Raw genomic sequence first — 100,932 nt, 5'->3', positions numbered from 1 at the left:
GGGAGCGCGCCGGCAGGGAGCGCGCCGGCGGGGCGGGCGCGGCCGGGAGCCGGCGCGCTTCCCGCCGGCGCCGTCTCATGCGGCGCCGCTGGGAATGAAGGCGGGCCTCACAGGGCGGGACGCTCCAGCATGGCGCGCCCGCCATGTGCGGCCGACCATGCGACGGGGTCGGACAGGAACCGCTCCAGCACCGCCCGCTCGGCGGCGGGCAGGGCGCAGGCGCCGCGCACGGCCAGCACGTCGCGCCAGCTCGCCAGGGCGACCAGGGAGAGCCCGAGCCCCGCCAGCCGTTCCGCCCCGCCGGGAAAGGTGCCGTGGTGGAACAGGCAGAGCCCGTGCGTGACCGCCGCCCCGGCGGCGCGCAGGCCGCGGACAAAGGTGGCCTTGCTGCTGCCATCGGTGGTCAGGTCGTCCACCAGCAGCGCGCTGCGGCCCTCCACCGCGCCGCCTTCCACCTGCGCGTTGCGGCCGATGCCCAGCGGGCGCTTGCGCACGTAGCGCAGCGGCCGGTCCAGCGCCTCGGCCAGCCAGGCGGCCCAGGGGATGCCGGCGGTTTCCGCCCCGGCGACGATCTCGGGCATGGCCGGAAGAGCCTCGCGGACCGCGGCCGCCGCGAGCGCCACGGCGGCGCGGCGCAGGCGCGGCTCGCCGATCAGCAGCCGGCAATCCACATAGGCCGGGCTGGCCCAGCCGGCGGCGAGGATAAAGGGCTGCTCGCCGCTGATCTGCACGGCGCCCCCCTCCAGCAGCAGCCGCGCCATCGAAGCCCCCGTTCTCTCCGTCATGCCGCCGCCTCCCGGATGGTGCGGGCGAGAAGGTCCGCCCCGATCAGGAAATCCTCCATCTCCATGGCCTCGCGCGGGTTGTGCGAGCCGTGCTGGTTGCGGATGAAGATCATCGCGCTCGGGATTCCCGCCTGCGCGAAGACCGCCGCGTCATGTCCCGCGCCGCTCGGGATGGGCTCATCGGGCTGGCCCATCGCGCGCAGGCCCGCCCGCAGCCGCGCGATCAGCCCTTCATCCATCCGCGCGGGCGCGGTGTCCAGCCGGCGGTCGCGGCGGAACTCCACGCCGCGCTCCTCGGCGATGCCCGCGCATTCCGAGAGGAACAGGTCGTAGAAGGCTTCCAGCGTCTCCGGGTTCTGGCTGCGCGCCTCCAGCGAGAAGCGCAGGTGCCCGGGGATGCGGGCAAGGGCATGCTCGGCCGGGTTGGTGCCGATGATGCCGGTGGTCACCACGAGGTCCCGCCCGCGTTCCAGCAGGGTGCGCCAGTGGCGGTCGAGCCGGGTGATCAGCTCGGCGGTCGCGAAGACGCTGTCGCGGCGCAGCCAGCGGGGAATGGTGCCGGAATGGCCGGCCTCGCCGACGCATTCGATGGCGCGATGGCGGATGTTGCCGCGGATGCCGGTGACGACGGCCACCGGCAGGCCGCGCGCCACCAGCACCGGTCCCTGCTCGATATGGATCTCCAGCCAGGCGGCCACGCCGCGCGGATCGAGCAGCGGCTCGCCCCGCGCCACGCGTGCGACGTCCATGCCGGCGGCGCGCATCGCCTCGCTCAGCGGCCGCCCGGTGACAACATGCGGCGTCGCCAGGTCCTCGGGCGAAAGGCGGCCGAACAGCGCCGAGGAGCCCATATAGGCGCGGCCATACCAGGCGCTCTCCTCGCCGCGCAGCGCCATCAGGGCGATGCCGCGCCGGCCCTGGAAACCCTCGGCCCTGAGGCGCGCCAGCGCCATGAGGCCGGCGATGACCCCCGCCGCACCGTCGTAGTTGCCGCCCTGGGGCACGGAGTCGAGATGCGAGCCGCAGGCGACCACCGGCAGGGCAGGGTCCTGCCCGGGCAGCGTGACGACGAGGTTGGCGCCGGCGTCGCGGGCCGCTTGCAGGCCATGCGCGCGCGCTTCCGCCTCCACCAGGTCGAGCGCGAGGGACTCCCCGGCGCCGTAGCTCTCGCGGGTGATGCCGACGCCATCGCCGGTGGCCTCCCGCAGCCGGCCGAACAGCCGCTCCGCGAGGGCGCGCCCGCAGGGAGGCGGAAAGGCGGCGTTCACCGCGCCGGCTCCGCCGCGCCGCGCTCCGCCTCCGGCAGGCCGTGCAGGGCGTGGGCCGGCGGTGCGGGGCGGGTGGCGCGGCAGCGGGTGGCAGGGCCCGGCCGCAGGATGGCGGCGCGGTGCCGGGAAGGCGGAGGCATCATGGGAGGAAGTGAAAGCGCAAACCCAAGCTCGCAAAAGCGCAAATTTTAGTGCATCCTGATGCCGAAATGGCATCGCGCCCTTCCTCCCCCGCCCCGCGCATCCATGCGCCCGGCATCCTCTATTTCGACGCCGTGCGCCGCGCTGGTTCCATTCGCGAGGCGGCGCGGCGGCTGAACGTCGCCTCCTCCGCCGTCAACCGGCAGATCCTGAAGATGGAGCAGGCACTGGACGCGCCGCTCTTCGAGCGCCTGTCCGCCGGCCTGCGCCTCACCGCTGCGGGCGAGGTGATGGCGCGGCACGTCATCGCCGTGCTGCGCGACGCCGAGCGCACCCGCGCGGAGCTGGACGCGCTGCGGGGCCTGCGCACCGGGCATGTGGAGCTGGCGACGCTGGAAGGGCTTTGCCACCGGATCGTGCCCGAGGCGGCGGCGGCGCTGCGCCGGGAGCGGCCCGGCATCACCGTCAGCACGGGCATCCTGCGCACGGCGGAGATCCCCGGCGCCATCCTGAACGGCGACGTGCATCTGGGCCTGGCCTTCGAGATCCGGCGCCAGGCCGGGCTGCGGCAGATCGCCGCCGTGCGGCTGCCCCTCGGCGCGATCGTGCCGCCGGGCTCGCCGCTGGCGCGGCGGCAGGCGGTGACACTTTCCGACTGCATGGACGCCCCGCTCATCCTGCCGCAGGCCAACTTCGCCAATCGCGACCAGATCGAGGCGCTGATCGCGCGCGGCGGCGGGCTGCGGCCGCACTACGAGGCCGGCTCGGTCGAGTTGCTGAAGCAGATGGTGCTGCGCGGCCTTGGCATTGCCTTCATGACCCGCGTGGGCCTTGAGGCGGAACTGGACGCCGGCAGCCTCGTGCATGTGCCGCTGCACCGTGGCCGGACGCCGGTGCACAGCGAGCTGGGCCTCTGGGCGCATGCGCGCACGGCGACCCCGCACGCGGTTGGCGCCTTCGCCACGATGCTCGCCGCGCAGATGGGCGCGCGCCGCGCGTAGCCATGGCGGAGGCGGGCCAGCGAGGAGCGGCCATGGCGCCGCTCCTCCCGGCGATCAGTGCCCGGCCGCGCCGCCGGCCGCGCCCTGGGCGGCGGCCTGCCGGTCGCCCTCGCGGCGGGCCATGGCGCGCGCGACGACGTAGAAGACCGGCGTGAAGATCAGCCCGAAGCCGGTGACGCCGAGCATGCCGGCGAAGACGGCGGTGCCCAGGCTCTGCCGCATCTCCGCCCCCGCCCCGGTGGCCACCGCCAGCGGCAGCACGCCGAGGATGAAGGCCAGCGAGGTCATCAGGATCGGCCGCAGGCGGGTGCGCGCGGCGGCCTCGGCCGCCTGCCAGCGGCTCATCCCCTCGGCCTCCGCCGCGCGGGCGAACTCGACGATCAGGATGGCGTTCTTCGCCGCGAGGCCGATCAGCACCACCAGCCCGACCTGCACCAGCACGTTGTTGTCGAGGCCGCGCCAGACCACGCCCGCCATGGCCGCCAGCACCGACATCGGCGCGATCAGCACCACCGCCAGCGGCAGCAGCCAGCTCTCGTAGAGCGCCGCCAGCAGCAGGATGACGAAGATGACGGCCAGCCCGAAGGCGATCGGCGCGGTGTTGCCCTGGGTGGTCTCCTGCAGCGCGATCTCGGTCCACTCGTAGCCGAAGCCGGGCGGCAGCTCCGCGGCCAGCAGCCGCTCCATCGCCGCGATGGCCTGGCCGGTGGAGACCCCCGGCGCCGCCGCGCCCTGCACCTCGGCGGCGGGGTAGAGGTTGTAGCGCGGCACGCGGTAGGCCGCCGTGTCCTCCTCCAGCGTGGCGAGGGAGCCGAGCGGCACCATGTCGCCATCGGCGTTGCGGGTGCGCAGCATGGCGACGTCGCGCGGCGTCAGGCGCTGCGCCTCCTCGGCCTGGGCGGTGACGCGGTAGGTGCGGCCGAGAATGTTGAAGTCGTTCACGAAGGCCGAGCCGAGATAGACCGAAAGCGCCTCCGAGACGCGGGAGAGCGGCACGCCCAGCATCTCGGCCTTGGTGCGGTCCACCTCGGCGCGCAGCGTCGGCGTGGCGGTGTTGAACAGGGTGAAGGCCATTGCGATCTCGGGCCGCCCGTTGGCGGCGCCGACCACGCGGTTGGTCACCGCCTCCAGCGCCCGCGCGCCGCGGTCGCCGCGGTCCTGCACGTAGAGCTTGAAGCCGCCGCCGGTGCCGATGCCGGGCACCGAGGGCGGCGGGATCACCAGCGCCATGGCGTCGCGCTGCCGCATCAGCCGCGCCTGCACCGCCTGGGTGATGCCGGGGAAGGTGAGGTGCTCCGCCGCGCGCTCCTCGAAGGACTTCAGCGTGACGAAGATGACGCCCGCGTTCGGCGCGTTGGTGAAGGTGGCGCCGTCGAAGCCGGTGAAGGCCACCGCATGGGCGACGCCCGGCACCTCCAGCACGTCATGCGCCGCCTGGCGGACCACCGCGTCGGTGCGCGCCAGCGCCGCGCCGGGCGGCAGCTGGAAGGCGGCGATGAGGTAGCCGCGGTCGAGCGGCGGGATCAGCCCGGTGGGCGTGGTGCGCACCGCGTAGCCGGTGGCCGCCAGCAGCCCGGCATAGAGGACGAGCAGCAGCGCCGAGAGCCGCACCAGCCGCCGCGTCAGCGTGCCATAGCCGACCGAGAGCCGGTCGAACAGGCGGTTGAAGCCGCGGAAGAACAGGCCGAAGGGCGCGCCGATCCAGGCCCGCCAGCCGCGCGCCGGCGCATGGCCGTGCGGCCGCAGCAGCAGCGCCGCCAGCGCCGGCGAGAGGGTCAGCGAGACCAGGGCGGAGAGCAGCGTGGCCACCGCGATGGTCACCGCGAACTGCCGGTAGAAGGCGCCGGAAAGCCCCTCGATGAAGGCGGTCGGCACGAACACCGCGCAGAGCACCAGCGCGATGGCCAGCAGCGCGAAGCCCACCTCGTCCATGGTGCGGCGCGTGGCGGCGACGGGGTCGAGCCCATTGGCCATGTGCCGCTCGACGTTCTCCACCACCACGATGGCGTCGTCCACGACGATGCCGATGGCCAGGATCAGGCCGAACATCGAGAGGCTGTTCAGCGAGATGCCGAGCGCGCCCATCAGCGCCAGCGTGCCGATGATGGAGACCGGGATCGCCGCCAGCGGGATGATCGAGGCGCGCCAGGACTGCAGGAACAGGATCACCACCAGCACGACGAGGAGGATGGCCTCGGCGAAGGTGTGCACCACCGCCTCCATCGACTGCTCGATGAAGCGCGTGGTGTCGTAGACGGTGTGGTAGGCGAGGCCGGGCGGGAAGTCGCGCTTCAGCTCCTCCAGCGTGGCGCGCAGGCGGTTCGCGGTGTCCAGCGCGTTGGAGCCGGGGCGCTGGAAGACGGGGATGGCCACCGCCTTGTCGGCGTCGAGGTAGGCGCTCAGCGAGTAGTCCTGCGCGCCCAGCTCGACGCGGGCGATGTCGCGCAGGCGCAGCGGCGCGCCGCCGGCGCCGGTGGCCACGACGATGTCGGAGAACTCCTCCACGCTGCGCAGCCGGCCGAGCGCCTGGATGTTGATCTGGAAGGCGCCGCTGCCGGCGCCGGTGGGCGGCTGGTTCAGCCCGCCGGCCGCGACCTGCACGTTGGCGCGGCGCAGCGCCTCCACCACCTCGCCCGGCGTCAGGCCGCGCGCCGCCACCTTGTCGGGGTCGAGCCAGATGCGCATGGCGTAGTCGCGCGCGCCGAAGACCTGCACGTCGCCCACGCCGTCCAGCCGCGCGAGCCGGTCCTTCACGTTCAGCATGGCGTAGTTGGAGATGTACTGCTCGTCGCGCGAGCCGTCCGGCGAGGTGAGGTGGATCACCATCATGATGTCCGGCGAGGCCTTGCGCACGGTGATGCCGAGGCGCCGCACCTCCTCCGGCAGGCGCGGCTCGGCCACCGCCATGCGGTTCTGCACGAGCACCTGCGCCTGGTCCACGTCGGTGCCCTGGCGGAACACGACGTTGACCGAGAGCCGCCCGTCGCCCGTCGCCTGGGAGGAGACGTAGAGCATGCCCTCCACGCCGTTGATCTCCTGCTCGATCGGCGCGGCGACGGTTTCGGCGATCACCGCGGCGGAGGCGCCGGGATAGGTGGCGGCGATGGTGACGGTGGGCGGCGCGATCTCGGGGTATTCGCTGATCGGCAGCCGCAGGCCGGCGATGGCGCCGATCAGCACGATGGCGATGGAGATCACCGAAGCGAAGACCGGCCGCGAGATGAAGAACTGGGCGAAGCGCATGGCGCGGCCCTCCCTCAGCGCTGCTCGGCGAGGCGCGCCGGGCCGGCGGGCGCGCGCGCCTCCGCCGTGACCCGGCTGCCCGGCCGCGCGAGGTGCAGCCCGGCGACGATCACCTGGTCCTGCCGGTCGAGCCCGGCGCGCACCACGCGCAGCCCGTCCACCACCGGCCCGAGCGTCACCGGCTTGGCGACCACGGTGCCGTCGGCGGCGACGGTCATCACCACGCGCTGCGCCTGGTCGGCGGCGATGGCGGCGTCCGGCACCAGCAGCACGTCCCCCTCGCCGGTGCGCAGGCGCAGGCGGGCGAAGGTGCCGGGGGTGAGGAACAGGTCCGGGTTGGCCAGGGTGGCGCGGGCGCGGAGGGTGCCGGAGCGGGCGTCGAGGGCGGTGTCGAGGAAGTCCAGCCGGCCGCGGCGGCTCCAGTCCGCCTCGTCGGCGAGGCGGAGCTGCACGGCGGCCTCCGGCGCCTCGGTGCCCGGGCGCGTTCCGCCGCGGCGGGCCAGCCGCAGGTAGTCGGCCTCGCTAATGTCGAAGCTGGCATAGATCGGGTCGAGCGCCACGATGGTGGTCAGCAGCGTGCTGCCGGCCTGCACGAGGTTGCCGGCATCCACCCGCCGGTCGGAGGCGCGGCCGGCCTGGGGCGCGCGGATCTCGGCCCAGCTCCGCTCCAGCTCGGCCTGGCGCAGCCGGGCGCGGGCGTCGGCGATGCCGGCCTCGGCGTCGCGCTGCGCGGCGCGGCGGGTGTCGAGCTGGGCCTGCGGCGCGTAGCGGTCGCGCACCAGGGAGGTGGTGCGGTCGATCTCCTGGCGCGCCAGCTCCAGCTTGGCCTCGGCGCGGGCCAGCTCGGCGCGGGCGCTCTCGATGGCGATGTCGAAGGGGCGGGGGTCGAGGGTGAAGAGCAGGTCGCCCGCCTGCACGAGCTGCCCGTCGCGGAAGTGCACCGCCTCCACCTGGCCGGAGACGCGGGCGCGCAGCTCCACCCGGGCCGAGGGCTCCAGCCGGGCGAGGTGCTCCTCCCATTCCGTGATGTGGCGGCGCTCCGGCGCGGCGACGGTGACGCTGGGCGGCGCCGGCTGGGCGTGCAGCGGCAGGGAGGGGAGCAGCAGGGCGGGGAGCAGCAGGGACAGGGCCAGGGGGGCGAGGGTCTTGCGATTCAGGGTCGGCATGACCAATCTCCAGAGGCCGGATGATACCGACCGGTTCGTACCATTGATACGAACCGGTCGGTATCATTGCAAGACCCTGTCTCGAAGCGTGTAGTCCGGCGAGCAGAAGGAGACCTGACCGTGAGCGATGTTCCCACCACGCCGCGCCGCCCGGTGGCCCAGCGCCTACGCGAGGTGGCGAAGGAGTTGTTCTACCGGCAGGGAATCCGGGCGACGGGCGTGGAGGAGCTCTGCCGGGTGGCCGGCACCACCAAGATCGGCCTCTATCGCGCCTTCCCCTCCAAGGACGCGCTGATCGCCTCCATCCTGGGGGAGGACTGCCAGGAGATGTCCTGCTGGTACGAGCAGGCCAAGGCCGCCGACCTGCCGCCGCATGACCGGCCGGCCGCCTTCCTGGCGCGCGCCGCCGCCGAGCTGCGCCGGCCGGGCTTCCGCGGCTGCGCGCTGGGCCTTGCCATCGCCGAGTTCCCGAACCCCGAGCACCCCGCCCGCAAGGTCGCCGACACGCACAAGCGCAAGGTGCGGGACTTCATCCGGCAGATCTGCGCCGAGGCCGGCGCGGCGGAGCCGGAGAAGCTGGGGGATGCGATCCTGCTGCTGATGGAGGGCGCCTTCGCCTCGGTGGCCTATCTCGGCAACGAGGAGGCGGCCAGTTCGCTGGAGCGCGGGGGGCAGATGCTGCTGGCTGCCGCGCTGCCGGCCGACGGCGGCGCGTGAGCGCCTCGCGCGCCATGATGACCCATGGGGCGCGGGGCTGCCGCCACACGCGCGCGCCAGGAGCGCGCGTCGGGGCCGTCCGGGCGAGGGCCGCCCTTCAAGGCGCCTCCTTCACCTGGTCGAGATAGGCGCCGTAGCCCTCGGCGTCCATGTCGTCGCGGTGCACGAAGCGTAGCGAGGCGGAGTTGATGCAGTAGCGCAGGCCGCCGCGGTCGCGCGGGCCGTCGGGGAAGACATGGCCCAGGTGGCTGTCGCCATGCGCCGAGCGGACTTCCATGCGCACCATGCCGTGGCTGGTGTCGCGCAACGCGCTCACATTCGCCGGCTCGATGGGCTTGGTGAAGCTTGGCCACCCGCAGCCCGATTCGAACTTGTCCGAGGAGGCGAAGAGCGGCTCGCCGGAGACGATGTCGACATAGATGCCTGGCGCCTTGTTGTTCAGCAGCGCGCCGGTGCCGGGCCGCTCGGTGCCGTTCTGCTGCGTCACGCGGTACTGCTCGGGGTTGAGCGCGGCGACGGCTTCGGGGGTCTTGCGATAGGTGTTCATGATGCTCCTCCGGTCGCCGCAGAGGTGGGGAGGGGTTCCGCCTTTGTCGAGGATTCCGCCCGGCGCCCCTGCTATCCGGCACGCCGCAACTGGAGGTACTGCGCCTCGTTCGGCAGGCTGAAGCGGACGAAGACGCCGTCGCGCCGGATGTCGGCGCCGCTGCGCGCCTGCGGCCAGAGCGGCGTGTCGGGGTCATTGGCCAGCAGGTTGAAGGCCTGGTAGCGGCCGGCGGGGTCGAGCGGCACGGCGTCGGGAATGGCGAAGGTCTCGGGTGCCACGACCTGGTTGCGCAGGTTGACGAAGGCCAGCACCACCTCTGGCTCCTCCGTCCAGCGGGCGGCCGAGAAGATGTCCTCCCGGAAGCCGCCGGCCGATTGCCGCGTGAGGAAGTGGCGCGCGCGGCCGCGCAGCGCCGGGCTGCGCGCGCGGGCGGCGTTGATCCGGCGGTACATGGCCAGGACGTCCGGATCGGCGTGGTTCCAGGCCGCCTCCAGGTTGGCCCAGGAGTTCTGGAAGTCCACCTTGCCCGCCACCCCGAGCGGCTGCCCCATATAGACCATGGGCACGCCGTAGAGCGCGGCGGCGACGGCGTGGCGCGCCGTCATCAGCCAGGCGTCCCCGTTGCCTTCCTCGTCATGGCTGGTGCCGTTGTGCATCACCGCCGCGGCGGCGCCGTAGAGCCGCGCCTCGCCCTCCAGGCTGGCCACGAGCTGGCCCATGGTGAGGTCGGACCGCCGGTAGAGCCAGTGGTCCACGGTGGTGATGAGGTCGAACTGCCGGTTGACGCGGTAGCGCACCGGATCCGGGTCCAGCGCCTCGGCGAGGAAGACGAAGTCCCAGCGCCGCTGGCGCGTGGTGTTGATGATGTATTCCCAGGCCTGCGGCGGCAGTCCCTGCGCGAAATCGGCGCGGATCCCGTCCAGCCCGCCATTGGTGCGGTCGAGCCAATAGGGCAGGATATGCGCGAAGTAGTGCCAGAGATCCTCCACGCTGCTGTCATGGCCGCCGGCGGGGTCGAGGTCGGTGTAGAGCAGGTCGCGCTCGTCGAGCGCGCCGCCGCGCGTGGTGTCGGCGCCCGGCTTCGGCCCGAGCGCGGCATAGTCGCCGAAGTACCAGTCCATGCCGGCATCCAGCCAGCGGTGCTCGCCGAGCCGGTCGGCCGGCGCGAAGGGCGCGAGATCCTCAGGCCCGCTGGCATGCGCGCGGTAGTCGCGCCCGCTGGTCGCCCAGGCCGGACGCAGCTCGCGCACCGGCCGCTCCGCCTCGGAGGGCGCCGCCAGCCCGAGTTCCACGCCGCCCTGGCCCATCACCACGTCGTGCCCGGCATGGTTGAAGGCGACGTCGATGAAGACGTCGAGCCCCTTCTCGTCCGCCGCCTGCACGAGCCTGCGGAACTGGTCCATGGCGGCGGCGGCGGTGCCCGCCTCCGAGAGGCGCGGGTCCACCGACCAGTAGTCGCGCGCCGCGTAGGGGCTGCCCGGCGAGGCGTTCGGCAGCCAGCGCCGCTGGTCCGGGTCCCAGCGCTCGCGGGTGTTCGGGAAGACCGGCATCAGCCACAGGGCGTTGAAGCCGAGCCCGCCGCGGACGAGGTCGAGGCTGAAGGGGTCGAAGCCGTCGGCGTCCGGCTCCAGGAAGTCCTCCAGCGTGCTGCGCCGGTCCTCGCCGCCGCCGGACTGCGCCTCCACCACGAAGGGCGCCGCCTCGTAGAGGGCGAGATCGAGCACCTTGCGCGGCGAGACCACGATGGCGGCGTCGCGCTGCCGCATGGCGCCGGCCTCGAAGTCGTTGTGCCAGCGCCAGGGGCCGCCATCGGCGCGGAAGCGCGCGGTCAGGCGGTAGGCGCCGGTCCGCTCCACGGGCAGCTCGGCCCGGTAGACGAGATTGCCGCCATGCGTGCCGGCCGGCGCCATCGGGTAGGTCATGTAGTAGCTGCCCGGTCCGCCGGCGGCCTCGGGGCTTTCCCAGACCTTCGCGTGATCGCGCCGGTTCAGGTTGCTGAAGGCCTGCACCTCCAGGGCCTCGGGCGGCCTGCCATCGGCCTGGACCTCGATCTCGACGGCCAGCGCGGCGTGCTCGCCCCGCGCCTCGTCGATGAAGTATTTGACGGTGCCGTAGTTGCCGGGCCGCGCCTCCGCCGGGGCAGCGGGGTCACGCAGCAGCAGGTTGCCCATCCAGGGCTCCGCGCGGGCCACCCGCCAGCCGGGCATCGCCAGAACAAGCAGCAACCCCGACATCAGGCGCATCACTCGCATGGCGGTGCCTCCCCGCTCCGTCCCGGCCGCGCGCCGATCCTGCGCGCATGCCGCCGCCCTGCAATATTTGATTTCTTGATCGGAACGGAATCCCGTTGAAGTGAGGCCGTGGCGGCCACGCGGGAAGCAGACACGAATGCCGGCATCGCAGGTCCATCTGTCGCCTGACACGCCGCTCGGCGCCAACCTGGTGGCGGATGGCGCGAGCTTCCGCGCCTGGGCGCCGCGCGCGCTGGCGGTGCATGTGATCGGGCGATTCGGCGGGAGCGACGGCTGGCAGCCGCATGAGGGCAACCGGCTCGTGCGGGACGGCGCCGGCTACTGGGCGGGCTTCGTGCCGGGCGCCAGGGACGGCGACCCGTACATGTTCCACGTGGTCGGCCAGGGCAGCGCGGGCCGCAAGCGCGACCCCTATGCGCGGGAACTGACCCGGCAGCCCGCCTATCCCGACTGCGACTGCATCCTCCGCGACGCCGGGAGCTATCCTTGGCACGACGGCGGCTACCGGCCACCCGCCTTCAACGACCTCGTCATCTACCAGCTGCACGTCGGCACCTTCGCCGGACCTGACCGGCGCCGGCGCGTCGGCACCTTCCTGGACGTGCTGGACCGCCTGGACCATCTCCTGGCGCTCGGCGTCAACGCGGTGCAGCTGCTGCCGATCGGCGAGTTCGCCTCGATCCGCAGCCGCGGCTATGACGGTTCCGACCTGTTCTCCCCCGAGATGGACTACGGCCTCGACGCGGCGGCGCTCGGCCCGCATCTCGGGCGGGTGAACGCGCTGCTGGCGCGCTGCGGCCAGGCGCCGCTCGGCCCCGGCGCGCTGGCACCGCCGGTCAACCAGCTGAAGGCGCTGGTGGACATCCTGCACCTGCACGGCGTCGCCCTGCTGCTGGACGTCGTGCACAACCACGCCGGCTTCCAGATCGACGGCCAGCCGGAGAGCATCTACTTCTTCGACCGCGCCGCGGGAACCAACCCCAACGACAGCCTCTACTTCACCGAGCAGGAGCATATCGGCGGGCCGGTCTTCGCGTTCTGGAAGCCGGAGGTGCGGCAGTTCCTGATCAACAATGCCGCCTTCTTCCTGAAGGAATACCACGTGGACGGCATGCGCTACGACCGCGTGGACGTCATCCTTCAGGATGGCGGGCAGGACGGGGTGCGCTACTGCCGGGATCTCGCCCTCACCACCGGCTTCGCCGCACCGGGCGCCCTCCAGGTCGCCGAGCACTGGCCGCCCGACCCCTGGCTGGTGCGCCCCGTGGCGGAGGGTGGCGCCGGCTTCGATGCGCTCTGGCACGACGGCCTGCGCTACGCCCTGCGCGGGGCGGTCGCGGCCGCGAGCCTGGGCCGCGGGGCGGCGGTCGGGCTGGGCAGCATCGCCTGGAACCTCGACCCCGCCCGCCATCACGGTCTGCGGGCGGCCTGGCGCGCGGTGCAGTTCGTCGAAAGCCATGACGAGGCCTACAAGGACAAGGGACCCCTGGCACGCATCGCGGCGCTGGCCGATCCCGGCGACCCGCGCTCCTGGTACGCCGCCAGCCGCGCCCGCGTCGCCTCGGGGATCCTGCTGACCGCGCCGGGAATTCCCATGATCTTCATGGGCCAGGAGTTCCTGGAGGACAAGCCATGGGGCGACAACCCCGACCAGGACCCGCTGATCTGGTGGGAGGGCCTCGACGGCGGCGACAAGACGATGAGCGACTTCCTCCGCTTCTTCCAGGAGCTGGTCCGCCTGCGCCGCCGGCACCCCGCGCTGCGCGGCGAGGCGGTGAACGCCTTCCACGTGAACGAGGCGGAGCGCGTGCTGGCCTACCACCGCTGGCTGGAAGGCAGCGGCCGCGACGTCGTGGTGGTCGCCAGCTTCCGCGAGGAGACGCTGTTCGGCTACCGCCTCGGCATGCCGCGGGCGGGGCGCTGGCTGGAAGCCTTCAACGCGGATGTCTACCAGAACTGGGTCAACCCGGCCCTGGCGGGCAATGGCGGGCAGGTCTGGGCCGATGGCGGCCCGCTGCACGGCCTGCCGCATTCGGCCTCCCTCGTGGTCCCCGCCAACGGCCTCATCGTGCTGAGCGTTGACGGCGGCGACTTCTGAGCGCCTCAGAACAGTCCGCCGGACCTGCGCTCCGCGTCGCGCAGACTGCGCTCGACGGTTTGCAGGATCAGCCGCATCTGCTCCCTGGCCTGCGCCTCGCGCCCGGGGTTCAGCAGGGCCACCTTGGGCAGCTCCTTGCGGTATTCCTCCGCCACCTCGTCGGCGTGCTGGCGCGTGCGGCGGAGGAAGACGCCCTTCATGTGCCGGCCAAAGGCGGCCTGCGCGCTGCCGATCTGCTCCTCGTCGCCCTCCTCGATGTAGCGGGCGACGGCGCCGATGCCTTCGTCCGGCAACTTGCCGGCCCAGCCCTCCGGCAGCGGCGCCTCCGTGCTCAGGGCCTGGGTGATCGCGCGGTGGATCGGCCGGTACAGCACGACGGAGAAGCCGGCTTCCAGCGTGTAGCCGGCCAGGCCCTGTCCGGAGATGAAGGGCTTTCCGCCGAGCCCGGCCTCGCGCTGCGCGGCGGCACGGGCTGCCGCCTTGGATTTCGGCGGCTTCGCCTTCTCCTGCGCCCGCTTCAGCACGCGCGGATCGCCCAGCGTGAGGCCCTTCACCGTCAGGGGCACGCTTTTGTCGATGATGTGGTCGGTTTCGAAGTAGTCGCCATAGCCGCGCGCCAGCGCGCTCTTCTCGGAATAAGGTCCGCCCGCCCCCTCGATGCTGAGGAAGTCCGGCTTTCCGGCATCCTTCGGCCCTGGCGTGAAGGTGAAGTCGGACTTCGCCTCCGCGGCCGCCGGCGCGCCGCCAGGCGGCGGAGCGGCGGCGCCCGCGCCGCCCGCCCCGCCGCCGCCCAGCCCGTAGAGCGCGACGTTTCGCTCGCGCAGGATGTCGAGCCCCGCGCGAACCTTCTGCCTGACGGCTTCCGGCGCGGCGGTGTCGCTGTCATAGGCCTGGGCGATCGCCGCGAGCTCCTGGTCGAGCTGCTTCCGCAAGGCGCCGCGCAGGGCGAGGTGCGGGTCCTGCGCCTTGGCGGCGGCGGCCACCATCTCCTCATGGCCGCCCCGGCCGGCACCCTTCTCGCCGCCCTTCAGATGCGCGCGGTGGTAGACGAGGATGGCGGGGAAATCCGACGCGTCGTCGTCGATGCGCGCGATGGCGGCGCCCTCGCCGAGCTGCCCGAAGGGCTTTCCGGCCTTGTACTGCGCCGCCGTCGCCGCGCCGACGCTGGCGCCGGAGGCGCTGCGGGTATTGGCCTCGCGCGCGCTGGCCCGGATCAGCGTCGGCTCGCCGCCGGCCGGGCGCTGGCGCGGGTCGAGCAGGTGCAGATTCTCGATGACCGCCTTTGGAAAGCGCTTCTCGATCACGTGGTCCGCCTCGTAATAGGTGGACTCGCGCCGGTTGGCGCCGCCGGGCACCGCCTTCGCCGAAAGCTTCTTCACCTCCCGGTAGCTGCCGGCGCTGCCTTCCAGCTCGCTGCGCGGCTCGCGGGCGCGGAACAGCGGGCCGTCCTCGCTCGCCTCCGCGGCACCGCTCTCGACCAGCGGCCTGGCGGCGGCCTCGATGCCGCGCGCCATCTCCTTGAGCTCGTCGCGCAGCTTGTTGAGGGCGCGCCGGTTGTTGGTCTTCCTGCTGTCCAGGTCGGTCTTCCTCGCCTCGGCCGAAACCTCCTTGTCGCCCTTGGCGACCTCCTTGTTGAAGCTGTCGGCCGCCGTTCTGGCCTTGGCATCCTCGATCTTCTTCGCCTCGATGATGTCGAGCGCCTCCACATCGTTCAGCGGCCGCTCGGTGGAGGCCACCATGATCTCCGCCTTGCGCCCCTTCTTCTTGGCATAGAGCCGGTGCTCCTTGTCGCCGATCCGGAAGGTCTCGCCGGGCAGGCTGCGCTTGCGGTTCAGCCGTCCGATCACTCCCGCCAGCAGCTTCTGCGACTTCTTCACGAGAAAGACGACCATCTTCTCCTTCGCCCGGTCCGCCGGCGCGCGGATCTTGGCGAAGGTATTGCGGATGGAGGCCGAGATCCCGCCGAGGCGGAGGAAGCCGGCGATGAAGGCGATCACCACCGGCACCGTCCGGCCCATCGTCGCCTCCACATGGTCGGCGGCGCTTTGCAGCTGGCCCCTGGCGATCGCCCCCATGGAGGAGAACAGCGCGGTCGCGACCTCGATGATCTGGTCGAGCCGCTCCAGGAAGACCACGATCATGTCGTAGATGGCGACGGCGATGCGGATGATCGCGCCAAAGGGATTGGTGAGGCTTGCCAGCCAGGCCAGCCCGGCCTTCACCACCGAGGTGGTCACGTAGTCCTTGATGCCGTCGACCACCGTTTCCTTGAAGCTGCCGATCATCTCCAGGAGCTTCTGCCAGAGTCCGACGAAGCCTTCCTTGACCAGGATCGTGGCGACCTCGACCGACTTCTCGATGAAGCGCACCTTGCGCTCGCCGTCCTCGCCGAGGGCCTTCACCAGCATCTCGCGGAAGCTGGCATAGGTCAGTCCGAGGATCTGCAGCGCGATCGAGAGCAGGCCCCTGAAGTCCAGCTTGTCCGGCAGGGTCAGGCCGGCATCGCCAAGCGCGCCGAAGAGCCAGCCGAGCAGCCCCTTCTTCAGGTGCTCCAGGGCGTGGTCGGCGAACTGGCCGACGCCCTTCACCACCGCGAAGATCAGGTTCTTGGCGAAGCCCAGCGGGTCATCGAGGATCAGGTGGATCGTCTCGCGCGCCTGCTGGACGATGCCCCAGACCCGCTCGCCATAGGACCCCGCCAGCTTCAGCGCGCCCTCCACGATCAGCTCCAGGATCTTGTCCTTGACCTCCGAAAGGAAGGTCAGGATGTCCGAGACCAGCGGACCGAAGATGCGCTCGATCTCGCGGATCGGGTGCCAGGTCGGGAAGACGTCGATCACCTCGTCGATCAGGCGCATCACGCGCGACCAGGTGATATCCAGGCTGCTCAGCCGCTCGGATACCCAGGCGAAGGCGCGCTCCAGCACGCGCGCCTCCTTCAGCCGGTCGAACAGCAGCGTGCCGCCGGGCACCAGCCCCATGAAGCCGCCGATCAGGTTCTCCGCCGTGCGCGGCACCGGGTCGCCGGTGATCGGGCTCTTGCCGAGAATGACGCAGACCAGCGTGTAGCCCGGCACCTGGCGCGCGTATTTCTCGGCCTTGTTGGCCAGCCAGCCGCGGCGGAGCGGCATGGCGGCATCCGCGCTCAGGGCCGGCGCCGCGCCCGCCGCCGGCGCCTGCGCGCCGCGGCCGGTCTGCTGCACCACATGGGTCAGCTCATGCGCCATCAGGCGGCGGTCCTGCACGCTCTCGCCCGGGCCGATCCACACATCCGCCCCGTGGGTGAAGGCGCGGGCGCCGATGCGCCGCGCCGCCCGGCGGTCACCGGCGGCGTCATGGACGCGCACGCGGCCGAATTCGGCGCCGAAGCGTGGCTCCATGAAGCTGCGCACCTCCGCCGGCAGGGGCCGCCCCGGCCCCGGCGCCGCCACCCGCGCCGCCACGTCCGCCGGTGCCGCTCCCCCCTCCGGCCCCACCGCCGCCGCCCCGCCCGTGTCGCGCGCGGGCTGCGCCGGCGCGGCTTCCGCCTCCGGCTCGTCCGGCTTGCCGCTCTCGAACTCGGCGACGTCGCCCTGGTCGAGCTTGGTGGTGTCAACATCCTCGGCCGGCGGGATCTCGGGCGTTTCCTGCTCGGCCGGCAGCGGCGGCGCGTTGTCCAGCGCGTCCAGCGACGGCTGGTCGTTGATGCCGGCGCGACGCAGCGGACCGCCATCCGCCGCCGCCGGAAGCGCCGGGGCGGACATGGTGGCGACGCGCTCGGCATTGGCCTCCGCCTCTCGTTCAAAGGGATCGTTGGCGGCGCCGACTTCCAGCTTCGCACGGAGGGCCGGCGCCTCCGGCGCGGCCACGCGGGCCGCCGGCAGGCGCGCCGGCGCGGCGCGGCGGCGCAACGGCGGGGCCTTCTTGGCGGGCAGCGGGGCCGCCGTGGTCTTCATGGCGCGGCGCTCCGCCCCTTCAGCCTTTCCGGCCGCCGGGGCGGTCCGGCTTGCGGCGGCGCCGCGCCTCGCCGGTCTCGCTCACCACATGGGCAAGCTCATGTGCCAGCAGGTCCCGGCCCGCCGGTGTTGAAAGGTTTTGCGCTTCGCCCGGCGCGAAGGCGAGGTGGTCGCCCAGCGCGAAGGCCCGCGCCTCCATCCGGTTCGCCGCCTCCGCGCCCTCGGCGCCGGCATGCAGGCGCACGGCCGAAAGGTCGGCGCCAAGGCGCGGCTCGAAGAAGCGCCGCTCACGGGCAGGCAGCGGCTGGCCCGCGCCGAGGGCCGCCTCCGCCACGCGGTTCGCCCGCGCCGGCGCGCCCCCCGCACCGGAGGGAGCCGCGCCGCCGCTGCCGCACGCGGCCGGCGCCGCCGGCATCCGGCGTGCCACCGGCCTCGTCAAGGCGGCCTGGTCCTCCGCCTGCCGCGGCGCATCGGCCCGCGCCGCCGCCCTCGCGGCGGCGGCGTGCTCGCCGGCCCGGGCCGGGGGACTATCCGGCTTCGCCGGCCGCGGCTTCACCGCCGGGTGCGGCACCTCCGCCGCTCCCGCCTTGCCCGGCTCCGGCCGCGCCCGCACGGCCGCCTTCGCCACTTGCTCCGCCGCCTTCTCGGCCGGGTCCTTCGCGGCGCCGACCGTCACCGCCTCGCCGGCCGGCAGGCGCTTCTTCACCTCGGCCTGCGCGCCGGCCGCCGCCCGGCTCGGGGCGCGCCGCAGAACCGGAACGCCCTTGCGCGCCCTCGCCCGGCGCCGGACCCGCTTGTGCTGTGCCATCGCCGCCCTCCTGCCGCGCCTCCGGCGCGGCTCAGCCGTTCTGCCCGCGGATGAACTGGGTCGCCCGCAGCCTGTTCTGGTCCAGCTCTGTCGTGTTCATGATCTGGCTGCTGGTCAGCGCGGCGATCCGCTCCGGCGAAAGGTCCGCGAACTCGCCCACCGAGCTTACGCCGGCGCCGCGCAGCCTCTCCGCCAGCTCCGGCCGGTCGGCGAAGAGCGCGCCGATCGGCTGGGCGCGCCGCGTGTCCTCGACGAGCTTGATGCGCTGGTTGTCCAGCGCCGCCAGTTCCTGCCGCACCCCGGCGATCTTCTCCACCGCCGCGGCCTGCTGGGCGTTCACCTGCGCGATGTCGGCCCTGGTCTGCTCCACCGCGGCGACCGCCTCCGCGCGCGCCGTGGTGAGCGCGGTGATCTCCTGGCGCAGCCGATCCACATCGGCGGTGAGGCCGTCGCGCATGCGCCCGACCTCCGCCACCTCGCCGCCCAGCGCCTCCTTGATCGCGTTCGCGGCCTCGATGCGGGTGTTCAGCTCGGCAAGGTCCGGCGCGGCGGCCGGGCCGGTCGGAAAGAGATACTTTCCCGCCCCCCTCTCCAGGATGACGTAGTCCCGCGCCACGCCGTCCTGCACCAGCAGCGCCACCTTGTCGCCGGGCTTCGCGACGGCGCCGCCGGAGAGCCGCGCCGCCGGATCGATGCCGCTGGTGGCGGTGCGCAGCTTGTCGAAGGCGGCGGGGTCGCCGAGGTCGATCTCGGCGGTGATGTCCAGCCCGTTTCCGGCCAGCACGCCGCGCGCGACGTTCGGCGCCAGGTCCGCGACGTTCGGGCGCACGCCGCCGAAAGGTGCGAGCGGCCCCGGATCGAGCGGGCCGATGGGGGGGCGGGGGAGCGGGAAGGGCCGCACGGGGTCCCAGATGACGGGCGGCCGGTCGGGCCTGGCGGGCGGAGGGCAGCAGGCATTCTCGCCAACGTCATGCTTCCACAGCGTTTCGCCGGCATGGTAACGCAGCGCGCGCGGGGTCAGCGCCTGCTTGCGGCCGCAATGACCGCAGACCTCCTCCAGAAGGATGCGCCCGTCCCAGCCGCCGCGCAGGCAGGCGAGCGGCACGTAGTGCGGCGGCTCGCCCAGCTCCGGCGGGCAGGGGGTGAACCAGGACTGGCAGGCGCAGCGGATGCGCCGCTGCTGATCGGTTTCCAGCAGCGCGCCGAGCTTCAGGGCCTCGCGCTGCATGTTGCGCACCTCGCGCGCGGTGCCGATGGCCTCGTCCGCCGTCTCCCCCTCGATCGTCGCCCAGCGCGCCTCGACCTGCGCCACCTCCTGCGCGTTGCCCAGGCCGCGGAACTGCTCCAGCAGGTTCTTGTTGGCGGTGGCCACCTCCTGCGCCTCCGCCTGCGTCAGGGTCGCGGCGCCGCCGAGGGCCTTGCCGTTGGCGGCCGCCAGCACCACGCGGTCGGCGAGTTCCGGGCGGATCGTCCCGAGCACGCCGCCGAGGTCCAGATGGCCGGTGCGCCTGACGCAGCTCTCCACCGCCTGTTCGTAGCCCGGATCGGCGGGACCGAAGGCGCTGTTCCTCTCGACGAGGTGGAAGCCCACCGCCCCGCCCTCCCCGAGCGCCAGCGCCAGGCACACGCGCTTCTCCCGCAGCGCCGCCGCGAGCTGGTCGTCATTCTCGAAGTGGACGTTCTCGCGCGGCAGCCCGGACAGTTGCAGCGCGGTGTCCTCGATACGGCCGACCCGCCCGGCGCGGTCGAGAAAGGAGCCGGCGGAAAGCCGCACGGCCGCCGGGTCGCGCGCCGCGAGGCCGGGCACGATGCCGCAGAGCACGCCCCAGTCCATCGTCGCCCGCAGGATCGGCTCGACGGAGAAGTTCACCTTGCAGAGGTTGGCCAGCGCCTTCTGCACGGTGTCGGCGCCGTCGAACAGCACGGGGCAGGTCGCCGGGTCGAAGCCGATATCCTCGGCCGCGATGCCGCACAGCGCGTCGAGCGCCTGCTGCACGCTGGCCGCGCCGCCATAGAGCTTCTCGCAGGTGTTGTCGTAGCGGACATGGCTGGCCGGCAGGTCGCTCAGCGCGGGAAAGCTGAGCTTGCGCCGCTCGGCCTCGTTCAGCGGCTGCCGCGTGCCGTCGGCGCCGATGCGGAACAGCGTGCAGTAGTGGTGCTGCACCCCGAGCGGGTGTGGCGAGACGAGGCGGACGCGCTCTGCCTCCGCCGCGAAGCGCCGCAGCTCCACCAGCCAGTAATCGCCGGCCAGCAGCGCGGCCCCCGCCGTCTCCACCGTGATGGAGAAGGCCGGCAGCGTCACGGTAAGCTTGCTTCCGGCCACCGCCGCGGCGCCGGGCGCGCCGCCGCCCAGCGCATCCGTCACCGCGCCGCCGGCCAGGTCGATCCGCGCCGTGCCGTCCCAGCGGCGCAGGAAGCGCCAGGGCGTGCCGTCATGGTCCTGCGGCGGGTCGGGGGCGGCCTGCAGGTCGTCCACAAAGGCGGAGCGCCGTCCCGCGCCGCCGGCCGGGAGCAGGCCGAGCGCGCTTTCGGTGATCGGCGAAAAGAATTCATAGACGGCGCCGGCCCGCTCGAAATCCTCCGGATCCACCGTGGCGGGGGCGATGGCGGCGGCGTTCTCCATGGACCAGGCGATGCGCAGCGCGGTTGGCGCATTGGGGGCGCCCTCGACGTCCAGCACCTCCAGGCGGAACAGGGCGTTCGCCACCTCCTGCCGCAGCGTCACCACCTCGGCGCAGGGATCGCACTCATCCACCACCACGTCCGGCGCCACGGGCGTCACGCTGGCCTCGGCCGTGCCGATGCGGGGCCAGGCGCCGGTTCCCGCCTCGATATCGCCTGCCGCGGCGAGCGGCGCGGCCTTGATCTGCACCATGGTGCGGGTGCGGAAGGAGGTTTCGGCGCCGTGCAGGCCGGGATCGGCGAGATAGCCGTCCTCCAGGAAGAAGACCGGCCGCTCCCAGAGATCGGCGAAGAGCACCAGGTCCTGCCCGGCCGGCGGTGCCGGGGCGAGGGGAAGGTCGGCCTGCATGGTCAGCAGGTCGAGCGGCCCGGCGGGCGCCGTGCCCGGCGCCGCCGCCAGCCAGCCGGCCACCCCGCCCGCATGGATGCGCCCTTCCCGCAGCACCGGCAGCCCGCCCTCGATGGCCACCGCGCCGCCTTCGGCGGGGACGCCCTGGCGCACCGTGTCGCCATCCAGCGCCTCCACCCTTGCCCGCACCAGGTCGACGCCCTCGCCCAGGTCCGCGTCAGTGACCATGCCGCCCTGGATCGCGTAGGCGCCGGAATAGCGCATCTCCGGACGATGGCTTCGTCGCGAGACCTGGGCCTTCATGGCAGCCTCCTTTCCTTTTCCGCGCGCCGTCTCGCGAGCGACGCTATTCCAGCCGGCTCGGCGGCTGCATCAGGTGGCGGTCGTAGCGCAGCGCGAGATCCTGGCCGACCGGCAGGAAGTCCCGCAGCTTCAGCCGCAGGGCGCGCACCTGCGCCGCCAGGTACAGGTGATGGAATGCGCCCATCTCGGCGCCATCCTCCGCGCCCTGCGTGATGGCGGCCGAGCTGGTGAGGTCCAGCACCCCGGCCCCCGGCTCGCCGTAGCCGGGCGTGCGGAGCCGGCATGTCTCGCCCTCCCGGAAGAACAGGCGGAGGAAGTTCGGATCATCCGTGGTGTTGCTCGGGTTCCACCCGCCCGAGGCCCCGGCCAGCACGGCCAGGTCCGGCAGGCGGGAGAAGCGGACGCAGCTCGTGCCGGCTTCCGCATCGAGCCCGGTCAGCATCCCCGCGAACAGGCAGTCCGAGGCCCAGAGGCGGCGGAGCCTGGCCTCGCCGAGCAGGGTGACGTGGACAAGCTCGGCAAAGGACTCCGGCCCCTGCACGGTGCGGAGCAGGCAGTCAGCCGCGCGCAGCATCGGCTCGCCTTCCGCCGCTTCCAGCGCGATCTCGTCGGCCGCGCAGCGCCGCAGGATCAGCCGCCCGCCCTGCTCCACCAGGATGCGGCCGGTGAACAGCACATCCTCGAAGGCGATGGCGAGGCCGGCGGGAACGCGCAGCGTGCCGGCGATCTCGGCGACGACGCGCCCGGGGGCCGGCTGCAGCGGCACTCCCCGCGCCGCCAGGATGTCGGCCGGGCGGAAAAGCTGGGTGGCGGTCTCGCCGGCCCGGAAGGCCAGCGGGTTCGCCTCGTCGGGCAGCGGCACGCGCTTCTGGCCCGGCTCGAAGAAGCCTTGCGGCGGCCGGATATGGACGATGGCGCGGCGCGGATGCGGCCCGACATCCGGGCGCGAGCCGTCGCGCAGGTCGGGCGTGCGCAGGGCGGTGTCGTCATAGGCGCCGGGGAAGCAGGGCGCGCCGCGCGGCGCGCGCGGCCGCCAGTAGGCCTCGGCGGGCGCCATGCGCCGCCCTTCCGCGTCCAGGCGCGGTGCCGCCAGCCGGAACAGCGGGCTGGCGCCGGCCGGGTCGGCCACGGCGCGGTTCATGAAGCGCAGGTCGGGCGTGCCGAGCGGCAGGCCTGGAGGCGCCAGGGGATCGTCCCCGTCCCGCGTTCCGCGCGGCAGGCTGAAGGGCGGCAGGGCGATGCGCGGCGTGGCGAGCACGCGGCGCCACCCCTCGACCACCACCGTTTCGGCACCGCTCACCACGTCGGCGATGGCATCGAGGTTGACCAGGGTGCCCTTGGTCTTGAACCAGAGGATGGCGTTGTCGAGCTCGGCTCGGCGGCGCCCGGGGTCGGGGGCGAGCAGCTCGGCACCGACCAGTTCCGCGATATAGGGCAGCAGCCAGCCCTGGATCTCCCGCCCGTTGTCGGCCGGCTCGGCGAAGGCATCGGCGTAGGACTGCTCGATGGTGCCGCGCAGGAGGTCGAGGAACTGGCCGAAGCCGTGCAGGTAGGCGGCGAGGTCGCCGGGCTCGCCGGGCGGGGCGGCGATGCGGTCGCGGTAGCGGTGCTCCTCCGGCAGCTCGCGCAGTAGCAGCCGTCCGGCGCGGCTCTCCAGGTCGCGCGGGGTGAGCGGGCCGGCCATCACGCCGCCTCCACCGCGATGCCGAGGGCGGCGGCGCCCGGCAGGAAGGCGACCTGATCCGCCCGCGGCTGGATCACCGCCAGCGCCCCGCCGATCGCCCCTTCCCGCTGCACCGCGGGCGCGCCGGGGGCCCGCCCGAAGGCGGTGACCACCGTGGTCCGCACGCCCTCCACATTCTCCGCGGCGGCCAGCAGCTCCGCGAGGTAGAAGGGCTGGCCAAGGGTTCTGCGGCGCAGGCTGAAGGCGTTCAGGATGGCCTCGCGCGCGGCTTCGGCGACCTTCGCCTGGTCGAAGCGCGCGGTGTCGATGCGCAGGGTGACCGAGGCCAGGACCGGCACCGGGACATGGTCCGCGATGGCGACCCGCGTGCCCGGCAGGGCGCGGGCCGAGACAAAGGCGGCGATCTCCTGCCGCAGGGCCGGATTGGAGGCGCCGCCGCCGGCCGGCACGATGGTGACCGCGACGCGCGCCGCCGGCCCGGGGCCCGGCTCCAGCCGCGCCCGCGCCTGCCAGACGCTGCTGTGGCGGCGCGCCAGCCGCTCGAAATCGGCCAGCGAGACGGCGCGGTCGTTGGCGCCGAGCCGGCTGGAGGCGCTTTCGCGGATGGCCGCGACCGGCTCGCGGTCGGCGCCGCCGGCCGTGGCGAAGGGCTGCACCACGGCGGTGACGAAGCGGTGCCGCTGCATCGGCCGGGCGAAGGAGAGCGCCGGCACGCCGTTTCCCGCCGCGCCGGTGCCGAGGCGGTGCCGCAGCAGGACGACGTTGTCCGTGCCGGTCGGCAGGCGGCGGCGGAAATGGACGCGCAGCCGCCCGTCCTCCTCCAGGGTGGTGGAATAGGCGGCGCGCCCCTCGGCATCCGGGTCGGTGTGGTCGGCATAGGCCCACCGCTCGTCGTTCACCGCGACGTCGATGTCCGGCACCACGCCGGAGCCGGCTGCGGTGGAGGGGATGAAGCTCACCTCGGAAACCGGCAGGAGGAAGCTCTGCCGCGCCTGCTCGCCATTGCCGGAGCCCAGTGTCCGGACGCCCTGGGTTTCGCCATGCGAAGCCTCGGCCGTGTTGAGCCGGAAGATCGTGTGGCCCGCCTGCCAGCCGGCGAGGTCGCCGGCGACGGTGACGGCGAGGCGCAGCGCCCGCCGCTCCGGCACGGGCTGCGCGTCGCGCACGGTGAGCAGGGCGAAGCGCCGCTCGGCCCCGGCCTCATGCTCGGCGACGATCCGGTGGCCCGGGCGCACCAGCGCCGCCGCCTCGGGGGGCAGGTCCGCGAGCTCCAGGCTGCCGCCATCGAGCGGCAACGCCTCGCTGCGGTCGTAACCGGCGGGGCGCAGGCTGCGTGTCATCGGCCCGGCGAATTCGATCTGCGCAGGGTCCGCCTTCACCGGCCGGTCGAATGCGACGAAATAGGCGCCCGCGCGCAGAAGGACGCCGCGCGCCTGCAGGGCGAAGGGTGCGCCGCCATCCAGCGGGCGGGCGACGAACCAGTCGCCCTGGGCGAGCCCGGCGGGCGGGCTGCCGGCAAAGCGCACCGTCTCCTCGCCGCCGCCGCCCGAACGCGGCACCACCTCCGGCGCCGCGGCCACCACCTGCCCGGCATGGCGCGGCCCATGCTCGGCGGCGACGAAGCCGGCGCCCACGGCCTCCGCCGTGCCCATGAAGCGGCGGGCGACGAACTTGTCCCCGGCCTTCTCGTCCTCGAAGCGGGAGACGGCCACCGGCGGCCTGCCCGCCACGCCGTTGCGGAAGAAGACCTGGGAGACATTCGCCATGGTCGAGACCACCCCCGCCGGGGCGGCGATGGCGGAAAGCGGCTCCACCGAGACAGGCCCGGCAGGCAGGCTTTCGGACGTCGCGAGGCGCAGGATGCGGCTCTCCCCCGAAAGCACCACGGCCTGGAAGAGCCTGCCGGCGGCATGCACCTGCACGACGGCGTCACGGGCGAAGACGCCGGCCTGATCCACCTCCACGACCAGCGTGCCGCCGCCCGAGCGCGGCATGCCGGGGCGGCGGGCGCGGGGCTCGACGAGGAGCCGCGCATCGGCCAGCGCGAGCGCCGGCTTCTCGACGGGGTCCAGGCCGAGCAGCGCGGTTTCCGGCGCCGGGCCTGCCACCAGCGACGCGATGCGCAGGGCGGCGCTCGCCTTGGCGTCCGGTCCGGCGGAAACAAGGACGGCGGCGTCGCCTACGGCGAGCCTCGCCTTGGCCGGCAGCTCCCACAAGGCGGGGGCGTCGAACCTCAGCGGCTTGGCGTTGCGGTTCCAGCCGCTGGCCCGCGCCGCGTTGAGGGCGGGATGGGCCTGCACCGGCCGCAGCGTCTCGAAAACCAGCGGCGCCCCGCCGCCGGGCGGCGTGTGGCGCAGGGCGAGGCCGCGCGCGACCTCCACCGGCCCCGGCACGCCCTCCACGAGCAGCGCCACGAGCGTGACCGCCGAGGCGGGCGGGGTGGGCTGGTAGTTCACCATCGCCGCCAGCTTGCGGATGTTGTCCCACTGCGTGGCGGTGCGCAGGTAGCCCTCGTTGGCGAAGGCGTCGGCATGGCCGAGCAGGACGTGCGCGGCGCGGGCGAAGGCCCGCATGATCTCCCAGGCGTAGTCGTCCGAGCGCCGGGCGTACTGGTCGAGCAGCCGGGCATTGCGGCGGCCGGCGCTTTCCGGCGCGGGCGGATAGGCCGGCAGGAAGGCCGCGGTGTCCGACCAGGCCTCGACCAGCCGCCGCTCGGCCTCGTCGGGCCATTCGGAGACCGGCTTCATGAAGAGGTCCCGCCAGTGTTCCGGCAGGCGCAGCGGCATCAGCTCCGCCGGGCCGCCGCGCAGGAACAGGCCGAGCATGGCGATGCGCAGCTCCTCCAGCCAAACGGCGGCGTCGCCATCGACGTAGCGGAAGCGCCGCAGCCCGGCGCGGTTCCAGCGGGTGAGGTCGGCGGCCTGGCCGGGCCGGAGGGTCGGGGGCGCCGTCATGCCGCCTCCCCGCCGCTGAGGCCGAGGCGCCAGTGGCCCTTCTCCGGCGCGCCGCGCCGGTTCTCGCAGAGCACGTATTCCCCGGCGCCGATGTCGATGAAGCCCGCCGCCACGCGGTCCGGGAAGCCGCCGCCGAGGCGCTTCAGCCGGTTCAGGCAGGCGACCGAGACGCCCTCCACCCGCATGGCGGCCTCGATGATGTCGGAGGCGTAGAGGTCGTCGCCGAAGCCGAAGCGGCCGGGCTCGAAGAAGCCGCCCTGGTCGGCGGAGAAGACCTGTTCCAGCGCCTGCCGCACCTCGGAGCGGAAGAAGCCCGGCGCCACCCGCACGGAAAGCGCGAAGCTCACCGGCGCGGCGACGGCGCTCTCCAGGAACACCTCCGAGCCGACCATGCGGTAGCGCTCCACCAGCACCCGCAGCAGGCGGCGCGCCGTCAGCCCCGCATCCACCGGCGGGAGCGCCAGGCGGTGGTCGGCATGGAAGGCCTGGACCTCCCGCCACAGCGCGGGGGTGAGGCCGCTCGGCCGCCCGTCGGCCGGCGGCGGGCCGGCATGCAGCGGCGTGTCGATCTCCGCATCGACGGCGAGCCGCACGGCCAGCAGCAGCGTGTTCCAGCCGCCCGCCCAGACCAGCCGCGCCAGCGCATGGGCGACCAGCGGATGCCGCTCCAGCATCCGCGCGTGATCCGCCAGGGTGACCATGCGGCGCTGCTCGCCGATCAGCCGCGGCCCGAGGGCGCGCGCCTCCTCCATGGCGGCGGGGTTCAGCGCCCAGTGGCGCTCCAGCCTTTCCGCGCGGCTCTCCGGCGCGCCGCCGGGCCGGGGCGGCAGCGCGTCGAGCGCGGCGGGATCGCCGCGCTCCGGCGCGTCGTAGCCGATGAGCTTCAGCAGCCGCCGGACCGATTGCGGCCGCCGCGCCGTCTCCAGGTAGCGCTCGGCCTGCACGGCATCCAGCGCATGCGAGGCGCGGTCGAGCGCCGCCGCCAGCAGCTCGACGATGACCACCTCCATGTCGGCCGGCGTCCAGCGCCGCCGCTCGGGGAAGCGGTGCGCGAGTTCCTGCATGAGGAAGAGGCGGAAGCCGTCATAGTCGCGCGTGCGCCAGTCGAAGTCGTCGGCCACGCCCGGCAGCGGGACCGGCAGCACGGCGCGCCGCTCGCCGCAATCGGGGCAGCCCTCGTCGAAGACGATGTTCGGTTGCGCGAGTTCGGCCATGCTGGCGGGCTCCGGGCTGAAGGGAATGGCGGCTCAGATTTCGAAGCTGTGGCTTTCCTCCTTCTGCAGCGCGGCGATGACGTAGGAGATCTGCAGCAGCAGGCGTTCCGGCGCGCCGGGCGCGGCGCCCGCCTCGATGCGGATGCTGCGGGGATCGACCTCCCCGGCCAGCGCCTCGGCCAGCGACGCGTAGAGCTGGTTCTGCGCCGCGGCCCAGAGCGGCGCCGCATTGGGCTCGAAGACATGGCGCTGCGCGCCGAAGCCGAATTCCGGCCGGAACACCCGCTCGCCGGGGCTGGTGAAGAGCACCTGCTCGACCTGCTCGCGGATATGGTCGAGGCGGTTCGAGACGGCGGCGCCATCCGGCGTCATGCGGAAGGGGAAGCTCATGTAGCGCGCGCGCGGCAGCCGCGCCCCGCTGGTGCCGCTCATGTCGCGTTCGCCTTTGCCGTCAGGATGGCGGCCGTCAGCGGAATGGCCGGCGGGCCGGAGGGGGTGCCGGGCGCGGTACAGTTGTGCACATGCGCGTTGAACAGCGCCATGAAGGATTGCCCGCGCAGCAGGGGCTCGCCGCCCGCGCCGCCCACCGAGACGGACGAGCCCTCGATGGTGACCGTCGCGCCCTTGATGGTGACGCCGCCCGCCGATGTGGAGATCTCGTTGCCGGCGGCATCCTTCGCGACGATGCCGCTGCTCGACAGCACCAGCGCGTTGCCGTTGGCGTCCTCCACATGGATCTCGCCGGCGCGCGCGTCGAGCAGCACCTTGGCGCCGGCGCTGTCCGTGAGCAGCAGGGAGCCTTCGGCGTCCAGCTCGACCTTCGCCTCCGCCTTGCTTTGCAGGGACAGCGCCTCGGCGCCCTCCTTGTCCTCCAGGACGAGCTGGTGGCCACTGTCGCTGCGCAGCACCTTCGCGCTCGGCGCCTCGCCCGCGGTGAAGGCCTCCGGCGCCGCCTGCCCCTCGCGCCAGAAGGTGCCGGTCCACATCGGCGCCGAGGCATCCCCCTCCAGGAACTCGGCCACCACCTGGGCATCCTTCGGCGGCACGGCGACGAAGCCGAGCCCCGCCGCCCCGCCGAAGGGCAGGCAGGGCAAGGCCCAGTCGGAGATCGCCTCGCCGAGCACGCCGGGAATGGTCAGCCGGCAGCGGCCGCGCTTCTGCGGATCGCGGTTGTCGGCGACGAAGGCGCGGTACTTGCCCCAGTACTTCGTCTGCTGCTGCCGGACCGTGCGCTCGAAGAGGTCCATGTCCTTGTCCATCGCGGCTCTCCCTCAGAACAGGCCGGACAGGGCGGACGCCGCGGCGGAAAGCGCCCCGCCGGGGGCGGCGGATTCCCCGGTCGCGTTGCGCAGCACCTCGAAGGTCTGCCGGTAGCCCTCCGGGCTGAAGGCATGGGAAACCTTGTCCACGTACCAGAGGCCGCCATAGCGCGGCCCGACGCCGTCGATGCCGACAAGCCGCCCGACGCCGAGCACGTGGCCGTAGATCGCGCCGTCCAGCTCGCCCGTGCCCTGCAGCTTCAGGCTGTTGTCGTTGGCCAGGGCCTGCGCCCGCGCGCGCATCTCCTCCTCGGTCTCGTCGCCCTCCTTCGACATCCGCCAGACCGAGGGAATGCCGGTGCCGCCGCCCTCCCGGGCCACCGGCGTCGTGCCGAGCAGCGGCAGGTTGGGCGTGAGGGTGACGGAGCGGGCCTCGGCGCCCTCCTCGCGCGGGGCGGCGTCGAAGCGCACGGCGTCCGGCCTCTGCCCGTCATCGGCCACCGAGAAGCTCAGGCAGTTGGTCGCCTTGCCGGCATAGACGAGGATCGGCGGCTGCGGCTGCCCCTCGAAGCGGAGCGGCCCGAAATAAACCTCCCCCCCGGCGAAGATCAGCTCGTAGCCGCTGGCGCGCGCGCGCTCGCGGATGAACTGGATCGCCGTGGCGTCCTGCGCGAGGGAGCGGCTCGCCTTGCCCTCGCCCGAGCCGCGCGCGAGGCGGAGGCCCGCCGGCTTCAGCAGCTCCGCCAGGATTGCCCTGTCGCTGATCGGGCCGTCATCGCCCCAGACGCGCCGGATGTGCTCGCGGTCCAGCGCCGCGCTCTCGTCCTGCAGGGCGATCTCGATGCGCGCCTCGCCGCCGTTCGGCGGGTAGTTCGGCTTGAGCTGCACCATGTAGCCGCGGAAGATCTCCTCCGCCCGCGTGCGGAAGTCGGCGGAAACGCGCACCGGCTGCCAGCGGGCGAACAGGCCGCTGTCAGCCACCGTCCAGCGCCCGTCCGTGCCGCGCCGGTCCTCGATGACCAGCGTGCCGGTGGCCGCCTCGGCCCGGCTGACAGAAAGCTCCAGCGACAGCACGAGGTCGGCGATGGCGCCGATGCTTTCCCGCCCGGACCCCACCTCGATCACGCAGGAGGCGGGATGGCGGAAGCCGGCATCGAGCAGGCCGGAAAGAAGCCCCATCACGAGACCTCCCGGCGGCGCGGGATGAGGATGATCTCGCCGAGCCGCTCGCGCCCGTTCGCGTCGGGGGCGCCCGGCGGCGGCTCGGGGTCGAAGAGCAGGTCCTCGGCGAAGAGGGCCTCGGGGTTGGTGTCGGCGATGCGGCGCCAGGCGCGGCTGTCGGCGTAGTAGTGGTGCGCCAGGGCGTCGAGGCGCTGCCGCAGCGCGACGCTGTGCTCCAGCACCGGCTCCGGCCGCTCCGGCGGGCGGGCGCGCAGGCCGCGGAAGGCGCGCGGCTCGGCCGCCTCCGCCTCGAAGACCGGCACCGCCTCGTAGAAGGAGCCCTTGAGGATGGCCATGGCGCGCCTCCTATGCCCCCGCCGCGTTCAGCGCGCTCATCGCCGTCTGGCGCAGCTTGTCGGCGGTGAAGAAGGGGTTCTGCGATTCGATCACCTGCATGGTGAGGTTCATCTCCGCGCGGAAGGGCAGCAGGTTCGGCAGGTGCATCACCTCCTTCTGCGCCACGCCTGTCAGGAAGACCGGAAGCACCTGCTGGCCCCAGCCGAAGACCAGCACGGAGGCGGTCTCCTGCCGCTGGAAGGCCCGCGCCCCGCCGACATCGAGGCTGGCGAGGATCTGCAGCCCCGCCGGCCCCTGCGCCTTCGGCTCCACCATCGAGCGCAGCGTGTCGATCTGCGGCTGCACGCCGAAGCGGCCGGCGACCGGGTCGCCCGCGTTCATCTTGTCCGTGGCATCGAGCAGGATGTCGATGGAGAAGCTCTCGGCCTGCAGCTCGACGCCCTGCGCCACGCGCGGCGTGTCGAGCGGCGTCATGAAGTCGTAGCCGCCGCGCGAGCCGGGCGCGTTGCCCGTCTTGATGGTGACGGTGCGGCTGCGCGAGATCTGCTGCGGGTTGAACTGGAAGACCAGCGCCAGCGGCGGCACCGAGAAGCCGTATTCGAAGAGCAGGCCCTTGGTCGGTCCGGACACGGCTATGGCCTCCCCTTCCCCTTCCCCTTCTCCTTCCCGGCCGCCGCCGCGCCGAGGCGCCCGCCCGCATCGGCCGCCAGCGCGGCGGCGGGGCGGCCAAGCCCGGGCAGGGTGACGGCGATCCGGCCGGGCGGCGCCTCGGCCCCGGCGAGTGCCGCGCCGGCCGCCTCCGCGATGCGGCGCGCATCCTGCGTGGCGGTCGGGGCGAGGCGGGCGGGCAGCACCAGGCGCAGGCGGCGGATCCTCATGACGGCACGCCCTCCAGGTGGTCGGCGAGGAAGCCGAGCTCGGAGCGCCGGACCTGGCGGTTGTCCTTGCGCAGCTCGGCCCAGACCGCGCGGGCGACATGGCGCGGCGCGATGGCGGCCTCCTCCTCGGCGGCGATGACGGCGGCATACCAGGCGGCGTTGTGGATCGCCCCGCCGGAGAGCCGCGCCGCCTGCGCCAGCGCGGCGGCGTCGAGCCCGGCGGCGCGGGGCGCGTTCGGCGGCAGCAGGGCGGCCCAGAGCTGCGCGCGGGCCGCGGCATCGGGCGGCGGGAAGTCCACCACGATCTGGAAGCGGCGCAGAAAGGCGGAGTCGATGTTGGTGCGGAGGTTGGTGGTGAGGATCACCGGTCCCGCATGCCGCTCGAAGCGCGACAGGAGGTGCGACACCTCCAGGTTGGCGTAGCGGTCGCGCGCGTCGGAGATCTCGCCGCGCTTGCCGAGCAGCCCGTCCGCCTCGTCGATCTGCAGCACGGCGCGGCGCCCCTCCAGCGCGTCGAGCAGCGCGTTCACGTTCTGCTCGGTCTCGCCGATGTACTTCGACATGATGCGGCCGAGGTCGAGCGTGTAGAGCGCCCAGGGCACGCCGCAGGCGCGGCCCAGCTCGGCGGCGACCACCGCGGCGGCGAAGCTCTTGCCGGTCCCGGAGGGGCCGGCGAAGAGCGCCAGCGGCCCGCCCAGGCGGCGCCCGCCCCAGCCGGCCGCGATCTGCTCGCCGAAGCGGATCCAGGCGACATAGTCGCGCAGCGAGCGGAGCGCGGCTTCCGGCAGCACCAGGTCCCCGAAGCGGCCGCCGGGCGGCGCGAGATGCGCGCCCGGCGGCGGCGCGAGGCCGGTGGCCCGGCCCAGCACCGCCCGGGTGGCCCGCAGCGTGGGGCGGATGCACTGGTAGGCCCCCTCCCCCTCCACCCGCAGCAGGCCGCCGGCGACCAGGGGCGCGGTGGGGTCGAGCCGGGCGAAGAGGCGCGAGACCTCCTCGCCGCCCTCCAGCGAGAGCAGTTCCTGCAGCGTCGCGAGGCAGGGATAGGGGCCGCCGACCTGCGGCTGCAGGGATTGCAGCCGGGGCGCCAGGGCGGGCTGCGCTTCCGGCAGCAGGGCCAGCGCCAGGAGGTCGAGATCGAGCTGCACGAAGCCGCCGAGCACCTCGGGCGGCACCTCCGCGGCCAGCGGCGCCCATCCGCCGGCCTCGCGAAGGGCCGCGACCTCGGCGGCGATGGCTTCGAAGCGGGTGGTGAAGTCCTCCGCGGGGGCGTCGCCCGTCCGCAAGGCTTCGGCGAGGGTGACCAGCAGCGCCAGCCGCGCCCATTCGGCGTCCAGCATGCCCTGGCCTCGGGCCGGGAGGGGAGGCTGCGGCTTCGTCATGCGCCCTCCACCCGGATCTCGAGCATGTTGGCAGGGGCCGCCTCCGGCAGCGGCTGCCCGGCGGCGTCCGCCGGGCGGGTCATCAGCCGCGCGCGGTCGCCCGCCGCCGGGTTGTCGAGCGTGATGGTCACGCGCGCGGCGGGCTCGTCGATGCGGGCGGTGCTGAGGCGGAAGACCTGCGGCGGCTGCGTGTCGGTGCTGGCATCCGCGCGCGTCCAGGCCACCTCGATGGCGACCTTCTCGCCGGACGGGCCGGCCAGCGCGACCTCCGCCTGGCCGGTGCCGGGCGGCAGGCTTCGGCGGTTGGTCAGGCCCGCATCCCCGGCGAGAAGCTGCAGCGGCAGCCAGTCCGTCGGCGGCGCCCCCCCGCTCCTGCCCGCGCGCGGGATGGGGTGGCTGTCCGGGCCGGGCATGACGAAGGCCTGGTCCCGCCCCGCCATGCTGCCCGCCACGTCGAGAATGGCCGTGCGCACCGGGCCTGCGGGCTCATGGAGGGCCAGCGGCTCGATCGGGACGAGGGCGAACTCGTAGGCGGCCGAGACCCGGTAGGCGAGCTCGCCCCCCTGCGTGGTCCAGATGTGGTTGATCTCCTCCATGGAGGGTGCCTGCAGGATCGCCCGCAGCCGGTAGTCGCGATGCGGCGCGTTGCGGAAATCGCCTTCCCCCGCCGGACCGCCGGGAAAGACCGCCGGCAGCACGGGATTGCTTTGCAGCACCCGGATGGCGTGGCCGAGCACCCGCAGCTCGATATCCTCCGGCGGATTGTTCTTGTCGCCGGGAAAGGGGGTGATGAGCGTGTGCAGCCGCACGAAGAACGGCTCCTCGGCGCCGCTGCCGGCGTGAAAGCCGGAGGGCGCGATGCGGTAGACGAAGATGTTGAGGACGTGCTTGTCGCTGTCCTTGGCCCGTTCGTGCGCGCGCAGGGGCGTGTCGATCGAGATGATCACGTCCTCGCCGAACTCGGTGTCGAGATAGTCGGCGATGCCCTGCACCGCGACCGACAACGACGAGGCCGCGACCGCCATGGCTCACAGCCTCCCCAGGTAGCGGGCGCGGATCAGCCGGTGCCGGTCGGTGCCGGTCGCGGCGCGCGCCGGCGCGGCGGGTTCATGGATCATCACCTCGACCTGCTCGATGAACACCGAAGGACGCTCCGCCGCCGGCGCCTGCGGCAAGCTGGAGTTTTCCATCGGGGGCGGCAGGGCCGGCCCGGCCGCGAAGGGGGGGTCGCCCGTGGAAGGTCCGGCTTCCGGCGCGGCGAACGGCCCGCTGCCGGCTGGCATGGTCGCACCGGCGCCGGCGGGCGGCAGGGCCGTGAGCGCGGAGGGGGAGGCCGCGGGCGCGGGCGGAGCCACCGCGCGGCGCAGGGCACGCAGGTTCCGCGGCGGCGGCTCGTGCGCCAGCGCATCGGGAACCTGTTCGTCCTCCGGCCGCAGGGTCGCGGGGTCGGGCTCGGCGGCGCGGCGGGTCGGCTCCTCGTCACGCGGTTGCGGCGGCTCCGGCGCGGCGCGATGGATCACGGGGCCAAGCTCCGCGTCCTCCGCGCGCTCCTTCTCCGCGTCAGGGTCGGTGGAAAGCCGCCGCGCCGGCAGGCGCTGCACCGGCGCCTTCTCCTCTGCCTCGGGCGGCGCCTCGGCAGACGGCGGCGCCGGAGCGCGGGCGAGGCGCTGGGCCACGCGCTGGTCCAAGCGCTGGTCCTCTGGCGCCTCATCCTCTTCCGGCAGTTCCGTGCGCATGGCGGGGGCGCCGCCCAATCCCTTGGCCGCAAGGCTGGGCGCGGCGGAGGGCAGGACCCCTGCGCGGATGGCGATGCGCCGCAGAAAGCTGGCGCTCATGGCAGGCCCATCCCCCGGTGGCCGAGCCGCGCCTGGCGATCGCGCTCGATCAGCGCCGCATAGTCGTGCCGCCGCGCCGCCGGCATGGCCAGGATCGCCTCCTGCGACCACCCATAGGCGCTGGCCAGGAGATGGACCTCGCGCAGGATGCCCCGCGGCGCCGGATAGCCGAAGCGGAAGGGGTCCACCCGTGCGACCGCCGCGCCGCCGCAGGAGGGGCAGGTGCTGGCCACCGCCTCGCCAAGCTCGGGAGAGATTTCCTCCAGCGCCGCGTCGATGCGCTCGCAATCCGCCTCGGTGAAGCGGTGCGCCTCCGTCTCCGCCTCGGGCGAAAGCCCGCAAAGCGCCAGCAGCCGGCGCCGGGGATCGGGGCCGGCGGCCTCGGCGAGCGCCTCCTCGTGCCCGCCGTTCGGCGCCTCGAAGCCGCGCCGGCCGAGGCTGGTCTCCACGGAGGCCACGGGAAAAGCCGCGCCCGGCTCGCGCAGCGGCATGGCCCGCAGGTCGAGCGAGAGGTCGTAGGCCGCGCCGCAGGTGTCGCAGTCCGCCTCGAACCAGGCGAGGTCCGGCCGGAAGCGCAGCGCGGCGCGGCGGAGCAGCCATTCGCGCGTGCCGCAGGAGAGCGATCGGGCGAGCGCCGGCGTCATCGGCGCGCCCTCGAGCCCCTCGATCAGCGCGTCGAGCAGCGCGGTGGCACGCTGCGGGCGCGGTGCCGCCGCCGCCGCCGCCTCGGCGACCGCCAGCTCGAAGGCGCCCAGGGCCGGGCGCCAGACGACGGCGGGAAGCGCGACGGGATGGGTGCTCGGCTGCCGGTCCATGCTCCGCCTCCTGCGGCCCCGCGCCTCAGCTCTCCACCCGCTCCTGCACGCCGAGGTCGCGCACGAACCCCTCGTGCTGGACCATGATGGACTGGATGGCGATGGTGTTCATGTTGTTGGCGTCGAACTCCGGCAGCGCCTGGAACTCCGAGACCCAGGCCCGCCGCAGGCGATAGGTGAGCACCGGCGTGCCGCCCTGCAGGTCGAGCACGTTGATGACCACCTCGCGGCGGTAGTTCAGCAGGCTCATTCCCGCATCGCCCTCGGCGACGTTGTTGACGGCATTGGCCCATTCCTCGAAGACGCGGTCCTGGCTCAGGCCCTGCTCCAGCGAGACGGCCTCGAAGCTGCTGCCGCCGGGGATCACGCGCTGGTTCGAGGGATCGCCGGCGCTGCGCCACTTCACCACCTCGGTGGTGCGCTTCAGCGCGCCCATCTTGGACAGGCCCGCGACGGTTCGGCCGCCGATCACGACCTGGAACTTGAAGGTCCGGTAGGGGTCGTAGCGGTGCGCGTTGGCGGGAAACATCGGAGCCGGCATGGTCCTCTCCCTCCTGTCCGGTCAGGCCGTGCGGCCGACGATCTGCTGGATCTGCACGACGACGAACTCGGCCGGCTTCAGCGGCGCGAAACCGACCACCAGCCGGACGATGCCGGCATCGATGTCGCCCTGCGTCATCGTGGCGTCGAGGCCGCAGCGGACATAGAAGGCATCGGAGGCCTTCTCGCCCTGGAAGGCGCCGGCGCGGTAGAGACCCTCCATGAAGTTGGTGCCGGCGGCGCGCAGGCTGGCCCAGAGGCGGTGGTCGTTGGGCTCGAAGACCATGGCCTGCAGCGCGTTGTAGAGGCTCTCGCCGATCATGCTCTGCGTGCGGCGCACCGAGATGTAGCGGAACTCCGGCTTGGTCTTGGTGGCCAGTGTGCGCGCGCCCCAGATCACCGTGGGACCGATGATGGCGCGCAGGCAGTTCACGCCCCATTCGTTCAGGTTGTCCTGCAGGTCGTTGCCGATCAGCACGTTCGGCCCAAGGGTTCCGCGCAGCTCCGCCTCCAGCCCGGCGGGCGCCTTCCATGGCCCGCGCGCGGCATCGATGCGCGCCCACATGCCGGCGGCGAAGGCGCCCGGCCCGACCTCGAAGGTCTTCGGCCGGTTGGCCGCGGTGTCCGGGTCGTAATGCGGGTTGGCCACGGTCAGCCAGGGATAGTAGAGTACCGCGTAGGGCGAGGTCGGCGCGCCGAGCTGCTTCACGTCGTTCGGCGATTCGAGCCGCGCATTCTCCGCCGGGTTCGGCGGGTCCACGAGCACCAGGCGGTTCTGCATGAACTCGGCATGGTCGATCGCCGCCTCGATGGCGCTGTTGTCGCCGCCCGGGTGCCAGTGCTGGCCCGGCAGCACCAGGATGCCGATGTCGCGGTGGTCGCGCAGGCGGTGCAGCGCGTCGCGGTAGTCGGCAGGCTTCGGCAGGCCGTAATCCGCGCCGCCCGCCAGGCGCGAGAGCGCCGCGTTCCTTTCCGCGTCGAAAACCTGCGGGTACTCCAGCACCGTTGCCCGCGCGGCGGTCGCGGTTGCCGCATCGGTGAGGCCGAGGTCGCCGGCCGCGCTGCCGCCCGACACGGTGACGGCGTTGGCGGCGCTGCCGCCCTCGCGGCGCAAGGCCAGCCTGCCGCTCTGCACCGCCGCGCGGAACTCCGGCACGGCGCCCGCATCGGCATGCATCAGTTCCTCGATCTTCGCCGCCACGGCGGCCAGGTCGGCCAGCCCCTCCGGCAGGGTGATGGTCTTGGGCGGCCCGTCGCCTATCCGGATGTCGAGGGTCTTGTCCTTCAGCGTCGCGAAGTCGAGGCCCGCGGCGGGCGTGGCCATGGCGGCGGTGGGATCAAGGCCGAGCCGCATCGCCAGCGCGCCGCCGGCGACCGTCACCGCGGGGTCGCTGCCGCTGTCCGGCGGCACGAGCAGCAGGCGCGCATCCGCCGTGGTCTGCGCGGAAAAGCCGGGGATGGCGTCGGCGGCGTTTTCCGGCCGGGTGATGCGGTCCCGGATGGTCCGGGCGATGGCCGCCAGCGAGGTCTCGCCGCCGGGCGCGGCGACCTCCACCGCCTTGCCGTTCACCGTGACCGTCATCTTGGGGTCGGCGGGAAGGCCGGTGAGGTCCACCGCCGGCACCGGCGCGCCGAGAAAGGCCTTGAGGCGGCCGCCGCCCTCTTCCCCGGCGATGGCCTTGCGCGCCACCCGGACCAGCGTGGAGGTGTTCTGCACGCGGCTGACGAGATAGCGCCCGCTGGCCGGGTCGAGCACCAGGCCGCCGATCCGCTCGATGGCCAGCACGCCCTTCGCCGGCGCGGCAGGGTCCCGCAGGAAGCCGACCGACAACTCGTATTCGGCCTTCAGGGGGTTGTCGTCCTCGGCCGTGCGGCGCAGCGCCACGAAAAGGTCGTTGGCCCATTCGCCGGGCGAGGCGGCCTCGAAGTAGAAGGCGCCGGCGCCGTCGCGCGGGTCGGCGATGGAAGCCTTCGCGGAGCGCGCCGGCCCCGCATCGCCGACGGGCACGATATAGGCCTTCCTGCCGCCGTTGGCGAAAAAGGCGGTGACGGCGTGGCCGAACCAATCGGGGGCCTCGCCCCTGTCGCGGATGCCGCCGCCGCGGCCGTCCAGCGTCCCGAACCGCAGTGCGAACAGTGCCATGTCGGACAGGAAGACCGGCTTGCCCGTATGCGCGGTGACCGCCTCGCCGCGCCCGAGATGGCCGATGAAGGCGGCCACCGAGGGGGATGCCGTCTCCACGGCCAGCAGGCCGGACGGCACATGCTCCACATAAACGCCAGGATGCTGGTACATGGCTGGTTCCTTGGCCTGGGCCCGGCGTCCTGCCCGGCCTGCTGCGCACCATCCCGGAGCCGGCGGCGCCGCCCCGGGTTCCTCAGCGCCCGCTCAGGGCCGCACCGTCCCGCCGGGCAGGCGCGCGCTGCTTCCTCCGCTGACCGGATGCCGCTCCTTGACCGCCATCAGTCTCCCTTGCCTCCGCGCTGTGCAGGATGCCGGCGCGAGCGCATCAAGCCGAGTCCGGCCGGCCGCCGGGATGCGCCGGCCGAAGCTGCCGCCCGTCGTTCGGGCGGATCGCGCCAGGCGAGGCCGCATGGCCGTCCGTTCCGGAGCTGCGCCCGGGCTGGGGACGCCCCGCCGGAGCGGGCGGGCTGGCGCGATTATTCCGTGCGGCCGATCAGCGTCACAACCAAAAAAGATGCAATATCGTAACATTATCCTGAGAGGCGAGGAGGGCTTCGGCCGTCTCAGGCGAGGTGGTGCCGGAAGAAGGCGGTTGTCCGCTCCCAGGCCAGCCGGGCGGCCGCCTCGTCGTGGCGTGGCGTCGAGTTGTTGTGAAAGCCGTGCTGCGTGCCGGGATAGACGTGCATCGCGTGGGGCACGCCGCTGGCCTTCAGGGCGGCCTCGAAGGCGGGCCACATGGCGTTGATGCGCGCGTCGTGCTCGGCATAATGGAGCTGCAGCGGCGCCTCGATGGATGGCACGCCCGCGGTCTCGGCGGCGGCGCCGTAGAACGGCACGCCGGCCTGCAGGTCCGGCCCGAGCGCCACGGCGAGCGCGTTGGTCGTGCTGCCGCCCCAGCAGAAGCCGGTGATCCCGAGCTTGCCGGAGGAAAGCGCGTGCGCCTTCAGCCAGCGGGCGCCGTTGAGCATGTCGGTGCGCAGCCGGGCCTGGTCGAGCCCCGTCTGGAGGGCGCGCCCGTCGTCGTCGTTGCCGGGATAGCCGCCGGCGGGGAAGAGGCCGTCCGGCGCCAGCGCCAGGAAGCCTTGCACGGCGAGCCGCCGGGCCACGTCCTCGATGTAGGGGTTCAGGCCGCGGTTCTCGTGGATGACAAGGACGGCCGGAAAGGGGCCGGCCCCGGCCGGCCGCACGAGATAGCCGCGCATGGCGCCGGAATTCCCGCCGGGCGAGGGATAGGTGGCGTAGCTGGCCTTGATGCGCTCGTCGGCGAAGGAGACCGTCTGTGCCTGCGCGTAGCGGGGGAGCAGCGCCTGCGCCATGGCCATCCCGCCGGCGGTGACGGCGGCGGCGCGTTGCAGAAAGGTTCGCCGGTCGATCCGGCCGTGGCAGTACTCGTCGTAGAGGTCGAAGACGCGCTGGTCGATCTCCCCCTGCGTCAGCGCGCCGTGCTGCGGGAATGGTGATGGGCGGTTCTGGTCGTCGGCCATGGCGGGACTCCCTCGCTGCGGGCAAGGGGCCATCGTCCCGGCCTCCGGGGCGCGCGCTTGCCGGGCGGGAATGGTATCCGGCCCGCGAAGCGCCTGGCAACCATGGCGCGGGACGGCGCGCCGCCCGCGGGAATTCTTCGCGGCGGAAATTTTTCGCTCGGGACGGGAATAATCCGGCCGCGCCGGGGGTCTGTTCCGCATCGCCCGCCTCGCGCCACAGCCGAAGGACCCGTGATGCGCTTCCCGACCCGCGCGGCCCCGCCGGCCCGCCTGCTGCTGCTCGTGCTGCTCGGTGCCGGCGCGGCATCCGCCCATGAGGGCCACCATCGCGCCGCGCCGGCGGGCGAGGCGCCCTTTCTCGCCGAGAACGCCGCCGCGATGGAGCGGATGATGGCGGCGATGGCCATCCCGCCGAGCGGCGATGTGGACCGCGACTTCGTGGCCATGATGGTGCCGCACCACCAGGGCGCCATCGACATGGCCACCGCCCTGCTCCGCCACGGCAGCGACAACCCGCAACTGCTGCGCCTGGCGCAGGAGGTCATCGTCACGCAGCAGCAGGAGATCGCCGCCATGCGGCTGGCGCTCGGCGACCCGCTGCCGTCCGCCATGCCCGCGCCGACCCGGCCAGGCGCGGCGGCGCCACCCGTCACCTCCGCACGCTGAGGGAAAATTGCATGAAAGCCTCGCTTCTTGCCACCGCCTGCCTGGCCGGCGGCCTCCTCGCGGCTGCGGCGCCGGCCCCGGCCCCAGCAGTGGCGGGCCAGGCGCCGCGGGCCGCGGCCGCGCCGGACGTGCCGATCTCGCACCGCGACCGCGTCTATGCGGCCGAGCAGTTCTCCAACACCGTCTCCGTCACCGACCCGGCGAGCAACGCGCTGCTCGGCGTCATCCGGCTCGGCGACCCGCAGCCGGGCAACCTCAGCCCGCTCTACCGCGGCCAGGTGCTGGTGCACGGCCTGGGCTTCTCGCCGGACCGCCGGACGCTCGCCGTGGTCTCGATCGGCAGCAACGCCGTCACCTTCATCGACACCGCCACCAATGCGGTGAAGCATACCACCTATCTCGGCCGCTCCCCGCACGAGGCCTTCTTCACCCCGGACGGCGGGGAGGTCTGGATCACCATCCGCGGCGAGGACTATGTCGCGGTTCTGGATGCCGCGACCTATGCGGAAAAGGCGCGCATCAAGGTGCCGGGCGGACCGGGCATGACGATCTTCTCGCCGGACGGGCAATACGGCTATGTCTGCTCCTCCTTCAATTCGGAGACGGTGGTGATCTCCGTGGCGGAGCACAGCATCGCCGGCCGCATGCGGCAGGAGACGGCCTTCTGCCCCAACATCGCGGCCACCCCCGACGGCAGCCAGGTCTGGCTGACGCTGAAGGACGTCGGCAAGGCGATGGCGTTCAACGCCCGGCCGCCCTTCAACCTGCTGCGCAGCTTCGAGACCGGCCCGATCACCAACCACGTCAACTTCGCCGCCACGCCGCGCGGCACCTTCGCCTATGTCACCGTCGGCGGGCTGAACGAGGTGAAGGTGTTCCGCACCGACGACTTCTCGCAGGTCGCCACGATCCCGGTCGGCAAGCTGCCGCACGGGCTGTGGCCCGCGGGTGACGGCAGCCGCATCTATGTCGGGCTGGAGAATGCCGACGCGCTGGCGGCGATCGACACCGCCCGCAACCAGGTCGTCGCCACCATCCCCGTCGGTCAGGCGCCCCAGGCCATCGTCTATGTTCCGGACGCCGTGCCGGAGGGCGACGGAAAGGCCGGCCTGCAGCCGCTTGGCCTTGCCGGCGCGGTGACGCAGCTGAGCCTCGGCGCCCCGGGCGGCAAGGAGAAGGCGACCAGCGTCGCGCTGTTCGACCAGGGGCTGACGCAGGTGCTGCAGGCCTCCGTGACCGGGCTGGAGCCGCGCGAGCCCTACCTGCTGGCGCTGGCCGCCGAGCCGGACGGCGGCGGCGCGCGCGAGCCGCTGGCCGGCTTCACGAGCAATCCCGCCGGCTCGGCCATCGTCAACGCGGTGGGGCCGATCCGGCAGGTCGTGCAGGAGGGTGGCGCGGCGCCGCGGCGCTACCTCGTCATCCTGCCGGGCGGAGCGGGCGAGGGCGCGCCGGCCGTGCAGGTGCAGCAGCCATGACGCTGGCGGCCCGCGCATCGTCGCGGGATGGGCGGGCCGGAGGAGGGAGCGGCCGGTGACCGACATGGCGCGCCTGATCGAGCCGCTGATCCCGTCGCTGCGGCGCTATGCCCGCGCTTTGCTGCGCGACCGCAGCGCCGCCGACGACCTGGTGCAGGACGGGCTGGAGCGGGCCGTCAGCCGCTGGCACCAGCGCCGCCAGGACGGCGACGCGCGCAGCTGGCTCTTCGCCATCGTGCACAACCTGGCGGCCAACCGGCTGCGGCAAGCCGCGCGCCGCGGCCCGCACCTGCCGCTGGAGGCCGCCGGGGAAGCCGCGCCCGGCCTGGCGCCGGCGCAGGAGGCGGGGCTGCGGCACCGCGACCTGCTGCGCGCCCTGGCCGGCCTGCCGGAGGAGCAGCGCAGCGTGCTGCTGCTCGTCTCGGTCGAGGACCTGTCCTATGCCGAGGCGGCGCGCGTGCTCGGCGTCCCCATCGGCACGGTGATGTCGCGCCTGGCGCGCGGCCGCGAGCGGTTGCGGCTGGCGATGGATGGCGCCGCCGGGGCGGCGCATCTGCGGAGGATCAAATGAGCGGACGCCCGATCACCGAGGACGACCTGCACGGGCTCGTGGACCTCGCGCTCGACGCCGCGCGGCAGGCGGAGGTGGAGGCCTGGCTGGCGGCGCATCCGGCGGAGGCGGCGCGCGTCGAGGCCTATCGCCGCCAGCGCGCGGCGCTGCGCGAGGCATTGGCGCCGGTCGCCAGCGAGCCGGTGCCGCCGGAGCTGAACCTGGCGCGCCTGCTCGAGCGGCGCTGGCCTGCCCGCCCGCTGCCCTGGCGCGCCGCCGCGGCGGCGGTGCTGCTGCTGGGCCTGGGGGGCGCCGGCGGCTGGTGGCTGCGCGACGCCGCCCGGCCGGAGACGAGGGGGCTCGCCGCCCTGGCGCAGCAGGCGGCGGACAGCTACGCCGTCTATGCGCCCGATCGCCAGCGGCCGGTGGAGCTGCGCGCCGCCAGCCAGGCGGAGCTGGTGTCCTGGATGTCCGATCGCCTGGGGCGGCGGATCACCGTGCCGGACCTTTCCGCCGCGGGCTATCGGCTGATGGGCGGCCGGCTGGTGCCGACGCCGCAGGGCCCGGCGGCGCTGTTCATGTACGACGACGACCGCGGCTCCCGGCTGGTGCTGCTGGCCCGCACCATGCCGGCGCAGGACGACACGCCCATGTCCGGCCGCTCCCGCGGCGGCATGGAATCCTTCACCTGGGCGGCGGGCGGCGCCGGCTATAGCCTCGTCGGCGCGATCGCGCCCACCGCGCTGCACCCGCTCGCCGACGAGGTTCGCCGGCAGATGGCGGGCCGCAGCCTCCGAGAGCCGGTTTGAGACGGGGGCGCGGCGGGGAACGGGGTTTTTTCGCGGCGCGCGGGGAATAAGGCGACCCGCGCGGTGTCTGTGTTTGAGGCAGGCCGCCCCGCACCCCGTGCGGGCCGCCAGACCGAGCGAGGATGACGCAATGCCAGGCTTCTCCATCCCTCCCCTTCCAGGCTCCGAGATCACGCCGCGCGCCGCGTGGCTGGACCGGCGCCGGCTGCTCGCCGCCTCGGCCGGGCTGGCGCTCGGCGGCGCACGGCCGGCCCGGGCCGCCCCGCTGCAGGGCGCGCCAAGCCCGCTCTCCACCGACGAGAAGCCGACCAGCCTGGAGGACGTCACCGGCTACAACAACTTCTATGAATTCGGCACCGACAAGTCCGACCCCAAGGCGCATGCCGGGAAGCTGACGACGCAGCCCTGGACGGTGAAGGTGGACGGGCTCGTCAACCACCCGGCCGACTACCAGCTTGAGGACTTCATCAAGCCCTTCGCGCTGGAGGACCGCGTCTACCGGCACCGCTGCGTGGAAGCCTGGTCCATGGTGGTCCCCTGGCTGGGCTTCCCGCTGGCCGAGGTGCTGAAGCGGGCGGAGCCGCAAGGCGCGGCGAAGTACGTCGCCTTCACCACGCTGGTGCGCCCCTCCGAGATGCCGGGCCAGCGCGGCTTCTTCCAGGTGCTGCAATGGCCCTATGTCGAGGGGCTGCGGCTGGACGAGGCCATGCACCCGCTCACCATCCTCGCCCTCGGCCTTTATGGCGAGACGCTGCCGAACCAGAACGGCGCGCCGCTGCGCCTCGTCGTGCCGTGGAAGTACGGCTTCAAGGGCATCAAGTCGATCGTGCGGATCAGCCTGCTCGACAAGCAGCCGCCGACCTCCTGGAACCGCGAGGCGCCCGGCGAGTACGGCTTCTACGCCAACGTCAACCCGGAGGTGGACCACCCGCGCTGGAGCCAGGGGAGCGAGCGGGTGATCGGCTCCGGCTTCTTCGGCCGCCGCAAGCCGACGCTGAAGTTCAACGGCTACGGCGAGCAGGTGGCGGGGCTCTACGCCGGGATGGACCTGCGCGCGAACTTCTGACCGCCCGCAGCGCCGGCCACGCCACGATCCCGGACGGCAACCACCCCGCCCTCGGGGCGGGAGGCCGCGGCATGCCTTCGCGGCCTTGGCGCTATTGCGTATCATTCTCAACAATGGCAAAGCTGGCGCGCAACATTTCCGCCGAGGTCCTGCATGATCTGCGCGCCGCCGCTGCGTCCAATCCTTCTGGCATCCGCTGCGCTGGTCGGGCTGGCCGGCCCGGCCCCGGCCCAGATGCCGGTCCCGGAAAGCGCCGAGGCCCCGGCGCCGGTGGTGACGCTGCCGAGCGTCGAGGTGCAGGCAACGGCCTGGCGTGCCTGGGAGAGTGTTCCCGGCTATGTCGCGCCGGTCACCACCACCGGCTCCAAGACCGACACGCCGCTGATCGAGGCGCCGCAATCCGTCGCCGTCGTCACCCGCGACCAGGTGGACGACCAGGCGGCGCTCAGCGTCTCGCAGGCGCTGCGCTACACCGCCGGTGTGCTGGGTGAGGTGCGCCCCTCCGCCCGCTACGACAGCGTCTTCGTGCGCGGCTTCGGCGGCCAGGGCACCGGCGCCGCCTTCGTCAACTTCCTCGACGGGCTGCGCCAGGGGCGCGGCCTCTATTTCGGCGTGCCCAACACCGACCCCTGGCTGCTGGAGCGCATCGAGGTGCTGCGCGGCCCCGCCTCGGTGCTGTACGGCCAGACCGGCGTCGGCGGGCTGGTCAACCTGGTCAGCCGACGGCCCACGGCCGGCCAGGTCAACGAGGTGCGGATCGAGGCCGGCAGCAACGCCCTGCTGCAGGCCGCCTTCGACCTCGGCGGCGCGGCGACGGAGGATGGCAGGTTCCTCTACCGCCTGACCGGCATCGCGCGGACGGCGAACACGCAGTATGACCACACGGAGGAGGAGCGGGTCGCCATCGCGCCCGCCTTCACCTGGCGGCCGGACGACAGCACCAGCCTCACGCTCCTCGCCTCCTACCAGCACGACCCGGAAGGCGGCTTCTACAACTTCGTGCCGGCCTCCGGCTCGGTGCTGTACAACCCGAACGGCAGGCTTCCCCGCAGCTTCTTCGGCGGCGATCCGGCCTATGACAGGTTCACCCGCACCCAGGCCGCGATCGGCTACCAGCTCGAGCACCGGCTCGGCGACACCTGGACCCTGCGGCAGAACTTCCGCTACGCGCATATCGACGCCGAGGTGAACGTGCTGTCGATCCGCTCCGTGGGCGCGGACCAGCGGACCGGCACGCGCAGCGCCACCTTCGTCTCCGACCATGCCAACGCCTATGCGCTGGACAACCAGGCGCAGGCCACCTTCACCACCGGCGCGCTGAAGCACACGGCGCTGTTCGGGATCGACTGGCAGCGCACCTCCGCCCGTGCGCGGCAGGGGCTCGGCCGCGCGCCCAGCATCGACCTCTTCGCGCCCGCCTACGGCCAGTTCATTCCGCCGATCCTGACCGGGCCGGCGGGGCTGACCAACCAGAACCTGGACCAGCTCGGCTTCTACGCCCAGGACCAGGTCGCGCTCGGCCGCTGGCGCTTCAACGCCGGCCTGCGCTACGACCGCGCCACCATCGGCACCACCACGCACCAGGCGAGCGGCGCCGATGCGGCGATCACCTCGCAGGCCGACGACGAGGTGACCTGGCGCGTGGGCGCGCTCTACCTCTTCGACAACGGCCTGGCGCCCTATGCCAGCTACTCCACCTCCTTCCTGCCCAACACCGGCACCGCGGCGCCGCAGCGCGGCGGCGGCAACTTCGCGCCGACCACCGGCGAGCAGTACGAGGCCGGCATCAAGTACCAGCCGCCCGGCATGAACAGCTTCATCCAGCTTGCCGCCTACCACATCAGGCAGCAAAACGTGCTGACGCGCGACCCGCTCTACACGACCTACAGCACGCCGCAGGGCGAGATCCGCTCCCGCGGCGTCGAGCTGGAGGGCCGCGCCAGCCTGACCGACAGCCTCGACCTGATCGGCGCCTACTCCTACATCGACGCCGAGATCACCAGGAGCAACGTGCCGGGCGTCGCCGGCAACCGCGTGCCGCAGGTGCCGAACCACATGGCGAGCGGATGGGCGAACCATCGCTTCCGCGACGGGCCGCTGCGGGGCCTCTCCGTGGGCGGCGGCGTCCGCTATGTCGGCGCGACCGCCGGCAACGACACGAACACCTTCGAGGTGGGCGCGGTGACGCTGTTCGACGCGGCGCTGCGCTACGACCTTGGCGCGCGCTTCGAGAGCGCCAGGGGCGTGGAGTTCGCCCTCAACGCCCAGAATCTCGCCGACAAGGACTATGTCGCGAGCTGCTCCTCGGCGACGGCCTGCTACTACGGGACGGGCCGGCTGGTCCTCGGCTCGCTGCGCGCGCGGTGGTGAGCGGCGCGGCGCCGCTCAGGGCAGCCCGATGAAGCCCGCGTTGATGTTGCCAAGCGTGCGCCGGCTGAGCGCGAAGACGCCCGTGCCCTCGCGCGAGCCACCGTCGCTGGAATTGCCTTCGATCGTCGCCAGGCGGCCGTCGGCGAGCCCTTTCACGAAGCCGGTGTGGCCGTGGCCCTGGCCGAAATCCATGACGAAGATCATGCCGCTGCTCACCAGGACGGGCTGGGCCCGGGCCTCGGCGGCGGTGACGCAGGGCAGGCCGGCCCTGCGCGAGCGGCGCCACATCTCCAGCACGCCGCCCGTCCGGGGCAGGCAGTTGCGCTGTCCGGTCTGCTCCGCCGCCTGCTCCACGCACCAGTAGACGAAGGAGGCGCACCAGGCATGGCCGGAGCCGAGGCCGACGGAGGCCAGGAAGGCTTCCACCGCCTTGCCGGCATTCGAGCCGGGCGGCTCCTCCGATACGCCGAGCTGCTTCTCCGCGACCGTGAGCGCGGCGCGTGCCAGCGCGCCGCCCTCGGCCATGGGAGGCAGGGAGGAAGCGCCGAAAAGCGCCGCCCAGGTCACCGGCCCCACCTGCCCGTCAATCAGCAGGGGCGCGCCCCTCAGGTCGAAGAACCGGCTCTGGAACGTCCGCACGGCGCTTTCGGTGGCCGGGCCGAAGATCCCATCCGCCTGCACCGGGCCGCAGCCCCGCGCGTTGAGGGCGGCCTGCACCGCGCGCACGGCGTCGGTTTGCGGGCTGTTGCGGCGAAGCGTGGTGCCGGGAAAGGCGGTCGTGAGGTGCTGAGGCGTGACATCGGGCATGGGACGAACCCCCTTGAGACGATCGCGCCCGGATGGCGCGATGCCGGATGACGTGTTGCGCAAGGCAAGCACCTGGAGCCGCGCTACCGCGCCGCCGCGCCATTGCCGTCGTGGACACGGTCCAGCAGATCAGGGACGAGGCGTTCCGCGAAGCCGCCGAGAAAGCCCAGCACCGCGACATGCATCCATCCCCTCGCCAGCCCGCCGGATGCCGTGCCGCCCGAGACGAGATCGGTGACGAAGCCGGAGCCGAGGGCGAGCAGCAGGAAGCCGCCGGCGATCACTCCGATGCCGAGGCGGACGGCGCCTTCCAGGGCATTCTCCATCCGGTCGTTGTCGGGCGCGACCGTGCGCCCGCGGATGGCCAGCGCGATGGAAAAGAAGGCGCCCACCAGGCCGGCCTTGCCCGCGAGCCACAGGTTCTCCTGCGGCGTCTCGAACGGCAGGAGCACCTCGCTGCCCAGGGTGAGAAGCAGCAGCATGGCCAGCGCGGAGAGGGTCGCGAAGCCCATGTAGCGAAGCCTTCCGGTCCGCTCCCGCTCCTGCTTCAGGGCCGCCAGGGCGCGGCGAAGCTTGCCCTCGGCGCTGTCCGCCTCGCCGACCAGGGCGAGTTGCAGCCCGGCGGCAAGCTCGCGATGGTAGTGCGCCGCCCGGCGCGAGCCATCCGCGAGGCAGTCGATGTCCCAGCGCAGGTCGCACAGATTGGCCACGGCGGCCCGCTGGCGGTCCGCCTCGACGGTGTTCTGCGCGAACTGAACCCAGACATCGCCGCTCTGCACGCGGTACACGGCGAATCTTTTCCGGCTCCGGCCGTAGACCTCGGCAACGGTGCGGCCCTCGGCGTCCATGCCGCCGGCCCTGATGTCGTCGGGGCCGAGGCCCTCTCCCTCCGCCTCGGCGCAGCCCGGCGGCACAGCGCCCGGGGCGGCGCGCGCCGCCGCATCCGCCTCGGCCCGGCGCCACGCCTCATCGGGGGGAAGCGCCGTGCCGGTCGCGTGGTCGAAGACCGGCGCGGGTTGCTCCGGCTCCGGCAGCCGGCCTTCCCTGGCCGCGCTTCCCCCTTCCGCCTCCGGCAGGGCCATGCCGCTTGCCTCCGGCTCCGGCTCCGGCTCCGGTTCTGGCCCGGCCCCCGCATCATCCTCTCCGGCCTGTCGCGACGGGCCGCTCATCCCGTGCTCCTCGCCGCGGGCGCCGCCCCGGCGAACTGCGGCAGGCCGAGCAGGTTCTTCGGCCGGTAGGCCGCGGCTTCGCCCGTCGTGTCGCCATCGTTGGCGAGGCATGTCACCGGCTGCCCGAAGCGGCTTTCGACGCTCGGATGGAGGCTTTCCCCGATCGGCCGGAGCGGGTTGCCGTCCCGGTCCATCGGCCGGTACAGGCGCTCGTAGAAGCTGACCTTGGTCTCGGCCCCGGCGATCTGGCGGATGGTGGGCGTCAGCCGGTCCTTGCGCGACCAGTTCAGGCGGGATTCGTGCTGGGGCGCGCACGGGTTCAGGGCGGCACGGTCCGGCAGCATGCTCCAGTCGAGCTTCAGGCCGCAGTTCGCGGCCTCCTCCGCCATCCAGCAGAGCGGGATGTCGGCCAGCCGACGGTCCTGGTAGCCGCCGCCCACATCCGAATGCGCGCCGGCGAACCAGACCTGCCGGATGTCGCAACCGGGTGGTGCCGAGCCGGTCCAGAGCGTCGGCTCGAACTCGTCGCGGTGCTCGTCGATCGCGAGCGCATGGCGGCCGACCTTCATGATCCTCGACGGGGTGGTGTCGTGGAACTGGTACTCATGGGCGCTCAGCGTGTTGAGGATGGTGCCGGGAATGCCCAGCGCGCCCACCGTGTCCCAGACGCCGAGAAACGCCAGCTCCACCTCCAGGTGGCAGTCCGAGCAGAAGCGGGCGCAGAAGTCCTGCGGCGAGCGCGGATCGGCCTGATGGTAGTAGTCCCATGCCGATGACAGGTCGCCCAGCTTCTGCCGCTTCAGCAGGCCGCAGCCGCCGATGAAGCCTGCCAGGCTGCGTGCCGTGAAAGCGCCGCGGGAAAAGCCGAACAGGTAGATCTTGTCGCCCGGCACGTAGTTCTGCGCGAGGAACATGTAGCCGGAGCGGATGTTCTCATCGAGGCCCTCGCCGATCGCGCCGCCGAGCAGCTTCTGGAGCGCGATGCCGGTCGAGCCCACACCGCGCAGGTACAGGGTCAGCTGCGGTGTGCCTTCGGTTTCGCTGTTGGCCCGCACCGCCCGCGCGATGCGGGCGACGTTAGTTTCCGCGCGGCGGCTATCCGCACTGTTCCAGGTGCCGTCGAAGCAAACCACCAGCCGCTTCATGGAGACCCCCGTTTTACATTCCGCGTACGGAACAACAGTTTTGCGCGCCTTGCCACCGCCTCGGGTATGGTCTCAGCGAGGTTTGATCCGTGCCGGCACCAGGCTCGCCGCGTGTCGCGCGGGAAAGCCGGCGGACGCCCATCCGGCGCATTGCGGCAGCTCTTATGTTGCGATACCGTACCTAAATACGCGGGAGAGCGGCCAGTGGTGCCTCGTCCCAGAACGTCTTCCCGGATGCGCGCGCACGGCCTCGTCGCGGTGGTGCTCGCGGCGCTGCTGGCGGCATGCGTCGCGAACGCGCCGAACCGCACCACGGCCGGCGCTTGCGGCGGCGGCGACTGCTCCACCGCCTCCATCGAGGAGAACGCGGCTCCTGGCCAGCCGGACCTCCGCTACCTGCTGGGCGTGGTCGAGTTCGACGACCAGGGCGCCAAGCTGATCCCGGCGCAGATGGAGGTGCTGTTCCAGCGGCTGGTGGAGGAAAGCCGGCGGCAGGACCTCTGCATCGTCGTGTTCGTGCATGGGTGGAAGCACAATGCCGCGTCCGGTGATCCCGACGTCGCGGCGTTCCGCACGCTGCTGGCCGACCTCGCCAGGACAGAGGCCACGCATGTGCCCGAGGTGCCGGGCAGGCCGCGCCGCGTCGTCGGCATCTATGCGGGCTGGCGGGGCAGCAGCCTGGCGGCCGGCGACCTGCTGGAGAACCTGACCTTCTGGAGCCGCAAGGCCGCGGCGCAGCGGGTGGCGCAGGGCTCCATCCGGGAACTGCTGGGGCGCGTCCGCACGCTGCGCGACGAGCTGAACCGCACCAGCTGGTCTGGCCTGCGCCTGCAGGCCGACCTGGCGCCGCCTCCCGGCGAGCATCGGCGCAGCACAAGGCTGCTGACGATCGGGCACAGCTTCGGCGGGCTGATCGTCTACACCGCGCTGGCCCAGGCGCTGGTGGACCAGGCCTCGGCCTCGCTGATGGCGGGCGCCCTGCATCCGGACGACGAGGCGCGCAAGACGATCGCCGCCTATGGCGACCTCATGGTCATCGTCAACCCGGCGATCGAGGCGACGAGCTACGAGCCGCTGCGCCAGCTCGTGCAGGGCCGCCCGGCCGCCAGCTTCGCGCGCGGCCAGCGGCCGGTGTTCATCGAGGTCACCTCGGAGGCCGACATGGCGACAGGCTATGCGTTTCCGATCGGCCGCACCGCCAACACCATTCTCGAGAATTTCGTGAGCGGCGAGCAGCGGCGGCAGGCGCGAACCGCCATTGGCCACTACCGCCCCTTCTGGACGCATGACCTGTCCCGCGCGCCGGACGCGCCCGCACCGGCGGCGATCCTCGAAGCGCGGCTGAGCGTGCCGCCGGAGGTTCTCGTGCGGCAGGAATGCGAGGCGCATGAGGCCTTCGAGGCCCGCTGGCGGCGCGAAGGGCATCTGCTGCCCGGCTGGAACCGGCGTTACGTGGCCGGCGCCGTGCTGGCGCACCGGGCGGACAGCGGCTACGACGCCAACAACCCGTTCTGGATCGTGCACGCGGATGCCGGGGTGATCGCCGACCATTCCGACATCAAGCAGCCCATCTTCGTCGACTTCGTTCGCCAGCTCTACGACGACCTTCTGCTGGACGGATCATCCTGCGCGGCCCGAGAGGAAATGCCGAAATGAGCTACAACGCCAAAGACCTGCTGACCATGTCGCAGGCGGAGCTGGACGCGCTGTACGGCAAGCTCGAACCCGGTCCGGTGCCGGACGGCGAGGCGGAGGGAACCGCCATCGTGGCGCCCGGCACGCCGTTCAACGCGCAGATCGCCGCCGCGATCAACCTGTTCGCCTGGCAGGGAAAGATCTTCGACGCGGCGAGCATGACGCTGCGCAACCGGATCCTGCCCTTCGGCCTCAACGCGGTGCTCGCGCGCATGCGGCAGGAGAACAGCTGGCTGGACGGCAAGCCCTGCATCGTTCTCGACTATTCCGAGACGTCGATGGTCGCGCAGCACATCCGCGACGAGATCCGCCTCCTCGAACCCGGTCTCTACCTGGGCAAGGTGTACTGGTCGAAGACGCGGCTGATCGACTTCGCGCTGAAGTTTTCCGTGCCGGCCGCTACAACGTCTTGAGATAGGCCAGCAGGGCCTCACGGTCCGCCCCATCGAGCGCGGTGCCGTAGAGATGGCCGCCATTGCCGTTGCCGCGCAGGCCGGTGTCGAAGCGGAAGCCCTCCGCCTCCGCCTCCGGGCCGGTGGCCAGGAAGCCGACATTCGCGCGGTCCAGCACGTCGTAGCCGCGCCAGAAGATGCGCGGCCGCTGCGCGGGCGGCAGCAGCAGGTCGCGCAGGGTCGGCACGGAACCGTTGTGGAGATAGGGCGCCAGCAGCCAGAGCCCGGTCAGCGGCCGCGCGACATAGCCCTGCGCCGCCTGCAGGCGGGCGTCCTCCATGCCGAGCAGGCCGGTCAGCCGGTTCATCCGCGCCGCGTCGGCCGCCGTCCAGGTGCGCGCGCGCTCGGGGTCGGTGCCGATCTCGTCGAGCGGGATGGCGGTGCCGGTCCGTGCGCCGCCCCGCGCGTGGCAGGCGGCGCACTGCGCAACGAAGATTGCCCGCCCGGCCTCGGCCAGCGCGGCGTCCACCGGCTCGGGGAAGGGCGGTGCCGGCAGGTCCCGGAGAAAGGCCACCAGCCATTCGTTGCGGGCGCGGAAGCCCGGCAGCGGCAGCGCCCCCGTGCCCAGCGCCGAGGTCGCGGCGACGGTGTAGACGTCATGCGCCTCGCCGCTGGCGTGCAGCAGCATGCCGTCCCGCTCGCCGAGCCGCCACAGGGCCGGGAAGTCGGTGTTGCCGGTGCTGTTGTCCCAGGGCGTCTGGGTGAGGATGAACTTCGGCAGGTTGAAGGCGTCGTCGCGGCCTGGCGCCCAGGGCGGCCGGTCCTCCATCCAGGCGAGCTGCCCGCCGGCGAAGCGGAGGCCCGCGCGGGTGGCGGGGATCAGCAGCCAGGCATAGAGCTTGGCCTCGGCCCAGCTCAGCGGGAAATTGAGCAGGATCTCGGGCAGCAGCCGCGCCGCGGTGAAGCGCCGATCATGCGCGGCGGCGACCATGAAGCGCAGCATGCCCTGCAGGTTCACCGCATGGCCGGGGCCGCCGGGGGCGATCTGCCGGTCGGCCTCGGCGCTCGGCCGCCAAGTCGCGGTGTGGCAGAGCGCGCAGTTCACCGTCACGCGGTCGTAGCCGACGCGCTCGATGGAGAAGCCGGCCGGCAGCCGCTCGCCCTGCTCCCAGGCCAGGCCAAAGGCGCCCCAGCCGCCGAAGCCGGCCTTGGCCGGCCCGTAGCCCTCCCTGGCGTAGCGCGCCACCAGGTCGGGAAAGACGCGCGGCAGCACCATGAAGACCGGATAGGGGATGCCCAGCGCCTCGCCGCCCGTCGAGCCATAGGCGAAGCGATCGGCCGCGGTGCGGAACTGCTGCGGCCCGGGGCGGAGCAGCATCCAGGCGGCGAAGGCGGCGCCGAGCAGCAGCATCGCCAGCGCCGCCAGCGCGACCAGGGCGATGCGGCGGGCGCGACCGGGCCGCATCAAAAGGTCTTCAGGAACTCGACCAGCGCGTCCTTGTCGGACGCCGGCAGGTCGGTGCCGTAGGCGGGTCCGTCATGGCCCCGGTTGCTGTTGCCGGCCCACCGGCCGGCGGGGCAGCGGTTGTCGTCGTGCCGGTTCTCCGGGTTGGCCTCGCGCGCGCAGAGCGCGGCATCGCCGGTGCAGCGCGTCTCGTAGCGGAAGAAGCGGCGGCCCTCGACCTCGGCCATGTCGGAGACGAAGCCGAGGCGGTCGCGGTCCAGCAGGTCGTTGCCGCGCCAGAAGGCGGCGGGGCGACGCTCCGCCGGCTCCAGCAGGTCGCGCAGCGTGGGCACCGAGCCGTTGTGCAGGTAGGGCGCGCGCAGCCAGAGCCCGTCCAGCGGCGCGTTGGCATAGCCGTGCGTCTTGCGGAAGTGGGTGAAGCGCTTGTCGGGATAGGCGGCGTAGAGGTTGCCCTGCTCCTCGGCCAGCGCGGCGGTGTAGTTGTCGAGGCGGCAGGGATCGGTGCGGATCGCCTCGATCGGCTCCACCTGCCCCACCCGCGCGCCGGAGAAGTCCCGCCCGCTCGCGCCGTGACACCCGGCGCAGAGGCCGGCATAGAGCGCCGCCCCGCGCGCCGCCCGGGCCGGGTCCACCGGGAAGGGCCAGGGCGGCGGCACGTTCCGCGGCGTGCGCAGCCAGGCGGCGATGGCGGCCAGCGAGGCGTCGTCGGCCAGGGCGGGCACGGCGCCGGTGCCGAAGCCGGCGCTGCGGTTGCGCTCCTCCACCGAATCGTTGTTGCCGTCCCAGTGCAGGTGCATGCCCTGGCGCGGCGCCTGCAGCCAGAGCGAGGGGAAATCGACGATGCCCACCCGCTGGCGCGCCGGCAGCAGCTCCAGCGGCCAGTTCAGCAAAGCCTTCAGCGGGCCGAAGGTGTCGAAGCGGCCCGGCCCGGCCTCCACCTCCTGCCCCAGGAAGCGCAGGCGGAAGCGGGCGAGGATCACCCCCTCCTTGAGGGCCGGCACGGCGACATACTGCAGCAGCAGCCGCTCCACCGGATTGTACCGCGCGCCGGCCTCCTCGGCCGCCTGGATCACCTGCCAGGGGTTGAAGCGCTCGTCGAGGGCGCAGTTGCCGAGGAAGCGGGCGAAGCCGACCAGGTCAAGTTGGTTGGCCGGCATGCCGGGGACCATCACGGGCGGCGCCCCGGCCTCCGTGCGGTAGGTGCCGACATGGCAGGTCGCGCAGTTCAGCGAGACCCGCTCGAAGCCCAGCGTGCGGCGGAGCGAGGTGCCGACCGGGCGGTCGGTGCCCGGCTCGTAGAGGAAGCCGAGGGATTCCCATCCCTCGCCGGGCAGGTAGTCGCGGCACAGGGCGGGCAGGGCCCTGAAGATGCCGAGCGGGATGCCGGCCAGCCGGTCGCCGCCAGTCGAGCCGTACTTGAACTGCTGCACCGGGTCGTCGAAGCGCTGCGGGATGTCGGCGGCGTACCAGCGGTAGGAGGCCGCGCCGGCGGCGAGCAGCAGCGCCGCCACCAGCGCGGCGAGGCGCCACACCCGCCGGCGGGGCGCCCGCCCGCTCATGCCACCCGCCCGCTCATGCCACCTGGGCCGCCACGGCGGCGTCCTCCAGCACCAGGTCGGCGGCCCGTTCCGCCGCCAGGTAGACGGCGGCGGCGAGAAAAAAGCCGGGGATGCGCGGGAAGACCGAGGCATCGACAACCCGGAGCCCCTGCGTTCCATGCACCCGGAGGCGGCTGTCCAGCACCCCGCCGGCCTCGCGCGCACCGATGGCGCAGGTGCCGCTCGCATGGTGGCCCCAGGCCTGGTCGCGCACCCAGTCGGCGAGCTCCGCCTCGCTGCGGAGGTGGGGACCGGGGGTTTCCTCCTCCGCCACCAGGCCCCGCTCGGCGAGCGGCCGCACCAGCCGCCGCACCATCCGCACGCCTTCGACGACGGCCCGCAGGTCCGCGCCCGCGGCATCGTGGCCGTCGTCGAAGTAGCGGAAGTTGATGACCGGTGGCTCGCGCGGGTCGGCGGAGCGAAGCGTCACGCTGCCGGCGCGGTTGGCGGTGTGCCCCTTCAGCACGGCCCAGGACAGGCGGTCGTGGTGCGCGGCGATCTCCTGCGAGAAGCCGGGATAATAGCCCCTGAAGCTCGCCAGCAGGGCCATGCAGAACAGGTCCGGCGCAACGATGTCCGGACGGGAGCGCGCGGTGAAGGCCAGGGCGGCGCCGTTGCTGACATACATCCCCTCCCGCCGACGCCGCCAGAGCCTGAACAGGCGGTCGCCGGGCCGGAAGCGGGCGCCGCGCAGGGCGCGCCAGTCCCGCGCCATGCGGCTGACCACCGACACCTCGTAGCGGTCCTGCAGGTTCCGCCCGACGCCCGGAAGGGCGACGCGCAGGCCGATCCCATGGCGCGCCAGCTCGGCCGGGTCGCCGATCCCCGAGAGCATCAGCAGTTGCGGCGTGTTGAAGCTGCCCCCGGCCAGGATCACGCCGCGCCGGCAGAAGGCCTCCCTCGGCTCGCCCTCCCCGGCGGCGCCGGGCGTGGCGCGGTACAGGCCCCGCCCTTTCAGGTAGGCCACGCCGACCGCCTGTTGATGGCTGTCCAGGATCACCCGCGTTGCCAGCGCCTCGGTCTCGATCCGCAGCGCGCCGGGATGCCGGGCCGCCGCGGCCAGCAGTCGCTCGCGCGTGCCGAAGCGGGCATGGCCGGCCGTGGCGAGCGGCGTGTAGCACAGGCCGGTCAGCCCGGCGCCGAGCACCCGGCGGTCGTTCGGGTCGCCCTTGCCGCGCAAAAGGCCGCGCAGCCGCGCCCAGCGGTGCGGCTGCAGCCCCGCTTCCGCCGCCGCCTGCGCCAGCAGGACGCGCAGCAGCGTGCGGTCCCCCCAGACCTGCGGCGGCATCGCCCGCTCGGTCGGCAGCCAGCCGGACCATCCATGCCCTGTCGGATCGAAGCCGAAGGGGGCGAGAAGCCGCCAGATGGGGCGGTGCCGGCAGCTTTCGAGCCGCCGCTGGTAGTGCTGCATCACCGCCGCGCGCCAGCCCGGATCGCCGGTCAGCGCCGCCAGGGCATCCCAGTCCCCGTCGGGCGGGAACAGGGTGATCATGGCGTTGTGCGCGGTGCATCCGCCCAGCGCGGCGGCACGGGGGTACAGGATGCCGCCCGCTCCCCGCTTCGGGTCGCGCGCCTGCTGCCGCGGGTCGGAATAGTGCTCGACGAGGAAGTTCCAGCTCAGCGCCGGGTTCTCGGAGGCGAAGGCATGGAAGGCCGGCACGTCATAGTCGGCCGGCAGGCGGTCGCCGCCCGCACCCGGCGCCGGCGCGCGGGGGTCGCCGCCGGCCTCCAGCACCAGCACCTGCATCCCCCGCTCCGCCAGGCGCGCCGCCAGCGTCCCCCCGCCGGCGCCGGAGCCGACCACGATGTAGTCGCAGCAGGCGGGCCGGGACCGCTCGATCTGCATGGGGCTCAGAACGTCTTGAGAAAGGCGATCAGGGCGGCCTTGTCGGCATCGCTCAGCGCCGGCTCGCCGGCTTGCAGGGCGGTGCCGAAGTAATGGCCCCGGTTGACCGCGAAGTCCGGGCACTTGCTGAGCGCCAGCAGCGGCCCGGCCAGATCGGCGAAGTGCTGCCGCAGGGTTTCGTCCGGGGCATCGTCCGGCAGGGTGAGCAGATCCAGCTTCACCCGGAGCAGCAGGCGCCCGAGGCGCAGGTAATGCGCCGCGATCTGCGTGGGGTCGCCGCTTTCCGCCAGGGGCTGGAGGTTGGCCAGCAGGTTGACCGGCACCCCGGCGGGGATCGGCCCGAGCGTGATTCCGCCGTCCGGATCGAACAGGCGGGGCAGGCGGCGCTGCAGCCGGCGCAGCGGCTCCGGCACGTAGCCCGCCGGGATGATCAGCGCGCTGCGCGCCGTGGTGCGGTCGATCACGCCCGGCACCTTGTCGCCCAGCACGGCATCCTTCTTCCGGCGCTCGGGCCAGAGCAGCTGCCCGATGGAGGCCTCGAAGACGCGCATCCGCGCGGCCACCGAGGGGTCGTGCTCATAGGGCCCGAGGCTGTTGTTCTGCAGGAAGGGCGCCGTGGACCAGAGGCTGACCAGCGTCGGCGGCCGGATGTAGCCGCGGCCGCCCGCCGGCATGCGGAAGGAATGCGCCTCGCCGGTGATGGGGTCGTGCACCATGACCGTGCCGGCGGAAGGCAGCGCCTTGTAGGAGGTGGAGGAGAAGTCGTTCCAGATGTTGCCGGCCAGGGCGTTGCTGGCGAGCGGGCTGCAGGCGTTCACGCCGAGCAGCGTCGCCGGGACGCGGGCGTCGTTGGAGAGGTAGTTGTCCTGCAGGAAGTCGGGCGCCTGGACGATGGCGCGCATCTCCGCCTTGAAGTCGTCGGTGCGGGTCCAGGCCCAGTAGCGGTTCCAGCAGGCCATGTATTGCGGCCCGGCGCAGCCGGCGAGGGCGGCGTTCGCAGGCGGCGCTGGTGCCTTGCTGGAATGGCAACGGGCGCAGGTCTCGGCGAAGACGACCTTGCCGCGATCGAGCACGGCCGCGTCCGTCTCCAGGTAGGCCTGCCCGCCCGGCGCGTCGGCGAGACGGTCCGGCTGCCCGCCCTTCAGAAGGAACCGCGCCATGTCCGGCGTGCCGCGCTCGGTGGCCTGCCAGTAGCTCGAGTTGCGCTGCGCGACGGCGATGCGGATCGGGCTGATCGGCTTGCCGCCGACCACGGGATTGAAGTGGCGGAGCCATTCCTCGCTGTAGAGCCCGATGTTCAGGTAGACGCGGTTCAGCGCCCCGAGCGCGCCGACGGAATCCGAGCCGTCCTTCAGGATATGCGGCGTCCAGACCGTGCCGGGAGGGCGGTGGAACTGCGTCAGCGGGCCGCTGGAGACGAAATCGTTGAACTGCTTGTTGTTGCGCTCCGGCCCGGTGATCTCCTCCTTGCCCCAGCGCAGCGCCTGCGCCATGCGGGCGGCGAGGTTGTAGATGGCGTTCATCGTCCGCGGATTGTTGATGTTGTCCGTGGAGACGAGCGAGGTGTCCATCGCGCCGGGGCGGTAGGTGCGCACCAGCTGGTACATGAAGTTGGCCGGGTCGGCGTTGTAGACGAACAGCCGGTCCACCCACATGTACTGCGCACCCACCGTGGCGTTCAGCTCCGACCATTGCGGGTGCGCGGCATCGGCGGGCGGGTGCACCGGGCTGGGTCCGACATGGCAGAAGCCGCAGGCCATGCCGACGCGGTAGGGGCGGACCAGCTCCGGGCGGTTGTAGTAGGCGGGATCGGTGTAGTAGCGCTCCGGGTCCCAGTCGCGCGCGGCCTTGGCGTCGAAGTCCGGGTTCGGGAAGAGCCGCAGGCCGAGGATGCCGGTGGGCTCGCCATAGTAGGACCCGACCGGCACGGTCTTGCCGCGCGCGCCGACGGCCACGCCGGGGTACTTGGCCGCGTTGGCGAAGGGATCGGCCGGGCAGTCGTCGCGCCGGCGGTCCAGCCACAGGCCGAAGCGGGCCGGATCCGGCCCGGCCGCCTTCTCGAAGCACGGCTCGTTGATGACGCCGAGCCAATCCCAGCGGCTTTCGCGGTCGGCCTTCTGGCCGGGATGCGCGGTGACGATCTTGAGCAGGTCGAAGGCGCCGAAGGTGCTCTTCGTCATGCCGTCCCAGAACCGGTCGTTGCCGCCGGTCCAGACCATCCACATGTTGCGCCCGCGCACCTCCTCGGGCGTCAGCGCGACGCCGTTGTCCATCTCGCGGAAGTAATCCTCGTCGGCCTGCGGGAAGGAGGCCGCCGCGCGGCCGGCGCGTTGCGCCTCGTCGAGCGGCTGGGCGCGGAGCAGCCCGGTGCCGGCGAGCAGGGCGGAGACGGCAATTGGCAGCAGCCATCGCATGTTCGGCATCTTGCCGGCCCTCCTCCGGCGCAACCGCCGGTGCACAAGCCAAACACGTTTCGGATCCGGATTCAATGTTTCCGGCCGACGGCACGTCGTGGAGCGGGGCCTCGGGCGCGTCGGCGCGCGCAGGGGGGCGGCAACGCTAAATCGTTCTTCTATCGCACCGTTTTGATCGCCGGGAGGATCCCTGTCTGTTTGAATTCCGATCCGCACGAAGCCTGCGCGTGGCCGGCTCCGCGTGCTTCCCCCTTTCGCGGCAGCCGTCGTCCGGCCGCTGCCGCAGGCCATGCATGGAGGGCCGCATGTCAGAACCCGGCGCACAGGACGTGGCCGAGTTGCAAGCCGGCGGCGGGATCGCTCCGGCCGAGGTGCAACGCGAGCTCGCCTCGATCTGGAAGGCGCTGCGCAGCGACCCCGGGCTGCGGCGCGAGGCGGAGCTGGCGGGCGTGGATCCCGCCTGGCTGCAATCCGCCGAGGTGCCGCTCCAGGCCGGCCGCAACGAGGCGCAGTTCGGCGTGGCCGAGACGATCCTGATATCGGTCGCGGGCGGCGTGCTGACGCATGTCGCGAAGCAGGCCGTGGACGTGCTGTGGGAGCGGGTCTTCTGGCCGCGCCTGAAGCAGCGTTTCGGGGCCGACCTGAAGGCATCCGGGAATGCCGGGTAACGTCTGCTTCCGGGCCGATGCGACAGGCGGGCAGCATCCCGGGCTGGAAAGCCGCAAGCGGCTGTCCGCCCTGCTGCGCGCCGCGCGCAGCCTGCACCTTCCGGAAGCCACTCCCGAGGAGCGCGACCTTGTTGACGACCTCTTGCGCGCGGCCGAGAAGGCCGCCCGGAATCTCGGCCCGCTGAAGGACTGCGATACCCGGCTCGACGCTTTCCTGCGCGACATGGCGGACGAGGTGGATAGCCAGTACCGGACGCAGGAACGGCTGCCGGCCGCCGTCAACATCCGCAAGCTCGTCAACCGGCTGCGCGAGGACGCGCTGAGTGTGAGCTGCGAGAGCTGCGTCGGGCACGGGGCGGCCAAGCCTGGCGCGGCCGAGAAGGTTTGCCGTGACGATTCCAGGATTGATGGGCAGAACATGCGCAACGGCGCGGCGTGCTGGGCGCCCTTTCAGGGCCTGCTGCAGTTCGCGTTGCTGGTGGCGCAGGAAGCCTATGACGCCGTGCTGCCGCAGGATTGCCAGATCGACCTCGCGGTGGAGTTCCACACCTGCGGCACCCGCGAGTCGGCACTTGGCGCCCGGACAAAGTTCCCCGCCACGGACCGCCCCGGGGCACGCCGCGCCATCGTGGAGGTCACGCTCCCGGAGGACCACTTCAACTTCGAGCACTTCGCCGCGCTGCTCTACCTCATCTTCCACGAGGTTTGCGTGCACGGCCCCCAGGCCTGGTCCACGGCGGGAAAGCGCGCCGGCACGCTTGAGGACTGCCCGTTCCGCGAGGGGTTCGTGGACGCGGCGGCGGCGGAGCTGCTGGAGGAGGCGCTTCATGTCCGCATGGCCGCGCTCGCCCCGGACCTGCTTCCCTTCGCGGAGGACATCGCCCTGAAGACCAAGGCGGAGCACAACCGGCGGCGGGACGTCACGCCGGAGGAGGCCAGCCCGGACGCGCGGAAAACGGCGGCGATCCGTCGTGTCCGGCAGCAGCGCGCGCGTGGGGTGAAGCTTTTCGAGCGGCTCAAGAAGCGCGAGGCGGCGGGGGCATCGCGCCTGACCGGGCACCTCGCGGTGCGGCTCGCGCTGTGCGCCAACGTCCTCGACGTGCCGGATGCCGCCCTGGTGGAGCTGATCGAGCGGCTGGAACGCGTCACCGATCCCAAGCTGCCCTACTCGCCGGTCAAGCAGGGCTACTACCGGCGCCTGAGGAGCCTCGTCATCGCGCCCTCTCCCGCGCTGGACGAGATCAGGAGCCTCCTTTCACGAAGCGTCGACAACCGGGAATTTTAGTGCGGCCGAACAGAAATTCCCTTACAAGCCGTCCGGTAATCCAGAAATGGAGGTCGCGCCGTGGCTGAGGAGGAATTCCGGCTGCTTCGATGCGCCCTGGCACTCGGCCAGTTCGAGGTGCGGCAGCTTGGCGAGGTGGCCGAGGTTTCCGAGAACACCGCGCAGTCCTGGGTCAAGCGCAACCGCCGGCTCCTGGTGAATGATGGTCCTGGCGAGGAGCGCGCCGGCGGCCGCCCGCCATCCGGGACGCAGCGCGGACGGGGCAGGCCCCGCAAGTGCTGGCGCCTCGCGCCTGGCGCCGCGGAACAGATCGAGGCGCGCCTCGACGGCCTTTTCCCCACAATCTCGCGCGCAGGCGTCGAGAACCCCAGATCGACAGGCCATGAGGAGATCATCCTCCGCGCCGAGACCGCGGTGCGGAACTGGCGCGCCACGCGGCGCGGCGATCGGGACGGCGAGGCCAGGATGCTGCGCATGGCGGCCGAGGCCGCGGTCCGCACCGCCTGGGAGGATCTGGCGGAGCTCCATCAGGCGACGGCCGTGGTGCCGCAGGCCCTTGTGCAGGAGCTTGCCCGCGTGGAGGCGGAGCTTGGCAAGGGCGAGGTGCCGGAAGAGCCCAGCCTCCCCGAGGAGAGCATCTGGCTCGCCAACCGCTTCGAGCAGATGGTGGAATGGCTGGACCTGCGCTTCGGCGGGGTCGCGCTCGGCGAGCGCGCCGACCGTTTCGTCGGCTCCGTCCTTGTCGCACGCGCGAGGCAGCGCGAGCGCCGCCCGCTGCTCACCGCCGCGGCGCTCGCCGGCACCGTCTGGTCCGACGAAGGCCTGGCCGAGCGCGGCTGCAGCCCCGACTTCCTGCGCCGCTGCGCCGTCCTCACCGACCTCGTGCCGCCAGCCGAGACGCTGCGGGACGTGACGCTCGCCATCGAGCGGCGGCCCGGCCGCGGCCTCTGCGCGGACATGCAGGAAATCCAGGCGGTGGTGCTCGGCCTGACGGACCGGCCCTGGTGCGCACGGCAGGTCGAGGCCTGCAACTGGCTCTGGAAGCTGCGCGTGACAAACGAGTGGGACGCGCATCTCAGCCCGCCTGTGCTGCGGGGCCTCCTCGCGGCGCCGGACGTCCAGCTGAACCACGTTTTCGACCTGCTCGATGGCTCGTTGCGGGTGGCGGTGCAGGACCCGCTCAGCCTCGCCCGGCCGGGCCGGCTGCGCGCAAGTGCGTACCGGAAGTGCCAGGACATGCTCACCCGCTTCGGGGCGCTGGGCGGCGCGGCGCTTGGCACGCTCAGCGGGGAGCGCGTGCTGGCCAGCTTCGCGATGCGCCGCGCGCCGCACCCGGCCGCGATGGCGGAGGCGCGGCCATGACGGAGCACGAGGCAGAGGGCGTCGCCGCCGAAACCCAGCGCTACTTCGAGGAGGCGGCGAGCCTGCGCCTGAGTCTCGAATACAACAACGAGGATTATGACTTCGTCCGTGGCGGCGGGCGGATCGTTTACCTGGTTGATGCCAACGTGGTCTGGTTCTTTCTCGATCCGGTGCGCGAGCGCGGGCACGCGGTGGCCTTCCGCGGCCACGACCGGCCGGATCTGGACACGGCGACCGCGCTGATCACGGCGGAGTTCCTTTTCTCGCGCGGCCTCGAGGGGCAGGAGGACCTGCCGGTGTTTCTCGCGCCCGGGCACGCGGAGGAGGTCACCGAGAAGTGGCACCGCCTGCGCTCGGAGATGGGCGACGACGAGAGCGCGCCCGACCCGCGCATCCGCGCCGTGGAGGAGCAGCTGGAACGCCTGGTCGACCAGCGCAGGACCGCGGCGCTGACCGGCCGGGAGGCGGTGCGCCGCTTCCGCGAGGAGGTGCCCGGCCTGGTGGCGCGCATCGCGGGCACGGCGGTGGAGCGCGCCAACCAGCTGCTGCGGCTGTACGAGGAGGATGCGGTGCGGCCGCTCGCGCTCCATCCCGACGCGACCGAGGACATCCTCGACCGCCCGGAGACGCTGCTGCGGAAGGAGTTCGACGCGCTGGAGCGGACGATCGCGCAGCGGCGGCAGAGCGGCGCGCGGCCGGGCGAGACGGGGCATGGCGGCGGCGGAACGGCGCGGCGGGACGCCGAGGCCATCGTGCAGACCATGCTGCTGGAGCGCGCGGGCGCGCGTTCGGACACCCGCGTGGTGCTCATCACCGCCGACCAGAAGCTCTTTGAGGCCTATTCCGAATGGTACTGGCGGGAGAATGCGCAGGCGGGCCCGGGGCGCGCTTCCTTTGTTCTGCGCCCGGTGCTGCAGTACGTGCCCATCCTCAACGTGGAGAAGATGCCGAACGGCATCGGCCACTCGGACGTCATGCGCCGGACGCGGCACGCGCTGGACGCGCTCTTCGCCAACCTCCGCGCCGTCGACCCGGGCTATCCCCATACCCTGGCGATCCACCGGACGCTGGCGCGGCATGTGGCCAGCCGCCGGCAGTTCCGCGAAGCCCTGGAGACGATCTACGGCGCCAATCCCTTCGATTTCGCGGCGGAGCAGGTCGCCTTGTTCAAGCGGATCCGCCAGGAATGGCAGGACGGCTTCCGCGACGGGGTCGTGTTGAACGCCGAGCTGCTGGAGCGGCGCGTGCGCAGCCTCAACGCCCTCGCCTCGCTGCTGCGCGGCGATAAGGACCTGCGCACGGCCATCCATGAGGACAAGCGCCGCATCATCGCGCGCATCGAGGCCGCCCATCTCGGCGTCAACGTGCGCGCGGGCATCGCGCGGCTGATGCGCCGGCTGCAGCGTGACAGGATGCCCGCGCGCGCGCCGATCGCGATCCGCCTGCGGCTGCCCCGGATCATCGACGATCTCACCGTGGACGAGGCGATGGAGCTGCTGGGCGGCGACCGCGGCAGCGAACTCGCGCAGCGCTTCGATGCGGCCTTCAAGGCGGAGCCGGACCACGAGGCGCATGCCTTCGCCGCCTGCGTCGCGCACCGCTGCAGCTACTGGGAGGCGGCCTGGTTCCATGCGCGCCGGGCGCTGGAGCTGCTGAACGAGCTGCGCGCCCCCGCCGCGGAGAAGGCGCGGGCGGAGCTGGCCTATCTCGCCGGCTCCGCGGGGCGCTTCGCCCATTTGCAGGACGCCGAGCTTTCCGAGGCCTTCACCCTGCTGGAGGCGAGCATCGAGGCGTGCCGCCGCGAGGGCGACGGGTTCGGCCTCGCCCGCAACCTGTTCTGCCGGACCGCCCTGCTGCTCACGCTGCTCTACCGCCTGCACCTGCGGGTCGGCCTGCCGGATCCCGCCGCGGGCATTCCGGCCGCGGAAACACGCCTGACGCGGCTTTCCGGCGCGCTGGAGGAGACGGCCTCCCTGCTGGCCCGGCTGCGGCGCGAGGGGGGCGAGGCCGCGGATCGCGCCGGGCTGCGGCTGCTTGAGCGCCAGGTGCGGGCGAACCTGGTCAGCGCCGAGGTGCTGGTCTGGCTTCGCGGGGGCCCGGACGACCCTCGCGGGCGGCTGGTGAGTCCGCCGGCGAAGCTGCTCGCGGAGGCCTTGCAGGTGCCGGCCGGCAATGCCGCGGACGGATTCTACGTTCCGGTGGTCGAGGCGGAGCATGTCATGGCGCGCTTCTTTCGCCGCGCCATGGGGGCTGGCGAGGCGCTGGAGGCCGTGCGCTCCATCCGGCTCCAGGCGGAGCGCGAGAACCACCTGCTCACCGGCCTGGACGCGGCGGAGTTCCAGCACTTCGAGAAAGTCCTCGCCGCGAGGATGGAGCGGCTGGACTCCCGCGCGCGGCAGGCGTCGCTGCCCGCCTGAGCTGCTGCTCGGGCGGAATGGCGGCGGCTGGGTTCCCTCCCTCTGGGCCCGGCCGCGCCGCGCTACTCGCGGTCGGGCGCCTGGTACCGGGTCATCCGGGTGAAGTCGGCGCCGTCGGGAAGCTCCTCCCGGCTGCCGCTCCAGATCTCCGCGACATGGCGGCTGAGCGGCAGGGCCAGCCCGAGCTCGGCGGCCATCTCGGCCGCCAGGCCGACATCCTTGCGCATCAACCCCGCCGCGAAGCCGCTGTCGAACCGCCCGGAGAGCACCCATTTCGGGTAGAAGGCCTCGCTGACGGCGCTCCGGCCGGTCGCCGCGTTGACCACCTCGAGCACGGCCTCGGCCTTCACCCCGGCCGCCTCGGCGAGCCGGAAGGCCTCGCCGTTGGTGATGAGGTGCGCGGCCACCAGCATGTTGTTGATCAGCTTGGCGACGTTGCCGGCGCCCGAGGGCCCGACATGCACCGCCCTGGCGGCGAGCGCCTCCACCACGGGGCGCGCGAGCGAGAGGTCCTCGTCGTCGCCGCCGATCATCATGGTGAGCTGGCCGCCGGCGGCACCGGCCGGACCGCCGCTCACCGGCGCGTCGAGATGGCCATGCCCGCGGGAGGCGAGCAGCGCCGCGAGGCGGCGGCTGGTGGTGGCATCCGCCGTCGAGGTGTCGAGGACGATGACCCGGCGGTCGGCGCGGTCCAGGAGCCCCGCCGGGGTCCGCACCATGGCCTCGACATCGCGGCCCAGGGGAAGGGACGCGACCACGGCGTCAACCCGGCGCAGCAGCCCGGCGAGCTCCGGCACCGCGTGGATGCCCTGCGCCTGCGCCAGCCGGCGCCTTTCCTCGCTGAGATCGAAGCCCCAGACGTCGAAGCCCTTGCGGGCCAGGGTGGCCGCCATGGGCAGCCCCATGTTCCCCAGCCCGACCACGCCGACCGTTTCGATGGTCATGCCGCTGCTCCACTCCTCCTTGCCCAGCGCTGGAGTTCAGCCCCCCGGGCGGCCCGCCACAAGCGGGGATTTCCGAACAACCGTTGCCGCCGCGGCATTCACGGCAGTGGCGGGGGAGAAGCCCCGCCCCCCAGCCGGCGAGATCGGCGCGGAAGGCTTCCATGCGCGCGCGCGGGAAGCCGATCAGGCGCTCGACGGGAAGGGGCAGCCGGCGCCGGCTCCGCACCAGGAATGGCGGTTCCGGGCGCCGCGGCGCGGAACGGTCGCCTTGCCCCTAGCGGCCGGCGAACTCCGGCTCCGCGAAGACCTCCTTGGCCACCTTGAAGGCTTCCCCCGCAGCGGGCACGCCGCAGTAGATGCAGGTTTGCAGGAAGATCTCCTGGATCTCCTCCTTCGTCACGCCGTTGGTCAGCGCGCCGCGCACGTGGATCTTCAGCTCGTTCGGCTTGCCGAGCGCCGCGAGCATGCTCAGGTTCACCACGCTGCGGAGCTTGCGGCTGAGCCCCGGCCGCCCCCAGATCTCGCCCCAGCAGTAGCGCAGGGCGAGGTCCTGGAAGGGCATGTCGAAGGCGGTGGCATTCTCCAGGGCGGCGTCGTGGCTTGCCTGCCCGATCACCTCGGCCCGCAGCTTCTTGCCTGCATCGAGGAGGTCAGCGCTCATGGGGGGCTCCCTTCGAATCACGGTACCCGCGGGAGAGCAGCGGGCGGCCCCGCCATGCGTGGTGCCGTGGCACGGCCGCCCTCACCCGCGACGGTTCGAGGTTCCGGCCTCACGCAGGCGGGAACAAGACACAAGATGGAAACGCGCGTTGCCGATCCCGCAACGCCGGCGAGCCCATCCACAGCTCCATGCGGTGCGCGGGAATGCCGGATCGCCGCCCGCGGGGCCGCTCAGACGTCGGCGAGGTCGGCGCGGGCGACCAGACGCGCCGCGGCGGCGCTGAAGTGCCGCCGCGCCGCCGCGCGCGCCTCCTCCGCGCTGCCGGCGGTTACCGCCGCCAGCACCGCCCGGTGCTCGGCCAGCACGGTGCTGCCGCGCTCGACAGCCATCGCGTTCTTCACCACCACGGAGGCGAGATGGAGGTCGATCTGCGCCGTCATCATGCGCAGGAAGGCGCGCAGATGCTCGTTGCCGGCGGCGCGGGCGATCACGGCGTAGAAGGCGTTCTCCGCCGCTACCCAGGCGGCGGCGCCGTCGCGGCCACGCGCGTCGGCCTCCTGCATGCGCGCGATCTCGGCGCGCATCTCGGCGAGGTCCGCCGGCCGGCGATGAACCGCCGCCAGCGCGGCCGCATCCGCCTCGATGCCGGTCCGCATCTCCAGCAGCTTGGCCAGTTCCTGCCGCTTGGCGAAGCAGGAGGGCGAGATGCGGAACACGCCGGACCTCGCGGGATCGGTGACGAAGGCGCCGCGGCCATGCTGCTTCTCGACCAGCCCTTCCTGCTGCAGCCGCGAGATCGCCTCCCGCACCACCGGCCGGCTGACGCCGAACTCCCCGGCAAGCTGCTGTTCGCCGGGGAGGCGGTCGCCCGGCGTGAAGCGGCCCTGGCGGATGGCCTCGCCCAGCTGGGCCGCGGCGGCGTCGGCCAGGGTCACGTTGCCGCTGCGGAGCGGCTGGAAGGGGAAACGGGGTTCGGTCACGCGGCGTCCGATGCTGTCCAGGGGGAGCGTAGAGCCAAAGCGGGCCTCTGACCTGTGGAAAATTTCACCGCATGGCGGGCGTGAAAGCAACTTGTAAGACATCTTACACTGTGGTCAGCTTCCGGCAAGCGACGGCGCCCCTGCGGGGGACCACAACAGCGGGAGGGGGCGTGCACGGCATGGCAGAGGACAGGCGCCGCATCGGGTTCGTCGGCCTGGGCGGCATGGGGGGCGGCCTGGTGCGCAACCTGCTGCGCAAGGGCCGGCAGGTGACCGTGGCGGACCGCCGCGCCGATGTGGTGGCGCAGCATGTGGCGCTCGGCGCCGGCACCGCGCCCTCGCTGGCCGCCCTGGCGGCGGAGGCCGATATCCTCGCGCTCTGCGTCAACACCGCCGAGGATGTCGAGGCGCTGTCGCTCGGGCCGGACGGCCTGCTGGCCGCCATGGCGCCTGGCAGCATCCTGCTCGACCATACGACCACCAATCCGGAGGCGGTGCGGCGGATGAGCGAGGCCGCCGCCGCGCGCGGCGTCGCCTATGCCGAGGCGCCGATGACGCGCACGCCGGTGCATGCCGAGCAGGGCTGCGTCAACGTGCTGTTCGGCGGCGAGGCGGCGCTGCTCGACTCGCTGCGCCCGGTTTTCGCGCTCTACGCCGAGAACGTCTTCCACATCGGCCCCACCGGCCACGCGATCCGGCTGAAGCTGATCCACAACTACATCGCCTTCGCCAACGTCGCCGCCTGGGCCGAGGGCTTCGCGCTGGCGGCGAAGGACGGGCTTGATCTCGGGCGCGCGGTGGAGATCATTTCCGCCGCTGGCGGGCGCAGCGGCATGCTCGACCTCTACGGCCTCAAGACGCTGGCGCGCGACTTCGCGCCCGGCATCAGCATCGGCCTCGCCCGCAAGGACGTGAAGTACTACGCGCGCTGGCTGGAAAGCGCCGGCCTGCCCGGCTTCATGGCCGACACCATCCACCAGACCTACGCCATGGCCGAGACGCTCGGCTTCGCGGAGGAGAACTGCGCCGCCGTCATCAAGGCCTACGAGCACTTCACCGGCGTCGAGGCCAGACTGCCGGCGAACAACAAGGCCGGCTGAGACCGGCCCATCTTGGGAGTGGAGCAACATGGAAGTGAATCGTCGCGCGCTGCTGCTGGGCGGCGCCGCGCTCGCCGCCCCCGTGCTGATCGGGCGCCCGGCGGCGGCGGCCACCACGCTGAAGCTGGCGCACCTCGCCGCCGAGAGCCATCCCGGCCACAAGGCCGCGCTGCAGATGAAGGAGGCGGTCGAGCGCCGCAGCGAGGGCGCGCTGAAGATCGAGATCTTCCCGGCCAACCAGCTCGGCGCGCCGCCCGAGCAGCTGGAGCAGACCAAGCTCGGCGTGATCGACATGAACCTGCCGACGCAGGGCGCGCTCGACAAGTACGAGAAGGCCTTCGCCACGGTGATGGCGCCCTTCATCTTCAAGGACCGCGCGCATGTCTTCGCGGTGCTGGACGGCCCCTTCGCCGCCTGGACGGCGCCGCTGCTGGAGAAGCAGGGGCTGGTGCAGCTCGCCTCCTGGGATTACGGCTTCCGCAACATCACCAACTCGCGCCGTCCGATCATGACGCCCGACGACGTCAAGGGTCTGCGCATCCGCACGCCGCCGGAGGTGCAGCTCGTCGCCTGCATCGAGGCGCTGGGCGCGCGCGCCACGCAGATCGCCTTCACCGAGCTGCCCAGCGCGCTGAACCAGGGCGTGGTGGACGGGCAGGAGAATCCGGTCAGCGTCATCTGGCACATGAAGCTGCACGAGACGCAGCCGCACCTGGCGCTGACGCGGCACGCCTACAACAGCCTCGTGCACGTCATCAACCGCCGCCGCTGGCAGTCGCTGAGCGCTTCGCAGCAGGAGATCCTGCGCGAGGAGAGCACCCGCGCCGCCCAGGCCATGCGCCGCTTGGACGAGGAGGAGGAAGCCAGCGACCTGAGCAGGATCGAGGCCGCCGGCGTCAAGATCACGAAGCCCGACCTCGCCCCGTTCCGCGCGCAGATGGAGCCGGCCTACAAGCGTGTCGCCAGCTATGCGGGCGAGGACAACATGAAGCGCATGCTGAAGATCGTGCAGGACGCCGCGGCCTGAGGCAGGAGGAAACGCCGAGATGACCGCCTTCCTCATCCTGGGCGCCGTGGTGCTGCTGATCGCGCTCGGGCTGCCGGTGGCGGTCGCCATCGGCGGCACGGGCATCGCACTCTACCTGCTCACCGATCAGGCCATGGTGCTGCCGATGCTGCCGCAGCGCATGTACGCCTCGGGCACCAGCTTCACCCTGCTGGCGATCCCCTTCTTCGTAATGGCGGGGACGCTGATGAACACCGCCGGCGTCACCGACCGGCTGTTCCGGCTGGCGGCGGTGATCGCCGGCCGAATGCGCGGCGGCCTGGGCCAGGTGAACATCCTGGCCAGCCTGCTGTTCTCCGGCATGTCCGGCGCCGCCGTGGCGGACGCGGCGGGGCTCGGGCAGGTCGAGATCCGCGCCATGCAGAAGAGCGGCTACGGCCTCGGCTTCTCCGCCGCCGNATGCAGAAGAGCGGCTACGGCCTCGGCTTCTCCGCCGCCGTCACCGCCGCCTCCTCCACCATCGGGCCGATCTTCCCGCCCAGCGTGCCCTTCGTGATCTATGGCGGCATCACCGGCGTCTCGGTGGTGCAGCTGTTCCTGGCCGGCGTGGTGCCGGGGCTGCTGATGGCGGCGGTGATGATGGTGATCGTCGCCGTCACGGCGCGGCTGCGCGACTACCCGCGCGAGGCGCGGCCGACGCTGCGCGAGGCGACCTGGGCGGTGCTGGACGGGCTGCTGCCGCTCGGCGCGCCGGCGCTGCTGATCGGCGGCCTGCTGAGCGGCCTCTTCACCCCCACCGAGGCGGGCGTTGTCGCCTGCGCCTACGCGCTGTTCCTCGGCATGGTGGTGTATCGCGAGATCGGCCTGCGCGACATTCCCGGCATCCTCTGGGCGAGCGCGCGCTCGACGGCGGTGGTGATGTTCGTGATCGCCGCCTCGGGCTTCTTCGGCTGGATGCTGGCGCACCAGCGCGTGCCGGACGAGCTGGTCGCCGGGCTGCTGGCGCTGGCGCCCGGGCCGGGCAGCGCCACCTTCCTGATGCTGGCGGTGCTGCTGGTGCTCGGCATGTTCGTCGAGGGCGTCGCCATCATCGTCATCACCACGCCGCTGTTCATGCCGGTGCTGGCGCATTTCGGCATCGACCCGCTGCAGTTCGGCGTGATGCTGGTGCTGACCACGGCGATCGGCCTGCTGACGCCGCCGGTGGGCATGGTGCTCTTCGCCGTCAGCACCGTGTGCCGCGTGAACATGGGCGAGCTGGTGCGCGAGCTCTGGCCCTACATCCTCGGCATTGTCGTCGTGACGCTGGCGGTCGCCTACATCCCCGCCGTCTCGACGCTGCTGCCATCGCTCTGGGCGCGCTGACCATGCAGACCTTCCTGACCATCGACCGCCGGCTGGGCTTCGTCCTGCGCTTCCTGGCCTCGGCGGCGCTGGCGCTGCTGATGCTGCTGGTCGGCGCCAACGTGGTGGCCCGCGCCGTGGGCCTGCCCGAGATCGCCTGGGTGGGCGAGGGGGTGGAGTTCCTCTTTGCCTGGATGGTGTTCCTCGGCGCCGCCGAGCTGTGGCGCGAGGGCGGCCACTTCGCCGTGGACGTGCTGCTGAACGCGCTGCCGGCGGGCCTGCCGCGCCGCCTGCTGCGCGGGGTCGTCACGCTGTGCTGCCTGGCCTTCGCCCTGATCCTCTGCTGGTACGGCACGAGCCTCGCGCTCGACGCCTCCGCCACCTCGCCGATCCTCGAGCTTCCCGTCACCGCCTGGTACGCCGCCATCCCGGTCGGCGCGGCGCTGATGGCGATGGCTTCGCTGCGCGACCTGGCCTGCCTGCTGCTGGCCTTGCCGCAAGGCGCCCGCTCCCCCGCAACCTCACTCCAGGAGACCGTTCCCCCGTGCTGATCGACCATCGAACCTATGTCTGCCGTCCCGGCACCATCCGGAAGCACCTGGCGCTATACGAGGAGCATGGCTGGGCGGTGCAGCGCCGGCACCTCGGCGAGCCGCTGGCCTATCTCCTGACCGAGACCGGCGACGTGAACAGCTACGTGCACATCTGGTGCTACGAGGACGCCGCCGACCGCGCCCGTCGCCGTGCCGCGCTGCAGGCCGATCCCGAGTGGCAGAACTTCCTCGCCATCAGTGCCGAGGCCGGCTACCTCCTCTCGCAGCAGAACAGCCTGATGCAGCCGGCCCCCTTTGCGCCACTCGCCAAGGCCTGAGCGCCTTCGCCGGCCGCGCGGGACCTAAGGGTGGAGCAGGGGAGAAGCGGATCTTCCCCGGTTCCTCCTTCCTGCCGGCCTGCGCGACGCTGGCGGCGGGCCTGCCCGCTTCGGCCGGCGTTCAGGGCCTAAGCCATTCCTGCCGGTGGTGCCGAAGGCGCGGCGCCGGGACGTGGCCGCGCTCCGCCAGAAGCGGGCCGGGCCCTCCGCTTCAAGGACCTTCCACCTGACCTCGACAAGGCTGGCCGGGCCGGTGAGCGCCTCCACGCCGCCCTCGCGGACCCCTGCCACAGGAGCGGATGGTCCCGGCATCCTGGAGCGGCGTTGCGTTCAGAGCTGCTGCCGGGCCGCCTGGAGGAGCTTGCCGATGGCGCTGTCGAGGCATTCCATCTCCGCCTCGGTCAAGGCGGCCCGGAAGGCCGCGTCACGCTCGCCGGCGGAGCGCATCAGCCCGCCGAACACCTTGCGCCCGGCCGGGGTCAGGCTCAGCGCCAGCTCGCGCGCGTCGGCCGCGGCGCCGCGGCGCACCAGGCCGCGCTCCACCAGCCCGCCGACCACCCGGCTCGCCAGCCCCTTGTCCAGGCCGCTCTGGCGCGCGAGGTCCTTCAGCGACATCGGCGCGAAATCCCCGAGCAGGGCGATGGTGCGCCATTCCATCAGGCTGACGTCGAACTCCCGCCGGTAGCGCGCCGCCGCGCCCCGGCTGAGGGCGTTCGCCAGCTGGTGGATGCGGTAGGAGAGCAGGTCCTTGATCGTCCGGGCTTCCCCGGACGGGGCAACGGTTCGCGAAGCGGGCATGACCGCATTCTAAATGGAATTCGCGGGCTTGTCGCGAGCGGCACGGAAGTGATTGGGAGGATCGTGAAGCCCCGCCCCCAGATGCCGCAGGCCGCATTGGTTGACAAAATCAACTCAAGGCGCCTAGCTGGCGCGAAAACGGGGCGGGAGGACCGGCCATGCGGCTGACCGAGATGGACGGCAAGGCCTTGCTGCGGCGCCATGGCGTGGCGGTGCCGCGCGGCGTCGCGCTGCCGGCGGATGGCGCCGTGCCCGCAGAGGCGCGGGACTGGCCTGGGCTGGTGCTGAAGGCGCAGGTGCTGGAGGGCGGCCGTGGCAGGCGCGGGCTGGTGCGCCGCGCGGCGCCGGACGAGGTCGCGGCCCTGCGCGCGGCCATGGCCGCGCAGGCCGGCGCGGTGCCCTTCCTGCTGGAGGAGGCGGTGGAGATCACGCGCGAGCTGTACCTGGCGCTGCGCGTGGACGGCACCCGGCAGGCGATCGAATGCCTGTTCTCCGCGCGCGGCGGCGTCGAGGTGGAGCAGGCGGCCGCGCCGCTGCGCCTGCCCGTCGATCCGGACGACCCCTTCGCCGCCGAGGCGCTGTTCCCCGCGCTGCGCGACGTGCTGCCGGCCGAGCTCGCCGCGCGGGTGGCGCGCCTGGTGCCGCGCCTCGCCCGCCTGCTCCGCGCCGAGGACCTGGAGTTGCTGGAGCTGAACCCGCTGGCGGTGACGCCGGCCGGGCTGGTCGCCTGCGACGCCAAGCTGGTGCGCGACGACGCCGCCCTGCCCCGCCACGACACCCCCGCCGACAGCGCCGCGCTGGAAGCCGCCGCCCTCTCGCCGCTGGAGCGGCAGGCGCGGCAGCGCGGCTTCGCGCTGGTGGAGATGCCGGGCGACGTGGCGCTGGTCTCGGCCGGCGCCGGGCTCGGCATGCAGCTGATGGACCTGCTGGGCGACCACGGGCTGCGCGCCGCCTGCTTCATGGACAACCTGCGCGGCGGCCCGGCCGAGACCACCGAAGCGCGGCTGGAGGCCGCCTTCGCCATCGCCGCCCGCCCGGAGGTGAAGGCCATCCTGTTCTACACCACCCTGGCCTCCCGCCCGCTGCGCGACCGCGTGGAGGCGCTGCTGGCCTTCCTCGCGCGCCATCCGCCGCCCAGGCCGCTCTACGCCGGCTTCGCCGCCGGCCATGCCGCCACGCGCGGCTTCGACGCCGCGGCGGCGCGCGACCAGTTGCGGGCGGCGGGCGTCGCCGCCCTGCACGAGGATCCGCTGGCGCTGATCCGCGCCATGGCCCGGGACCTCGCGGCATGATCCCGCCCTTCCTGCACGCCTTTCCGCGCCGCGTCGTCGTGTTCAACCCCACCGGGCGCTATGCGGCGCGGCAGGTGATGGCGATGCGCGAGGCCGGCACGCCGCTGGTCGCCGGCATCGCGCTCGGCAAGGGCGGCGGCACGCTGGAGGGGCTGCCGCTGCTCGACAGCCTGCGCGAGCTGGACGCGCCGGCCGATGCCGCCATCCTCTACACCCCGCCCGAGGGCACCGGTGCCACCATCCGGCAATGCGCCGCCGCCGGCATCGCCACGATCGTCGCCGCCGCCGAATACGTGCCGCTGCACGACACGCTGGAGGCCGCCCGCGCCGCGCGCGCGGCGGGAAGCTGGCTGGTCGGGCCGAACACGCTGGGCCTCTGCATCCCCGGCCAGGGGCTGCTCGGCTCCGTGGCCCCCTCCTTCTGCAAGCCGGGGCGGGTGGCGCTGCTCGGGCGCAGCGGCACGCTGACCCTGACCGTCGCGCGGCTGCTGACGGCGGCGGGCATCGGCCAGCGCATCGCGTTGCATCTCGGCGGCGACGGCGTGATCGGCCGCAACCCGCACGAATACCTCCCCGCCCTGCGCGACGACCCCGACACCGCCGCCGTGCTGTATTGCGGCGAGATCGGCGGCGACAAGGAATACGCCCTGGCCGATGCGCTCGCCGGCTTCCCCAAGCCGCTGGTGGCCACCATCGCCGGGCGCCACGCGCCCTCCGAGCGGCAGATGGGCCATGCCGGCGCGCTGATCGGCCATGCGCGCGAGGGCGCCGCCGCCAAGCTGGCCGCGCTGCAGGCCGCCGGCGCGCATGCCGCCCGCACCCCCTACGACGCCATCGAGATCCTGAAGGGATTGCTGCCCGCATGAGCGAGACACCGCAGATCGTGCTTTGTGAGTGCTTCGCCCGCGATGGGCTGCAGCACGAACCCGTCGTGCTGCCGGCGGAGGCGAAGGCCGCGATGCTGGCGCGCATCGCCGATTGCGGCTTCCGCCGCATCGAGATCACCTCCTTCTCGCACCCGAAATACGTGCCGCAATTCGCCGATGCGGTGGAGGTGCTGCAGGCCGTGCCGCCGCGCCCCGGCGTGCTGTTCAAGGCCACCTGCCCGAATCCCGCCGCCGCGCGGCGCGCGCTGGCGGCGCAGGCGGAAGGCCGCGGGCCGGAGGAGATCAGCTTCCTCGTCTCCGCCTCCGAGGGCCATACGCAGCGCAACCTGCGGCGCTCGCGCGAGGAGCAGTGGCGCAACGTCGAGGAGATGGCGGCGCTGGCCGGCACCGCCTTCACCGCCGTCGGTACCATCTCGGTCGCCTTCGACTGCCCCTTCGACGGGCCGACGCCGCCCGCGCGCGTGCTGGAGGATGCCCGGCGCTTCCTCGCGCTTGGCGTGCGGCGCATCGCCATCGGCGACACCATCGGCAGCGGCACGCCGCCGCGCGTGCGCGCGCTGATGCGCCTGCTGCGCGAGGAACTTCCGGACGACGCCGTGCTGATCGCGCATTTCCACGACAGCCGCGGCACCGGCATGGCCAATTGCGTCGCCGCGCTGGAAGCCGGTATCACCTACTTCGACAGCGCGCTGGGCGGCACCGGCGGGCATCCGGCCGGGATCGCCTATGGCGAGGGCTTCACCGGCAATGTCTGCACGGAGGACCTGGCGACGCTGCTGGAGGCCATGGGCCTGCGCACCGGCCTCGACCTGGACCGCGTGCGGGAGGCCGGGCGCGCCGCCGAGGCGCTGCTGGGCCGCCGCCTGCACGCCCGCACCACCCGCCTTGGAGAACACGCATGAGCGACGCCGCCGAAATCCCCCTCCTGGTGCAGCGCGACGGGCCGGTGGTGCGCGCCATCCTGAACCGTCCGGCGCGGCGCAACGCGATGAGCACGGCGCTGGTGGAGGCGCTGGACGCGCTGCTCGCCGGATTGCGCGAGGACCGCTCGGCGCGCGTGCTGGTGCTCTCCGGTGCCGGCGGGCATTTCTGCGCCGGGCTGGACCTGAACGAGGTGGGCGCGCCCGCCGCGCCCGAGGAGAAGCTGGCCCAGCAGCTTGAGCGCAACCGCCGCACCGGCGCCCGCTTCGCCGCCATCGCCGCGCTGCCGCAGGTGGTGATCGCGCAGGTCGAGGGCTCGGCCTTCGCCGGAGGGCTGGGGCTGGTCTGCGCGGCCGACATCGCGCTCGCCTCGGCCGAGGCGCGCTTCGCCGCGCCGGAAGTGCGGCGCGGCCTGGTGGCGGCGCAGATCCTGCCCTGGCTGTCGCACCGCATGGGGCGCAGCGAGGCGGCGCGGCTGGTGCTGCAGGGCGCGCCGGTGAGCGCCGCCGAGGCCGCCGCGCGCGGGCTGGTGCACGAGGTGCTGCCGGATGCCGCCGCGCTGGCGGCGCGGGTGGAGGCGGTGATCGCCGACCTGCGGCAGGGCGCGCCCGGCGCCCTGGCCGAGACCAAGGCGCTGATGACGGCGCTCGGCGGCCCGGTGCCGGAAGGCTACGCCGATGCCGGCGCGCAGGCCTTCGCGCGCTGCGCGGCGGGCGAGGCGGAGGAAGGCATCGCCGCCTTCAAGGCCAAGCGTCCGCCGGCCTGGGCGTCCTGACGTCGCCGCGCCAGGGAGGGGCGCCGCCCCTCCCGGACCCTCCCCGCCAAAGGCCTGAGGCCTTTGGAAACCCATTCGGAAGAAGCTAGCCGGCCTGGATGCCGGCGGCCTTCACGATCTCCTTCCACAGCGGCACTTCCGCCCGCATTCGCGCGGCCAGCGGGCCAGGGCCGTCGAGCAGCAGCGTGGCGCCGGATTCCGTCATGCGCTCCGCCAGCGGCGTGCCCTGGCGCAGCGGCGCCATCGCCCCGGCGAGGCGCTGCACCACGGCGGGCGGCGTGCCCGGCGGCCCGAACATCGCGTACCAGATGGTGATGCCGTAGCCCGGCACCGCCTCGGCGAGCGACGGCACCTCCGGCAAGGCGGGGCTGCGCTGCGGCGCCGTCACCGCCAGCGCCCGCAGCCGCCCGTCGCGCACATGCGGGATCGCCTCGATCAGGCCGGTGATCAGCATGTCGGTGTCGCCGGCATAGACGGCGTTCACCGCCTGCGCGCCGCCGCGATAGGGCACGTGCAGAATGTCGATGCCGGCCTTTGCCTTCAGCAGCTCGCCCGCCAGGTGCGTGGTGGAGCCGGTGCCGGAGGAGGCGAAGGAGAAGCGCTGCGGCTTCGCCTTCGCCTGCTGCAGGAAGGCCGCGAGGTCGGGCACCGGCCAGTCCGGCCGCACCAGCAGGGCCATCGGCACCTCGCTCACCATGCTGATGGGCACGAGGTCGCGGAACGGGTCGTAGCCCGGATTGGCCAGCAGCGCCGGCAGGATGGCGACGGAGGAGGTGGTGAAGAGCAGCACATGCGGATCGGCCGCCTGCACCACGGACTGGATGCCGAGCGCGCCGCCCGCGCCGGGCTTGGTCTCGACGATGACGTTCTGCCCGAAGCTGTGCGTCAGCCGGTCGGCGATGAAGCGCGCCGGTATCTCGACCGGCCCGCCCGGCGCGAAGGGCACGATGAAGCGCACCGTGCGGTCGGGCCATGTCGCCTCCCCAGCGCGGGCCGCGCCGGGCAGAGCGGCGGCAGCGAGCGCCGCGAGCGTGCTGCGTCGCGTCATATGGATCATTCTTTCCTCCCTCCTGGCTCTTGAATTCCTTCCAGGTCCACAAAGGCTAGTCTGAATGGTTGATGGTATCAACCAACTCGGCTAGCTTCCGCCGCGAAGAGGCACGACGCCCGAGCGAAGAGGACGACCGAGAATGAAGCGACGCACCCTGCTGGCCGCAGGCCTGGCCCTGCCCGCCCTGCGCGCCCGCGCTGCTGCCGCCGGCGGCTGGGCGCCCGGCCATCCGCTGAAGCTCGTGGTGCCCTTCGCCGCCGGCGGGCCCGCCGACATCTTCGGCCGGATCTTCGCCGAGGCGCTGGGCCAGGAGCTCGGGCAGCCCGTGGTGGTGGAGAACCGCGGCGGCGCCGGCGGGCTGGTCGGCACCGACGCGGTGGCCAAGTCCAACCCGGACGGGCTGACCATCGGCTTCACCGGCCCCGGCGCGCTCTCCATCGCGCCCTTCATGCCGCAGCAGCAGATGCCCTTCGACATCTACAAGGACCTGGCGCACCTCACCCTGGCGGTGCGGGTGCCCGAGGTGCTGGTGGTGAACGCCAGGTCCGGCCCGGCGGACCTGCCGGCGCTGGTGAAGCTGGCGCAGGGCAAGCCGGGCTCGGTGAGCTACGGCTCGGCCGGCGCAGGCTCGATCACGCATCTTGCCGGCGCGCTGCTGGCCTCCGAGGCGAAGTTCGACGCGCTGCACATCCCCTATCGCGGCGTCGCGCCGGCCACCACCGACCTGCTGGCCAACCGCTTCACCTACCTGATCGCCGACGTGCCGGTGCTGCGGCCGCATATCGAGGCCGGCGTGCTGCGCCCGCTGGCGGTCACCACCGCGCAGCGCGTGCCCTCGCTGCCGGAGGTGCCGACCACGGCCGAGCTGGGCCTGCCGCGGGTGATCTCGGACAACTGGTATGGCTGCGCCGTGCCGGCCGCGACGCCGGCCAACATCCGCGAGGGGCTGCGCGAGGCCGCCACCCGCGCGCTGAACAGCGAGGCGCTGGTGAGCGAGTTCCGGCGCCAGGGCGGCACCCCCTCCGCCATGGAGCCCGAGCCCTATCTCGACTTCCTGCGCGCCGAGGCCGAGAAGTGGGGCCCGCTGGTGCGGCAGAGCGGCGCCGAGACGTTGTGATGGCGGCGGAGTTCGGCTTCCCCTCGCGGCTGCCGGCCCTTCTGGGCATTGGCTATCCGATCGTGCAGGGCGGCATGAGCTGGGCCTCTTCCTCCGCCGCGCTGGCGCTGGCCGTGGCGCGGGCGGGCGGGCTCGGCACCATCGCCGCCGGGCCGATGCGCCCCGAGGCGCTGGTGGAGGCGATCCGCACGGTGCGCGCCGGCACGGAGGCGCCCTTCGCCGTCAACATCCCGCTCTACAACAAGCGCTCCGCCGAATTCCTCGACATCGCCGAGGCCGAGCGGGTGCCGGTGGTGATCGCCTCGCAGGGCGGCCCGCGCGCGCACCTGCCGCGCTTCCATGCCTATGGCGCGAAGTGGCTGCATGTCGTCGCCTCGCCGCTGCACGCCGCCAAGGCGGAGGCGGCGGGCGTGGACGGGCTGGTCGTGGTGGGCGGCGAGGCCGGCGGCCATCCGGCGCCGGACGAGGTCTCCGCCATGGTGATGGTGCGCGCGGTCGTGCAGGCCGTGGCGCTGCCGGTGATCGGCGCCGGCGGCGTGGCCGATGGCGCCGGCATCGCCGCGATGTTCGCGCTGGGCGCCGAAGGCGCGCAGCTCGGCACGCGCTTCCTGATGACGGAGGAGGCCACGGTGCATCCCGCCTACAAGGAGATGGTGCGCAAGGCCGCGCTTTCCGACACCACGCTGGTCGGGCGCGGCGGGCTGCCGGTGCGCCAGCTCCGCAACCGCTTCACCGAGGCGGTGGACGCCGCCGAGCGCGCCGGCCACGAGAAGGAGGCGCTCGCCCTGCTCTATGCCAGCCGCAGCTTGAAGCTCGCCGCGCTGGATGGCGACGTCGAATGGGGCAAGGTGGAGGCCGGGCAGACCGCCGGGCTGATCAGCGACGTCCCGCCCGCCGCCGAGGTGATGCGCAGGCTGGTGACGGAGGCGGAGGCGGTGCGCCAACGGCTCGCCGGCCTGCCCGCGCTGGTGCCGGCATGATCCGCGCCGAGACGCGCGGCCGGCTGCGCCTGCTGGTGCTGGCGCGGCCGGAGAAGCGCAACGCCATCGACACCGCGCTGGCGGAGAGCCTGATCGCGGGCCTGCGGGCGGCGGAAGAGGATTCCGGCATCGCCGCCATCGTGCTGGCGGCCGAGGGCCCCGGCTTCTGCGCCGGCGCCGACCTCGCGGAGATGCGTGCCCTCGCCGCCGATCCCGCCGCCCGCGCCGCCCGCGCGGCCTTGAGCGAGGCGATCCTGCTGGCGCCCGGCCGCACGGCCAAGCCGGTGGTGGCGGCGGTGCAGGGCGCGGCGCTCGGCGCCGGGGCCGCCCTGGCGCTGTGCTGCGACCAGATGCTGATGGCCGAGGGCGCCAGCCTGGGCTTCCCGGAGGCGACGCACGGCATGCTGCCGGCGCTGATGGCCCCCGTGCTGCTGCGCCATCTCGCCCCTCGGAAGGTTTTCTCGCTGTTGGCGAGCGGGCGGGCCCTGCCGGCGGCGGAAGTGGCCGCGCTCGGCCTCTGCCCGACCCCGGTTCCCGCCGCAGCGCTGCTGGAGCGCGCCGCCGCGTTGGCGGAAGGCCTCGCCACCCTGCCGCCGCCCGCCATGCTGGCGCTGAAGCAGCTCTGCGCCGCCGGCCCGCAGCCCCTGCCGGAGGGCTTCGCGCGGGCGCGCGCGGCGCGGGAGGCGCTGGCATGAGGCCGCTCGACGGACTGGTGATCCTCGACCTCTCGCGTGTGCTGGCCTGCCCCTTCGCCACCATGCTGCTGGCCGAGATGGGCGCCGAGGTCATCAAGGTGGAGCAGCCCGGCAGCGGCGACGAGACCCGCGGCTTCGAGCCCTTCGCCGAGGGGCCGGGCGGCAGCGTCAGCGGCTACTACATGGCCTGCAACCGCGCCAAGCGCTCGGTCACCGTGAACCTGCGGCACGAGGAGGGACGGCGGATCATCCGCGACCTCGCCGCGCAGGCCGACGTGCTGGTCGAGAACTTTCCCACCGGCGCGCTGAAGCGGCGCGGGCTGGACTGGGCCTCGCTCGCCGCCGTCAATCCGCGCCTGGTCTACATTTCCTGCACCGGCTTCGGGCAGAGCGGGCCCTATGCGAAGCGCAAGGGCTACGACACCGTGTTCCAGGCCATGGGCGGGCTGATGAGCCTGACCGGCGAGCGCGGCGGCGGCCCGGTGAAGCCCGGCCTGCCGGTGGCCGACCTGTCCTCCGGCCTCTGGGTCGCCATCGCCATCCTCTCGGCGCTGCGCGGGCGGGACCGCACCGGCAAGGGCGGGCATGTGGACGTCTCGATGTTCGACGCGCAGGTGGCGCTGCTGACCATCGCGGCGGCCCGCCACTTCGCGCTGGGCGAGGTGCCGCCGCGGCTCGGCACCGAGCATCCCGGCCGGGTACCGAGCGCCAGCTTCCGCTGCGCCGACGGGCGCTACCTGCACATCACCGCCAGCGATCAGCACTGGGCGCCGCTCTGCGCCGCGCTGTCGCTCGACGCGCTGGCGGCGGACCCGGGGCTCGCCACCAATGCCGGCCGCGTGGCGCGGCGCGAGGATGTGATGCGCGCCATGGGCGCCGCGCTGGCGGAGCTGCCGCGCGGCGAGGCCTTCGCGCGGCTGGACGCGGCCGGCGTGCCCGCCGGCCCGGTGCTGGAGCTGGACGAGGTGCTGGCCGACGAGCATGTGCGCGCACGCGGCATGGTGGCGAGCTTCGAGCACCCGCAGCTCGGGCGCTTCCCGGCGCTGCCGGTGCCGCTGCGCTTCGAGGGCTGGGGCGACCCGGAGGTCGGGCGGCCACCGCTGCTCGGCGAGCATACCGAGGCGGTGCTGCGCGAGCGCCTGGGGCTGGATGCCGCGCGCATCGCGGAACTGCGGGAGATGGGAGCGCTATGACCGAGGCCGTGCTGTGGGAGATGTCCGCCGAGGGCGTCGCCACCCTCACCCTGAACCGCCCCGAGGCGCGCAACGCGCTGAACACGGCCATGGCCGAGGCGCTGCTGGCCGGCGCCCGCCGCGCCGTGGCCGAGCAGGCCAGGCTGGTGCTGGTGCGCGCCAACGGGCCGGTGTTCTGCGCCGGCGCCGACCTGAAGGAGCGCAAGGGCATGGGCGAGGACCAGGTGCGCGCCCGGCGCCTGAAGGGCTTCGCCGCCTATGAGGCGCTGGAGCGGCTGCCGATGCCGAGCATCGCCGTGCTGCAGGGGCCGGCGGTCGGCTCGGGCGGGGAGATCGCCGCCGCCTGCGACATGATCGTGGCGACGCCCGCGGCCTCCTTCCGCACGCCGGAGGCGCTCTGGGGCACGGTGGGGGCGACGCAGCGCCTGCCGCGCATCATCGGCAAGCGGCTGGCCAAGGACATGATGTTCACCGGCCGCACCCTTTCCGCCGAGGAAGCCGCGCGGGCCGGGCTGGTCTCGCGCCTGCTGCCCGACGAGGCGGCGCTGGAGGCGGCGCTGGCGGAAATCGCGCGCACCATCCTGGCCGCGCCCGCGGGGGCGCTGCGGCAGGCCAAGCGCTGCATCGACGAGGGCGTGGAGCGCGACCCGCGCGCCGCCCTGGCCACCGAGCTGATGGCCATCGAGGAGAACCTCGCCGAGGGCGCCTGGCGCGCCACCATGGCGGGCTTCGGGAGCGGCCGCCCGTGAGCGCGCCTTTCCCGCTGGAGGGTATCTGCCCGTTGACCGGCGAGGCCGCCCTGCGCCGCGCCGTCGCCATCGCGCCGGAGGTGGAGGCGATCGTCGCGCCGGCCGGCCGCATCACCTATGCCGCGCTGGCGGCGGAGGTCGCCGCCATCCGCGCGGCGCTGGCCGCCGCCGGGGTGCGGCGGGGCGAGCATGTCGGCATCTGCCTCGGCAACGGGCCGCGCTGGGTGGCGCTGTTCCTGGCCATCGGCTCGCTCGGCGCGGTGACGGTGCCGGTGAACACCCGCTTCCGCGCGGAGGAGATGGCCTATGCGCTGCGCCAGTCGCGGGTGCGCATGCTGTTCCTGGCCGACCGCTTCCTGCGCGTGGACTTCGTCGGCATGCTGCGCGGCATCTGCCCGGCGCTCGACCGCGGCCTGCCGGACGCCGCCTTGCCGGACCTGCGGAAGGTCGTCGTGCTGGGCGGGGAGGTTCCGCACGGCGCCGTGGCGTGGGACGATTTCATGGCCGCCGCGCGCGGCCCTGTCGAAGCCTGCTGCGCGCCCGACGACGTGCTGCTGATCCAATACACCTCCGGCACCACATCCTTCCCGAAAGGCGTGCTGCTGACGCATCGCAGCATGTGCGCGGATGCCTTTTTCTCGGGCGGGCGCATGGGGCTGCGGGTGGCCGACCGCTTCCACAGCGCGCGGCCCTTCTTCCATGTCGCCGGCAGCACGCTTTCCATCCTTTCCTGCCTGCAGCACGTGGCGACGCTGGTGACCATGGACCGCTTCGAGCCGGGCGAGGCGCTGCGCCTGATGGAGGCGGAGCGCTGCACGCACTTCTCCGGCAACGACACCATGGCGCTGATGCTGCTGAACCATCCCGACCGCCCGCAGCGCCGCCTGATGCTGCGCGGCGCCTGGGCTGCGGCCTCGCCGAGCATCGTCCGCCGCATCATTGACGAGCTGGGCGCGCGCGAATGCGTGGTCGGCTACGGGCTTTCGGAAGCCTCGCCGAACGTGTCGCAATCCGCCTGGTGGGAGCCGGAGGAGATCCGCGTCAGCGGGCGGATGCTGCCGGAGCCGGGCGTGTCGGTCCGCATCCGCGCGCTGGACGGCGGCGGGGACTGCCCGCCGGATGCGGAAGGCGAGATCCTGGTGCGCGGCTGGAACGTCATGCAGGGCTACTTCGACAAACCCGAGGAAACCGCGAAGGCGCTGGACGCCGAGGGCTGGCTTGCCACCGGCGACCTGGGCCGGCTCGGTGCCGATGGCCGTTTGCAATTCACCGGCCGCGCCAAGGACCTGGTGCGGGTGGGGGGCGAGAACGTCTCGCCGGCCGAGGTGGAGGACATCCTGAACCGCCATCCGGCGGTGCGGCAGGCGGTGGTGGTGGGCGTGCCCGACGCACGGCTGATGGAGGTGCCCTGCGCCTTCATCATCCCGAACGAGGGGCATGTGGTGGAGGAGCAGGCGCTGATCGGCTGGAGCCGCGACAACATGGCCGGCTTCAAGGTGCCGCGCTATGTCTGCGTGGTGGAGGGCTTCGAGGCGATCGGCATGACGGCCAGCTCCAAGATCCAGAAGCGGCTGCTGGCCGAGCATGCGGTGAAGCTGCTGGGGCTGGAAAAGGTCTGAAGCGGCCGGGGGAAGGAATTCCCCGGGCCCCCTTCTTTTTTCTGTCAGTCCAGCCGCCGCGGAGGGCACGCCAAAGCGCGTGCCCGAGAACCCGCAAAAGGCAAGGGGCCTGGGGGAACCCTGTTCCCCGGCCTTTCACACAGGAGAGAACCATGACTGCCGCCAGCCCTGAGGGAAGCGTCGCCACCCTGCCCGGCGTCCGCCTGTTCTACCGCGACAGCGGCGGCGAGGGCGTGCCGGTCGTGCTGCTGCACGCCAACACGGGCACCAGCGGCTGCTGGCCGGACCAGTTCGCCGCCTTCGCCGCGGCCGGCTACCGCGTCATCGCCTTCGACCGGCGCGGCTGGGGGCGGAGCATGGCCGATCCCGCCAGCGGGCCGCAGCCGGGCAGCGTGGCGGAGGACCTCGCCGCGCTGGCCGGGCACCTGCGGCTGCCGAGGTTCCACCTGCTCGGCGTCGCGGGCGGCGGCTTCGCGGCGCTGGACTACGCCTCCTGGCGGCAGGAGACGCTGCGCAGCCTGGTGGTCGCCGCCAGCACCGGCTCCTTCGCCGAGCCGGAGATGGAGGAACTCAGCCGCAACATCGCCATTCCCGGCTTCCGCGAGCTGCCGGAGACCTTCCGCGAGATCGGTCCCTCGTTCCGCGCCGCGCATCCCGGGCGCGTCGCCGAATGGCACGCGGCGGAGCAGGTGGCGCGGCAGCCGGGCGCGACGGCACAGGTCCCGCGCACGCCGAACACCTTCGCAAAGATCGGCGTGATCCGCCTGCCGGTGCTGGCGATCGCCGCCAGCGCCGACCTGCTGGCGCCGCCCGCGCTGATGCGGCGTTGGGTGCGCCACCTGCCGCAGGCCGAGTGGCGCACCATCGCCGATGCCGGGCATTCGGTGCCGATGGAGCAGCCGGAGCTGTTCAACGCCGCGGTGCTCGACTTCCTCGGCAGGAACTAGAGCAGATCCCGTTCCGAGGGCATCATCGGGACGGGTGAAAATGCTCGTCAAAACAAACGGCTAGAGCATTGCCCGTGAGCCAGAGCGAATGGAGAATGCTCTAGCAGCGACGTGGCATGCCCCGGACCGGCATGACGGGCCCGGGGCGGTGGAGCGGTCAGCCGAGCACGGAGGTCAGCGCCTGTCCGATGGCGTCCGTGATCCGGTCGATGTCGGCCTCGGTCGCGATCAGCGCGGGGCTCAGGGTCAGCGTGTTGTTGAGCCCGGGCAGGGAGCGGTTGGTGGCGCCGATGATGACACCGAGCTCCATGCACTTGGCCACCACCGCCTGCACCTTGGCCTCGGCCAGCGGCTCGCGGGTCTTGCGGTCGGCCACCAGCTCGGCGCCGTAGAACAGGCCGCAGCCGCGCACCTCGCCGATCGCCGCGTGGCGCTCCATCAGGGCCAGCAGGTTGTCGCGCAGCCGGAGGCCCATCGCCTGGGTGTTCTCCAGCAGGCTCTCCTCCTCGATGATGCGCATGTTCTCCAGCGCCGCGGCGGGGCCGGCGAGGCAGCCGCCGAAGGTGGAGATGTCGCGGAAATAGTTCATCGGGTCCGCGGCGTCGCTCTTGAAGAGGTCAAAGATCGCCTCGGTCGTCACCGTGCAGGAGATCGCCGCGTAGCCGGAGGCGAGGCCCTTGGCCATGGTGACGAAATCCGGCGTCACGCCATACTGCTGGTAGCCGAACCAGGCGCCGGTGCGGCCGAGGCCGCAGACCACCTCGTCGATGTGCAGCAGCACGTTGTACTTCGTGCAGATTTCCTGCACCCGCTGCCAGTAGCCGGCAGGCGGCGTGATGACGCCGCCGCCGGCGGTGATCGGCTCCAGGCAGAGCGCGCCCACCGTGTCCGGCCCCTCGCGCAGGATCACCGCCTCGATGGCGTCGGCCGCGGCGATGCCGTAGCTCTCGGCGTCCGGGTACTGGCTGCGGTATTCCAGGCAGTGCGGCACCTCGACGAAGCCGTCGGGATAGGGGCCGTAGTCGGCGTTGCGCTGCGGCTGGCCGCAGGCCGCGAGGGCGCCGAAGGTGGTGCCGTGGTAGTCGCGCTCGCGGAACAGGATCTTCCACTTCCTGCCGCCGTGATGGCGCGCGGCGATCTGCCGCACCATCTTGAAGGCCTTCTCGTTCGCCTCCGAGCCGGAGTTCGAGTAGTAGACGCGGGTCAGGCCCGGCATCTTCTCGATCAGCTTCTGCGCGAAGCGGGCGCCGGGCTCGCTGCCCTTGGCGCCGGCGAAGTAGTTCAGCTTCACCAGCTGGTCGCGCACCGCGTCGGCGATGCTGGTGCGGCCATAGCCGACATTGACCGTCCAGACCCCGCCCGAGGTGGCGTCGAGGTATTCCTTGCCCCGCGCGTCCCAGATGCGCATGCCCTTGCCCTCGACAATCAGCTGCGGGTCGACGGTCTCGTAGGCCTTGTGCTGGGAGAGGTGATGCCAGACATGCGCCCGGTCGGCCTCGATCAGGGCGGTCATGTCGTTGGGTTTGGGCGCGTAGTTCATGGCTCGGACCTTCGCTGGATGCGCAAGCCGGTCGGCAACGGCCCGGCTCCGGATTGCATGGGTAGCATCGGCGGCGGGCGAGGCGCGAGGCCCCCCTGCCCCGTCGTGCGGCGCTGGTGGCCGGGAAGGTGCAGCGCTCCATGCGGTCGGCCTGGGGGGGGCTGGAGGGATCATGCGGCGGGGGCGGCGCGGGCGGCCGGCCCGCTGCCATCCACGGCGATCACCGAGGCGATCTCCTGCGGCCTGGCGGAGCGGCACATCCATCGTCAGCCTGTCGCCGCGGCGGGCGCATTCGGGCTCGCAGTCATGCCCCGTCATGCTGCTGTCGTGGCGGCAGCCCTCCAACATCAACCCGGTGCGGTGCTTGCTGCGGCCCCACCCCGGTCGGCCGGCGGATCCACTCCATCGCGCGGCCGAACTCCACCGCCTCCTGCGCACCCGGGGAAAGCTCGGCCGGCGGCACGCGATTCCGGTCGCCGCGGCCGAGGATATCATGCCCGGCAAGGCTGGAACGACGGACCTAAGGGTTTTAAATTATGGCACAGGCGGCGCGCCTGATGCCAACGCACGCTAAGCCAGGGTTAGCGTGCGTTGAGCCGAGCCGATCGGGGTGGAAGAGGGGTGGCGGCTGGAGCAGGCTGGCCGTAGCCACCGATCTGCGCACCCGCTTGCCAGCGGACGCGGAAGCCCGTCACCTGAGATCTGCCTGACGACCGGGTGCGGCCGAAAGCAGCTCTGTCCGAGCCGGTCAAAGGGTAGTTTACTCAGAGCCTGTCCGCCCAAGCGGCAGCCGAGCACCTCGGCGCGCCGTTCCTGGGCAGCGTGGCCGCGACCGAGGTGATGCCGTGATGCCCGAAGCAACCGTCGAACCCAGCCGACCTGAGCCCTCCGTCCCGCGCGGACCCACGTGGAACGGGGCGGTCACCCATCTGCACATCGCTCCCCGCGCCTTCCTGCCCATGCGGGCGCAGGAGAGTGTCGAATTGGTGACCGGGCGCGGCATTTGGCCTGCCCCCTTAAAAGTGGGCCGCCGATGATGTGAGAATGGCGGGACGCGGAGAGGGGGCAGGCCAGCGACGGCTGGTCACTGACGGGCTGAAGAGCTACGGCGTGGCGCAATGTGAGCTCCTGCCCGAGGTCCAGCATCGGAGCAGCCGGTACCTGAACAACCGGGCGGAGAACTCGCATCGGCCCACCCGGCGACGCGAACGCCAGATGCAGCGGTTCAAGTCGCCTGACCAGGCGCAGCGGTTCCGGTCAGCGCATGCCTTCATCCACGGCCATTTCCGGCCGCGGCGGCACCTGATGCCGGCCAGCCAGTACCGAAACGCTCGCGCAAAAGCCCTCCGGATCTGGTGTCAGGAGACGTGCGCCCAATTCGCAGTGTGAGGATCAGCGGGGTGCTGCCGTCCGCCCGAACACGTCCCTCACCTCAGCAAGTTGACGATGCCGGCCGCGCAACTCGGCGGCCAAGCTTCTCTGCCGTACAGCGCCTGAAATCTTTTGTCATGCTTGAGCAATCGGGCATTCGCAATCGGTTGGTAACCGCGTCTCCTGGCTCGCCGGAATCCGGCGGCTGACCCGTCCCGCCGTTCCCGGCGAGGGGGGTGTCCAGAACAAGGGATGTGATGCATGCGCCTGCGGATCGGCCTCGTGGCCGCAGCAATCATGGTAGCGGCAGTTGGTGGGACGCCTGCCTGGGCGAATTCGGCCTACCAGGCCTTTGGCGCCAAAGGGCGCCCCCAGGACGTGCGACGCACCATCGACATCACGATGCGGGACAACGCCTACCAGCCCCGCCGCATCCAGCTCCGCGCCGGCGAGACGGTCCGCTTCCGCATCCGGAACGAGGGCGAGCTGCTGCACGAGTTCAACATCGGCACCGCGGCAATGCACCAGCAGCACCAGCGCGAGATGCAGGCGATGTTCGACAGCGGGATGATGACGCCGACCGGGCTGGGCCACATGGACCATGCGGGCATGGGGCACGGCGGCGGCGCGCATGGCAACATGGGCCAGGGCGGCATGGCGATGGCGCATGACGACCCCAACGCCGTGCTGGTGGAGCCGGGCAAGACCGCGGAGCTGGTGTTCAAGTTCACCAAGCCCGCCGAGCTGGAGTTCGCCTGCAACATCCCGGGCCATTACCAGTCAGGGATGGTGGGCGAGGTCGCCTTCTCGAAGTGACCTCGGAAGTAGCTGGCCGCCAGGAAGAAAGGACACCATGAGCGACGGAAGACTCAGCAGGCGGCAGGCACTGGGCCTGGGCATCGCGGCGCTGGCGCTGCCGGCCGCCCCCGGCGCGCTGGCGCAGCCGCGCCTCGGCCGCGGCCTGCCGCGGGAGTTCAACCTCGCGCTGTCGCACGTCACCGCCAGCTTCACCGGGCGGCCGCGCCCCGCGATGGCGGTGAACGGCCAGATTCCAGCGCCCGTCCTGCGCTTCCGCGAGGGCGAGGAGGTGATCGTCAACGTCAGCAACCGGCTGCGCGAGCACACCTCCATCCACTGGCACGGCCTGATCCTGCCGAGCGACCAGGACGGCGTGCCCGGCATCAGCGACGGCTTCCAGGGCATCGCGGCGGGCGAGACGCACCAGTACCGCTTCCCGCTCGTGCAGTCCGGCACCTACTGGTACCACAGCCATTCCGGCCTGCAGGAGCAGGCCGGCATCTATGGGCCGCTCATCATCGACCCGGCGACGCCCGATCCCTTCGGGCACGACCAGGACTACATCATCCAGTTCTCGGACTGGACGGACGAGGCGCCGGACCGCGTGCTGGCCAACCTCAAGCGCGATCCCGGCTACTACAACTACGACAAGCGCACCCTGGCCGACCTGCTGCGCACGCTCGGCGGCGCGCCCGATGCCGAGGCGCGCTCCGCCATTCTCGCCGACCGCATGATGTGGGCGGGCATGCGGATGGACCCGACCGACATCGAGGATGTCAGCGGCTACACCTATCTGGTGAACGGCCGCACGCCCGCGCAGAACTTCACGGCGGTGTACCAGCCCGGCCAGACGGTGCGCCTGCGCTTCATCAACAGCGGCGCCATGTCGCACTTCGACGTGCGCATCCCCGGGCTGGAGATGACGGTGGTGCAGGCGCATGGCAACAACGTCCGCCCGATCGCGGTGGACGAGTTCCGCATCGCCCCGGCCGAGACCTACGACGTCCTTGTCCGCCCGCGGGACGGCCGCCAGTACCAGATCCTGGCGGAATCCATGGGCCGCCAGGGCTTCGCGCAGGCCAGCCTGGCGACCCGCGACGGCCTGCCCGCGCTGCCCCTTCCCCCGCACCGCCCGCGCCCGGTCCTGACCATGGCGGACATGGGCATGAACTACGGGCCGAGCGGGCTCGACCGTGGGACCCCTCGCCCGGAGGTGGACGCCCCGGGCCACGTCGCGCCGATGGACATGGGGGGTATGGACCACTCCGCCATGCAGGCGCCCAGCGGTGGCTCCCAAGGCATGCAGGGCGGCTCCACGGGCGGTATGAGCCACGGGAGCATGCCCGGGATGGACCACGCCAGCATGGGGAGCATGGACCATTCTGCCATGGCGGGGACGAGCCGCGCCGCCATGGACAGCATGGCAGGCACAAACCACGGTGCGACTGGTGGGATGAACCACGCGGCCATGGACCAGGGCGGCATGGCGATGCCGGACCCGCTGGTGAACGACACCGGCGCGCCGCCAGAGGCACGCGTGCTGTCCTACCGCGACCTGCGCGCCCTGGCGCCGCGCTACCGCCCGCGCGCGCCCGACCGCGTCATCGAGGTCCGGCTGACCGGCAACATGGAGCGCTACTTCTGGTCCATCAACGGCAACCCCTTCAGCCACGCGCAGCCGATCGTGCTGAACCATGGCGAGCGGGCGCGCTTCCGCTTCGTCAACGAGACCATGATGAACCACCCCATGCACCTGCACGGCCTATGGATGATGCCGCAGGTCGGCCATGGCGCGGAGAACCCGATGCTGCACGTGGTGAACATCAAGCCGGGCGCCACGCTCGACGTCGACATCGAGGCGGATGCGCCGGGCGGTTGGGCCTTCCACTGCCACATGCTCTACCACATGGAGACCGGCATGATGCGCAAGGTCTCCGTTGTCGCGCGGCCGCGCGTCGCGGCGGCGGGATGAGTGGCATGCAGGCGCCGATCGCCCGACAAGCCGGGCGGGCCATCATCGCCGCGCTGGGCCTCGCCCTCGCCGCCGGTGGAGCGCGGGCTCAGGAGGCGCTGCGCCCCGAAGGCGTGACGCAGACCGGCCACGAGGTCTTCAGCCATGGCGTTCTGGTCGAGCAGCTGGAGTACGGCTTCGGGCTCGACGGCCCCAATATCGGCCGCTGGAACGCCCAAGCCTGGTACGGCAGCGACACCGACAAGGCCTGGCTCAAGACGGAGGGCGAGACAACCCGCAGCGGCCGCGCCGAGAGCGCCGAGGTCCAGCTGCTCTACTCCCGCCTGCTCAGCTACTACTGGGACCTCCAGGCGGGCCTGCGGTACGACATCCGCCCGCTGCCCAACCGCGCCTACGGCGTCATCGGCCTGCAGGGCCTCGCGCCCGGCATGTTCGAGGTGGACCTGCAGGGCTTCGTCAGCGAGCGCGGCGACATTTCCGCGCGCGCCGAGGTCTCCTACGACCTCTACGTCACGCAACGCCTGGTGCTGCAGCCGAACCTCGAGGTAAACCTGGCGCTGCAGGAGGTGGAGGAGCTCGGCACCGGCGCGGGCTTCAATGACGTCGAGGTTGGGCTCCGCCTGCGCTACGAGGTCACCCGCGAGGTGGCGCCCTATATTGGGGTCAGCTACGAACGGAAGCTCGGCGACACGGCGCGCTTCGCCCGCAACGAGGGCGAGGATGTCGGCGGCTGGCAGCTCCTGGCCGGCGTTCGAATCTTCTTCTGAGGCGAGATAGACCATGATGATCCGCATCGCTCTGTCCGCGTTGCTCCTGACGGCCGGGGTGGCCGCCGCCGCGGAGCCCACAGCCACGATCCATGAACTGAACCGCGGTCCCGCGGCGGGGGAGACGTTTGCCTACGACCCGGCGCTCGTGCGCATTCCGGTGGGGGGCTCGGTGCGCTTCGAGCCGACCGACAAGGGCCACAACGTGGTTCCCATCCGCTCGCTGTGGCCCGCGGGGGTGCCGTCGGTCGACGTTCCCTTCAACTCGGCGGCGACCCTCGTTTTCGACAAGGCGGGCGTCTACGCGGTTCAGTGCACGCCCCACAACGGGCTTGGCATGGTGGCCCTGATCGTGGTGGGAAAGGCCGACATGGCCGAGTTCGCGGCGAAGGCCGCCTCCGCTCCCGGCCTGGCACCGAAGGCGCGGGCAAAGCTGGGCGTGCTGGCCGGTGCCGCCGACCGAGCCTGATGGCGGGCGCGACGGGCGGAGCGGCCCGCTGCCGCCCGAGGCCCATATCCTCGTGGTCGAGGACGATGGGGAGATGCGCCTCCTGATCAGCCGGTTCCTGCGGCAGAACGGCTTCCGCGTGACCGGTGCCCGAAACGGCGCCGAGATGTGGGAGACGCTCGGCGGCGCTCCCGTCGATCTGGTGTTGCTCGACGTCATGCTGCCCGGCCAGTCCGGCATGGACCTGTGCCGCGGCGTCCGAGCCAAGTCGGAGGTCCCCATCATCATGGTGACGGCGCGCGGCGAGGAGAGCGACCGGGTGCTCGGCCTTGAGTTCGGTGCTGACGACTACATCGCGAAGCCCTTCAGCCGCCCGGAACTGCTGGCGCGCATCCGCGCCGTGCTGCGCCGGGCGGGAGCGGGTGCGGCCCGCGCCGGGATGGTCGCGGGCGACAAGATGGTGTTCGCCGATTGGCACCTCGACACCCGCCGCCGCGAGCTCAAGGCGCCCGATGGCTCGGCCGTGGACCTGTCCAGCGGCGAGTACGATCTGCTGCTGGCCTTTTGCGAGCACCCGCAGCGTGTGCTCACGCGGGACCAGTTGCTCGATCTGGCGCGCAACCGGATCTCCGACAGCATCGACCGCTCGGTCGACGTCATGGTCAGCCGCCTGCGGCGCAAGCTGGAGCCGTTGGCCGATAGCCCTTCCATGATCAAGACCATTCGCGGCGCGGGCTACATGTTCATCCCCACAGTGCGCCGGGAATGAGGCGCCTCCTGCCCGGCAGCCTGGCGGGCCGCATCATCCTGGTGCTGCTGGTCGGCCTGATGGCCTTCCACGTCGGCAGCCTCTGGCTGCACCAGACCGGCAGCGACATCCTCCTGGGAAACACCCAGCAGAAGGTCACCAGCGAGCGGGTTGCCGCCGCCGCGCGCGCCATTGGCATGGTGCCACCGGACGCTCGTGAGGCCGTGTCGCAGGCCCTGTCCTCGCCGGGTTTCCAAGTGCGTTGGCAATCCGGCGCCGCAACGGGCGCCACTGCGGCCCAGGATCTCGCCACCACGGCGCGCCTGGAGGCCGAAGGCGCGGTCAACCTGCCGGACGGCAGCCATCTCTGGTACCACGCCGACCCGCTGCAGGCGCAGCCGGAGCACGCCACGCTGCTCTCCACCACGGCGATGGCCTTCGGCATCCTGGTTCTGGGGCTGCTGGTGGTGCGCCTCATCGCGCGCCCGCTGCGCGAGCTTTCCGGCGCCGCTGACCGCATCGGCAGGCCGGGGCAGACGGTCACCGTGCCCGAGGAAGGCCCCCGCGAGGTCCGGCAGGCGGCCCAGGCCTTCAACCGCATGCAGGCCCGCATCGACCGCCTCATCGCCGACCGGACCCAGGCGCTGGCGGCGGTCAGCCACGATCTTCGCACGCCCCTGGCGCGCCTCCGCCTGCGGGCGGGCTTCCTGGAGGATGCTGAGGTGCAACGGCAGGTCGACGCCGACCTCGACGAGATGGAGGCGATGATCGGCGCCACGCTGGCTTATCTGCGGGGCAATGAGGAGCAGGAGGAGGTTCGGTCCGCCGACGTCGCGGCGATGCTCCAGACGCTCTGCGGCGACGCCGAGGACATGGGCAGGTCGGTAATCTACGAGGGGCCGTCGCAGGCGCGGCTGCCCTGCCGGGCCATCGCGCTCAAGCGCGCCTTCGCCAACGTCATCGACAACGCGGTGAAGTACGGCACCTCGGCCCGGGTGGTGCTGGCCGACTGCGGCCGGGAACTCGTGGTCCACGTCGACGACGCCGGGCCGGGGGTGCCGGAGGAGCAGCTGGAGAGCGTCTTCCAGCCCTTCTACCGCCTCGAGGAATCCCGCAACCGCGGCACCGGCGGCTCGGGGCTCGGGCTGGCCATCGCGCGCCAGGCGATCGGCCACCACGGCGGCTCGGTGACGCTCCAGAACCTCGCGGGCGGCGGCCTGCGCGCCAGCATCCGCCTGCCCAGGCCAGCCTAGGAGAATGACGATGCTCGCCTGGAGCACGCGCCGGAACTTCACCATTGGCCTGCTCGGCCTGGCCGCGCTTCCCGCCGCCTGTGGCGGGCCGCCCAAGGTGGAAGCCTGGCGGGACCGCACCTGCGGCTGCTGCGGCGGCTGGGTCGAACACCTGTGGGCCGAGGGCTTCAAGGTGGAAGACAAGGTGGTTGACGCCGTCGGGCCGCACCGGCGGGCGCTCGGGACGCCTCCCGACCTGATATCCTGCCACGCGGGCAAGGTCGGCCGCTACGCCCTGGAGGGCCATGTCCCCGCGGCCGCCATCCGGCGGCTGCTCCGGGGGGAGCCCGCCGAGGTCGCCGGATTGTCTGTGCCCGCCATGCCGGTTGGCGTGCCGGGCATGGAGATGTCTGGAGCGGAGCCCTCGGCCTACGAGGTCGTGGCCTTCGGCCACGACGGCACGTGGTCGCCGTGGATGCGCTTCCGTGGCTTGGAGGCCGTGTGAGGACGGCCGCCATCCCCCCACCTGTGGCAGGCGCTCCAAACGCCTGCCTTGCCCCACGCGGTGCATGGCGCGCCGGTCACGGCCCATGGCCCCCGACCTGCCATGCAGCGTCGTCACCCTGGCGCGCCGCTGCGGGCCGGGGCGCACGCGGAATCCCTGCCACCCCAAGGAGGACACATGGTCCAGATCACATCGAAGGCGATCGGCAAGGTCGCCTTCGCCGCGACACTGCTGTTGGGCGTCGCCGCCTGCGCGCAGCCCGGAGGTCCTCCGGCGACGACCCCGGCCTCCTCGCAGATGTCCCTGACGCCAGCGCCGAGCATCCCGCCGGGCTCGTCTGCCGCCCAAGGCGGCATGGGCTCCATGCCCGGCCACGAGATGTCCAACATGCAGGGCCACAACATGGGCAGCATGAACATGCAGCAGATGATGCAGCACTGTCAGCAGCTGCGGGGGCAAGCCCGGCAGGGCACACTGTCGCCGCAGATGCAGCAGATGATGCAGCACTGCCAGATGATGAACCACTGACCAGATGGAGGCGGGGCGTCTTGGGACGTCCTGCCTCGCTTCGCGCGGGTGACGCCATCGCTTCCAGCGAGCGGCTTCTCCGTGCCCTCGGCTACCTTGGCGTGCCGATTTAACCTGACTCGCCGCCTGCCACACCTTGTTCGGACTACCCGCCGAGGGCCCGGTACTGCTCGGGCGACATGCCTGGCAAGGTCTTGATGAAGGCGACAATCGCCCAAATGTCCTCGTCGCCGTGATGCGAACCGAAGGCAGGCATGGCCGACATCTTGATGCCGTGCTTCACGATCCAGAACAGTTGCGCGTCGCTCCATTCGCCCACGGCCTCCGGCAGGTACGGCGGCTCCGGCCGCATGCCGCTGGCCCAGTCGGTGGAATCCTCGCCGGGGGCGCCATGGCAGTAGACGCAGCTTTCCTTGTAGTGGTGGGCACCCTGGCTGACCTGTCCGTCGGTGAAGCCGCTGGGTGGGCGGATGTCAGCCGCCTGCCGCACAATGGAGTTCCGCGACGTCGTCTCGAGCACCCAGCGCCCGAGCGCGGTATGGGGTGTCGTTGCGGCGACGTCATAGGCACCAGTTAGCGCGACGGCGAGGCCCGCACCGGCAAGCACCAGAAGGGCTGCGAGTGCACCGCCGAGGAAGCGCTTCATCCCTGTTCTCCTTCCATGAATGGCGTGACGCGTGCTGGACATCGTAACAACGCCGCGCCGTGTGGGTGCGTTCAACACATCCGCTGCGCAATTTGGCGCGGGCGGATTCCGGTCCCAGTGGCAGCGGGAACGTGCGATGGTTCCGGCGCATGCAATGACATGCTATTCCCGGCGTGAGCAGACTCTTCCGGAGGCCCGTCCATGCGCCACCCACGCCGCGAACCTGTTCGCCGCCACGCCACGCTTGTCCTCGCGCTCCTAGCCGTGGCGACGCTCGCAGCCTGCGCGAAGCCGCAGCCCGTGCCGCAGCCCGGCCTGCTGGGCGTCGGCACGCCCGGCGTGGCGTCGCACATGCCTGCGGAGGAGCCGACCAGTGTGCAGGCCTTGCTGGAGCGTTGCGGCCCGATGCCGCCAGAATCAGGCACGCCGCCCCGGCCACAGAGCTTCGCGGCGGCCTGCGAGGAGTTGCAACGCACCCTGCGCAACCAGCCGGGCAACTCCGTCTCCGCCGAGGGAACGGTGCTTCCCGGCGGCTGAATGCCGGGGCCATCACCTCAGAACCAGGCGCGCAGGCCGACCAGGAAGCGCAGATCATCGGCCTGCCCGCCCTCCTCGCGCCGCATGCGCGCGGTCCCGCCGAAGAAGTGCTGGTAGGCGACGCCAATATAGGGCGAGAACTTGCGCGAGATGTCGTAGCGCAGGCGCAGGCCCGTATCGATGTCCGACAGCCCCGCACCGACGCCGCGCCCTGCATCGTCCTTGGTGTACCAGTTCGTCTCGAACTGCGGCTGCAGCACGAGGCGCTGCGTCAGGTAGAGGTCGTAGGCGGCGTCGGTGCGCAGGGCGAAATGCCCGCGGTTGCTGGCGTATCCAGTGACCGCCACGTTCCAGAAGCCGATGGCCAAGCCCTGCACCCCCAGGGCCGCCCAGGTGCGGCCGGTTCCGTCGTCGATATCGGCGCGCACGCCGGCCTGGAGGTCGAAATAGGTCGAGATCGGCCGCTCGTAGAGCAGCTCGTGCTGCCCGTCGTCGACCTTGCCGTTGTTGGTCGAGTTGTAGCGTCCCTCGGTCCGGAGCCGCAGGCGGTTGTAGTCGTTGCCGATCCAGGCCTGGCCGCTCCAGCGGTAGTAGGACCCGTCCCCGAAGCGGCCCTCGTTCTGGTTCAGGATGCCGTGCATGTAGACGCGGTCGTCGGCGATCAGGTTGCCATAGGGCGAGGCGCCCTGGAGCGTGTCGGCGCCGAGGCCGGAGCCGAAGAAGGCGCCGCTGTCGCCGAAGATCTGCGCCTGCGCCGGCATCGCGGCGAACAGGGCGAGCGCGGGAAGAGCGGGAAGAGCGGGAAGGATGCGTCGGGTCATCGCTCATGCACTCCTCGGCAGAACCCGCAGCGTTCGGAACATCCCTGCCTCGAAGTGGTAGAGCAGGTGGCAGTGCAGCGGCCACTGCCCGGTCGCCAGCGGGGTGACGAGCAGGCTCAGCTGCTGGCTGGGCTTGACGTTGATGGTGTGCAGGTAGGGCCGGTGCTCGCCGTGGTCGTTCTCCAGCTCCATCCACATGCCGTGCAGGTGGATCGGGTGGCTCATCATGGTGTTGTTGACGAAGCGCAGCCGGAAACGCTCGCCGAGCGTCACGTCGATCGGCCCGACCTCGGTGAACTTCTTCCCGTCGAAGCCCCAGATGAAGCGGTGCATGTTGCCGGTGAGGTTCAGCACGATCTCCCGCGTCGGCGGCCGCTTGTCGAGGCCGGGATTGACCGAGCGGAGATCGGCCAGCGTCAGGATGCGGCGCTGCCCCATCAGGTGGTCGAGCCCGTCGCCCGGCAGGTCCAGGCGGTCGGTCGGCGTCTTGGCGACGAACTGGAGCTCGACGCCGGGCTTGAGCGCCTGCGTCTCGGGCGGCGCCTCGGTGCGCCGCGCGCGCCCCGGTCGGCGCGCGCGTTCCTCCGGTGGCACCTCCCCCATCTTGGAGGGCATGATGCCGCCGATGCGCGTGCGGTCGGGATGCGAGGCGGCCACCTGGTCGGGCGCCATGCCGGGCTTTCCCATGTCGGCCATGGTGCGCATCGGCGCCGGGTCCATCGGCGGCACCGGCGCCGACATGCCCATGCGCGGCGCCAGCGTGCCGCGCGCGAAGCCGCTGCGCTCCATGTCCTGCGCGAAGATGGTGAAGGCCCGGTCCTGCCGCGGCCGGACGACGACGTCGTAGGTCTCCGCGACGGGAATGCGGAGCTGGTCCACGGTGACGGGCACGACGTCGTTGCCGTGCACGTGGACGACGTCCATCTCCAGGCCTGGGATGCTGACGTCGTAGTAGGTGATGGCGGAGGCGTTGATGAAGCGCAGCCGCACGCTCTCGCCGGGGCGGAACAGCGCGGTCCAGTTGGCGGAGGGCGGCTGGCCGTTCATCAGGTAGGTGTAGAGCGCGGCGGTCGGCTGGGTGATGCCGCTCGGATCCATCCGCATGTTGGCCCAGCGCGCGCGCTCGGCCACCGTCATCCCGAGGCCGCTCTGGTTCACGTCGGAGACGAAGCTGCCGAGCGTGCGACGGTTGAAGTTATAGTAGTCGCTCATCTGCTTGAGGTTGTTCTGCACGACCAGCGGCGAGCCATCCATCCAGTCGCTCAGCACGACGACGTAGTCGCGGTCCACCTGGATGTGCGGCTGGCCCTCCGGCTCGATGATGAGCGCGCCATAGGCTCCCTTCTGCTCCTGGTAGCTCATGTGGCTGTGGTACCAGTAGGTGCCGCTCTGCACGACGGGGAAGCGGTAGGTGAAGGTTTCGCCGGGCTGGATGCCAGGGAAGGCCAGGCCGGGTACGCCATCCATCGGGTTCGGCAGGATGATGCCGTGCCAGTGGATGCCGGTGAGCTCCGGCAGGTTGTTGGTCACGTTGAGGGTGACCACGTCGCCCTGCCGCCAGCGCAACGCCGGCCCGGGGATGCCGCCGTTGATGGTGTTGCCCCAGTCCTCGGTGCCGGTCTTGTTGACGGCCGCACGGTCCAGCGTCAGGTCGAAGCGGGTCCCGCTCAGCACGGAAGGGTCGGCCGCGCCGGTCAAGGCGAAGGCGGGGCGGCTGAGCGCCCCTGAGGCCAGCCCGGCGCCCAAGGCAGCGGCGCCTTGCACGAAGCGGCGTCGTCCCAGTTGCGGTGCGGTGGGCTGGTCCGTCATCCTGTGTCTCCTGATGATGGGTAGGTCGTTTGCAGGGAGATGCGGGTCATGCCTTGCGGCCTTCCCATGTGGGAGGGTCAACGGCGGCGGCCCGCTTTTCGGACCCGTGTTGCAAGGCTCGAAACCATGTGAAGCGGGCAGAGGGCTATGGGCGGAGGCTGGGCTTGCACTGCTGCCTGCGAACCCCGGTTCACAGCCGCACCGTCCGCAGCCTTAGCGCATTGGCAATCACGGACGCCGAACTCAGCGCCATGGCCAGCGCCGCCACCACCGGGCTGAGCAGAATGCCCAGGAACGGGTAGAGCACGCCCGCGGCGAGTGGGATGCCGAGCGTGTTGTAGGCGAAGGCGAAGAACAGGTTCTGCCGGATGTTGCGCATCACCGCGCGCGACAGGTGCCGCGCCCGCGCGATACCCGCCAGGTCCCCCTTCACCAGCGTCACGCCTGCGCTCTGCATGGCGACGTCCGTGCCCGTGCCCATGGCGATCCCCACATCCGCCTCGGCCAGCGCCGGGGCGTCGTTGACGCCGTCGCCGGCCATGGCCACCACCTTGCCCTCCTCCCGCAGGCGCCGGACGACGCGGTTCTTGTCCTCCGGCAACACGTCGGCCTCCACCTCCTGGATGCCGAGCTGCCGCGCCACCGCCTCGGCCGTGGTGCGGTTGTCGCCGGTCAGCATGACGATGCGGATGCCGTCGGCGCGCAGGCTTTCCAGGGCGGCCGGCGTGGTCGCCTTCACCGGGTCGGCCACCGCGATGACGCCGCCCGGTCGGCCCTCCACGGCGAGGAACAGGGCCGTGCCGCCCTCGCGGCGCAGTTCGTCGGCACAGACCGCGAGGTCGCCCAGCTCCACCCCGAGGTCCTGCATGAGGCGCGCGTTGCCGAGCGCCACCGGGCGGCCCTCCACCCGGCCGGTGACGCCCTTGCCGGTGACGGAGGTGAAGTCCGCTGGCTCCTTCAGCGCCACGCCCTGCTCCTTGGCCGCGGCCAGGATGGCGGCCGCCAGCGGGTGCTCGCTCGACCGCTCCAGGCTGGCGGCGAGCGGCAGCACCTCGGCCTCGGTCAGGCCCGGCGCGGGGACCACCGCCACCACCCGGGGCTTGCCCTCGGTCAGCGTGCCGGTCTTGTCCACCACCAGCGTGTCCACCTTCTCCAGGTGCTCCAGCGCCTCGGCCGACTTGATCAGCACGCCCGCCGCGGCGCCCTTGCCGACGCCCACCATGATGCTCATCGGCGTGGCCAGCCCCAGCGCGCAGGGGCAGGCGATGATGAGCACCGAGACACCGGCGATCAGCGCATAGGCCAGAGCCGGGCTCGGCCCCCAGGCCGCCCAGGCGATGAAGGCCAGCACCGCCGCCAGGATCACGGCGGGCACGAACCAGCCCGCCACGGTGTCGGCCATGCGCTGGATCGGCGCCCGGCTGCGCTGTGCCTCCGCCACCATCGCGACGATGCGCGACAGCATGGTGTCGGAGCCCACCTTCTCCGCCCGCATCACCAAGGCGCCGGTGCCGTTCACGGTGGCCCCGATCAGCCGGGCGCCGGGCGCCTTCTCCACCGGCATGGATTCGCCGGTGACCATGGACTCATCCACGGTGCCGCCGCCTTCCAGCACCGCGCCGTCCACCGGCACGCTCTCGCCGGGCCGCACCCGCAGCCGGTCGCCGACCTGCACCTCGGCCAGCGGGATCTCTTCGTCCGAGCCGTCCGGCCGCAGGCGCCGCGCCGTCTTGGGCGCCATGTTCAGCAGGGCGCGGATGGCGCCGCCGGTGCGCTCGCGCGCCCGGAGCTCCAGCACCTGCCCAAGCAGCACCAGCACGGTGATCACGGCTGCCGCCTCGAAGTAGACGGCGACCGCGCCGTCCGTGCCACGGAAGCCGGCCGGGAAGATGCCGGGCGCGAAGGTGGCGACCAGGCTGTAGAGATAGGCGGCGCCGGTGCCAATCGCGATCAGGGTGAACATGTTCAGGCTGCGGTTCACCAGCGAGCGCCAGCCGCGCACGAAGAACGGCCAGCCTGCCCAGAGCACCACTGGCGTGCCGAAGGCGAACTGCACCCAGGCCGAGACCCTTTGGCTGACGAGATGGTGCAGCCCAAGGCCCGGGATGTGCCCGCCCATCTCCAGCAGGAACACGGGGAGCGTCAGCGCCAGCCCGATCCAGAACCGCCGGGTCATGTCGGCCAATTCCTGGTTCGGCACCGCCTCCGCGGTCATCTCCAGCGGCTCGAGGGCCATGCCGCAGATCGGGCAGTTGCCCGGCCCCTGCTGCCGGACCTCCGGGTGCATCGGGCAGGTGTAGATGGCGCCCTGCCGCACCGGGGCGGGCGCCTCCGCCTGCTCCAACCGCAGGTACTTCTCGGGGTCCGCCTCGAACTTCGACCGGCAGCCCGCCGAGCAGAAATGAAAGGTCGTCCCGCCATGCTCGATGCGGTGCTTCGCGGTGGCCGGGTCCACCTTCATCCCGCAGACCGGGTCGGTGACGGCGGCGGCCTGAGCGACCGTCGTGCCGCTAGGACCATGGCCTTGGTGCCCGTTGGCGCCGCTAGGACGGTGGTGGCCGTGTCCGTGAGCTTGGTGCTGGCCGCTCATGCCATGGTCTTCCCCGTGCTGCGCCTCCGGCGAACCGGCTCCGGTCCGGTCGCCGACAGAATGGCAAAGGCCAACAGGGGAAGGTCAAGCCGGGTTTCCGCCTGCAAGCGCGCTGACATGATTTGTCGTAATTGCGGCTGCAAACCTGCCTGCCCACAGGGGTTGAGCCGCAGTCAAAGGTCGCCTTCCCGCCTTGGCCGCAGTGCGCTGGCGGTGCGCCGCGGCGGAAAGGGAGGCGATCGTCGCGGGATCGGGCGTTCAGGGAGCGAGCCCATGGAACAGGTTGTCGACGCGCTCCTGACCGGAGCTGGGATGCTGTGGAAGGCCCTTTGGGCGCTGATCTTCGGCTACGTCATCTCTGCGGGAATCCAGGTTACGGTGAGCCGCGAGCAGATGGCTCGGGCCTTAGGCGACAGAGGCGTCCGGCAGGCAGCGCTTGCCTCGCTTTTCG

Annotated in this window: 84 protein-coding genes and 1 pseudogene; 42 read left to right on the top strand and 43 right to left on the bottom strand. The window is 72.5% G+C overall.

The features are described from left to right. Positions 1-107: 107 nt before the first annotated feature. The 3 genes from E0493_RS18760 to E0493_RS23520 are packed head-to-tail and all read right to left on the bottom strand — an operon-like array spanning position 108 to position 2,196. Positions 108-785, bottom strand: a complete 678-nt coding sequence (locus tag E0493_RS18760) for an orotate phosphoribosyltransferase (RefSeq protein ID WP_160938788.1) — start codon at positions 783-785, stop codon at positions 108-110. Further along, on the bottom strand, positions 782-2,053 hold the full coding sequence (locus E0493_RS18755; RefSeq protein WP_160938787.1) for a Zn-dependent hydrolase: 1,272 nt from the start codon (positions 2,051-2,053) through the stop codon (positions 782-784). Before E0493_RS18755 ends, E0493_RS18760 begins: the two co-directional genes overlap by 4 nt. Further along, positions 2,050-2,196, bottom strand: a complete 147-nt coding sequence (locus E0493_RS23520) for a hypothetical protein (RefSeq protein WP_160938786.1) — start codon at positions 2,194-2,196, stop codon at positions 2,050-2,052. The genes E0493_RS18755 and E0493_RS23520 overlap by 4 nt, the downstream gene beginning before the upstream one ends. 66 nt (positions 2,197-2,262) lie before the next feature. Between E0493_RS23520 and E0493_RS18745 the strand changes: the two genes are divergently transcribed. Then, on the top strand, positions 2,263-3,195 hold the full coding sequence (locus E0493_RS18745) for a LysR family transcriptional regulator (RefSeq protein WP_160938785.1): 933 nt from the start codon (positions 2,263-2,265) through the stop codon (positions 3,193-3,195). Positions 3,196-3,249: 54 nt separating this feature from the next. On the opposite strand, the gene E0493_RS18740 is transcribed toward E0493_RS18745, so the two are convergent. Both E0493_RS18740 and E0493_RS18735 read right to left on the bottom strand, forming a co-directional pair. Next, the gene (locus E0493_RS18740; protein WP_160938784.1) at positions 3,250-6,438 is read right to left on the bottom strand and encodes an efflux RND transporter permease subunit; all 3,189 of its coding nucleotides are present in this window, start codon (positions 6,436-6,438) and stop codon (positions 3,250-3,252) included. A gap of 14 nt (positions 6,439-6,452) precedes the next feature. Beyond that, positions 6,453-7,604 carry an efflux RND transporter periplasmic adaptor subunit gene (locus tag E0493_RS18735; RefSeq protein ID WP_160938783.1) on the bottom strand — a complete coding sequence of 384 codons (1,152 nt, stop codon included), beginning with the start codon at positions 7,602-7,604 and terminating at the stop codon, positions 6,453-6,455. A 120-nt stretch (positions 7,605-7,724) separates the two neighbouring features. On the opposite strand from E0493_RS18735, the gene E0493_RS18730 reads away from it, so the two are divergent. Beyond that, positions 7,725-8,321, top strand: coding sequence for a TetR/AcrR family transcriptional regulator (locus tag E0493_RS18730; RefSeq protein WP_367614545.1), 597 nt, complete (start codon positions 7,725-7,727; stop codon positions 8,319-8,321). A gap of 97 nt (positions 8,322-8,418) precedes the next feature. Here E0493_RS18730 and msrB read toward each other — a convergent pair whose 3' ends face one another. Together msrB and E0493_RS18720 are read right to left on the bottom strand one after the other, a co-directional pair. Beyond that, a complete protein-coding gene (gene msrB, locus E0493_RS18725) occupies positions 8,419-8,868 on the bottom strand; it encodes a peptide-methionine (R)-S-oxide reductase MsrB (protein WP_160938782.1) in 450 nt (149 codons plus the stop codon). Between the two features lie 71 nt (positions 8,869-8,939). Then, entirely contained in the window at positions 8,940-11,120 is a 2,181-nt protein-coding gene (locus E0493_RS18720) for an alpha-amylase family glycosyl hydrolase (RefSeq protein WP_160938781.1), read from the bottom strand. 136 nt (positions 11,121-11,256) lie between these two features. Between E0493_RS18720 and E0493_RS18715 the strand changes: the two genes are divergently transcribed. After that, positions 11,257-13,218, top strand: coding sequence for an alpha amylase C-terminal domain-containing protein (locus E0493_RS18715; RefSeq protein ID WP_160938780.1), 1,962 nt, complete (start codon positions 11,257-11,259; stop codon positions 13,216-13,218). A 5-nt stretch (positions 13,219-13,223) separates the two neighbouring features. Here the strand turns inward: E0493_RS18715 and E0493_RS18710 are convergent, their stop codons facing one another. From E0493_RS18710 to E0493_RS18620, 19 genes are all read right to left on the bottom strand, one after another. Then, on the bottom strand, positions 13,224-17,153 hold the full coding sequence (locus E0493_RS18710) for an eCIS core domain-containing protein (protein ID WP_160938779.1): 3,930 nt from the start codon (positions 17,151-17,153) through the stop codon (positions 13,224-13,226). Positions 17,154-17,172: 19 nt separating this feature from the next. Next, a complete protein-coding gene (locus E0493_RS18705; RefSeq protein WP_160938778.1) occupies positions 17,173-17,961 on the bottom strand; it encodes an eCIS core domain-containing protein in 789 nt (262 codons plus the stop codon). A gap of 31 nt (positions 17,962-17,992) precedes the next feature. Continuing rightward, on the bottom strand, positions 17,993-21,295 hold the full coding sequence (locus E0493_RS18700) for a hypothetical protein (protein WP_160938777.1): 3,303 nt from the start codon (positions 21,293-21,295) through the stop codon (positions 17,993-17,995). Positions 21,296-21,338: 43 nt separating this feature from the next. Further along, positions 21,339-22,979 (bottom strand): hypothetical protein, encoded by a 1,641-nt coding sequence (locus tag E0493_RS18695; protein ID WP_160938776.1) that lies wholly within the window; start codon positions 22,977-22,979, stop codon positions 21,339-21,341. Continuing rightward, positions 22,979-25,933: a baseplate J/gp47 family protein gene (locus E0493_RS18690; RefSeq protein ID WP_160938775.1), complete on the bottom strand. Its 2,955-nt coding sequence runs from the start codon at positions 25,931-25,933 to the stop codon at positions 22,979-22,981. Before E0493_RS18690 ends, E0493_RS18695 begins: the two co-directional genes overlap by 1 nt. After that, complete coding sequence (locus E0493_RS18685) at positions 25,930-27,147, bottom strand: baseplate J/gp47 family protein (protein ID WP_160938774.1); 1,218 nt, start codon at positions 27,145-27,147, stop codon at positions 25,930-25,932. Before E0493_RS18685 ends, E0493_RS18690 begins: the two co-directional genes overlap by 4 nt. Before the next feature lie 33 nt (positions 27,148-27,180). After that, complete coding sequence (locus tag E0493_RS18680) at positions 27,181-27,579, bottom strand: GPW/gp25 family protein (RefSeq protein ID WP_160938773.1); 399 nt, start codon at positions 27,577-27,579, stop codon at positions 27,181-27,183. Next, positions 27,576-28,406, bottom strand: coding sequence for a phage baseplate assembly protein V (locus tag E0493_RS18675; RefSeq protein WP_160938772.1), 831 nt, complete (start codon positions 28,404-28,406; stop codon positions 27,576-27,578). The genes E0493_RS18680 and E0493_RS18675 overlap by 4 nt, the downstream gene beginning before the upstream one ends. A gap of 12 nt (positions 28,407-28,418) precedes the next feature. After that, entirely contained in the window at positions 28,419-29,585 is a 1,167-nt protein-coding gene (locus E0493_RS18670; RefSeq protein ID WP_160938771.1) for a phage late control D family protein, read from the bottom strand. After that, on the bottom strand, positions 29,585-29,923 hold the full coding sequence (locus E0493_RS18665; RefSeq protein WP_160938770.1) for a hypothetical protein: 339 nt from the start codon (positions 29,921-29,923) through the stop codon (positions 29,585-29,587). Before E0493_RS18665 ends, E0493_RS18670 begins: the two co-directional genes overlap by 1 nt. 10 nt (positions 29,924-29,933) lie before the next feature. Then, a complete protein-coding gene (locus E0493_RS18660; RefSeq protein ID WP_160938769.1) occupies positions 29,934-30,554 on the bottom strand; it encodes a hypothetical protein in 621 nt (206 codons plus the stop codon). Positions 30,555-30,556: 2 nt separating this feature from the next. Beyond that, complete coding sequence (locus tag E0493_RS18655) at positions 30,557-30,802, bottom strand: hypothetical protein (RefSeq protein WP_160938768.1); 246 nt, start codon at positions 30,800-30,802, stop codon at positions 30,557-30,559. Further along, a complete protein-coding gene (locus tag E0493_RS18650) occupies positions 30,799-32,181 on the bottom strand; it encodes an ATP-binding protein (protein ID WP_160938767.1) in 1,383 nt (460 codons plus the stop codon). The genes E0493_RS18655 and E0493_RS18650 overlap by 4 nt, the downstream gene beginning before the upstream one ends. Next, a complete protein-coding gene (locus tag E0493_RS18645) occupies positions 32,178-33,206 on the bottom strand; it encodes a DUF4255 domain-containing protein (RefSeq protein WP_160938766.1) in 1,029 nt (342 codons plus the stop codon). The genes E0493_RS18650 and E0493_RS18645 overlap by 4 nt, the downstream gene beginning before the upstream one ends. A gap of 3 nt (positions 33,207-33,209) precedes the next feature. Then, on the bottom strand, positions 33,210-34,016 hold the full coding sequence (locus tag E0493_RS18640) for a hypothetical protein (protein ID WP_160938765.1): 807 nt from the start codon (positions 34,014-34,016) through the stop codon (positions 33,210-33,212). Then, a complete protein-coding gene (locus tag E0493_RS18635) occupies positions 34,013-34,831 on the bottom strand; it encodes a hypothetical protein (RefSeq protein ID WP_160938764.1) in 819 nt (272 codons plus the stop codon). Before E0493_RS18635 ends, E0493_RS18640 begins: the two co-directional genes overlap by 4 nt. A gap of 25 nt (positions 34,832-34,856) precedes the next feature. Continuing rightward, positions 34,857-35,372, bottom strand: a complete 516-nt coding sequence (locus tag E0493_RS18630) for a phage tail protein (RefSeq protein WP_160938763.1) — start codon at positions 35,370-35,372, stop codon at positions 34,857-34,859. A 21-nt stretch (positions 35,373-35,393) separates the two neighbouring features. Beyond that, positions 35,394-37,667, bottom strand: coding sequence for a phage tail sheath family protein (locus E0493_RS18625; protein ID WP_160938762.1), 2,274 nt, complete (start codon positions 37,665-37,667; stop codon positions 35,394-35,396). Positions 37,668-38,119: 452 nt separating this feature from the next. After that, positions 38,120-39,040 carry a dienelactone hydrolase family protein gene (locus E0493_RS18620; RefSeq protein WP_160938761.1) on the bottom strand — a complete coding sequence of 307 codons (921 nt, stop codon included), beginning with the start codon at positions 39,038-39,040 and terminating at the stop codon, positions 38,120-38,122. Between the two features lie 234 nt (positions 39,041-39,274). On the opposite strand from E0493_RS18620, the gene E0493_RS18615 reads away from it, so the two are divergent. The 6 genes from E0493_RS18615 to E0493_RS18590 all read left to right on the top strand — a co-directional run bounded on the left by E0493_RS18615 (position 39,275) and on the right by E0493_RS18590 (position 45,976). Then, on the top strand, positions 39,275-39,706 hold the full coding sequence (locus tag E0493_RS18615; RefSeq protein WP_160938760.1) for a DUF305 domain-containing protein: 432 nt from the start codon (positions 39,275-39,277) through the stop codon (positions 39,704-39,706). Between the two features lie 11 nt (positions 39,707-39,717). Further along, the gene (locus E0493_RS18610) at positions 39,718-41,181 is read left to right on the top strand and encodes a YncE family protein (protein WP_160938759.1); all 1,464 of its coding nucleotides are present in this window, start codon (positions 39,718-39,720) and stop codon (positions 41,179-41,181) included. A gap of 64 nt (positions 41,182-41,245) precedes the next feature. Continuing rightward, complete coding sequence (locus E0493_RS18605) at positions 41,246-41,752, top strand: RNA polymerase sigma factor (RefSeq protein ID WP_160938790.1); 507 nt, start codon at positions 41,246-41,248, stop codon at positions 41,750-41,752. Continuing rightward, positions 41,749-42,540, top strand: coding sequence for an anti-sigma factor family protein (locus tag E0493_RS18600; RefSeq protein ID WP_160938758.1), 792 nt, complete (start codon positions 41,749-41,751; stop codon positions 42,538-42,540). The genes E0493_RS18605 and E0493_RS18600 overlap by 4 nt, the downstream gene beginning before the upstream one ends. A 130-nt stretch (positions 42,541-42,670) precedes the next feature. Beyond that, complete coding sequence (gene msrP / locus E0493_RS18595) at positions 42,671-43,606, top strand: protein-methionine-sulfoxide reductase catalytic subunit MsrP (protein WP_160938757.1); 936 nt, start codon at positions 42,671-42,673, stop codon at positions 43,604-43,606. 234 nt (positions 43,607-43,840) lie between these two features. After that, positions 43,841-45,976, top strand: a complete 2,136-nt coding sequence (locus tag E0493_RS18590) for a TonB-dependent siderophore receptor (protein ID WP_235913873.1) — start codon at positions 43,841-43,843, stop codon at positions 45,974-45,976. A gap of 15 nt (positions 45,977-45,991) precedes the next feature. Here the strand turns inward: E0493_RS18590 and E0493_RS18585 are convergent, their stop codons facing one another. The 3 genes from E0493_RS18585 to E0493_RS18575 all read right to left on the bottom strand — a co-directional run bounded on the left by E0493_RS18585 (position 45,992) and on the right by E0493_RS18575 (position 49,097). Beyond that, positions 45,992-46,783, bottom strand: coding sequence for a peptidoglycan-binding protein (locus E0493_RS18585; RefSeq protein WP_160938755.1), 792 nt, complete (start codon positions 46,781-46,783; stop codon positions 45,992-45,994). A gap of 83 nt (positions 46,784-46,866) precedes the next feature. Then, positions 46,867-47,952 (bottom strand): hypothetical protein, encoded by a 1,086-nt coding sequence (locus E0493_RS18580; protein ID WP_160938754.1) that lies wholly within the window; start codon positions 47,950-47,952, stop codon positions 46,867-46,869. After that, positions 47,949-49,097, bottom strand: coding sequence for a DUF2235 domain-containing protein (locus E0493_RS18575; RefSeq protein WP_160938753.1), 1,149 nt, complete (start codon positions 49,095-49,097; stop codon positions 47,949-47,951). Before E0493_RS18575 ends, E0493_RS18580 begins: the two co-directional genes overlap by 4 nt. A gap of 234 nt (positions 49,098-49,331) precedes the next feature. Between E0493_RS18575 and E0493_RS18570 the strand changes: the two genes are divergently transcribed. Both E0493_RS18570 and E0493_RS18565 read left to right on the top strand, forming a co-directional pair. After that, the gene (locus E0493_RS18570; RefSeq protein WP_160938752.1) at positions 49,332-50,753 is read left to right on the top strand and encodes an alpha/beta fold hydrolase; all 1,422 of its coding nucleotides are present in this window, start codon (positions 49,332-49,334) and stop codon (positions 50,751-50,753) included. Continuing rightward, on the top strand, positions 50,750-51,205 hold the full coding sequence (locus E0493_RS18565; protein ID WP_160938751.1) for a hypothetical protein: 456 nt from the start codon (positions 50,750-50,752) through the stop codon (positions 51,203-51,205). The genes E0493_RS18570 and E0493_RS18565 overlap by 4 nt, the downstream gene beginning before the upstream one ends. Here the strand turns inward: E0493_RS18565 and E0493_RS18560 are convergent. The 4 genes from E0493_RS18560 to E0493_RS18545 are packed head-to-tail and all read right to left on the bottom strand — an operon-like array spanning position 51,192 to position 58,516. After that, a complete protein-coding gene (locus E0493_RS18560) occupies positions 51,192-52,649 on the bottom strand; it encodes a c-type cytochrome (RefSeq protein ID WP_160938750.1) in 1,458 nt (485 codons plus the stop codon). The two genes, E0493_RS18565 and E0493_RS18560, sit on opposite strands and share 14 nt — an antisense overlap. Further along, positions 52,649-54,208, bottom strand: coding sequence for a cytochrome c (locus tag E0493_RS18555; protein WP_160938749.1), 1,560 nt, complete (start codon positions 54,206-54,208; stop codon positions 52,649-52,651). The genes E0493_RS18560 and E0493_RS18555 overlap by 1 nt, the downstream gene beginning before the upstream one ends. Before the next feature lie 13 nt (positions 54,209-54,221). Continuing rightward, complete coding sequence (locus E0493_RS18550; protein ID WP_160938748.1) at positions 54,222-56,093, bottom strand: GMC family oxidoreductase; 1,872 nt, start codon at positions 56,091-56,093, stop codon at positions 54,222-54,224. 5 nt (positions 56,094-56,098) lie between these two features. Further along, the gene (locus E0493_RS18545; RefSeq protein ID WP_160938747.1) at positions 56,099-58,516 is read right to left on the bottom strand and encodes a hypothetical protein; all 2,418 of its coding nucleotides are present in this window, start codon (positions 58,514-58,516) and stop codon (positions 56,099-56,101) included. Between the two features lie 296 nt (positions 58,517-58,812). On the opposite strand from E0493_RS18545, the gene E0493_RS18540 reads away from it, so the two are divergent. The 4 genes from E0493_RS18540 to E0493_RS18525 are packed head-to-tail and all read left to right on the top strand — an operon-like array spanning position 58,813 to position 64,239. Next, a complete protein-coding gene (locus tag E0493_RS18540) occupies positions 58,813-59,175 on the top strand; it encodes a hypothetical protein (protein WP_160938746.1) in 363 nt (120 codons plus the stop codon). Further along, positions 59,165-60,460 carry a hypothetical protein gene (locus E0493_RS18535; protein WP_160938745.1) on the top strand — a complete coding sequence of 432 codons (1,296 nt, stop codon included), beginning with the start codon at positions 59,165-59,167 and terminating at the stop codon, positions 60,458-60,460. The genes E0493_RS18540 and E0493_RS18535 overlap by 11 nt, the downstream gene beginning before the upstream one ends. 60 nt (positions 60,461-60,520) lie before the next feature. Beyond that, positions 60,521-61,822, top strand: a complete 1,302-nt coding sequence (locus E0493_RS18530; RefSeq protein WP_160938744.1) for a hypothetical protein — start codon at positions 60,521-60,523, stop codon at positions 61,820-61,822. Further along, on the top strand, positions 61,819-64,239 hold the full coding sequence (locus E0493_RS18525) for a hypothetical protein (RefSeq protein ID WP_160938743.1): 2,421 nt from the start codon (positions 61,819-61,821) through the stop codon (positions 64,237-64,239). Before E0493_RS18530 ends, E0493_RS18525 begins: the two co-directional genes overlap by 4 nt. A gap of 62 nt (positions 64,240-64,301) precedes the next feature. Here E0493_RS18525 and E0493_RS18520 read toward each other — a convergent pair whose 3' ends face one another. The 3 genes from E0493_RS18520 to E0493_RS18510 all read right to left on the bottom strand — a co-directional run bounded on the left by E0493_RS18520 (position 64,302) and on the right by E0493_RS18510 (position 66,824). Next, positions 64,302-65,183, bottom strand: coding sequence for an NAD(P)-dependent oxidoreductase (locus E0493_RS18520; protein WP_160938742.1), 882 nt, complete (start codon positions 65,181-65,183; stop codon positions 64,302-64,304). Between the two features lie 274 nt (positions 65,184-65,457). Next, positions 65,458-65,844, bottom strand: coding sequence for a carboxymuconolactone decarboxylase family protein (locus E0493_RS18515; RefSeq protein ID WP_160938741.1), 387 nt, complete (start codon positions 65,842-65,844; stop codon positions 65,458-65,460). Positions 65,845-66,074: 230 nt separating this feature from the next. Beyond that, positions 66,075-66,824, bottom strand: a complete 750-nt coding sequence (locus tag E0493_RS18510; RefSeq protein WP_160938740.1) for a FadR/GntR family transcriptional regulator — start codon at positions 66,822-66,824, stop codon at positions 66,075-66,077. A 179-nt stretch (positions 66,825-67,003) separates the two neighbouring features. Here E0493_RS18510 and E0493_RS18505 point away from each other — a divergent pair, with 179 nt between their 5' ends. From E0493_RS18505 to E0493_RS18480, 6 genes are all read left to right on the top strand, one after another. Continuing rightward, complete coding sequence (locus tag E0493_RS18505; RefSeq protein ID WP_160938739.1) at positions 67,004-67,924, top strand: NAD(P)-dependent oxidoreductase; 921 nt, start codon at positions 67,004-67,006, stop codon at positions 67,922-67,924. 28 nt (positions 67,925-67,952) lie between these two features. Then, positions 67,953-68,951: a TRAP transporter substrate-binding protein gene (locus E0493_RS18500; RefSeq protein ID WP_160938738.1), complete on the top strand. Its 999-nt coding sequence runs from the start codon at positions 67,953-67,955 to the stop codon at positions 68,949-68,951. Between the two features lie 19 nt (positions 68,952-68,970). Further along, positions 68,971-69,486 (top strand): TRAP transporter large permease subunit, encoded by a 516-nt coding sequence (locus E0493_RS18495; protein WP_160938737.1) that lies wholly within the window; start codon positions 68,971-68,973, stop codon positions 69,484-69,486. Then, a complete protein-coding gene (locus E0493_RS18490) occupies positions 69,390-70,295 on the top strand; it encodes a TRAP transporter large permease (RefSeq protein WP_160938736.1) in 906 nt (301 codons plus the stop codon). Before E0493_RS18495 ends, E0493_RS18490 begins: the two co-directional genes overlap by 97 nt. Before the next feature lie 2 nt (positions 70,296-70,297). Then, positions 70,298-70,825, top strand: a complete 528-nt coding sequence (locus tag E0493_RS18485) for a TRAP transporter small permease (RefSeq protein ID WP_160938735.1) — start codon at positions 70,298-70,300, stop codon at positions 70,823-70,825. Then, positions 70,819-71,145, top strand: coding sequence for an NIPSNAP family protein (locus E0493_RS18480; protein WP_160938734.1), 327 nt, complete (start codon positions 70,819-70,821; stop codon positions 71,143-71,145). Before E0493_RS18485 ends, E0493_RS18480 begins: the two co-directional genes overlap by 7 nt. Positions 71,146-71,475: 330 nt before the next feature. Here the strand turns inward: E0493_RS18480 and E0493_RS18475 are convergent, their stop codons facing one another. After that, complete coding sequence (locus tag E0493_RS18475) at positions 71,476-71,943, bottom strand: MarR family winged helix-turn-helix transcriptional regulator (RefSeq protein ID WP_160938733.1); 468 nt, start codon at positions 71,941-71,943, stop codon at positions 71,476-71,478. Positions 71,944-72,101: 158 nt separating this feature from the next. Here E0493_RS18475 and E0493_RS18470 point away from each other — a divergent pair, with 158 nt between their 5' ends. Genes E0493_RS18470 through E0493_RS18455 form a run of 4 tightly spaced genes read left to right on the top strand, consistent with a single transcriptional unit; the run spans position 72,102 to position 75,818 of the window. After that, on the top strand, positions 72,102-73,235 hold the full coding sequence (locus E0493_RS18470; RefSeq protein WP_160938732.1) for an ATP-grasp domain-containing protein: 1,134 nt from the start codon (positions 72,102-72,104) through the stop codon (positions 73,233-73,235). Continuing rightward, positions 73,232-74,101 (top strand): CoA-binding protein, encoded by an 870-nt coding sequence (locus tag E0493_RS18465; RefSeq protein ID WP_160938731.1) that lies wholly within the window; start codon positions 73,232-73,234, stop codon positions 74,099-74,101. The genes E0493_RS18470 and E0493_RS18465 overlap by 4 nt, the downstream gene beginning before the upstream one ends. Beyond that, positions 74,098-75,024 (top strand): hydroxymethylglutaryl-CoA lyase, encoded by a 927-nt coding sequence (locus E0493_RS18460; RefSeq protein WP_160938730.1) that lies wholly within the window; start codon positions 74,098-74,100, stop codon positions 75,022-75,024. The genes E0493_RS18465 and E0493_RS18460 overlap by 4 nt, the downstream gene beginning before the upstream one ends. Next, complete coding sequence (locus tag E0493_RS18455; protein ID WP_160938729.1) at positions 75,021-75,818, top strand: enoyl-CoA hydratase/isomerase family protein; 798 nt, start codon at positions 75,021-75,023, stop codon at positions 75,816-75,818. Before E0493_RS18460 ends, E0493_RS18455 begins: the two co-directional genes overlap by 4 nt. A gap of 85 nt (positions 75,819-75,903) precedes the next feature. Here E0493_RS18455 and E0493_RS18450 read toward each other — a convergent pair whose 3' ends face one another. Further along, positions 75,904-76,875, bottom strand: a complete 972-nt coding sequence (locus tag E0493_RS18450; RefSeq protein WP_160938728.1) for a Bug family tripartite tricarboxylate transporter substrate binding protein — start codon at positions 76,873-76,875, stop codon at positions 75,904-75,906. A gap of 133 nt (positions 76,876-77,008) precedes the next feature. On the opposite strand from E0493_RS18450, the gene E0493_RS18445 reads away from it, so the two are divergent. From E0493_RS18445 to E0493_RS18415, 7 genes are all read left to right on the top strand, one after another. Further along, the gene (locus E0493_RS18445) at positions 77,009-77,986 is read left to right on the top strand and encodes a Bug family tripartite tricarboxylate transporter substrate binding protein (protein ID WP_160938727.1); all 978 of its coding nucleotides are present in this window, start codon (positions 77,009-77,011) and stop codon (positions 77,984-77,986) included. After that, positions 77,986-78,966, top strand: a complete 981-nt coding sequence (locus tag E0493_RS18440) for an NAD(P)H-dependent flavin oxidoreductase (protein ID WP_160938726.1) — start codon at positions 77,986-77,988, stop codon at positions 78,964-78,966. Before E0493_RS18445 ends, E0493_RS18440 begins: the two co-directional genes overlap by 1 nt. Continuing rightward, complete coding sequence (locus E0493_RS18435; protein ID WP_160938725.1) at positions 78,963-79,661, top strand: enoyl-CoA hydratase/isomerase family protein; 699 nt, start codon at positions 78,963-78,965, stop codon at positions 79,659-79,661. Before E0493_RS18440 ends, E0493_RS18435 begins: the two co-directional genes overlap by 4 nt. After that, positions 79,658-80,854: a CaiB/BaiF CoA transferase family protein gene (locus E0493_RS18430; RefSeq protein WP_160938724.1), complete on the top strand. Its 1,197-nt coding sequence runs from the start codon at positions 79,658-79,660 to the stop codon at positions 80,852-80,854. The genes E0493_RS18435 and E0493_RS18430 overlap by 4 nt, the downstream gene beginning before the upstream one ends. After that, complete coding sequence (locus E0493_RS18425) at positions 80,851-81,603, top strand: enoyl-CoA hydratase/isomerase family protein (RefSeq protein ID WP_160938723.1); 753 nt, start codon at positions 80,851-80,853, stop codon at positions 81,601-81,603. Before E0493_RS18430 ends, E0493_RS18425 begins: the two co-directional genes overlap by 4 nt. Continuing rightward, complete coding sequence (locus E0493_RS18420) at positions 81,600-83,222, top strand: AMP-binding protein (protein WP_367614544.1); 1,623 nt, start codon at positions 81,600-81,602, stop codon at positions 83,220-83,222. Before E0493_RS18425 ends, E0493_RS18420 begins: the two co-directional genes overlap by 4 nt. A 152-nt stretch (positions 83,223-83,374) precedes the next feature. Then, the gene (locus E0493_RS18415; protein WP_160938722.1) at positions 83,375-84,169 is read left to right on the top strand and encodes an alpha/beta fold hydrolase; all 795 of its coding nucleotides are present in this window, start codon (positions 83,375-83,377) and stop codon (positions 84,167-84,169) included. A 157-nt stretch (positions 84,170-84,326) separates the two neighbouring features. Here E0493_RS18415 and E0493_RS18410 read toward each other — a convergent pair whose 3' ends face one another. Then, complete coding sequence (locus E0493_RS18410; RefSeq protein ID WP_160938721.1) at positions 84,327-85,709, bottom strand: aminotransferase family protein; 1,383 nt, start codon at positions 85,707-85,709, stop codon at positions 84,327-84,329. A gap of 1,077 nt (positions 85,710-86,786) precedes the next feature. On the opposite strand from E0493_RS18410, the pseudogene E0493_RS24050 reads away from it, so the two are divergent. The 9 genes and pseudogenes from E0493_RS24050 to E0493_RS18365 form a co-directional block, all read left to right on the top strand. Continuing rightward, positions 86,787-86,970 (top strand): annotated as a pseudogene (locus E0493_RS24050) (DDE-type integrase/transposase/recombinase); the annotation flags it as partial. 371 nt (positions 86,971-87,341) lie between these two features. Beyond that, positions 87,342-87,896 (top strand): cupredoxin domain-containing protein, encoded by a 555-nt coding sequence (locus E0493_RS18400; protein WP_160938719.1) that lies wholly within the window; start codon positions 87,342-87,344, stop codon positions 87,894-87,896. 37 nt (positions 87,897-87,933) lie between these two features. Further along, on the top strand, positions 87,934-89,850 hold the full coding sequence (locus E0493_RS18395) for a copper resistance system multicopper oxidase (protein ID WP_160938718.1): 1,917 nt from the start codon (positions 87,934-87,936) through the stop codon (positions 89,848-89,850). Between the two features lie 5 nt (positions 89,851-89,855). After that, positions 89,856-90,617: a copper resistance protein B gene (locus E0493_RS18390; RefSeq protein WP_160938717.1), complete on the top strand. Its 762-nt coding sequence runs from the start codon at positions 89,856-89,858 to the stop codon at positions 90,615-90,617. Between the two features lie 13 nt (positions 90,618-90,630). Then, positions 90,631-91,086, top strand: a complete 456-nt coding sequence (locus tag E0493_RS18385) for a plastocyanin/azurin family copper-binding protein (protein WP_160938716.1) — start codon at positions 90,631-90,633, stop codon at positions 91,084-91,086. Continuing rightward, on the top strand, positions 91,067-91,834 hold the full coding sequence (locus tag E0493_RS18380; RefSeq protein WP_160938715.1) for a response regulator: 768 nt from the start codon (positions 91,067-91,069) through the stop codon (positions 91,832-91,834). The genes E0493_RS18385 and E0493_RS18380 overlap by 20 nt, the downstream gene beginning before the upstream one ends. Next, on the top strand, positions 91,831-93,066 hold the full coding sequence (locus E0493_RS18375; protein WP_160938714.1) for an ATP-binding protein: 1,236 nt from the start codon (positions 91,831-91,833) through the stop codon (positions 93,064-93,066). Before E0493_RS18380 ends, E0493_RS18375 begins: the two co-directional genes overlap by 4 nt. A gap of 10 nt (positions 93,067-93,076) precedes the next feature. Then, the gene (locus E0493_RS18370; RefSeq protein ID WP_235913871.1) at positions 93,077-93,550 is read left to right on the top strand and encodes a DUF411 domain-containing protein; all 474 of its coding nucleotides are present in this window, start codon (positions 93,077-93,079) and stop codon (positions 93,548-93,550) included. Between the two features lie 177 nt (positions 93,551-93,727). Next, a complete protein-coding gene (locus tag E0493_RS18365; protein WP_160938712.1) occupies positions 93,728-94,078 on the top strand; it encodes a hypothetical protein in 351 nt (116 codons plus the stop codon). A 145-nt stretch (positions 94,079-94,223) separates the two neighbouring features. Here the strand turns inward: E0493_RS18365 and E0493_RS18360 are convergent, their stop codons facing one another. Further along, a complete protein-coding gene (locus tag E0493_RS18360) occupies positions 94,224-94,724 on the bottom strand; it encodes a c-type cytochrome (RefSeq protein ID WP_160938711.1) in 501 nt (166 codons plus the stop codon). A 201-nt stretch (positions 94,725-94,925) separates the two neighbouring features. On the opposite strand from E0493_RS18360, the gene E0493_RS18355 reads away from it, so the two are divergent. Further along, complete coding sequence (locus tag E0493_RS18355) at positions 94,926-95,261, top strand: hypothetical protein (protein WP_160938710.1); 336 nt, start codon at positions 94,926-94,928, stop codon at positions 95,259-95,261. A gap of 17 nt (positions 95,262-95,278) precedes the next feature. Here E0493_RS18355 and E0493_RS18350 read toward each other — a convergent pair whose 3' ends face one another. The 3 genes from E0493_RS18350 to E0493_RS18340 all read right to left on the bottom strand — a co-directional run bounded on the left by E0493_RS18350 (position 95,279) and on the right by E0493_RS18340 (position 100,481). Further along, positions 95,279-96,082: a copper resistance protein B gene (locus E0493_RS18350; RefSeq protein ID WP_160938709.1), complete on the bottom strand. Its 804-nt coding sequence runs from the start codon at positions 96,080-96,082 to the stop codon at positions 95,279-95,281. 3 nt (positions 96,083-96,085) lie between these two features. Next, positions 96,086-97,891 (bottom strand): copper resistance system multicopper oxidase, encoded by a 1,806-nt coding sequence (locus E0493_RS18345; RefSeq protein WP_160938708.1) that lies wholly within the window; start codon positions 97,889-97,891, stop codon positions 96,086-96,088. Positions 97,892-98,081: 190 nt separating this feature from the next. Next, complete coding sequence (locus E0493_RS18340; protein WP_160938707.1) at positions 98,082-100,481, bottom strand: heavy metal translocating P-type ATPase; 2,400 nt, start codon at positions 100,479-100,481, stop codon at positions 98,082-98,084. Positions 100,482-100,932: the final 451 nt, after the last annotated feature.

Source organism: Teichococcus coralli (assembly GCF_009829925.1).
GTDB classification, from domain to species: domain Bacteria; phylum Pseudomonadota; class Alphaproteobacteria; order Acetobacterales; family Acetobacteraceae; genus Pseudoroseomonas; species Pseudoroseomonas coralli.
Note: the sequence above shows the minus strand (reverse complement) of the source record. Positions and strands in the feature narration are given on the sequence as shown.

Coding starts and splice junctions, on each gene's coding strand:
- E0493_RS18760 (WP_160938788.1), bottom strand. CDS start 785: ATGACGGAGAGAACGGGGGCTTCGATGGCGCGGCTGCTGCTGGAGGGG.
- E0493_RS23520 (WP_160938786.1), bottom strand. CDS start 2,196: ATGATGCCTCCGCCTTCCCGGCACCGCGCCGCCATCCTGCGGCCGGGC.
- E0493_RS18745 (WP_160938785.1), top strand. CDS start 2,263: ATGGCATCGCGCCCTTCCTCCCCCGCCCCGCGCATCCATGCGCCCGGC.
- E0493_RS18740 (WP_160938784.1), bottom strand. CDS start 6,438: ATGCGCTTCGCCCAGTTCTTCATCTCGCGGCCGGTCTTCGCTTCGGTG.
- E0493_RS18735 (WP_160938783.1), bottom strand. CDS start 7,604: ATGCCGACCCTGAATCGCAAGACCCTCGCCCCCCTGGCCCTGTCCCTG.
- msrB (WP_160938782.1), bottom strand. CDS start 8,868: ATGAACACCTATCGCAAGACCCCCGAAGCCGTCGCCGCGCTCAACCCC.
- E0493_RS18720 (WP_160938781.1), bottom strand. CDS start 11,120: ATGCGAGTGATGCGCCTGATGTCGGGGTTGCTGCTTGTTCTGGCGATG.
- E0493_RS18715 (WP_160938780.1), top strand. CDS start 11,257: ATGCCGGCATCGCAGGTCCATCTGTCGCCTGACACGCCGCTCGGCGCC.
- E0493_RS18710 (WP_160938779.1), bottom strand. CDS start 17,153: ATGAAGACCACGGCGGCCCCGCTGCCCGCCAAGAAGGCCCCGCCGTTG.
- E0493_RS18705 (WP_160938778.1), bottom strand. CDS start 17,961: ATGGCACAGCACAAGCGGGTCCGGCGCCGGGCGAGGGCGCGCAAGGGC.
- E0493_RS18700 (WP_160938777.1), bottom strand. CDS start 21,295: ATGAAGGCCCAGGTCTCGCGACGAAGCCATCGTCCGGAGATGCGCTAT.
- E0493_RS18695 (WP_160938776.1), bottom strand. CDS start 22,979: ATGGCCGGCCCGCTCACCCCGCGCGACCTGGAGAGCCGCGCCGGACGG.
- E0493_RS18690 (WP_160938775.1), bottom strand. CDS start 25,933: ATGACGGCGCCCCCGACCCTCCGGCCCGGCCAGGCCGCCGACCTCACC.
- E0493_RS18685 (WP_160938774.1), bottom strand. CDS start 27,147: ATGGCCGAACTCGCGCAACCGAACATCGTCTTCGACGAGGGCTGCCCC.
- E0493_RS18680 (WP_160938773.1), bottom strand. CDS start 27,579: ATGAGCGGCACCAGCGGGGCGCGGCTGCCGCGCGCGCGCTACATGAGC.
- E0493_RS18675 (WP_160938772.1), bottom strand. CDS start 28,406: ATGGACAAGGACATGGACCTCTTCGAGCGCACGGTCCGGCAGCAGCAG.
- E0493_RS18670 (WP_160938771.1), bottom strand. CDS start 29,585: ATGGGGCTTCTTTCCGGCCTGCTCGATGCCGGCTTCCGCCATCCCGCC.
- E0493_RS18665 (WP_160938770.1), bottom strand. CDS start 29,923: ATGGCCATCCTCAAGGGCTCCTTCTACGAGGCGGTGCCGGTCTTCGAG.
- E0493_RS18655 (WP_160938768.1), bottom strand. CDS start 30,802: ATGAGGATCCGCCGCCTGCGCCTGGTGCTGCCCGCCCGCCTCGCCCCG.
- E0493_RS18650 (WP_160938767.1), bottom strand. CDS start 32,181: ATGACGAAGCCGCAGCCTCCCCTCCCGGCCCGAGGCCAGGGCATGCTG.
- E0493_RS18645 (WP_160938766.1), bottom strand. CDS start 33,206: ATGGCGGTCGCGGCCTCGTCGTTGTCGGTCGCGGTGCAGGGCATCGCC.
- E0493_RS18640 (WP_160938765.1), bottom strand. CDS start 34,016: ATGAGCGCCAGCTTTCTGCGGCGCATCGCCATCCGCGCAGGGGTCCTG.
- E0493_RS18635 (WP_160938764.1), bottom strand. CDS start 34,831: ATGGACCGGCAGCCGAGCACCCATCCCGTCGCGCTTCCCGCCGTCGTC.
- E0493_RS18630 (WP_160938763.1), bottom strand. CDS start 35,372: ATGCCGGCTCCGATGTTTCCCGCCAACGCGCACCGCTACGACCCCTAC.
- E0493_RS18625 (WP_160938762.1), bottom strand. CDS start 37,667: ATGTACCAGCATCCTGGCGTTTATGTGGAGCATGTGCCGTCCGGCCTG.
- E0493_RS18620 (WP_160938761.1), bottom strand. CDS start 39,040: ATGGCCGACGACCAGAACCGCCCATCACCATTCCCGCAGCACGGCGCG.
- E0493_RS18615 (WP_160938760.1), top strand. CDS start 39,275: ATGCGCTTCCCGACCCGCGCGGCCCCGCCGGCCCGCCTGCTGCTGCTC.
- E0493_RS18610 (WP_160938759.1), top strand. CDS start 39,718: ATGAAAGCCTCGCTTCTTGCCACCGCCTGCCTGGCCGGCGGCCTCCTC.
- E0493_RS18605 (WP_160938790.1), top strand. CDS start 41,246: ATGGCGCGCCTGATCGAGCCGCTGATCCCGTCGCTGCGGCGCTATGCC.
- E0493_RS18600 (WP_160938758.1), top strand. CDS start 41,749: ATGAGCGGACGCCCGATCACCGAGGACGACCTGCACGGGCTCGTGGAC.
- msrP (WP_160938757.1), top strand. CDS start 42,671: ATGCCAGGCTTCTCCATCCCTCCCCTTCCAGGCTCCGAGATCACGCCG.
- E0493_RS18590 (WP_235913873.1), top strand. CDS start 43,841: ATGCCGGTCCCGGAAAGCGCCGAGGCCCCGGCGCCGGTGGTGACGCTG.
- E0493_RS18585 (WP_160938755.1), bottom strand. CDS start 46,783: ATGCCCGATGTCACGCCTCAGCACCTCACGACCGCCTTTCCCGGCACC.
- E0493_RS18580 (WP_160938754.1), bottom strand. CDS start 47,952: ATGAGCGGCCCGTCGCGACAGGCCGGAGAGGATGATGCGGGGGCCGGG.
- E0493_RS18575 (WP_160938753.1), bottom strand. CDS start 49,097: ATGAAGCGGCTGGTGGTTTGCTTCGACGGCACCTGGAACAGTGCGGAT.
- E0493_RS18570 (WP_160938752.1), top strand. CDS start 49,332: ATGCGCGCGCACGGCCTCGTCGCGGTGGTGCTCGCGGCGCTGCTGGCG.
- E0493_RS18565 (WP_160938751.1), top strand. CDS start 50,750: ATGAGCTACAACGCCAAAGACCTGCTGACCATGTCGCAGGCGGAGCTG.
- E0493_RS18560 (WP_160938750.1), bottom strand. CDS start 52,649: ATGCGGCCCGGTCGCGCCCGCCGCATCGCCCTGGTCGCGCTGGCGGCG.
- E0493_RS18555 (WP_160938749.1), bottom strand. CDS start 54,208: ATGAGCGGGCGGGCGCCCCGCCGGCGGGTGTGGCGCCTCGCCGCGCTG.
- E0493_RS18550 (WP_160938748.1), bottom strand. CDS start 56,093: ATGCAGATCGAGCGGTCCCGGCCCGCCTGCTGCGACTACATCGTGGTC.
- E0493_RS18545 (WP_160938747.1), bottom strand. CDS start 58,516: ATGCCGAACATGCGATGGCTGCTGCCAATTGCCGTCTCCGCCCTGCTC.
- E0493_RS18540 (WP_160938746.1), top strand. CDS start 58,813: ATGTCAGAACCCGGCGCACAGGACGTGGCCGAGTTGCAAGCCGGCGGC.
- E0493_RS18535 (WP_160938745.1), top strand. CDS start 59,165: ATGCCGGGTAACGTCTGCTTCCGGGCCGATGCGACAGGCGGGCAGCAT.
- E0493_RS18525 (WP_160938743.1), top strand. CDS start 61,819: ATGACGGAGCACGAGGCAGAGGGCGTCGCCGCCGAAACCCAGCGCTAC.
- E0493_RS18520 (WP_160938742.1), bottom strand. CDS start 65,183: ATGACCATCGAAACGGTCGGCGTGGTCGGGCTGGGGAACATGGGGCTG.
- E0493_RS18515 (WP_160938741.1), bottom strand. CDS start 65,844: ATGAGCGCTGACCTCCTCGATGCAGGCAAGAAGCTGCGGGCCGAGGTG.
- E0493_RS18505 (WP_160938739.1), top strand. CDS start 67,004: ATGGCAGAGGACAGGCGCCGCATCGGGTTCGTCGGCCTGGGCGGCATG.
- E0493_RS18500 (WP_160938738.1), top strand. CDS start 67,953: ATGGAAGTGAATCGTCGCGCGCTGCTGCTGGGCGGCGCCGCGCTCGCC.
- E0493_RS18490 (WP_160938736.1), top strand. CDS start 69,390: ATGCAGAAGAGCGGCTACGGCCTCGGCTTCTCCGCCGCCGTCACCGCC.
- E0493_RS18485 (WP_160938735.1), top strand. CDS start 70,298: ATGCAGACCTTCCTGACCATCGACCGCCGGCTGGGCTTCGTCCTGCGC.
- E0493_RS18475 (WP_160938733.1), bottom strand. CDS start 71,943: ATGCCCGCTTCGCGAACCGTTGCCCCGTCCGGGGAAGCCCGGACGATC.
- E0493_RS18470 (WP_160938732.1), top strand. CDS start 72,102: ATGCGGCTGACCGAGATGGACGGCAAGGCCTTGCTGCGGCGCCATGGC.
- E0493_RS18465 (WP_160938731.1), top strand. CDS start 73,232: ATGATCCCGCCCTTCCTGCACGCCTTTCCGCGCCGCGTCGTCGTGTTC.
- E0493_RS18460 (WP_160938730.1), top strand. CDS start 74,098: ATGAGCGAGACACCGCAGATCGTGCTTTGTGAGTGCTTCGCCCGCGAT.
- E0493_RS18455 (WP_160938729.1), top strand. CDS start 75,021: ATGAGCGACGCCGCCGAAATCCCCCTCCTGGTGCAGCGCGACGGGCCG.
- E0493_RS18450 (WP_160938728.1), bottom strand. CDS start 76,875: ATGATCCATATGACGCGACGCAGCACGCTCGCGGCGCTCGCTGCCGCC.
- E0493_RS18445 (WP_160938727.1), top strand. CDS start 77,009: ATGAAGCGACGCACCCTGCTGGCCGCAGGCCTGGCCCTGCCCGCCCTG.
- E0493_RS18440 (WP_160938726.1), top strand. CDS start 77,986: ATGGCGGCGGAGTTCGGCTTCCCCTCGCGGCTGCCGGCCCTTCTGGGC.
- E0493_RS18435 (WP_160938725.1), top strand. CDS start 78,963: ATGATCCGCGCCGAGACGCGCGGCCGGCTGCGCCTGCTGGTGCTGGCG.
- E0493_RS18430 (WP_160938724.1), top strand. CDS start 79,658: ATGAGGCCGCTCGACGGACTGGTGATCCTCGACCTCTCGCGTGTGCTG.
- E0493_RS18425 (WP_160938723.1), top strand. CDS start 80,851: ATGACCGAGGCCGTGCTGTGGGAGATGTCCGCCGAGGGCGTCGCCACC.
- E0493_RS18415 (WP_160938722.1), top strand. CDS start 83,375: ATGACTGCCGCCAGCCCTGAGGGAAGCGTCGCCACCCTGCCCGGCGTC.
- E0493_RS18410 (WP_160938721.1), bottom strand. CDS start 85,709: ATGAACTACGCGCCCAAACCCAACGACATGACCGCCCTGATCGAGGCC.
- E0493_RS18400 (WP_160938719.1), top strand. CDS start 87,342: ATGCGCCTGCGGATCGGCCTCGTGGCCGCAGCAATCATGGTAGCGGCA.
- E0493_RS18395 (WP_160938718.1), top strand. CDS start 87,934: ATGAGCGACGGAAGACTCAGCAGGCGGCAGGCACTGGGCCTGGGCATC.
- E0493_RS18390 (WP_160938717.1), top strand. CDS start 89,856: ATGCAGGCGCCGATCGCCCGACAAGCCGGGCGGGCCATCATCGCCGCG.
- E0493_RS18385 (WP_160938716.1), top strand. CDS start 90,631: ATGATGATCCGCATCGCTCTGTCCGCGTTGCTCCTGACGGCCGGGGTG.
- E0493_RS18375 (WP_160938714.1), top strand. CDS start 91,831: ATGAGGCGCCTCCTGCCCGGCAGCCTGGCGGGCCGCATCATCCTGGTG.
- E0493_RS18370 (WP_235913871.1), top strand. CDS start 93,077: ATGCTCGCCTGGAGCACGCGCCGGAACTTCACCATTGGCCTGCTCGGC.
- E0493_RS18365 (WP_160938712.1), top strand. CDS start 93,728: ATGGTCCAGATCACATCGAAGGCGATCGGCAAGGTCGCCTTCGCCGCG.
- E0493_RS18360 (WP_160938711.1), bottom strand. CDS start 94,724: ATGAAGCGCTTCCTCGGCGGTGCACTCGCAGCCCTTCTGGTGCTTGCC.
- E0493_RS18355 (WP_160938710.1), top strand. CDS start 94,926: ATGCGCCACCCACGCCGCGAACCTGTTCGCCGCCACGCCACGCTTGTC.
- E0493_RS18350 (WP_160938709.1), bottom strand. CDS start 96,082: ATGACCCGACGCATCCTTCCCGCTCTTCCCGCTCTTCCCGCGCTCGCC.
- E0493_RS18345 (WP_160938708.1), bottom strand. CDS start 97,891: ATGACGGACCAGCCCACCGCACCGCAACTGGGACGACGCCGCTTCGTG.
- E0493_RS18340 (WP_160938707.1), bottom strand. CDS start 100,481: ATGAGCGGCCAGCACCAAGCTCACGGACACGGCCACCACCGTCCTAGC.